98 protein-coding genes, 1 tRNA gene, 1 other RNA gene, 1 pseudogene and 1 other annotated feature (2 of these 102 only partly in view) are annotated in these 115343 nt (G+C 37.1%); of the genes and pseudogenes, 53 read left to right on the top strand and 48 right to left on the bottom strand.

Annotated elements, in window-relative coordinates; genetic code table 11:
• The 3 genes in view from moaC to moaE are tightly spaced (at most 1 nt apart) and all read left to right on the top strand, a layout consistent with a single transcriptional unit that may run on beyond the window.
• On the top strand, positions 1-384 hold the 3' portion of the coding sequence (gene moaC / locus HC728_RS01400) for a cyclic pyranopterin monophosphate synthase MoaC (RefSeq protein WP_005418586.1). It extends 96 nt beyond the left edge of the window; 384 of the gene's 480 nt are visible here — the last part of the coding sequence; its start codon lies off the left edge, out of view; it ends in the stop codon at positions 382-384.
• Positions 381-626: a molybdopterin synthase sulfur carrier subunit gene (moaD, locus tag HC728_RS01395; protein ID WP_005418589.1), complete on the top strand. Its 246-nt coding sequence runs from the start codon at positions 381-383 to the stop codon at positions 624-626. The genes moaC and moaD overlap by 4 nt, the downstream gene beginning before the upstream one ends.
• 1 nt (position 627) lies before the next feature.
• The gene (gene moaE / locus HC728_RS01390; RefSeq protein WP_005418591.1) at positions 628-1074 is read left to right on the top strand and encodes a molybdopterin synthase catalytic subunit MoaE; all 447 of its coding nucleotides are present in this window, start codon (positions 628-630) and stop codon (positions 1072-1074) included.
• 105 nt (positions 1075-1179) lie between these two features.
• Here the strand turns inward: moaE and HC728_RS01385 are convergent, their stop codons facing one another.
• From HC728_RS01385 to cmoA, 5 genes are all read right to left on the bottom strand, one after another.
• A complete protein-coding gene (locus tag HC728_RS01385; RefSeq protein WP_005418593.1) occupies positions 1180-2145 on the bottom strand; it encodes an alpha-L-glutamate ligase-like protein in 966 nt (321 codons plus the stop codon).
• Between the two features lie 3 nt (positions 2146-2148).
• Complete coding sequence (locus HC728_RS01380) at positions 2149-3657, bottom strand: inactive transglutaminase family protein (protein ID WP_190395050.1); 1509 nt, start codon at positions 3655-3657, stop codon at positions 2149-2151.
• A gap of 107 nt (positions 3658-3764) precedes the next feature.
• Positions 3765-4535, bottom strand: coding sequence for an ATP-dependent zinc protease (locus HC728_RS01375; RefSeq protein ID WP_017019155.1), 771 nt, complete (start codon positions 4533-4535; stop codon positions 3765-3767).
• A 79-nt stretch (positions 4536-4614) separates the two neighbouring features.
• Positions 4615-5589: a tRNA 5-methoxyuridine(34)/uridine 5-oxyacetic acid(34) synthase CmoB gene (gene cmoB / locus HC728_RS01370; protein WP_063651466.1), complete on the bottom strand. Its 975-nt coding sequence runs from the start codon at positions 5587-5589 to the stop codon at positions 4615-4617.
• A 36-nt stretch (positions 5590-5625) separates the two neighbouring features.
• Entirely contained in the window at positions 5626-6354 is a 729-nt protein-coding gene (cmoA, locus tag HC728_RS01365) for a carboxy-S-adenosyl-L-methionine synthase CmoA (protein ID WP_063658255.1), read from the bottom strand.
• 386 nt (positions 6355-6740) lie between these two features.
• On the opposite strand from cmoA, the gene aspS reads away from it, so the two are divergent.
• The 16 genes from aspS (at position 6741) to nadA (ending at position 21220) form a co-directional block, all read left to right on the top strand.
• A complete protein-coding gene (gene aspS, locus HC728_RS01360) occupies positions 6741-8516 on the top strand; it encodes an aspartate--tRNA ligase (protein ID WP_017019153.1) in 1776 nt (591 codons plus the stop codon).
• 153 nt (positions 8517-8669) lie between these two features.
• On the top strand, positions 8670-9191 hold the full coding sequence (gene ruvC / locus HC728_RS01355) for a crossover junction endodeoxyribonuclease RuvC (RefSeq protein WP_005418602.1): 522 nt from the start codon (positions 8670-8672) through the stop codon (positions 9189-9191).
• 105 nt (positions 9192-9296) lie between these two features.
• Complete coding sequence (ruvA, locus tag HC728_RS01350) at positions 9297-9920, top strand: Holliday junction branch migration protein RuvA (protein ID WP_190395049.1); 624 nt, start codon at positions 9297-9299, stop codon at positions 9918-9920.
• Between the two features lie 27 nt (positions 9921-9947).
• Positions 9948-10961: a Holliday junction branch migration DNA helicase RuvB gene (gene ruvB / locus HC728_RS01345; RefSeq protein WP_005418605.1), complete on the top strand. Its 1014-nt coding sequence runs from the start codon at positions 9948-9950 to the stop codon at positions 10959-10961.
• Between the two features lie 381 nt (positions 10962-11342).
• A complete protein-coding gene (gene cydA, locus HC728_RS01340; RefSeq protein ID WP_026029308.1) occupies positions 11343-12929 on the top strand; it encodes a cytochrome ubiquinol oxidase subunit I in 1587 nt (528 codons plus the stop codon).
• Between the two features lie 17 nt (positions 12930-12946).
• A complete protein-coding gene (gene cydB / locus HC728_RS01335; protein WP_017019152.1) occupies positions 12947-14083 on the top strand; it encodes a cytochrome d ubiquinol oxidase subunit II in 1137 nt (378 codons plus the stop codon).
• Positions 14084-14095: 12 nt separating this feature from the next.
• A complete protein-coding gene (gene cydX, locus HC728_RS01330) occupies positions 14096-14203 on the top strand; it encodes a cytochrome bd-I oxidase subunit CydX (protein WP_000270284.1) in 108 nt (35 codons plus the stop codon).
• On the top strand, positions 14196-14498 hold the full coding sequence (locus tag HC728_RS01325; protein ID WP_005418611.1) for a cyd operon YbgE family protein: 303 nt from the start codon (positions 14196-14198) through the stop codon (positions 14496-14498). The genes cydX and HC728_RS01325 overlap by 8 nt, the downstream gene beginning before the upstream one ends.
• Before the next feature lie 178 nt (positions 14499-14676).
• A complete protein-coding gene (gene ybgC, locus HC728_RS01320; RefSeq protein ID WP_005418612.1) occupies positions 14677-15087 on the top strand; it encodes a tol-pal system-associated acyl-CoA thioesterase in 411 nt (136 codons plus the stop codon).
• Entirely contained in the window at positions 15077-15763 is a 687-nt protein-coding gene (tolQ, locus tag HC728_RS01315) for a protein TolQ (protein ID WP_005418613.1), read from the top strand. The genes ybgC and tolQ overlap by 11 nt, the downstream gene beginning before the upstream one ends.
• Positions 15763-16209 carry a protein TolR gene (tolR, locus tag HC728_RS01310; RefSeq protein ID WP_005418618.1) on the top strand — a complete coding sequence of 149 codons (447 nt, stop codon included), beginning with the start codon at positions 15763-15765 and terminating at the stop codon, positions 16207-16209. Before tolQ ends, tolR begins: the two co-directional genes overlap by 1 nt.
• A 16-nt stretch (positions 16210-16225) precedes the next feature.
• The gene (gene tolA, locus HC728_RS01305) at positions 16226-17275 is read left to right on the top strand and encodes a cell envelope integrity protein TolA (protein ID WP_065639302.1); all 1050 of its coding nucleotides are present in this window, start codon (positions 16226-16228) and stop codon (positions 17273-17275) included.
• Positions 17276-17285: 10 nt separating this feature from the next.
• Positions 17286-18638, top strand: coding sequence for a Tol-Pal system beta propeller repeat protein TolB (tolB, locus tag HC728_RS01300; RefSeq protein WP_005418621.1), 1353 nt, complete (start codon positions 17286-17288; stop codon positions 18636-18638).
• 35 nt (positions 18639-18673) lie between these two features.
• Positions 18674-19240 carry a peptidoglycan-associated lipoprotein Pal gene (gene pal / locus HC728_RS01295; protein WP_005418623.1) on the top strand — a complete coding sequence of 189 codons (567 nt, stop codon included), beginning with the start codon at positions 18674-18676 and terminating at the stop codon, positions 19238-19240.
• 25 nt (positions 19241-19265) lie between these two features.
• Positions 19266-20039 carry a tol-pal system protein YbgF gene (gene ybgF / locus HC728_RS01290; protein ID WP_065603372.1) on the top strand — a complete coding sequence of 258 codons (774 nt, stop codon included), beginning with the start codon at positions 19266-19268 and terminating at the stop codon, positions 20037-20039.
• Positions 20040-20170: 131 nt separating this feature from the next.
• The gene (gene nadA, locus HC728_RS01285) at positions 20171-21220 is read left to right on the top strand and encodes a quinolinate synthase NadA (RefSeq protein ID WP_005418627.1); all 1050 of its coding nucleotides are present in this window, start codon (positions 20171-20173) and stop codon (positions 21218-21220) included.
• A 50-nt stretch (positions 21221-21270) separates the two neighbouring features.
• On the opposite strand, the gene HC728_RS01280 is transcribed toward nadA, so the two are convergent.
• Positions 21271-21723, bottom strand: a complete 453-nt coding sequence (locus HC728_RS01280) for a hypothetical protein (protein WP_065597018.1) — start codon at positions 21721-21723, stop codon at positions 21271-21273.
• 216 nt (positions 21724-21939) lie between these two features.
• Between HC728_RS01280 and HC728_RS01275 the strand changes: the two genes are divergently transcribed.
• From HC728_RS01275 to HC728_RS01250, 6 genes are all read left to right on the top strand, one after another.
• The gene (locus HC728_RS01275; protein ID WP_190395048.1) at positions 21940-22719 is read left to right on the top strand and encodes a hypothetical protein; all 780 of its coding nucleotides are present in this window, start codon (positions 21940-21942) and stop codon (positions 22717-22719) included.
• 147 nt (positions 22720-22866) lie between these two features.
• Complete coding sequence (locus HC728_RS01270) at positions 22867-23898, top strand: AraC family transcriptional regulator (protein WP_065597020.1); 1032 nt, start codon at positions 22867-22869, stop codon at positions 23896-23898.
• Between the two features lie 165 nt (positions 23899-24063).
• The gene (locus HC728_RS01265) at positions 24064-25440 is read left to right on the top strand and encodes an amidohydrolase family protein (RefSeq protein WP_190395047.1); all 1377 of its coding nucleotides are present in this window, start codon (positions 24064-24066) and stop codon (positions 25438-25440) included.
• Positions 25441-25498: 58 nt separating this feature from the next.
• The gene (locus tag HC728_RS01260) at positions 25499-26140 is read left to right on the top strand and encodes a DUF3299 domain-containing protein (RefSeq protein ID WP_190395046.1); all 642 of its coding nucleotides are present in this window, start codon (positions 25499-25501) and stop codon (positions 26138-26140) included.
• A 17-nt stretch (positions 26141-26157) separates the two neighbouring features.
• A complete protein-coding gene (locus tag HC728_RS01255; RefSeq protein WP_081300239.1) occupies positions 26158-27429 on the top strand; it encodes a carbohydrate porin in 1272 nt (423 codons plus the stop codon).
• A gap of 123 nt (positions 27430-27552) precedes the next feature.
• Complete coding sequence (locus HC728_RS01250) at positions 27553-28812, top strand: amidohydrolase family protein (protein WP_065597023.1); 1260 nt, start codon at positions 27553-27555, stop codon at positions 28810-28812.
• A 17-nt stretch (positions 28813-28829) separates the two neighbouring features.
• On the opposite strand, the gene HC728_RS01245 is transcribed toward HC728_RS01250, so the two are convergent.
• A complete protein-coding gene (locus HC728_RS01245) occupies positions 28830-29837 on the bottom strand; it encodes an AraC family transcriptional regulator (RefSeq protein ID WP_065597024.1) in 1008 nt (335 codons plus the stop codon).
• A 266-nt stretch (positions 29838-30103) separates the two neighbouring features.
• Here HC728_RS01245 and HC728_RS01240 point away from each other — a divergent pair, with 266 nt between their 5' ends.
• The 4 genes from HC728_RS01240 to HC728_RS01225 are packed head-to-tail and all read left to right on the top strand — an operon-like array spanning position 30104 to position 33983.
• Entirely contained in the window at positions 30104-31231 is a 1128-nt protein-coding gene (locus tag HC728_RS01240; RefSeq protein ID WP_065621098.1) for an HlyD family secretion protein, read from the top strand.
• Positions 31221-32240, top strand: a complete 1020-nt coding sequence (locus HC728_RS01235; RefSeq protein WP_190395045.1) for a DUF2955 domain-containing protein — start codon at positions 31221-31223, stop codon at positions 32238-32240. The genes HC728_RS01240 and HC728_RS01235 overlap by 11 nt, the downstream gene beginning before the upstream one ends.
• Before the next feature lie 25 nt (positions 32241-32265).
• Positions 32266-33327: an AI-2E family transporter gene (locus HC728_RS01230; protein ID WP_005418652.1), complete on the top strand. Its 1062-nt coding sequence runs from the start codon at positions 32266-32268 to the stop codon at positions 33325-33327.
• 2 nt (positions 33328-33329) lie between these two features.
• The gene (locus HC728_RS01225) at positions 33330-33983 is read left to right on the top strand and encodes a potassium channel family protein (protein WP_065597028.1); all 654 of its coding nucleotides are present in this window, start codon (positions 33330-33332) and stop codon (positions 33981-33983) included.
• Between the two features lie 55 nt (positions 33984-34038).
• Here the strand turns inward: HC728_RS01225 and HC728_RS01220 are convergent, their stop codons facing one another.
• Positions 34039-34578, bottom strand: coding sequence for a DUF3332 family protein (locus HC728_RS01220; RefSeq protein WP_065597029.1), 540 nt, complete (start codon positions 34576-34578; stop codon positions 34039-34041).
• A gap of 423 nt (positions 34579-35001) precedes the next feature.
• Entirely contained in the window at positions 35002-35592 is a 591-nt protein-coding gene (locus HC728_RS01215; RefSeq protein ID WP_005418660.1) for a UPF0149 family protein, read from the bottom strand.
• Positions 35593-35902: 310 nt separating this feature from the next.
• On the opposite strand from HC728_RS01215, the gene HC728_RS01210 reads away from it, so the two are divergent.
• The 8 genes from HC728_RS01210 to HC728_RS01175 all read left to right on the top strand — a co-directional run bounded on the left by HC728_RS01210 (position 35903) and on the right by HC728_RS01175 (position 41895).
• Positions 35903-36355 carry an L-alanine exporter AlaE gene (locus HC728_RS01210; RefSeq protein WP_005418661.1) on the top strand — a complete coding sequence of 151 codons (453 nt, stop codon included), beginning with the start codon at positions 35903-35905 and terminating at the stop codon, positions 36353-36355.
• 178 nt (positions 36356-36533) lie between these two features.
• Positions 36534-36621: transfer RNA gene (locus tag HC728_RS01205), tRNA-Ser, on the top strand.
• Between the two features lie 177 nt (positions 36622-36798).
• Complete coding sequence (locus tag HC728_RS01200; protein ID WP_065597037.1) at positions 36799-37185, top strand: thiol-disulfide oxidoreductase DCC family protein; 387 nt, start codon at positions 36799-36801, stop codon at positions 37183-37185.
• A gap of 34 nt (positions 37186-37219) precedes the next feature.
• Positions 37220-37927, top strand: a complete 708-nt coding sequence (locus HC728_RS01195; protein ID WP_065597038.1) for an SDR family oxidoreductase — start codon at positions 37220-37222, stop codon at positions 37925-37927.
• A gap of 205 nt (positions 37928-38132) precedes the next feature.
• The gene (gene hflX / locus HC728_RS01190) at positions 38133-39491 is read left to right on the top strand and encodes a GTPase HflX (RefSeq protein WP_065597039.1); all 1359 of its coding nucleotides are present in this window, start codon (positions 38133-38135) and stop codon (positions 39489-39491) included.
• Positions 39492-39581: 90 nt separating this feature from the next.
• Positions 39582-41042 (top strand): glutathione synthase, encoded by a 1461-nt coding sequence (locus HC728_RS01185; protein WP_190395044.1) that lies wholly within the window; start codon positions 39582-39584, stop codon positions 41040-41042.
• Between the two features lie 130 nt (positions 41043-41172).
• Positions 41173-41406 carry a hypothetical protein gene (locus HC728_RS01180; protein ID WP_005418671.1) on the top strand — a complete coding sequence of 78 codons (234 nt, stop codon included), beginning with the start codon at positions 41173-41175 and terminating at the stop codon, positions 41404-41406.
• A 66-nt stretch (positions 41407-41472) separates the two neighbouring features.
• Positions 41473-41895, top strand: a complete 423-nt coding sequence (locus HC728_RS01175) for a GNAT family N-acetyltransferase (RefSeq protein ID WP_011261614.1) — start codon at positions 41473-41475, stop codon at positions 41893-41895.
• A gap of 79 nt (positions 41896-41974) precedes the next feature.
• On the opposite strand, the gene HC728_RS01170 is transcribed toward HC728_RS01175, so the two are convergent.
• Positions 41975-42292 carry a hypothetical protein gene (locus HC728_RS01170; RefSeq protein WP_011261616.1) on the bottom strand — a complete coding sequence of 106 codons (318 nt, stop codon included), beginning with the start codon at positions 42290-42292 and terminating at the stop codon, positions 41975-41977.
• A gap of 63 nt (positions 42293-42355) precedes the next feature.
• A complete protein-coding gene (locus tag HC728_RS01165; protein ID WP_005418677.1) occupies positions 42356-43516 on the bottom strand; it encodes an MFS transporter in 1161 nt (386 codons plus the stop codon).
• A 239-nt stretch (positions 43517-43755) separates the two neighbouring features.
• Between HC728_RS01165 and HC728_RS01160 the strand changes: the two genes are divergently transcribed.
• Positions 43756-44391, top strand: a complete 636-nt coding sequence (locus HC728_RS01160; protein WP_012533059.1) for a hypothetical protein — start codon at positions 43756-43758, stop codon at positions 44389-44391.
• 50 nt (positions 44392-44441) lie between these two features.
• Here the strand turns inward: HC728_RS01160 and HC728_RS01155 are convergent, their stop codons facing one another.
• From HC728_RS01155 to HC728_RS01145, 3 genes are all read right to left on the bottom strand, one after another.
• Positions 44442-45299 (bottom strand): carboxylate/amino acid/amine transporter, encoded by an 858-nt coding sequence (locus HC728_RS01155; protein WP_012533619.1) that lies wholly within the window; start codon positions 45297-45299, stop codon positions 44442-44444.
• Between the two features lie 121 nt (positions 45300-45420).
• Positions 45421-45783 (bottom strand): DUF333 domain-containing protein, encoded by a 363-nt coding sequence (locus HC728_RS01150; RefSeq protein WP_017019134.1) that lies wholly within the window; start codon positions 45781-45783, stop codon positions 45421-45423.
• 27 nt (positions 45784-45810) lie between these two features.
• Positions 45811-46200 (bottom strand): cystatin domain-containing protein, encoded by a 390-nt coding sequence (locus tag HC728_RS01145; RefSeq protein WP_017019133.1) that lies wholly within the window; start codon positions 46198-46200, stop codon positions 45811-45813.
• A 297-nt stretch (positions 46201-46497) separates the two neighbouring features.
• Between HC728_RS01145 and HC728_RS01140 the strand changes: the two genes are divergently transcribed.
• Positions 46498-48981 (top strand): cache domain-containing protein, encoded by a 2484-nt coding sequence (locus HC728_RS01140; protein WP_190395043.1) that lies wholly within the window; start codon positions 46498-46500, stop codon positions 48979-48981.
• An 84-nt stretch (positions 48982-49065) separates the two neighbouring features.
• Here the strand turns inward: HC728_RS01140 and HC728_RS01135 are convergent, their stop codons facing one another.
• Positions 49066-52230 carry a glycosyl hydrolase family 18 protein gene (locus HC728_RS01135; protein WP_017019131.1) on the bottom strand — a complete coding sequence of 1055 codons (3165 nt, stop codon included), beginning with the start codon at positions 52228-52230 and terminating at the stop codon, positions 49066-49068.
• Between the two features lie 529 nt (positions 52231-52759).
• Between HC728_RS01135 and HC728_RS01130 the strand changes: the two genes are divergently transcribed.
• Both HC728_RS01130 and HC728_RS20380 read left to right on the top strand, forming a co-directional pair.
• Positions 52760-54712 (top strand): methyl-accepting chemotaxis protein, encoded by a 1953-nt coding sequence (locus HC728_RS01130; RefSeq protein ID WP_017019130.1) that lies wholly within the window; start codon positions 52760-52762, stop codon positions 54710-54712.
• Between the two features lie 350 nt (positions 54713-55062).
• Positions 55063-55164: pseudogene (locus tag HC728_RS20380) on the top strand (regulator); the annotation flags it as partial.
• A 68-nt stretch (positions 55165-55232) separates the two neighbouring features.
• Here HC728_RS20380 and HC728_RS01125 read toward each other — a convergent pair.
• The 9 genes from HC728_RS01125 to HC728_RS01085 all read right to left on the bottom strand — a co-directional run bounded on the left by HC728_RS01125 (position 55233) and on the right by HC728_RS01085 (position 66867).
• On the bottom strand, positions 55233-56759 hold the full coding sequence (locus HC728_RS01125; protein WP_190395042.1) for a hypothetical protein: 1527 nt from the start codon (positions 56757-56759) through the stop codon (positions 55233-55235).
• Between the two features lies 1 nt (position 56760).
• Complete coding sequence (locus HC728_RS01120; protein WP_190395041.1) at positions 56761-57798, bottom strand: hypothetical protein; 1038 nt, start codon at positions 57796-57798, stop codon at positions 56761-56763.
• A gap of 280 nt (positions 57799-58078) precedes the next feature.
• The gene (locus HC728_RS01115) at positions 58079-59434 is read right to left on the bottom strand and encodes an ATP-dependent endonuclease (protein WP_190395040.1); all 1356 of its coding nucleotides are present in this window, start codon (positions 59432-59434) and stop codon (positions 58079-58081) included.
• Complete coding sequence (locus HC728_RS01110; protein ID WP_190395039.1) at positions 59434-60279, bottom strand: reverse transcriptase domain-containing protein; 846 nt, start codon at positions 60277-60279, stop codon at positions 59434-59436. The genes HC728_RS01115 and HC728_RS01110 overlap by 1 nt, the downstream gene beginning before the upstream one ends.
• 1124 nt (positions 60280-61403) lie before the next feature.
• Complete coding sequence (gene cas6f, locus HC728_RS01105; RefSeq protein WP_190395038.1) at positions 61404-62045, bottom strand: type I-F CRISPR-associated endoribonuclease Cas6/Csy4; 642 nt, start codon at positions 62043-62045, stop codon at positions 61404-61406.
• Positions 62046-63080 (bottom strand): type I-F CRISPR-associated protein Csy3, encoded by a 1035-nt coding sequence (gene csy3 / locus HC728_RS01100; protein WP_190395037.1) that lies wholly within the window; start codon positions 63078-63080, stop codon positions 62046-62048.
• A 9-nt stretch (positions 63081-63089) separates the two neighbouring features.
• Positions 63090-65162 (bottom strand): type I-F CRISPR-associated protein Csy2, encoded by a 2073-nt coding sequence (locus HC728_RS01095; RefSeq protein WP_190395036.1) that lies wholly within the window; start codon positions 65160-65162, stop codon positions 63090-63092.
• 3 nt (positions 65163-65165) lie between these two features.
• The gene (locus HC728_RS01090) at positions 65166-66365 is read right to left on the bottom strand and encodes a TniQ family protein (protein WP_190395035.1); all 1200 of its coding nucleotides are present in this window, start codon (positions 66363-66365) and stop codon (positions 65166-65168) included.
• 199 nt (positions 66366-66564) lie between these two features.
• Entirely contained in the window at positions 66565-66867 is a 303-nt protein-coding gene (locus HC728_RS01085; protein WP_190395034.1) for a helix-turn-helix domain-containing protein, read from the bottom strand.
• 103 nt (positions 66868-66970) lie between these two features.
• Between HC728_RS01085 and HC728_RS01080 the strand changes: the two genes are divergently transcribed.
• From HC728_RS01080 to HC728_RS01065, 4 genes are all read left to right on the top strand, one after another.
• Positions 66971-67546: a hypothetical protein gene (locus HC728_RS01080; RefSeq protein ID WP_190395033.1), complete on the top strand. Its 576-nt coding sequence runs from the start codon at positions 66971-66973 to the stop codon at positions 67544-67546.
• Positions 67546-68934: a DEAD/DEAH box helicase gene (locus HC728_RS01075; RefSeq protein WP_190395032.1), complete on the top strand. Its 1389-nt coding sequence runs from the start codon at positions 67546-67548 to the stop codon at positions 68932-68934. The genes HC728_RS01080 and HC728_RS01075 overlap by 1 nt, the downstream gene beginning before the upstream one ends.
• Positions 68935-69906: 972 nt before the next feature.
• On the top strand, positions 69907-74751 hold the full coding sequence (locus tag HC728_RS01070) for an AAA domain-containing protein (RefSeq protein WP_190395031.1): 4845 nt from the start codon (positions 69907-69909) through the stop codon (positions 74749-74751).
• Positions 74748-76196: a hypothetical protein gene (locus tag HC728_RS01065; RefSeq protein WP_190395030.1), complete on the top strand. Its 1449-nt coding sequence runs from the start codon at positions 74748-74750 to the stop codon at positions 76194-76196. Before HC728_RS01070 ends, HC728_RS01065 begins: the two co-directional genes overlap by 4 nt.
• Positions 76197-76346: 150 nt before the next feature.
• Here the strand turns inward: HC728_RS01065 and HC728_RS01060 are convergent, their stop codons facing one another.
• The 4 genes from HC728_RS01060 to ffs form a co-directional block, all read right to left on the bottom strand.
• A complete protein-coding gene (locus tag HC728_RS01060; RefSeq protein WP_190395029.1) occupies positions 76347-77357 on the bottom strand; it encodes a TniB family NTP-binding protein in 1011 nt (336 codons plus the stop codon).
• Positions 77357-79219: a Mu transposase C-terminal domain-containing protein gene (locus tag HC728_RS01055; protein ID WP_190395028.1), complete on the bottom strand. Its 1863-nt coding sequence runs from the start codon at positions 79217-79219 to the stop codon at positions 77357-77359. The genes HC728_RS01060 and HC728_RS01055 overlap by 1 nt, the downstream gene beginning before the upstream one ends.
• 2 nt (positions 79220-79221) lie before the next feature.
• Entirely contained in the window at positions 79222-79842 is a 621-nt protein-coding gene (locus HC728_RS01050) for a TnsA endonuclease N-terminal domain-containing protein (protein ID WP_190395027.1), read from the bottom strand.
• Positions 79843-79961: 119 nt separating this feature from the next.
• An RNA gene (gene ffs, locus HC728_RS01045) (signal recognition particle sRNA small type) lies at positions 79962-80058 on the bottom strand.
• Positions 80059-80296: 238 nt separating this feature from the next.
• Here ffs and HC728_RS01040 point away from each other — a divergent pair.
• Complete coding sequence (locus HC728_RS01040; protein WP_017019106.1) at positions 80297-81046, top strand: DUF481 domain-containing protein; 750 nt, start codon at positions 80297-80299, stop codon at positions 81044-81046.
• A 187-nt stretch (positions 81047-81233) separates the two neighbouring features.
• A complete protein-coding gene (locus HC728_RS01035) occupies positions 81234-83129 on the top strand; it encodes a diguanylate cyclase (protein WP_017019105.1) in 1896 nt (631 codons plus the stop codon).
• Here HC728_RS01035 and HC728_RS01030 read toward each other — a convergent pair whose 3' ends face one another.
• The 20 genes from HC728_RS01030 to dinG all read right to left on the bottom strand — a co-directional run bounded on the left by HC728_RS01030 (position 83130) and on the right by dinG (position 107300).
• Positions 83130-84089, bottom strand: coding sequence for a serine/threonine-protein kinase (locus HC728_RS01030; RefSeq protein WP_012533467.1), 960 nt, complete (start codon positions 84087-84089; stop codon positions 83130-83132).
• Positions 84086-84757: a PP2C family serine/threonine-protein phosphatase gene (locus HC728_RS01025; RefSeq protein ID WP_005418697.1), complete on the bottom strand. Its 672-nt coding sequence runs from the start codon at positions 84755-84757 to the stop codon at positions 84086-84088. Before HC728_RS01025 ends, HC728_RS01030 begins: the two co-directional genes overlap by 4 nt.
• Complete coding sequence (gene tssM / locus HC728_RS01020; protein WP_190395026.1) at positions 84754-88275, bottom strand: type VI secretion system membrane subunit TssM; 3522 nt, start codon at positions 88273-88275, stop codon at positions 84754-84756. The genes HC728_RS01025 and tssM overlap by 4 nt, the downstream gene beginning before the upstream one ends.
• A gap of 10 nt (positions 88276-88285) precedes the next feature.
• The gene (gene icmH / locus HC728_RS01015) at positions 88286-89119 is read right to left on the bottom strand and encodes a type IVB secretion system protein IcmH/DotU (RefSeq protein WP_190395025.1); all 834 of its coding nucleotides are present in this window, start codon (positions 89117-89119) and stop codon (positions 88286-88288) included.
• A 1-nt stretch (position 89120) separates the two neighbouring features.
• The gene (gene tssK, locus HC728_RS01010; protein WP_011261628.1) at positions 89121-90443 is read right to left on the bottom strand and encodes a type VI secretion system baseplate subunit TssK; all 1323 of its coding nucleotides are present in this window, start codon (positions 90441-90443) and stop codon (positions 89121-89123) included.
• An 11-nt stretch (positions 90444-90454) separates the two neighbouring features.
• Positions 90455-90946 carry a type VI secretion system lipoprotein TssJ gene (gene tssJ / locus HC728_RS01005; protein ID WP_012534191.1) on the bottom strand — a complete coding sequence of 164 codons (492 nt, stop codon included), beginning with the start codon at positions 90944-90946 and terminating at the stop codon, positions 90455-90457.
• A 36-nt stretch (positions 90947-90982) separates the two neighbouring features.
• A complete protein-coding gene (gene tagH / locus HC728_RS01000) occupies positions 90983-92293 on the bottom strand; it encodes a type VI secretion system-associated FHA domain protein TagH (RefSeq protein ID WP_065597062.1) in 1311 nt (436 codons plus the stop codon).
• 3 nt (positions 92294-92296) lie between these two features.
• Positions 92297-92425, bottom strand: coding sequence for a hypothetical protein (locus HC728_RS20280; protein ID WP_005418710.1), 129 nt, complete (start codon positions 92423-92425; stop codon positions 92297-92299).
• A gap of 2 nt (positions 92426-92427) precedes the next feature.
• Positions 92428-93996 (bottom strand): sigma-54-dependent Fis family transcriptional regulator, encoded by a 1569-nt coding sequence (locus tag HC728_RS00995; protein WP_012533419.1) that lies wholly within the window; start codon positions 93994-93996, stop codon positions 92428-92430.
• A 5-nt stretch (positions 93997-94001) separates the two neighbouring features.
• Positions 94002-96584: a type VI secretion system ATPase TssH gene (tssH, locus tag HC728_RS00990; RefSeq protein WP_190395024.1), complete on the bottom strand. Its 2583-nt coding sequence runs from the start codon at positions 96582-96584 to the stop codon at positions 94002-94004.
• Positions 96581-97621, bottom strand: a complete 1041-nt coding sequence (gene tssG / locus HC728_RS00985; protein WP_065641409.1) for a type VI secretion system baseplate subunit TssG — start codon at positions 97619-97621, stop codon at positions 96581-96583. Before tssG ends, tssH begins: the two co-directional genes overlap by 4 nt.
• The gene (gene tssF, locus HC728_RS00980) at positions 97585-99336 is read right to left on the bottom strand and encodes a type VI secretion system baseplate subunit TssF (protein WP_190395023.1); all 1752 of its coding nucleotides are present in this window, start codon (positions 99334-99336) and stop codon (positions 97585-97587) included. Before tssF ends, tssG begins: the two co-directional genes overlap by 37 nt.
• Positions 99333-99758 carry a type VI secretion system baseplate subunit TssE gene (gene tssE / locus HC728_RS00975; protein WP_190395022.1) on the bottom strand — a complete coding sequence of 142 codons (426 nt, stop codon included), beginning with the start codon at positions 99756-99758 and terminating at the stop codon, positions 99333-99335. Before tssE ends, tssF begins: the two co-directional genes overlap by 4 nt.
• 89 nt (positions 99759-99847) lie before the next feature.
• The gene (tssC, locus tag HC728_RS00970) at positions 99848-101323 is read right to left on the bottom strand and encodes a type VI secretion system contractile sheath large subunit (protein ID WP_017019097.1); all 1476 of its coding nucleotides are present in this window, start codon (positions 101321-101323) and stop codon (positions 99848-99850) included.
• A 3-nt stretch (positions 101324-101326) separates the two neighbouring features.
• Entirely contained in the window at positions 101327-101827 is a 501-nt protein-coding gene (gene tssB, locus HC728_RS00965; protein ID WP_005418723.1) for a type VI secretion system contractile sheath small subunit, read from the bottom strand.
• 15 nt (positions 101828-101842) lie between these two features.
• On the bottom strand, positions 101843-103393 hold the full coding sequence (gene tssA / locus HC728_RS00960; protein ID WP_190395021.1) for a type VI secretion system protein TssA: 1551 nt from the start codon (positions 103391-103393) through the stop codon (positions 101843-101845).
• 222 nt (positions 103394-103615) lie between these two features.
• Entirely contained in the window at positions 103616-103786 is a 171-nt protein-coding gene (rsmS, locus tag HC728_RS00955; protein ID WP_161484871.1) for a pleiotropic regulatory protein RsmS, read from the bottom strand.
• A 28-nt stretch (positions 103787-103814) separates the two neighbouring features.
• Positions 103815-104366, bottom strand: coding sequence for a primosomal replication protein (locus tag HC728_RS00950; protein ID WP_011261639.1), 552 nt, complete (start codon positions 104364-104366; stop codon positions 103815-103817).
• Positions 104367-104376: 10 nt separating this feature from the next.
• Positions 104377-105147, bottom strand: coding sequence for a TSUP family transporter (locus tag HC728_RS00945; RefSeq protein ID WP_190395020.1), 771 nt, complete (start codon positions 105145-105147; stop codon positions 104377-104379).
• A gap of 68 nt (positions 105148-105215) precedes the next feature.
• On the bottom strand, positions 105216-107300 hold the full coding sequence (gene dinG, locus HC728_RS00940) for an ATP-dependent DNA helicase DinG (protein ID WP_012534210.1): 2085 nt from the start codon (positions 107298-107300) through the stop codon (positions 105216-105218).
• 523 nt (positions 107301-107823) lie between these two features.
• On the opposite strand from dinG, the gene HC728_RS00935 reads away from it, so the two are divergent.
• From HC728_RS00935 to hisB, 6 genes are all read left to right on the top strand, one after another.
• Complete coding sequence (locus HC728_RS00935; protein WP_047863458.1) at positions 107824-108843, top strand: porin; 1020 nt, start codon at positions 107824-107826, stop codon at positions 108841-108843.
• 638 nt (positions 108844-109481) lie between these two features.
• Positions 109482-110525, top strand: coding sequence for a porin (locus HC728_RS00930; RefSeq protein WP_190395019.1), 1044 nt, complete (start codon positions 109482-109484; stop codon positions 110523-110525).
• 220 nt (positions 110526-110745) lie between these two features.
• Positions 110746-110868: a sequence feature (His leader region), on the top strand.
• Positions 110869-110991: 123 nt separating this feature from the next.
• Positions 110992-111888, top strand: coding sequence for an ATP phosphoribosyltransferase (gene hisG, locus HC728_RS00925; protein WP_017019089.1), 897 nt, complete (start codon positions 110992-110994; stop codon positions 111886-111888).
• A 5-nt stretch (positions 111889-111893) separates the two neighbouring features.
• On the top strand, positions 111894-113213 hold the full coding sequence (hisD, locus tag HC728_RS00920; RefSeq protein ID WP_012533656.1) for a histidinol dehydrogenase: 1320 nt from the start codon (positions 111894-111896) through the stop codon (positions 113211-113213).
• Between the two features lie 9 nt (positions 113214-113222).
• Positions 113223-114263: a histidinol-phosphate transaminase gene (gene hisC / locus HC728_RS00915; protein ID WP_155661712.1), complete on the top strand. Its 1041-nt coding sequence runs from the start codon at positions 113223-113225 to the stop codon at positions 114261-114263.
• Between the two features lie 237 nt (positions 114264-114500).
• Positions 114501-115343 carry the 5' portion of a bifunctional histidinol-phosphatase/imidazoleglycerol-phosphate dehydratase HisB gene (gene hisB, locus HC728_RS00910; RefSeq protein WP_054775611.1) on the top strand. The gene runs 231 nt beyond the window's last position, so the window shows 843 of its 1074 coding nt (coding positions 1-843); it begins with the start codon at positions 114501-114503; its stop codon lies off the right edge, out of view.

The raw sequence follows: 115343 nt of genomic DNA, 5'->3' as shown, positions 1-115343 counted from the left end.
TTTGTTCATATGGCTCCAGAAACGTTAGAGCTTATCGTTTCAGGCTCTCACCATAAAGGCGATGTTTTCGCTACAGCACGTATTGCTGGTATTCAAGCGGCCAAAAAAACATGGGATTTAATTCCGCTTTGTCATCCTTTATTACTTTCTAAAGTTGAAGTTCAACTTGAAGCGATTGAAGCGGAAAACATGGTTCGAATTGAGTCTGTATGTAAGTTAGCGGGTAAAACCGGTGTTGAAATGGAAGCGTTAACAGCAGCATCCGTTGCGGCATTAACCATTTATGATATGTGTAAAGCGGTCCAAAAAGATATGGTTATTGGTCAAGTTCGTCTATTAGAAAAGACGGGTGGTAAATCTGGACACTTTAAGGCAGACGCATGATTACAGTATTATTTTTCGCGCAAACAAAAGAGTTAGTTGGCACTGATAAACTGGAACTATCTGGTGAATATGCAACGGCAGAAGCCATTCGTCAAGAATTAAGCCAAAAGGGCGATAAGTGGGATTTAGCATTAGAAAAAGGTAAGTTGCTTGTTGCAATTAATCAAACGATTTCAAGCTTAGATTCTACTGTTTCTGATGGTGATGAAGTTGCTTTTTTCCCACCAGTAACAGGTGGTTAATATGATTTCTGTTCAAGAGCATGATTTTAACGTTGGTGATGAATATCAATTACTAGCAGAAGGTACGGCTGCTGGTGCTGTGGTTACTTTCATTGGTAAAGTTCGTGATATGAACCTAGGTGATGATGTTACAGGTCTATCTTTAGAACATTACCCAGGAATGACCGAGAAGTCTCTTAACGATATCGTTGCACAAGCGAAAGAGCGTTGGCCTCTACTTAAAGTGAAGGTGATTCATAGAGTAGGTGACTTAGAACTTGGCGATCAAATTGTCTTTGTGGGTGTATCAAGTGCTCACCGTGGGGCTGCGTTTGATTCTTGTGAATTCATTATGGATTACTTGAAAACCAATGCTCCGTTCTGGAAAAAAGAGCGAACTACAAAAGAAGTGCGTTGGGTTGAATCTCGAGATACAGATAAAACAGCTGCAGAGCGTTGGGAAAAATAGACGTATAAGAACTGAATTATATCGGTATAAAGAAAAAGGGAAGACAGCATCAGCTTTCTTCCCTTTTTTAATGTTATAGACCCTACAAACAAGTAGGGCTATATATTATTTGTTATAAATACCAAACTGCTCCATAGCGTAGGCTACACGAGCTTCTGGGGTAGGGTAAGGAACGGTTTCTTCTAAGCTTTCAATATGCTTCAGTCTAGGTAATAAACCCGTACCGTTTGCAATTTGAATCGCAAGGCCTGGACGAGCATTCAGCTCTAGAACCATAGGACCATATTCTTTATCAAGAACCATATCAGTCCCCATATAGCCTAAGCCCGTCATTTCCCAAGCACTTGATGCCAGCGTTAGTAACTTTTCCCAATGAGGTACTTCAAGTGTACTGAGTAGCTTACCTGTATCAGGGTGCGTTTCTACTGGTAAATCAAACTGTACTGCGCGTACTGCTTTACCTGTACCAATATCTATACCAACACCCACAGCCCCTTGGTGTAGGTTAGCTTTACCATCGGAGTCTGATGTTGATAAACGCATCATAGCCATAACAGGGTAGCCTTTAAATACGATAATTCGTACATCAGGTACACCTTCATAACTGAATCCATCAAAAACGTCATCAAATTGAATTAAGTTCTCGATAACCGCAACGTCATTCTTACCACCCAATGAGAAAAGACCAGCGAGGGTATTGGTAATATGGCGTTCAACATCTTGTTTTGAAGCTTCAGCACCAGATGGTTTAGTATAAACGCCATCTTTGTGTGATGTTACAACAAGTATACCCTTACCACCGCTTCCTTGAGCTGGTTTAATAACAAAGCCAGGCCAGTCTTTAACGATGTTATGAATATTTTTCACTTCAGCTTGACTATCGATCACACCAATTAGCTTTGGAACAGTTGCTCCTGCTTTTTCGGCGATGATCTTGGTTTTTAATTTGTCATCAACCAATGGGTATTTGCTTCTGTCGTTGTAACGGCCAATATAGCTGCCGTTACGTTGGTTCATACCCATGATGCCTTTTGCTTTTAGTTTTGACGGAGAAGTAAATCTACTAAACATAGGTTAGTCCTCCGCTAATGGCTTAAAGCGACGAAGCTCACTTAGTCGGTAACCTGTGTAGTTACCTAGCATTAGAATAAGTGCTAAGACAATTAGCTGTATACCAATGAAGTTAAATGTAAGATGCTGTACAAATGGGTTTGTCATTGCGATATAAATAATTACCGCAGTTAGTAATGAACCACCACCTTGTGTAGCAACTTCTTTCCAACCTTCTTCTTCCCAAAGGATAGACATACGTTCAACAGTCCAAGATAGAATGATCATTGGGAAGAACGTGATACTTAGACCCGCTGTTAATCCAATCTTGAATGCAACGATAGTAAACAGAGAAATGATCATAATAACCGTGATGATAACGGCTGAGATCCTGGCAACTAAGAGTAAGTTAAGTTTTGATAAGTAACTTCGGATAATTAAACCAGTACCAACAATCAGCAAGAAACCTACAATACCTGTTACTAATTGTGTTTGTACGAATGCAACAGCAATTAGAACTGGCATGAAAGTACCAGATGTTTTTAAACCAATAATGATTCTTAAGAAAACAACAATCAAAGCCCCAATAGGAATCAACATGATGGTTTTAAACATCGATTGCTCTTCTAATGGAAGACTGTGAATTGAAAAGTTTAATAAATTATCTGCATCTACTTTTTTATCTGTAGCTGTAGCAGGAGAAATTTCCTGTGCAATCATTGAGAAATGAATTTGACTGTTTTTACCACCAACAACATCCAACAATGAAACATTCGTTTCATCCCAAAGAAGTAGATTTGATGGTTGACCTTGTTCACCTGTCTCTGGGTTAAATAGTTTCCAATGCTCACCATTCCATACTTCAATCATATGTTGAACTGATTGGCGGCGGCGACCATCTTCTAACCAAAGAGTACCAACCACTTTATTATGGATGTTCTCAAAGCTAAGTAGTTTTGAAATTGCTTGTACTTTAGTTAAGTCATTTAGAAGCAACGATGCATTTTGGTTATCGTTGTCGTTAAATTGCTTAATAAGTTCACGAGTTAAGGTGATGTCATCAGAAGAACGTAGTCGAGCTTGCTCTAATAATGAAATCGCAGCAGCTTCATGTGGTCCTTCAAATGTTACCGCTTCTGGTTTGTCAGTTTTAGGTGGCTCAATCGTTGCGCTAGCTTGAGGATCCACTAAAATTTGAGTTTTGTAATACAGAGTTTGAGGTCCATCGGCTTGACGAATTGTCCATTCAGCGCGACGTCCATGTTCTGTTGTTAGGTAAGCAATACCATAGCCTGGTGATGAAGCACTTTCATCGACAATAGTAAAACCAGTTTGAGTTTGTGGAGCAGCCATAGAAACCTTAACAGGTTTATTTACTGCATCAAATTGAATACGGGCTTCAACATCCCATACTTGGCTTCTTTCTCCTGGAGTCCAAGGCACACCATATGAGTCATGGCGAAGCCAACTCAATGTAAGTCCAGCAACAATTAATAGCGAGATAAGAAAATAAAAAGGCACTCTTGATGGCATAACGTCCTCATTGTAATGGCAAAAGTGGAAGATAATTATAATTGTAATTCATGCGGTAATTTATGCTACTAAGATATTGAATAAATTACCGCTTATTTGATGTAGAGTTATTTTTTGCTCTGAACGAATTCTTTGCTGACATCGACAACAGCGATATCTTGAATAAACTCACGACCTAATAAAACAGAATGAGTCATGTGAGATCGATCTGCAAGGGTAAACTGTACTTTTTCGTGGATTGCGCCAAGTTTTATCCATAATTCGACAACAGGGCGGCGTTCAGCATCTTCTGCCGTTGCTTGACGAATTTTTACGTTACGGATAACAGGAGCAGTAATCCACTCAAGTTTTCCATCATCAGCTTTAACGTCTTGGTTTACTAGATGGAATCGAACCCATTGGCTACCGTTGCGCTCAAACTCTTGTAGATCAACTGCGTTTAGAGAAGAAGTGGTTGCACCAGTATCAATACGAGCTGTGAATGCTTGTTTAATATCGGCGATTTCAACGTTTTCAATCGCACCAAGCACAATAGTGTCTTTTAAAGCTTGAGATTGCATAGAAATAGGGAGTGGAGCAAGACGTTTTTTCTTAGATGTAGCGACTCTAATGCTGTTTTGAATTTTTGTTTGTTCGGAACGGACAATAGATAGTTCTTCAGAAACATTAGATAGCTCTTTTTCTAATGTAGAAATATACTCGTTTTGAGTCTCAATTTTTGTTTCCATATTATCCAAACGAGTGTTTAGATTGGTTTCCATTGATTTAATTGCAGCGACGGTTTCTGAATTGTCTGAAGCTAAAGGTTGAGTCTGTTGTGTAAGAGCACAGCCAGAAAGGCTTAAAACTGCAACCAGTGGTAGAATTCGTTGGATCATTTTATGTTCCGTTGAGTTAAATTAACATGTGCATAATAACGATAATAAATGAGAGCGAATAGCCCTCAAATGTTAAAGTTTAGTCAGGTTTCTTTGCTATTAAAATCGCACGTTTTGGTGCTGGGTGACCTTCAATGGTTTTTGTTGAATCATTTGGGTCTAAGTATTCAGGTAAAGAATTATGTTTCATCCATTCAGTAGAGCGTTGCTCGCCTGTTGTTGTTACACATTCATCTACTATTTTTACATCGACAAATCCAACACTCTCTAACCATACTTTTAGTGCTCTAGCTGATGGGAAGAAGTATACATTGCGCATTTGAGCGTAGCGATCAACAGGCATTAATACTGCGTTTTCGTCGCCATCAATAACTAATGTTTCTAGTACCAATTCACCACCAGCAACTAATTGGTTTTTTAGTTGAATTAGATGATCAAGTGGAGAACGGCGGTGATATAACACACCCATGCTAAATACGGTGTCAAAAGCGTTCAATTCAGGAAGTTGCTCAATTCCTAACGGTAATAGGTGAGCACGTTGGTCATTCCCCATTAGTTTGCGAATAGCTTCAAACTGGATTAAAAACAAATGTGATGGGTCAATACCCACACACAAACGTGCTTCTTCACCAAGCATGCGCCACATATGATATCCGTTACCGCAGCCAACATCTAAAACTGAACGATTTTTTAGTGGCGTAATGTGAGGTAGCAAACGATCCCATTTCCAATCTGAGCGCCATTCAGTATCAATATGAATGTCATGAACCGTAAATGGGCCTTTTCTCCATGGATGGAAGGTTTGTAATAAGTTTTCTAATTTTTTGCGTTCGCCATCAATTAATGGGGTGTTATTTGATAGCGTTACTGATGATTTTAAGTCGATATTATCAGCGCATCCTTCAGGGATTTTTTTCAACGCTTTTATCCAACGCTCAATATCACCATGTTCTGCATTCTGCCAGTCGGTTAGTTGCTGTGGCAATGTATTTAACCAAGGTTGAAGAACGGTATCTTGGGCAATTAGTTGATAAAAATTAGCAAAATTAAACATAAATATCTTTATATAGTTGGTGATAACAAAACAGGGTTATTTGATGGCAAACATTGAACCGAAGTTAAAACATTGGAACCATACTTCAGAGCTTTTAAAGCCAATCTCATTAAAGCGCTTTTTGTGCACATCAATTGTGTCAGGTAGCATCACGTTTTCAATAGCACTGCGTTTTTGACTTATTTCTAGTTCGCTGTAGCCATTTGCACGTTTAAAGTCATGATGTAGGTCAATCAGTAATTCGTTAGCATTTTCATCTTCAAAAATGTATTTCTCGGATAAAATCAAAATGCCGCCAGGACGCAAGCCAGCATAAATTTTTTCAAGTAATGCGTGACGGTCTGCAGGCGCTAAAAATTGCAATGTGAAGTTCAAAACAACAACAGAAGCATCTTGAATATCAACGTCACGTATATCTGCTTCTAGAATCGTTACTGGTGTATCTGAGCGGTAAGCATTAACAAGTAAGCGACAACGCTCGACCATAGCGGATGAATTATCCACTCCAATAATTTGGCAACCTTCTTGATCGATACTTCGGCGCATTGAAAGCGTTGCCGCTCCAAGTGAACAACCTAAATCATAAACATTTGAATGTGGTTTAGCATAGCGTTCGGCCAGCATACCGATGGCTGAGATAATATTGCTGTAGCCTGGAATGGATCGTTGGATCATGTCAGGGAATACTTCAGCAACGCGTTCATCAAATGTGAAATCACCAATTTTGTCGATTGGTGTAGAAAAAATAGTATCAGGGTTAGCCATGGGATTCTCACTAAGGCTTGGTTATGACATCCATACGAAACTCATACAACTCTAGGTAAATATTGAATTCTACTTACCTAGAACGGCATGATTCATAGCACTCCAGCTTATGATGGCGCTATTGTAGTGAATTCTTGAGTTAATGTCTTTAGGGCAATGAAAATTGAAAGGGAAGTTTTTCAGATAGGTAACAGACTTGAAGTTACTTGGGTATACGTTATTTTTCCTTTATAATATCGGCATATTTTTGCGTTTTGTATATTAATTCAGCAGATTGGCTGGTAAATACGTCATTTAGGCAAGCGTGAATAGAATTATGAAAAATGCAGCACTCCTTTTTCGCTGCATTTACTATTGAACATGTATATTAGATTGGGAAAATCATCATGCGCACCCATTACTGTGGTAACCTGAACAAGTCCCTTGCAGGGCAAACTGTAGAACTTTGCGGCTGGGTAAACCGTCGCCGTGATTTAGGCGGTCTTATCTTTATTGATATGCGAGATCGTGAAGGTATCGTTCAGGTAGTTGTTGACCCAGATATGAAAGACGTATTTGAGGTTGCAAGTCAACTGCGTAATGAATTCTGTATCAAATTTACTGGTGAAGTTCGTGTTCGTCCTGATAGCCAAGTAAATAAAGATATGGCTACTGGTGAAGTAGAACTTTTGGCTACAGGCCTTGAGATCATCAACCGTTCTGCGGCGCTTCCATTAGACTTCAACCAAACTAACTCAGAAGAGCAACGTCTGAAGTATCGTTACATTGATTTACGTCGTCCAGAAATGAGTGACCGTATCAAGTTACGTGCTCGTGCATCAAGCTTCGTTCGTCGTTTCTTAGATGAAAACTTATTCTTAGATATCGAAACGCCAGTATTAACGAAAGCAACACCAGAAGGTGCTCGTGATTACTTAGTACCAAGCCGTGTTCATAAAGGTAGCTTCTACGCTTTACCACAATCACCACAGCTATTTAAACAATTGCTAATGATGTCTGGTTTTGACCGTTACTACCAAATCGTAAAATGTTTCCGTGATGAAGATTTACGTGCTGACCGTCAACCTGAATTTACTCAAATCGATATCGAAACCTCATTCATGACTTCTCAAGAAGTTCGTAATGTGACTGAGCGTCTTGTTCACGATATGTGGAAAGAGCTTCTAGATGTTGAACTTGGTCAATTCCCTGTAATGCCATTCTCTGAAGCAATGCGTCGTTTTGGTTCTGATAAACCAGATCTACGTAACCCGCTTGAACTTGTTGACGTTGCTGATCTTGTTAAAGATGTAGACTTCAAAGTGTTCTCAGGTCCTGCAAATGATGAAAAAGGTCGTGTAGCCGTTATCCGTGTACCTGGTGGCGCTTCATTATCTCGTAAGCAAATCGATGAGTACGGTAACTTTGTAGGTATCTACGGTGCGAAAGGTTTAGCTTGGATGAAAGTGAACGATCGTGCTGCAGGCTTTGAAGGTGTTCAATCTCCTGTTGCTAAGTTCTTAAATGAAGAAGTAGTCAACGCAATTCTTGAACGTACTCAAGCTGAAACTGGCGATATCATCCTATTTGGTGCAGATAAAGCAGGTATCGTATCGGAAGCGATGGGCGCACTACGTCTTAAGTTAGGTACTGATCTTGAGCTAACAGATACATCTGCATGGGCTCCATTATGGGTTGTTGATTTCCCAATGTTTGAAGAAGACGGTGAAGGTAACTTGCATGCAATGCACCACCCATTCACATCTCCTTTAGGTGTTTCCGCTGAAGAGCTACAAGCAAACCCTGCTGCAGCGAACTCTGATGCATACGATATGGTAATTAACGGCTACGAAGTTGGTGGTGGTTCTGTACGTATCCATAATGCAGAAATGCAAACAGCGGTATTTGGTATCCTAGGTATTGAAGCTCAAGAACAACAAGAGAAATTTGGTTTCTTACTTGAAGCTCTAAAATACGGCACGCCACCACACGCAGGTCTTGCTTTTGGTCTTGACCGTCTAGCAATGCTACTTTGTGGTACAGAAAACATCCGTGATGTTATCGCGTTCCCTAAAACAACGGCTGCAGCATGTCTACTTACAGACGCTCCAAGCCTAGCAAACCCTGCTTCTTTAGAAGAATTGGCGATTGCAGTTAAATTTGCCGAGAAAAAAGACGCATAATTAGCGTTTAATTCTTTGTAAAAAAATGCCCGTATTTATGCGGGCATTTTTGTATCTATACTATGTAAAGTGAGACTGCTCTTTATTACTAATACCTTGAGTTTGAAGTGATATCTAGCTAATATATATGTATAAATAATCAGTGGTTTTTATATGTCTATCATTTTAGGGATTGATCCCGGCTCGCGTATTACTGGATATGGTGTTATTCGCCAAAATGGCCGTCATCTGCAATATCTTGGCAGTGGTTGTATTCGTATGTCTGAAAAAGAACTACCTGGTCGATTAAAGCAAATTTATGCGGGAGTTTCTGAAATCATCACGCAATTCCAACCTGATGTGTTTGCGATTGAACAAGTATTTATGTCGAAAAATGCTGACTCAGCATTAAAGCTTGGCCAAGCAAGAGGCAGTGCAATTGTCGCCGCGGTGAATGCAGACTTACCCGTTTACGAATATGCAGCTCGTTTAATTAAGCAAGCAGTAACAGGAACGGGTGGTGCTGATAAATCTCAAGTCCAACATATGGTCATGAGTATGTTGAAACTGCCGGCTAAACCACAAGCCGATGCTGCTGATGCATTAGGCGCAGCCATTTGTCATGCCAATACCAATAAAACATTAATTGCGTTAGCTGGTAAAGCAACGGGAGCACGTCGTGGGCGTTATAGATAAAGAGCACCAGTGTTGCTTGTTATAAATTCTCATTTCTTTTACTGGATATCTATCCAGTTCTTTATTACTATCTTAACTTATTATTTATTTTAAAGAGTATCTATTGTGATTGGACGTCTTCGCGGAAATTTATTAGAAAAACAACCACCAGAATTATTAATTGAAGTGAGTGGTATTGGCTATGAAGTACAGATGCCAATGAGCTGTTTTTATGAATTACCAGAAGTGGGTTCGGAAGCCATTATTTATACTCATTATGTTGTACGTGAAGATGCACAGCTACTATATGGTTTTAATACTAAAAATGAACGAGCGTTGTTTCGTGAAGTAATTAAAGCAAATGGTGTTGGTCCTAAGCTGGGCTTAGCTATTCTATCAGGAATGACAGCAGCGCAATTTGTGCAAAGTGTTGAACGTGAAGATATCTCAACTTTAGTTAAGTTACCGGGTGTTGGTAAAAAGACAGCGGAAAGACTTGTTGTTGAAATGAAAGATAGATTAAAAGGATGGGGAGCGGGTGATCTGTTTACGCCAGTGACCGATGCAGCGCCAATGGATGATGGTTCAGAATTTATCACATCTCCACAAAGTGCTGTGGATGAAGCGGTTAGTGCATTAATTGCATTAGGTTATAAACCTCAGCAAGCATCTAAAACTGTTTCTCAAATTGCTAAGCCGGACATGACCAGCGAAGTATTGATCCGTGAATCATTAAAGTCGATGATTTAATCATCTTCTAATTGTTGAGTACTTATTATGATTGAAGCTGATCGTTTAATTGCAGCAGATAACCCAACTTTTCGTGAAGAGGATGTGATTGATAGAGCCATCCGTCCTAAAAAGTTAGATGATTATCAAGGCCAAGACCATGTTCGAGGCCAAATGGAGATTTTCATTAAAGCTGCACAAATGCGTGAAGAAGCACTGGATCATCTACTTATTTTTGGTCCTCCAGGTTTAGGTAAGACAACATTAGCCAATATTGTAGCTAATGAAATGGGCGTAAATATAAGGACCACATCAGGACCTGTTCTTGAAAAAGCAGGGGACTTAGCTGCATTACTGACGAATTTAGAAGAAAACGATATTTTATTTATTGATGAAATTCATCGCTTAAGCCCTATGGTTGAAGAAGTGCTTTATCCTGCGATGGAAGATTATCAACTTGATATCATGATAGGTGAAGGCCCTGCAGCTCGTTCAATAAAGATAGATTTACCTCCGTTTACTTTAATTGGTGCAACGACAAGGGCTGGATCATTAACATCACCGCTTCGTGATCGTTTTGGTATTGTGCAACGTTTAGAATATTACAAAGTCGAAGATCTTCAGCACATAGTTCAACGCAGCGCAGATTGTTTGAATTTATCCATGGAATCTGAAGGTGCATTAGAAGTGGCTCGTCGTGCACGCGGTACTCCACGTATTGCCAACCGTTTATTACGTCGTGTTCGTGACTATGCTGAAGTCATGAGTGACGGGAACATTTCATCTGAGATTGCTGATAAAGCGCTTAATATGCTCGATGTAGACGTTCGTGGTTTTGATTACATGGACAGAAAGCTATTGTTAGCTATTATGGAAAAGTTTGATGGTGGGCCTGTTGGTTTAGATAATATTGCAGCAGCCATTGGTGAAGAGCGTGATACCATTGAAGATGTTATTGAACCTTATCTCATTCAGCAAGGTTATCTGCAAAGAACGCCTAGAGGACGAATTGTATCTGATAGAGCGTATCTACATTTTGGAATTGATAAGCCTGATAAATAGATTTCGTTACAGTATTAATATATTTACACAGTCTATTAATATTTTAAGCTGAGTTAATTGAAAGCGAGTGATCAAAATCACTCGTTTTTTCGTATATGGATTATTGAAAGTGTGAAAAATGAACACTTACTAAAAAATAAATGTAATTAACTTACAATTTTGAGACAAACCTTTTGAAAGAAATCTTGTTTCCTATTAATATTAGCGGGTTCTATATTAGAGTTAACTTAACATTAAATTAACCTGATTTACACATTTATGTAACACTTTGTGGTTATTAATACGCTAATGAATATTAAGACTACATAAATAAAGTGTTTACGCTCACTTAAAAGTATGGAAGTACTGTGTCATTCAGCCTGACACAAAGGAGTTCTCATGATCACTGATGTAGTGGAGTTATCGCGTCTGCAATTTGCAATGACAGCGATGTATCACTTCCTATTCGTTCCTCTGACTCTAGGTATGGCCTTTTTATTGGCTATTATGGAGTCTTTATATGTAATGACCGACAAACAAATCTACAAGGACATGACAAAGTTCTGGGGTAAATTGTTCGGTATTAACTTTGCACTAGGTGTAGCAACTGGTTTAACAATGGAATTCCAGTTTGGTACTAACTGGTCTTACTATTCACACTACGTTGGTGATATTTTCGGGGCTCCTCTTGCCATCGAAGCACTAATGGCTTTCTTCTTAGAATCTACTTTTGTTGGTTTATTCTTCTTTGGTTGGGATCGTTTATCTAAACGTCAACACCTTGCAGTAACTTGGTTAGTTGCTTTAGGTTCAAACTTCTCAGCACTTTGGATTCTAGTAGCTAATGGCTGGATGCAAAACCCAGTAGGTGCGGAATTTAACTTTGAAACAATGCGTATGGAAATGGTGAGCTTCGCTGAAGTTGTACTAAACCCAGTAGCACAAGTTAAATTTGTTCACACAGTAGCATCAGGTTACACATGTGGCGCAATGTTCGTACTAGGTATCAGTTCTTACTACCTACTAAAAGGCCGTGATATTGCATTTGCACGTCGTTCATTCGCAATTGCTGCTTCTTTTGGTATGGCGTCAATCCTATCTGTAATGGTTCTTGGTGATGAGTCTGGCTATGAGCTAGGTGAAGTACAACAAGTTAAACTTGCTGCTATCGAAGCTGAATGGCATACAGAAGAAGCGCCTGCTGCGTTTACTGTGATTGGTTTACCAAATCAAGAATCTATGGAAACAGATTATGCAATTAAGATCCCATATGTAATGGGTATTATTGCGACTCGTTCTTTAGATAAGCAAGTGACTGGCTTACGTGATCTTAAAGACCAACATGAACTTCGTATTCGAAACGGTATGGTTGCGTACGGTCTACTTGAGAAATTACGTAATGGTGAGAAAACACCTGAAAACATTGCTGCATTTGATGATGTAAAACATGACTTAGGTTATGGCTTACTTCTTAAGCGTTATACAGATAACGTAGTTGATGCAACAGAAGACCAAATTAAAGCGGCTGCGGATGATTCAATCCCAACAGTATGGCCATTGTTCTTCTCATTCCGAATCATGGTAGCTTGTGGCGTATTAATGCTTGGTATCTTTGCTTTTGCATTTGTTCAAACATGTCGTCAAAAAATCGAAGCGAAGCCTTGGTTACTTAAAGCTGCACTATTTGGCATGCCATTACCATGGATTGCGATTGAAGCAGGTTGGTTCGTAGCAGAATATGGTCGTCAACCATGGGCTGTTGGTGAGATCTTACCTGTAAACGTAGCGGCATCGGCATTAACAGCAACTGAAATTCTAATTTCAATGGCTGCAATTATTGGCTTGTACACGATTTTCTTGATTGCTGAAGTTTACCTAATGGTGAAATTTGCTCGTAAAGGTCCAAGTAGCTTGAAAACAGGCCGCTACCACTTTGAGCAAAATGGTCAAGATTCAGAAGCGAAATTAACTCGCCAAGTAGAAGCATAAAAACGGAGATTTGAGCAATGTTTGATTACGAAGTATTGCGATTTGTTTGGTGGGCATTAATCGGTGTATTGCTGATTGGCTTCGCTGTAACAGATGGATTCGATATGGGTGTTGGTGCACTAGTACCTGTTATCGGTAAAACAGATTCAGAACGTCGAGTTATGATTAACTCAATTGCCCCTCACTGGGATGGTAACCAAGTATGGTTAATCACAGCAGGTGGTGCATTATTCGCAGCATGGCCATTAGTATACGCAACATCATTCTCAGGTTTTTACCTAGCAATGATCGTAACGTTAGCTGCTTTATGGTTCCGTCCTGTTGGATTTGATTACCGTTCTAAAATTGAAGATAAACGCTGGCGTTCAGCGTGGGATGCTGCGATCTTTATTGGTAGCTTCGTTCCACCAGTTATCTTTGGTGTAGCGTTTGGTAACCTTCTACAAGGTGTTCCATTCCAACTGGATAACCTAATGATGCCAACTTACCACGGTTCATTCTTTGGTCTGTTAAACCCATTTGCACTAGTGTGTGGCTTAGTAAGTTCATTTATGTTCATTACTCAAGGCGCAACATGGCTACAAATGAAAACAACGGGTGATTTGCACACTCGCGCACGAAATATGGCAATGATCTTTAGTGCTCTTGTAATTGTTCTATTTGTTATTGCAGGTATCTGGGCTCAGAGCATTGAAGGTTATGTGATTGTAGGTAGCCTAGATCACTTTGCACCGTCAAATCCATTAAACAAAGAAGTAACTCGTGAAGTAGGTGCTTTGTTCCATAACTTCAACGAATACCCATTACTATGGATTGCGCCAGCATTAGCAGTGATCATGCCTATCGTTACAATTATTGCATCTCGTGCAAATATTGGCGGTCTTGCGTTCTTAAGCTCAAGCTTAACTAACGCTGGTGTTATCTTAACTTCTGGTTTTGCGTTATTCCCATTCGTAATGCCATCAAGCTTGAACCCGAACCACAGCTTAACTATGTGGGATTCAACTTCAAGTGAGTTAACACTTACGCTAATGACATACGTTGCTATCGTAATGGTACCAATTATTCTTGCTTACACTATCTGGACGTACATTAAAATGTTTGGTCGTCTTGATAATAAATTCATCGAAGAGAACAAAACGTCTCTATACTAAGGAGTATTTACTATGTGGTATTTCGCATGGATTCTAGGTGTTCTACTTGCTTGTGCATTTGGTATCATCAATGCTCTTTGGTTAGAGCACTCAGAAATGATGGATAAAGACAGTGAGTAATCTCGCTGACAAAATTGATAGCGTACAATCTCCAATCAACAATATCGTCATTCGTTTATTGTTGGTTGGTGTCGCAGTGTTCCATATGGCAATGCTAATGTGGGAACCGACAATATACGCTGAACGAATTGGTGGGTTTAGTGGGTTATTGGCTCCAGCTCTAATTTATTCAGTGTGTACCGCTTTCATTTTTGTTGTTGGATTCATTCCTCAAAAATGGGGATGGAAACTTCTGTTTAGCCCATATTTTTCAATGTTGATTTTGATATATTTCAGTTATTTATACTTTATGTAGTTTGCTTGCATTAAAGTCATCAGTTGAAACATAATATTGAGTGGTTTGTTACTTATTTAAGTGACAAACCATTTTTTTTTTACGATTTAACCTCAAAATGTAAATATCATATAGTTACCTAGGGTTAAGATCAGTTATAGTTAGCAATTGATTTTTCAATAATAATGAGAAAGGTGAGATGAATACGAATCCATTTAAATGGCCTATAACCATTTATTATGAAGATACCGATGCCGGTGGCGTTGTATATCATTCAAACTACCTTAAGTTTTTTGAGCGTGCACGAACTGAACTATTACGAGATAAAGGGGTCTCCCAACAAGTAATGTTGAATGAATCTATTGGCTTTGTTGTAAAGAGTTTACAGATTGATTTCATTTCAGCTGCTCGTTTAGATGAACAACTTATTGTTGAAACATTAATAACAGAAATTAAAAAAGTATCGCTAACCTTTTGTCAAATATTGGTTAATTCTGACGGTAAAGTATTGTGCAAAGCTACGGTTAAGGTAGCCTGTGTCGATAATTCAGTTATGAAACCAACGGCGATCCCATCGTTTATTTTATCGGAGATATCTTGTGACAGGTGAACTATCAATTCTCGATCTATTTTTACAAGCTAGTTTATTAGTTAAGATCGTGATGCTTATTCTATTAAGCTTGTCTGTAATTTCATGGGCGATGATTTTTAAGCGCTCAAAAGTATTATCTGTAGCTCGTAGCGATGCGGAACGTTTTGAAGATAAATTTTGGTCTGGTATGGATTTATCTCAACTGTTCAATGAAGTGAAAGTTCGTAAAGATCGAATTAGCGGAACAGAGAAAATCTTTTATTCAGGTTTTAATGAATTTGCTCGTTTATCTCGAGTAAATTCTTCTTCATCAGAAGCGGTAATGGACGGAACGGCTCGTGCTATGCGTGTGACAGTTTCTCGTGAAGTAGATAACTTAGAGACGAATCTACCTTTCCTAGCAACAGTTGGCTCTATCACACCTTATATCGGCCTGTTTGGTACGGTATGGGGTATTATGCACGCATTCATTGCTCTGGGTGCAGTAAAACAAGCAACACTTGCTATGGTGGCACCGGGTATCGCAGAAGCACTTGTAGCGACAGCTATGGGTTTATTTGCTGCTATTCCGGCAGTTATCGCTTATAACCGTTTAAGTGTTAAAGTCGGCAAGTTAGAACACAACTATGCTGCATTTATGGATGAATTCTCAAGTATTCTTCACCGTCAAGCTATGGCGAGTCAGGAGAAGTAATGTCTGGTTATCAACCTAAAAAGCGTAAGTTAACTGCTGAAATCAATGTGGTTCCATACATTGATGTAATGTTAGTACTATTAATTATTTTCATGGTAACCGCTCCTTTTGTAACTCAAGGTGTTGATGTTGATTTGCCTGAAATGACCAATACGAAATCAGCACAGGCAATGGCAGGGGAAGACCCTAATGCGACATTTATTATCGTTGAAGTAGATAAAGACGGTAATTTAGGTTTAAGCGTTGATAACCAAGAAGTACGTCGTCCGATGTCGATGCAAGAGATGATCACTAACGTAAAAGCAGAATTAAGCATAAAGCCAAATTCTCCTGTTGCCGTTGGTGGTGATGCAAGTACGCCATATGCTGAAATTGTGTTGGTCTTGGATGAATTGAGTCGAGCGGGTGTCAGTAAAGTAGGCTTGCTCACTGATCTCAAGGAATAGAAGTGAATAACCATTGATGAAAGCGGATAATAATTACACATTTGCCATTGGTGTTTCTATCGTGCTTCACTTACTGTTAGTGATAGCACTGATATTTGGTAGCGATTTTTCTTTAGATGACAAAGCTAAGCCAAATACGATTCAAGCAGTTGTGATTGATCCTGGTACTATCGCTAAGCAAGCAAATCAAATTCGACAAGAGCGCGAAAGAGCTGAGCGAGCCGAACAAGATCGTTTGAAGAAATTAAAACAGCAGGCAGAGCGATTAGAAAAAAATCGAAAAGCTGAAGAAGAACGAATTCGTCGATTGAAAGAAAAGCAAGTTCAAGAGAAAAAAGCGGCTCGTCAGGCGGAAGAAGAACGCAAAAAAGCAGTAGCTGAAGCGAAAAAAGAGAAAGAACGTGCAGTAGCTGCAGAGGCTGAGCGTAAGCGAAAAGCAGACGCAGCAGCGAAAGCAGCGAAAGCAGAAGCGGCAAAACAGGCTAAAATTAAAGCTGATAAAGAAAAAGCAGCGAAAGAGGCTGCTAAGAAAGCGCAATTAGAAAAAGAGCGAGCAGCTAAAGCTGAAGCAGATCGTAAGGCAAAAGAGAAAGCGGCCAAAGCAGAAGCTGAAAGAAAAGCGAAAGCAGAGGCTGAGCGAGTAGCTAAAGCCAAAGCAGCAGAAAAAGCTCGTAAAGAAAAAGCAGCGAAAGCAGAAGCTGAGCGTAAACAGAAAGAAGCAGCATTAAATGATATTTTTGCAGGTTTAGAAGATGAGACGGTTCAGAACTCATCAGCTAAACAACAGCATATTGATAATGAAGTTAATCGTCATGCGGCAATTTTTAGACAAATGATTCAGCAGAACTTATTAACTGATGCATCATATATTGGTAAAGCTTGTGATGTAAGAATAAAACTATCATCAACAGGTCTGTTATTGAATGTGACAACTCTTAGTGGTGATGCCCAAGTTTGTCGAGCAGCAAAAACAGCAGTAACAAAAGTGAATGTATTTCCTATGCCAAAAGATACTGATGTTATTGCAGAGTTAGTAAATATTAGACTTACCGTTCAACCAGAATAAGGAAGAGCAAGTGCTTAAACGATGGATATTAACCCTATTTGTGGTTTGTTTAGGTTTTAGTCAGGTCGCAAAAGCCGAGCTAGAACTGGTTATTACAGAAGGTATTGATTCAGCAAGACCAATTGGTATTGTGCCTTTTAAATGGCATGGAGAAGGTAAGTTACCACAAGATATATCTGCGATTATTTCGTCTGATTTACAGCGTAGTGGTAAGTTTAGTCCTATTCCAACGAATAAAATGCCACAAACACCTTACAAAGATTCGGACATTAATTACGAAGCTTGGACAAAAATGGGTGTGGATGCCATTGTTACTGGCGAAGTTAAATTAAACGCACAAGGTAAGTATGAAGTTACATACAAACTTATCGATGTTGTTCGTGGTCAGCTAACTAAAGGTCAATCTAAGGCATTAGATGAATCAGGTAAGTTAGTACTTACTCGAGACCATATTTTAGTTAATAAAGTGGCGTCATTATCGACAAAGCAACTGCGTAAATATGCACACCGTATTTCTGATGTGGTGTATGAGAAATTGACAGGTGAAAGAGGTGCTTTTTTAACTCGTATCGCTTATGTTGTTGTAAATGATAAAGCACAATACCCATACCAGTTAAGAATTGCTGACTATGATGGTTATAATGAACGTTTAGTTCTGAAATCGAAACAACCTATCATGTCACCAGCATGGTCACCTGATGGTAAAAAGCTTGCATATGTAAGTTTTGAAAATAGAAAGTCACAAATTTTCATTATGAATATTTATACGGGTAAGAGAGAGTTAATCGCTTCTTATCCGCGTCATAATGGAGCTCCGCGCTTCTCACATGATGGTGATAAGTTAGCGATAGTATTATCAAAATCTGGAAGTCTACAAATTTATGTTGTGGATTTGAAGACCAAAAAAATGAGTCAAATTACTCGCGGTAGAGCGAATAATACCGAACCTTTTTGGGCTCCAGATAACAAGTCACTTATATTTACATCAGATCGGGGTGGTAAACCTCAGATATATAGAGTAAATTTAGGGGATGGTTCAACTAAACGTTTAACCTGGCAAGGCAGTCAAAATCTTGGTGGGCAGATTACTCCAGACGGTAAATATATCGTTATGGTAAATCGCTCAGAGACTGGATTTAATCTAGCGAAACAAGATTTAGAAACCGGTGCTGTCCAGGTCTTAACAAAGACACTACTGGATGAGTCACCAAGTATTGCGCCAAATGGTGGCATGGTGATTTACAGTTCAATCTATAGAAAACAAAATGTTCTTTCTATGGTTTCTATAGATGGCCGTTTTAAAGCTCGCTTACCAGCGACTAACGGTCGTGTAAGGGCACCAGCGTGGTCGCCATTTTTATAGCTACTAAAAATATTTAGGAAAATAAGGAAAATACAATGCAACTAAATAAACTTCTTAAGAGCCTTTTAATCGCGTTGCCTGTGGTTGCTCTTTCAGCTTGTAGTTCTAGCGACAGCGCAACTGACAGTACTGCTGGCCAAGAATCAACTAATGCTGCAGAGACTCAAACAACTAACGGTGCAGAAGGTCAAACAGATACAGCTGTTCTATCTTCTATCGAAGCTGATGAAGCAATGAACGAAGCTGAAGTACGTGCTCAAGCTGAGCAAGAACTTCGTAAAGTTCAAACTGTTTACTTCGCATTTGATAACTCAACAATCTCTTCAGAATACGAAGATATGCTTGCAGCTCACGCAGCTTTCCTAAGTGCTGATCCTTCAATCAAAGTAACTGTTGAAGGTCATGCTGATGAGCGCGGTACTCCTGAATACAACATCGCTCTAGGCGAGCGTCGTGCTAAAGCAGTATCTAAATACCTACAAGCTCTAGGTGTTTCTGCAGACCAAATCTCTATCGTAAGCTACGGTGAAGAGAAGCCACTAGTTCTTGGCCAAACAGCTGAAGACTACGCTAAAAACCGTCGTGCAGTATTAGTATACTAATCGATAGTTTATAAGGCTGACTTATATGAAATACAGTAACCTTAAGCGAATCATTCCGCTTACGTTGCTGGCTAGTGCGGCGACCCTTGTGGTCGCCGCACCTGCTCCAGTCACAGATTTAAATGCCAGTTCTAATTCTACCTCTTCTGCTCCTGCATCATCGGCAAGTATTGAACGCTTAGAACGTTTAATTAAAAGCCGTAATCAAATTCAGCTTCAATTACAACAGCAGTTGGACGGTTTATCTCAAGAGCTTTCAGAGATGCGAGGCATGGTAGAGCGCAATAGCTATGAACTTGATCAGATGCTTGAGCGTCAACGTCAGCTGTATATTGAAATAGACAACATAAGAACAGCAAAACCAACTGTAGAAGCGAAGCCTGAAGCAACGGAAGTTGGATCAACAGAAGGTGCCTATGCTGCAGATACTAATGAAAATGCAGCTTACCAAAATGCAGTGGATTTGATCTTAAAAGAGAAAAACTACGCAGGAGCAACAAAAGCATTTCAAGAATTTGTAACGGCATACCCTGATTCAGTATATAGCTCTAATGCGCATTACTGGTTAGGACAGCTGTACTTTGCTCAAAAAAATGATGTTGAAGCGGCAAAAAGCTTCGCAAAAGTAGTTAGTTATACTGACTCAAATAAACGAGCGGATGCTTTATTGAAGTTAGGTGAAGTTGCTAAGCGCAATAATAACGACGTGGCAGCGAAAAAATATTATCAAAAAGTAGTGAGTGAGTATCCAGATAGCACGACCGCGAAAACGGCAGCATCTAAACTGAAATCACTGTAACTTTGCTGAATTTTTAGTATTTTTAAAACATAAAGGAGCCTATGGCTCCTTTTTTATTTCCCCTAACTTGCTGACTAAATCATTAGGGGTATAATGCTCAAACTATTTGAAAAAAGTTACTGAGCTGAGCAATGGGCCATATTCTAGATCACATCGATACCGTTTATCCTTTCCCTCCAAAGCCAATCGCATTAAGTGCGGAAGAGAAAGTAGAATACATTTCTAAAATCAAGCAATTACTTAAAGATAAAAATGCGGTATTAATTGCCCATTATTATACGGACCCTGAAATTCAAGCATTAGCTGAAGAGACTGGCGGTTTTGTTGGTGATTCACTTGAAATGGCAAAATTTGGTAATCGTCATGAAGCAAAAACATTAGTGATTGCTGGTGTTCGTTTCATGGGAGAATCTGCAAAAATCCTAACGCCTGAAAAAACCATTTTAATGCCGACATTAGAGGCTGAGTGTTCACTAGATTTAGGTTGTCCAGCAGACAAGTTTACTGAGTTTTGTGACGCGCACCCTGATCATACGGTTGTGGTTTATGCGAATACTTCTGCAGCAGTAAAAGCACGAGCTGATTGGGTAGTAACATCAAGCATTGCTTTAGAAATCGTAGAGCACCTAGATGATGAAGATAAAAAAATCATTTGGGGCCCTGATCGTCATTTAGGCTCATATATTGCGAATAAAACTGGCGCAGATATGCTTCTATGGCAAGGTGAGTGTATTGTTCATGATGAATTCTCAGCAAAAGCTTTAAAAGATGCTAAAGCACTTCACCCTGATGCAGCAGTGTTAGTTCACCCTGAATCACCAGCAAGTGTTGTTGAGTTAGCGGATGCTGTTGGTTCTACAAGTCAATTAATCAAAGCAGCTAAAGAACTACCACAACAAAAAATGATTGTTGCAACAGATAAAGGTATTTTCTTTAAAATGCAGCAAATGGTGCCAGAGAAAGAATTACTTGAAGCACCAACTGCAGGTGCTGGCGCAACATGTCGTAGCTGTGCACACTGTCCTTGGATGGCAATGAATGGCTTAGTTGCTATTGAGAAGTCACTTCGAGAAGGTGGGTCTGAGCATGAGATCTTCGTAGATGAAGAAACACGCTTAAAATCTCTTATTCCATTAAATCGTATGCTAGATTTTGCTGAGCAATTAAACGCGAATAGATAATGTAATAAATGTTTTATATAAAAATGGCGACCAGTGCGGTCGCCATTTTTTTATTCTTTATCGCTAAGTGCGAAGTAAATTTTTGATACGATAATTTCTGCTATAAGAATTGTAAATACCACAGCGAAGAAGGCGACGACACCATTTAGAGGCCCTTCAAATGATACTTTATCTCCAAACAGGATATTTATTGCTTCAAGCATGATGAATTTACTACCAACTAAAATCACATAGCTACTTAAGGCACGGTATATTTTCGGTGCTGTGCCTGGTTTCGATTTAAAGTAATCTGCAATTTTATGTTCCGCATTAATTGAAAGTTTCAGTAATAATTGCAATAAAATAGCGGCCGCAAAAGAAACAGTAAATGATTCTATATTTACAAAGTCCCAGTATTCATCAAAAAAGTTTAAGACGGTTAAATCTACAAGTACAGCCAATGTATAGCCGACAAATAAACGTTGTGGAGTATTAAAACCATATTCTTTAGTTGCTGAGCTCATAATGTATTCCTAATTATTTATTAATGTCGTTTTCATTTTCTGTTTATTATATTGCCTAATAATTTTTTGTATTAAAAGGCTATCAGAAATGGTTGGCGCTAAATGGTAAATTTATATATCGAATTGCTGAGCTAAGTCGTAACTTGGTGATAATCCCTCCATTAAATAAAATAAATGTTCTATATTAATGATGTATTTATTTTTATGGAATTATGTATGAAATATGGATTGTTTCTTTTAGTGTTTTTAAGTAACTCTGTTTTTGCCAACGAAGAGGAAGAATGGGATTTCTTACTTGTTTTTCCTATGGTGTGGGCTCCTAGTATTGAAGGAAGCGTCTCTTCTGGTCAGGATGTAGTTCGTGTCGATGTCCCATTTGAGAACATATGGGATGGATTAGCGTTTGGTCTAATGGGGGACTTTTACGCTACAAAAGGAAAATGGCTAGTTGGTGCTCGTGCTAATTATCTTTATATGAAAGATTCGACGCAAACTAAAGGGCTTAATGGACCGATTACGGGTTCTGTCATTTCCCCTGGCCACGACATCACAACAAGAATGCACCTTTCTGTGAATGATTTATTTTTTGGTTATGAAGTATTCCCTAATCTTGAATTGCTAACGGGGGTCCGTCATACATACAGCCAAGTTGAATTAGACATTAATGCGCTATCAAATGACGGTTTGATTAATGTAAATGGGTCAGCTTTATTAGCGAAAGAACATTTATTTGATTGGCTTGTTGGGATTAAATATAACAAATATTTTGATGATCGTTGGGGGATATCAGTAAGCGCAGATTTCAATGTTGTTGGTGATAATGATGTTAATCATGGTTTTAATATTATGGGAATTTACCGATTTACAGAAGCGCATAATTTATGGTTTGGATACCGCTATTTGAATATTGCAAATGAAATGGAGCAAGATGGTATGAATTTAGAAATTGATCTAGTTGAAAAAGGACCACAGCTAGGATACGCGTATCGATTTTAAATTAAGAACTTAGATTAATTTTTGATAAGAAGGTTATTATGATTATTTTCTCTAAAATTAAAGACATTAATGAGTTGGGATTGAATACTGATTTAGCAAGCTTGCTTCAGCAATATTTCTTCATCAATGAAGACAGAGCACAATACAATGAGTAGAAGCAATAATATTCAATTAGTGACCAAAGATAGTGTCAAAATTTTCACTACTATATTTAAAGAGTTAGACAGTAAGAGCCATCTTTTGTTAAGAGAGGCAACCATTCCAATTGATATTATCAATGACGATAAAAGGCATTACTTGTACCTTCCTGAGTCTTGTTTAAAGAATTTAATGGAGGTATTAAGTCGTAATGTTGAAAATCATCGACTTGGGGTTTTATTTTGGCGCTTATGTAAAGATACTTATATCCCTAGTTTTATTGAAAGGTTAACTGTTGGTGGAGATTTAAAGTCAACGTTAGATGAATTTTCTAATCTGTTGATAAGTGACTCAACTAACGCAAAAGTTTATCTACAAGAAAAGGGGGATACTTGGTGGTTGGTTCGTGAAAAATCAGGTATAGATGAACCTTGGTTTAAATTTGCAGAAATGTTTTCTGTGATTTTTATGTGTGAATTACTACGGAACCTGACAAGTCATGAATGGGCACCAAGCCGTATTGGAATTCGTTGCGATAATGATAGTGATTTTGTAGCTCTTCCTGCGTTAAAAAGTGTTCAATTTTTTACTGAAAGACCCGTTACCGCAATTGAGATCCCCAAAGCATTTATATATAAAAAGGTGAACCTGACTCAAAAGCAACGAACTCACAATATTTCAAATAAACCAGTTAATATAAAGAATATCTGTTTTGTTGAACAATTTAAAATGGCGATATCCCCATATCTTCCTGTTGGAAAATTACCAATTAAACTGGCCGCTGAGATTTTACGGATGAATGTGAGAACACTTCAGCGAAAACTTAAGAATGAAGGAGTTGTCTATCAAGTATTAATTGAAGAGATGTGTTTTGAACTCATTACACGAGATATTGTAGAAACAACAAAACCGATTACCATCATAGCCACTCAGTATGGTTATTCCGATGCCGGTCACTTCTCGCGTGCGTTTAAGCGTATTTATGGCGTGTCGCCGATTCAGTATCGTAAAAATAATAATCTAGCTCGTAACCATGTCTAAATTCCTATTGTCGCCAAATGGCAATTAAATCGTATTGAATTCCTTTATGTTACCAACTAATCTCTATTATGTTTGCGTAATGTTTCATTTTGCTGCTGTATATTTTAGCACTTTGAATTTGAATGCAAATGTAAGGGAATCATTTACATACTAAGGAATTTATTTATGAAAAATGTTTTAAGGTTTAGTGTCATTGCTTTGTCATGTGGCGCTGTTTTTTCTGCTTCGGCATCATCAACCTTGTTTACGAATGTAGATATCTTTAATGGAACCAAAAATAAATTATATGAGGACCATTATGTTTTGGTTGAAAATAATTTAATTAAAGCCATTTCAGCCAAACCGATTGAGGCTGGTGATGCATTAGTGATTAATGGCGAAGGTAAAACATTAATGCCAGGTTTAATTGAAGGGCATGGTCACCTCTTATTGAATGCCGGAACGTTAAATGACCATGAAAATAACAGAACCATTGAAGAGCTGGCATCTCGAGCAACAGTCAATGCTAATGCTGTATTTCAATCAGGATTTACAACGTGGCGTGACGCTGGCGGCTTAAATACAGGCTTACGTAAAACCATTGATTCAGGCATGCTTGAAGGACCTCGTTTATATACTTCTGGTGCTTTTATTGGCCCAACAGGTTCTCATGCGGATTTCAGTAATTTAACCACTCCAAATCAACACCTCAATGGTCCACAAACCTCGATGGGCAGAAATAACGTAAGTGTTAATACGGATACTGTGGGTGAGATCAAAGCTGCAGCTCGTCAAAACTTCAAACAAGGTAATTCACAGTTAAAAATCATGTCTTCTGGTGGTGTTGCATCATCATTTGACCCGTGGCAATTAAACGCAATGTCTGCAGAAGAAATTGGTGCCGCTGTAGAGGTTGCTGACGCTTATGGTTCGTATGTAATGTCGCATGCTTATAGTAAAAAAGCGATTTTACGCAATCTAGATGCCGGCGTTAAGACGATTGAGCATGGCTTTATGTTTGATGGTGAAATTAATAAAAAAATGAAAGAAAAGGGCGCTTATATTACGACGAATATGACAGCTTTCTCTCCTTATTTAAGTCAGATCGAAGCGATTAATAGCAATCCAGCATCAAAACGCAAAGCAGAATCAGCAACTAAAGCATTTAAAAACTATATTTCTAATGTGAAAAAGTACCAACCTAAATGGGGCTTCCATACTGACTGTGTTGGTGATGTAACTTCATGTATTAAACAAACCGATCATACCATTTATCTTGCAGGGAAAGAGTTAGGTAATTTTTATACTCTTAAAGGCATGACATCTGTAAATGGTGAAATAGTGAAATTATCAGGAGTGATGGACCCGTATCCTGAAGGTAAATTAGGTGTGGTTGAAGTGGGGGCTTATGCAGATTTATTGGTGGTAGATGGTAATCCTCTTGAAGACTTATCTGTGCTTGGCGCTAATGAAAAGTGGTTTGATGCGAAAGAGCGAGATCCTGAGCTTGATACAATTAAAGTTATCATGAAAGACGGCAAAATTTACAAAAATACTTTGTAGTTGTTGATGTACCTTTTTGTATAGCCTACTTAATGTAGGCTAGTTATAAGGATTTGTAATGAAAAAAATTATCTTTTTATTGGTGCTATGTATTCCTTTTTATTCAATGAGTAACGAACTAATTGAATTAAAGTGGCAGGAATTAGCCATCAAACAAACTGAAGTTAATGTAGGTTTACCTGAATTGACTGACCAGCAAAAATTAGCCCTTAAACAAATTTTAATCTTACAAAATGATGCTTCTAAGCAGGCAGAAGAGCTGCGTTTACAACTAACTGAACAACTCAAAATCGAAGGTGTTGATGCTGGTGAGGCGATTGCCGCTAGACAGGCGTATATGACGGCAAAACAAAATAATGCAGAGGCGATAACTCAAGAATACGATGGTAAAAAAGTACGTATGCCTGGCTTTATTGTTCCTATTGAATTTGATGGTTTAAAAACAACAGAGTTTTTATTAGTTCCCGTAGCTGGAGCTTGTATACATATGCCACCGCCACCTGCCAACCAAATTGTTCGAGTTTCATATCCAGAAGGCTTTACGGTGCAAAATGTGCAATATCCAGTTTGGATTGAGGGGGATTTTCATTCGAAAAAAGTGACGGAAGAAGTGTTTTTAGTTGATGGTCAAAGTGATATCACAATGGGATATGAAATGAACGCATCGTTAATCGAAGATTACTATGAGCCAGAGAGTTAATAAGTTAGGAGATCACATTGAATCAGAAAAATATAATTAATAGTGGTTTGTTACTTACTGTGCTGACTTCACCTTTAGCGTTATCTGCGAACTTTGAAAGTCCAGACTCCGTAGAGAATACCATAGAAAAGGAATCCTCTTCGAAACCGCATTGGCGAGAAGAACTATCGAATAAAGGCATCACTTTCGGAGCTGATTATTTGGCACTAGGACTTTTTTCTCCTAATGGTTCTCAAGGAAATAGCATTAATCGCTCATCTGGTATTGTGCGTTTTTATGGTTCTTGGCATTTAGTCGGTAAAGGCACAGAGGATACTGGTGGGATAGTTTGGAAAGTCGAGCATAGGCATGCTTACAGTTCAACACCACCCAAAAACATGGCTTTCATTGATGATATTAGTAATGGCCCAGAGGGCTTAGGTTATGTGGGAATGATAGCCCCCGCTTATAACGATCAGGGAACAAGGGTTACTAATCTACACTGGAAACAAAAATTCAATAATGGAAAAACATCGCTGATCATAGGTTGGCAAGATGTGACTGATTATGTAGATACATATGCTTTGGCGAGTCCGTGGACTGGGTTTACAAATTTAGCATTCAGTACGGGGGCTGGGGTCATGGGTTTACCTGATGATGGTATCTTAGCTATTTCTGCTGGGCATATGGTCACAGATAATTTTTATGTCGTTGCTGGCATTGCAGATGCAAAAGGCAAGTCTGATGACATTTTTGAAGGGTTTGAAACTGCCTTTCATGACAGCACTTATTTTAAAACCCTTGAATTAGGATGGACTGATTCACAAGAGCAAATTTATACCGACAACTTTCATGTAACGTTATGGCATTTTGATGAAGGGTCAAGACACAGTTTATCATCAACGGTGTTATCTGATGGAAGCGTTATTGGCGGTGAGAGTGGGCAAGGTGTTAATTTTTCATGGAGTCAGTTTGTTACTGCTCAATTGATGCCCTTTGTTCGTGGTGGAATATCTGAAGGAGATGTTGCCTTATTCGATAAGTCGTTAAGTGTCGGTGTTGGCTACTTTGGGCTCGGTTCTGGTAATAATAATTTAGGCTTTGCTGTTAACTGGTCTGAAACCAACAGCGATACATTGCAAAAGTTTATGGGAGCTGAAAAGCATCAAACTACAGCTGAATTATATTACAACATGCAAATAGGAGAGCATTTTCAGATCACCCCAGATATTCAATATATAAATAATCCAGCGCTTTCTAATGAGAGCAGTGCGTGGGTGTTTGGAATACGAGCAAGAGTTTTTCTATAAGAAAAGGATGACTATGCCAGATGGTACTATTAGGTAATATTATCTGTGTCGTCAAATGGCAATTCTCTGCATCAAATTTGACCTATTATCTCTCTGTCCCCACAAAATTAAAGAGAGAAAAATATGACTACAGTAATTACTAACGCTAACGTATTTAACGGTCTAGATAATCAATTACAAGAAAATGTGTCTTTGTTAATTGAAAATAATGTGATCACTCAAATTGGTGATGTTGACTTATCTTTAGCGAACGAAATTATTGATGCTAAAGGTGGTACTGTGATGCCAGGTCTTATGGATGCACATGTTCATATCACTATGTCTGCGCCTTTTCATGAACTTGATAAGATGACCAGAGAAGAAGTCGCAATTCGCTCTGCAAAAGTGGCTGAAGGCATGTTAATGCGTGGCTTTACAACGGTTCGTGACGTAGCGGGCAATACGCTAGGGCTTAAAAATTGTATCGATAATGGTTATGCAACAGGTCCTAGAATTCTGCCTTCTCAAGCGGCTATTTCACAAACTTGCGGTCATTCTGATTATCGTCAAAACCAAGCACAAGAACGTACTGGTAGTCATGAAGATTCTCCAATAATGAAAACGGGCGCATTTAAAGTAGCAGATGGCCGCTCAGAAGTGCTTAGAGCGGTACGTGAGCAGTTATTTATGGGCGCATCGCAAATTAAAATGATGGCTGGTGGTGGCGCTTCATCGACATTTGATCCACTTGATACGATTCAATACACATTAGATGAAATGAAAGCAGCGGTTGAAGCCGCATCCGATTATGGTACTTATGTCGCTGCGCATATTCATACTGCTGATGCCATGAGAAGAGCTGCGGAAGCGGGTGTTATGTCTTTTGAGCATGCCACCATTATGGATGATGACATTGCTAAAACGATTAAAGATAAAGGGATCTTTGTTATTCCATCGTACTTTACGTCATCACTGATTGCTGAACGAAAAATCCCACTTGGTAGTGAAACTTTATACCAAAAAACAGAAAGAGTGGGCAAAGCGATGTTTAAGTCAGCAGAGTTAATTAAAAAGTACGATATCCAAAATATTTGTTTTGGTACCGATTGTGTGGGTACGCTTGATGTCCATAAAACACAATCAGAAGAGCTTCAAGCTATTGAGACGGTATTTGATTCGTTGACTGCTCTTAAAATGGTGACATCGAACTGTGGTCGCTTGTTTGAGATGTCAACATACAAGCATCCATACCAAGAAGGCAAGTTAGGTCAAATTACGGAAGGCGCTTATGCTGACTTACTTATTATTGAAGGCAATCCTTTAGAAGGGGTTGCATGTGTTACTAATACTGAAACACAAAAGCTCATCATGAAAGATGGGGTGGTGTACAAAAATACGCTATAAGCAATTAGCATGAGTTGTTAATTTTGTAGACCAAGAATGGTTTTCTTATATAACTTAGGGGTTAATCCGCTGATCCGTTTAAATGCTCGTGAAAAATGCGAGATATTATTATAACCAAGTTGGTTTGATATATGGGTTAGCGAATGCCCCTCTTCCATGAGTTCACAAGAGGCAGATAGTATAAGGCTTTCTTTTATTTGTCTAAATGATGTACGTTCTTCTTTTAAGCGTCGTTGAAATGTTCTTGAGGTCATATTTAGCAGTTTTGCAGCTTGATTAACCGTTAAAGAATGCTCTCTCACATAAGGTAGTAAAGCGGTAAATACACTGTCACTAAAGCTAGAGTGCCATTCAACTAATGGCTGCTTTTGTTCGGTATCGGAATGCGATATATGGATTTCTTTGTGCAGTATATCGTCATCAATCAAAACGGCTGTAGTATGCTGACCAATAAACAATTGGGTCTTGCTATTTAATGAAGACAATAAAGCGTCGGCATCGTTGTGTTGAATTCGGATTTGTTGAGGGAACCAATTCGTTTTGGTTAATGCCTGAATGAGTTCTATGATATATAAAACGGCAAACACTTCACTCCACAAAAAGTAAACGCTGTTTTCATAAGGTGTAGATCGACAAAACCAATGTTTATTGTATTCTTCTTCAAATGAAATTGAACTTCCCGGTGAGTCACTTTTAAATACATCGCTCGCTTTTTCAAGCGCTTCTTTAACGGTAACCGCTTCACTAAATTGTTTGAGTATTTGCGGAATAATGCGTTGTCGGAAAGCTAGCCGTAAAAGCTCACTAAAATTGTTAATACCAACTTGAGATGAGAGTAAATAGATCAAACGTTTTACGGGTTCTGTTGGTAAATAATCTTTATCGGTATTAAACAGATCTGGAGGCAGTCCAGAGTCACGTAACAGTTCTTGAATATTTATTCCGTGCTTTGCAAACACATCAATAAGAATTTTTGTATAACCCGTACGGATCATAGGTAATGGTGCTGTGTTAGAAGATGACATAAATAACTCATTCTATGTAAAACGAATAATAAGTATTGGCGTAAAATGGTAAGTAATCATTCTCTATTTGCTGGTATTTTTATCTTTTAGTTCAATTTGCGACGCATAACACAATATTGCTGTACTGTTGTATATTGATGAGTATTAGATCTTATATAAATAACTAATTAAATAATAAGTATTTTCTATATAAGTTTCTCGATTTTTTTCAAATAGAGACTATAAATATAGTTTAGGAATGGATTCCAATAGCGGTAGGTAACGGTATGACAGAAGAAATAAAAGCACCAAAAGAAGAGAGTGAAAATACCTCACAAGAAAATAACGCACCTAAAAAAAATAAGGTTCGAAAAATTACGAATTATTTGTTAATTACGGTTGCTGCTCTGCTGTTATTTAGCATTATTTCTGACCGAATTATTCCTTTAACCGATAATGCCCGAGTAAAGGGCTATGTCGTTCCTATAAAGCCTGAAGTCTCTGGGCAAGTTTTAGATATTTTAGTTCAACCCAATCAACTAATTAAAGAAGGCGATGTACTTGCTAAATTAAATCCTGTTGATTATGAAATCGCATTAAAGCAAGCAGAGCAAAGTTTAGAAATTGCAGGGCAAAATGTAGGCGCTCAAACTGCGGTGATTGCTTCATCTCAGGCAAGATTAACCAGTGCGAATGTTGAATTGGAAAACACTCGACTTCAATCTAATCGTATTCTTGAAATGGCAGAGCGTGGTGTTGTATCTAAAGCTGATGCAGATAAAGCACGAGCGGCATTAGCTACAGCAAAAGCGAATGTTGTTAATGCTCAAGCTGATCTCGAAAAATCGAAGAAACAATTGGGTGCTGATGGTGCTGAAAACAGTCAGATTAAAGCTGCGTTGTTGGCATTAGAGCAAGCTCAAATTAATTTAGAGAGAACGGAAATTAAAGCGCCTACCGATGGCGGAGTGTCTAATTTTAGTTTATCTGAAGGGTTTTATGCTTCTGCTGGTCAGCCAATTATGACGTTTGTTTCAACGGAAAGTATTTGGATTGAAGCGTATTTTAGAGAAAATAGCTTAGGAAATATTCAACTAGGCGATAAAGTTGAAATCGCATTGGATTTTGCTCCTGGTAAAGTGATTCAAGGTACGGTAAGCAGTGTTGATTGGGGCGTTGATTGGGGTCAAAGCAATCAAGCGGGTAAATTAGCTCAAGCGAATAATCAAACTGGATGGTTACGCCAAACTCAGATGCTACCTATTGCCATTGAGTTTGATCATTCACAAACAACAGGGCAATTGCGTATCGGCGGGCAAGCGGATGTAATTGTGTATAGTGGTGATAACGTTATTTTTAATACGATAGGCAAACTGTGGATCCGCTTTGTGAGCTTGATGTCTTATGTCAGATAACGTCATTGAAGATACTCGAATTCAAACTAAGATACTGAGATACACGGTAGGGGTAGGTCTTGCCGTGTTTCTTGCTGCACTAATAGATTGGCCATTAGCCTTCGTTGCCCCTGTTTTTGTGGCTAAGTTTCTGATTGATAAACCTGAGTTAAATAAAGAAACATTATATGAATTAACCATCGCTATGGTCGTTACCATGGTGCTTGGTCTGTTGCTATCAAATGGGATAACTCAATACCCAATTCCAATGCTTATTTTGGTCGGGATTATGATGTTGTGGGGATACTATTTATTTACGGATCCTAAATGGAATTTGTTTGCAACCATATTGATTATTGCCATATTAATGCTTCCGTTTATGTCGATATCTAATCCGGGTATGTCGGTTTTTCTTGCGACAGGTTTAGCAAGTTCGGGGGTTGTGGCTGTTATCATTTTTGCTTTAGTTCATATTTATTTTCCTGAGAAAGAATCCTCTTTTTCTGGGTATCAACCTTCACCATTGTTCAAGCAACAACGATGGTATGCAGCATTTAGAGCGATGATTATTTCGTTTCCCGTCGTTTGCTTTTTCTTCATTTTTCAAATATCAGAGGCTCTATTAACTATGATGTTTATCGCCTTGTTATCTTTAATGATTACAGGGGAAAAATCAGTTAAATTGAGCGCATTTTTGATTATCACTAATAGTATTGGTGGTGCTTTGGCTATCGGTGTTTTTTCTGTGTTAAGCCTTGCACCTAATATTTTATTTTATACGCTATTTATTTCATTAATTGCTTTGATAATGGCAACTCAAATCTATACAAAACCAGCAAAAGCTCCAGTTTATGCTACGGCTTTTAGTACTGTACTTGTATTGTTAGGAAGCACATTAATGAGTTCTGGTGATATCGATAGCAATATGTTTATACGTATCTTTCAACTGTTTATGATTGGTATTTATATGATTATCGTTTCTTTCTTTTTAGAAACACGACAATGGGCGTTTTTAAAAATGCAGCCATAGTTTTCATTACGAACAAGGATTGTTTATGAAATTAGAAAATGATTTTTCGAATAAGGCAATAGACGCATTTATTAAAATATCAGCGATCGCTATTTTGGTGTTTTGGTGCTTTTCTATTTTAAAACCATTTATGCTGTTGGTTGTGTGGGGAGGGATCATCGCCACCGCTTTATACCCAATCGTCACTTGGGGGCATAATAAATTTGGAATTTCAAAAGGTAAGGTTAGCGCAGGTTTAGCCTTTATTGGTGTGGTTCTTCTGGTTATTCCTTTAGTTGCACTTTCTACGGGGTTATATACCAGTGGTTCAGAATTAGTGGCAGGCTATCAAAGTGGCACTATATCCATACCTAAACCCAGCATAAACGTTAAAGAGTGGCCATTAATTGGCGATAAGGCGTATGCTTTTGGTATTCATGCCTCTTCAAACTTAGAAAGTGTTTTACTTAAGTATGGGGAAGAGGTGAAAACCATTGTTGGTAAACTGGCGTCGATTGTTGGTTCATTAGGTGGCGGCTTTATTCAGTTTATTATTTCGACCATTATTGCTGGCGCTTTTATGGCAAATGCAGATAAGTGTGAACGTGCTTTTGTATTAGTCGCAAATCGCTTAACGGGTGAACATGGTGAGGCATTAACAACCTTATCTAAAACAACCGTAAGAAGTGTTGTTCAAGGTGTTATTGGGGTCGCTGTGATTCAATCGGTAATGGCGGGCTTAGGTATGGCTTTCGTTGGTGTTCCGGCCATTGGGTTATGGATGCTGCTTGTTATGCTTATTGCTATTATTCAACTCCCACCCATTCTTGCTCTACTTCCCGTCATTCTTTATGTCTTTAGTGTTGATACCACAACAACTGCCGTTCTTTTTCTTATATGGTGTATTGTAGTTAGCGGTAGTGATGCGATATTAAAACCAATGCTACTTAGCCGTGGTTCAGAGACGCCGATGCTGGTTATTTTACTTGGGGCGTTAGGTGGAATGGCAATGTCAGGTATTGTTGGTTTATTTGTCGGTGCAGTAATTCTAAGTTTAACTTATCAATTATTTATGGTTTGGCTAGATAACGAATCGGCAGGGAAATAACAATGAAAAAAGTGTCTGCCGACGATAATTTCTATTTTTTGTTTTTTGCACTACTGGGCTTGCTATTTATGAGTGCTGTTATGCAGCAACTCTTCAGTGGTGGACAGAAAACCGTATTAGCTTTGATCATTATTTGTTTGGCAGTGTCTATTGTTGGTGTCAATCGTAAGCAAGCACTGTATAGAACCTGGTATGGTTTTTTATTAAGTATCGCTTCAATATCTGGAGGATTGTCTTTCTTAGAAGGGTATGATCTGTCTTTGATTACCTTAGGGGCACTCTTATTTTTTTTATTGTCTCATACTTATACCGCTTTAAAGCAGGTAATGTTGCCTGATAATGTCAGCCGTAATCAAATTGTGGGTTCCATTTGTGTTTATTTATTATTAGGCGTTTCTTGGGCAATTATTTATCTCATTCAAATAGAGCTTTTTCCTGATTCATTTAATGGAATAGAGCCTAAACCTTGGATGGATAATCTGTTTGATGCAATATATTTCAGTTTTATCACATTAACCACTGTGGGTTATGGTGATATTTCACCAATATTGTCTATTCCAAGATTCTTTGTTTTTATTGAATCAATCTTAGGTGGGTTCTATTTGGCGATAATGGTTGCAAGCTTAGTGAGTAGTCACTTAAGTCAATCTCGTTAAAGTTAATGATAAAGCCCCGTATTAATTTATATAGGTTACGGGGCTTAGTTATTAATTAAACACTTTCTTCTTTAAGTGTTTTTAATTGAGATATTGTGGTCTGTGATACAAGTTCATCATCAATATAGTAATTAACTTTTTCACCATCACGAACGCCTGTCAGAATGCCGGTATCGCCATTGTTATATACGATATCCATTTGAATGGTATTTTCATCAATGGCTTTCATTTCACCTGTTTTAATCTTTCTATTATTCGTAATTGGTGCGATAGGCGCATTTCTTAATGATGGGTCTAATTCGTCATTTACTTTAAACTGTGTGTCTACTTTTGAATCAAAAATATGTGAATTACCGTTTAAAGGGTTTGTTCCTGTCCAGAATTCTAATGAGTTAAATAGAGTGTAATCAACAGCACTGGTAATGCCATACACTGGAGCAAGAAGTAAGTTAACACCAGCTCTCGCATATCGATTATCTACAACCTCTACATTAAATTTCATTACTTTTCCGGTAACAGCATTACTCCCAATACAGCCTGTTAATGTTGATGCAAGAAGGATAATGCCAGCTGTTTTTACAAAGATACGTTTCATTTTAAAATTCCAATTGTTAATAAGTAAATTTACTTGTGAGTTTAATGTTTTATTTCATAACGTAGTTATAAGTAGATTTGGCAGTCCAAGCTAAAAGACGAAATGCAAATAGACTTAACTTAATCGTAAATTTTGTTATTGAAATAATGAGTTCTTTAGAGACTTTTAAAATTTGAAATATATCGGTGTGTTTAAAGTCGCTTAATATCATGGTTTAGTTCCAAAAATAAATGGCATCCAATTCCGAGTGAGTGTTATTTGATGAAGTGAATGATACGTTGAAATAAAAATGATATTTACCACTTTGCGCCATGGCAGGTATTTAATCGATAAGCCGATTATTTATAAGAGGTAGGGTATTGCGGATATAAAAATGGCGACCATATTGGTCGCCATTTTTGTAATTTTATTTTTGGACTTTATTTATTCGTCGCGACTTGCTTCTGCTTCTGCAAGTTCATAACCACGCATGGTTAATCCTGATAGCATCATAGGTACAGCATTGTAAATTTCAGTGAATTCGCCTAAACCTTCGATACCTTGTTCTTCTAATGCAGATAGCGCCGTCTCTGGGTCAAAAAGCATGCTAATAGAAAGTAATACACCACCAAGTAAGGCGTTGTTTTCACTTTCTTCTGGCATTAAGGTTTCCCAATCATCACGAGTTAGTTGCCAGCCTTGTAATAGACCTTCTGAAAATTGACGAGTTTCAGAAGTAACGATTTCTTCATCATCTAATTTACACTCTTCAGGCCATTGCCATGTGCCAGATAAAAACGCTTCACGATAATCATTCCATAAGTTAACAACGATGTTCGCATAAGCTTCTAGATCTTCTGCATTAGTAAATGGAGAAGTTTCTTCACCACCCCATAAAAAAGCTAACCATTCATTTGGATTAATCAGATTAGGGGCTGCTGCCATAGCGGCAATAAAACCTTGAGTTTGCGCTTCAGTAAGCAGTTTATTTTCTAATTCAGGGTTTGAAAGAATTGTCGTAAGTGATAAAGACATAGTGTTCTCATTCCATTCAATTTTTTACTATTGTACCAAGAAGTTTTTGCCTTGTCTGAAATGAAATTATGTAGCAATTTTGTATGTAATTTTATTACCTATACTGCCAAGTAGTTGATCAAACTGATTTTGAACGTAAAAGTAGCTGTAAATTTACTACATAGTTTCAACTTCAGTATCTAATTCTGTATACATTGTGGTCTAATAGCCATAATTGCTAGTCAGGCCTACCTGTCTAGTTCATTCCACTGGATGTATTTCATCATCTAGTCTATTAGTCTGATATTTGTGTGTTGGAGAGAGTAAGTTAATGTCTAAGAAAGGGCCATTTAATATCCGCAATGCTGCGGCTGATACATTTGCAATGGTGGTTTTTTGTTTTATTACGGGCATGTTTATTGAAATATTAATTTCAGGAATGACATTTGAGCAGTCGTTGGCTTCTCGAACTCTTTCCATACCAGTTAACATCGCAATCGCATGGCCTTATGGGGTTTTTCGTGATTTTATGCTTCGTCAAGGTGCTCGTATATCACCGAGTAAATTCATGAAGAATATTGCAGACTTAGTTGCGTATGTGACATTCCAGTCGCCAGCTTACGCCATGATTTTATTAGTCGTGGGGGCAACACCAGAGCAAATCATTACTGCGGTTTCAAGTAACGTTGTTGTCTCATGTGTAATGGGTGTGTTTTATGGTTACTTTTTAGATGCTTGCCGTAAAGCATTTAAAGTTCCTGGTTACTACACACCACAAGCGTAAGTATAAACTTTTATATTATAGATAGAGCCAGCATATAATTATGCTGGCTTTTTTGTTTATAACACGAGCAAGACGTGTAAAAATGAAGCAACCAATTGAGATTCTGCAAGAAACTCCTTGACCCCTAGAGGCTAAATCATTAAATTAGCGCTCGTTGTTTCAAAAAGAACAACAATTCGGTGAGTTGTCCGAGTGGCTGAAGGAGCACGCCTGGAAAGTGTGTGTACGGCAACGTACCGAGAGTTCGAATCTCTCACTCACCGCCACATTCTAAGCCCTAGCAGAAATGCTGGGGCTTTTTCGTATGTATAGCCTACATATTATTCTTATCCATTTTTCTGCAAAATTATCTGACTATTTATTTGGCTTAATATTAAATCCTCTCTTGATCTGAAAAGTCATTCCTAACGTATAACTTATACAACTTAAACATAGAGGTACATATGTATCAGTTAACCGTTTTTTATGATGGAACTTGTCCATTGTGTGCAAAAGAGATGAGAGCACTCAAACAGCAAGACAAAAACAATGTGATAAAAACCATTGATATTTATAGTGAAGCATTTTCTGAATACCCTAATATTGACCCAAAGGCTGCAAATACGGTTTTACATGCATTAAACCAGAAAGGTGAGCTGATTCTCGGGTTAGATGTAACGTATCTCGCATGGAAACTAGTGGGTAAAGGTTGGCTTTATGCTCCTCTCAGATGGCCGGGAATTAAGGTGTTCGCAGATTGGTGCTATCTACACTTTGCTAAAAATCGTTATCGAGTGTCCTATTGGTTAACGGGAGTGTCTCGTTGTAATAAAACCAGTTGCTCAAAATAGATTGTGATGTGACAGAGCTTTACGAGGAATCATGATGAATATACTCATTGTTGGAGGAAACGGTGGTATAGGTTTTGCGATGATAAAAGAGTGCCTTACTCAGTATTCAGATGCTCACATCCATGCGACTTATCGTCGAACTAAACCACGGTTTCAGCATGAAAGAGTGAGCTGGTATCAAGTCGATGTTAGCCATGATGATGAAGTGAAATTATTCAGTGAATTATTTGATGATATCGATTGGGTTATTAATTGTGTTGGTATGCTACATACATCAGATAAAGGGCCTGAGAAAAATTTAGACGCATTAGATAGTGCTTATTTTCAGCAAATAATATTGGCAAATACATTACCAACGTTATTATTAGCCAAATATTTAACCCCAAAACTTAAAAGTACGAATCACCCTAAATTTGCCGTTATTTCTGCGAGAGTAGGTAGCATTTCAGACAATGAATTGGGGGGATGGTATAGCTATAGAGCATCAAAAGCAGCGTTAAATATGTTCATTAAAACCATGTCAATTGAATGGAGAAGGAGTGTGAAGAATGGTGTGGTATTAGCTCTTCACCCAGGAACTACAGACACTGCATTGTCTAAGCCATTTCAAGCAAATGTCCCGCAAGATAAATTATTTTCACCAGAAAAAGTGGCCTGTGATCTTATTGGGTTGATGGAATCTAGTTTACCTCAAGAGAGTGGTAAGTTTTTGGCTTATAATGGCGAAAGTTTACCTTGGTAATAAATCAGTTACTTTGCAACAGAGCGATATATCACCATGCTTTACTCAGTCTACGTTTACAGTGTTATATCTGTGAGTTCTCATCAACGAAAAGATTATTCTTTATTTAATTTCTATTTACCTATCAAGCTTCTTAATAACAGCGTAGGATTAGACTAACTTTAGCTAAAATCAGGCTTGCACTCCGGTGCTTTAAGATAAAATCATGAAACTAACCGAAAAACCGCTGCTTAATAACGCCTTACTTATTTCTATTTGTACACCACAATTTAAAGGTGAGGAAGCCAAACAATCCTTGGCTGAACTTGCTCGCTTGGTGACAACATTAGGCTTTAAAGTTGTCGGAACGCAATCTCAAAAGCAAACCTCTACGCAAAAGATGAGTGTGCTAGGTGCTGGTAAATTGGCAGAGATCGCACACATCACAGGCAATCAAGGAGAGGGGACGGATGCTGATACCGAAGATTTCTTTGATGAAACTGATTTTGATGATATTCCTTCAGAGAACTTACCATTTGGTTGTGCTGATGTTGTTGTCTTTGATTGTGATTTAAGTCCATCTCAACTGCGTAATGTTGAGAATCAACTTGGTGTTCAGGTATACGATCGCACGGGTATTATCATTGAAATATTCAGTCGTCATGCTCGTACACGTACCGCTCGTCTTCAAGTTGAGATGGCTCGCCTGAATTATGTCGCACCAAGATTGAGAGAATCTTCAATCGGTGACAGTGAACGCCAAATGGGTAAAGGTTCAGGTGAGACAAGTTTAGAGCTGGACCGTCGTAAAGTTCGTGATCAATTAGCTGAATTACGTCGAGAGTTAGACAGTGTTCAAGATGAACTGAAGGGACGACGAGCTCAGCGTTCTGAACTGTTTTGTGTTGCTTTAGTGGGTTATACCAATGCTGGTAAATCTTCAATGATGCGTGCATTAACAGGCAGTGAAGTACTGGTTGAGAATAAGTTGTTTGCAACACTAGATACAACAGTGCGTGCGCTGTATCCAGAAACTCAACCTCGAATTCTTGTTTCAGATACCGTAGGGTTCATAAAAAAATTACCACATGATTTGGTCGCTTCTTTCCACTCAACGTTAGCAGAAGCGCACGATGCTTCATTATTACTGTATGTAGTAGATGCCTCAGATCCAACCTTTAGAACTCAGCTTGATGTTGTACATGAGGTACTTGGTGAAGTGGGTGTTGATGGCATTGATAAGTTATTAGTTTTAAATAAATCTGATCAACTGACTCCTGAGCAGCAACAAGCATTAATGGAAGAGTTTCCTGATGCAATGATGACATCAACTCGTAATCCACTTGATGTAGCTAAATTGCATAAATACATTGTTAACGCTTCAGAGAAAGGGATGATCGAAGAAGAACTCATTGTTCCTTATGATGCAAAAGGCATAATGGGAGAGATCCGCTCAAGCATGAGTGTGGTGAGTGAAGAATATGATTATGATCATACGAAGTTAACAGTGCGTTCTAGTGCAATTGATTTAGCAAGATTAAAAAAGCTGATGTCGAATTTATCAAGCAATAACGACAGTGAGTAATCATAAGCTCAAAGTTGTAATATGCGTTTTATAAAAAATAATAAGGCACTCATTGTTTGAGTCTTGGTTTATATTTATCCAAATGATCATATGAATACAGAAAAAAAATCGTTGGTTTCTCAACAAATCATTGAAGATGCATGTGAATGGGCAATCATGCATGGGGTAGCATTCAGACAAGCAGATAATACGGCAAGACATTGTCCATTTAGTATAGCCCCTATGAGTATCGAGCGTGATGTATATCAACATTTGTTGGGAGTGACTCCGCTGATCACTAAATTAATCCATAACGTTTCTGAAGATCATGATTTTCTCCAATTATCATTAAGTGATATGGCAAAAGCTGATCCGTTCTTTGGTTTATTAATGTCATTACATCAACAACTGCATGGTGACGCTCATAATAAACTTGTTGCTGAGCGTCAGCCGTTATTATTGATGCGAACTGATTTTATGGATGACCGTCAACACGGTGCAAAAGTCATTGAATTTAATGGTATTGCAGCTGGCATGGGGCCTTTTGGCCAACGAGCGGCAGAGCTTCATGCGTTTATGAAACAGCAATGGCCAAATACGTATCACCAATGGATTGAAGATGCATCGACTGTGCCTGCTGAAAATCAAGGTTTAGAACAACTTGCATATGGTATTGCAGCGGCAGCGAAATCGGTAAATGCGCATTTTGGTAATGAAAGCAAACCGACATTCTTGATGGTTGTACAAAAGAATGAAGATAACGTGTATGACCAACATTTGTTGGAAGTTGAACTCCAAAAGCAAGGTGTTCGAACGGTTCGAAGAACGTTTGAACAATTAAGAACTCAGCTATCTAGTGGTGATAATAAACGCTTATTGCTAGAAAACGTTGGTGCTGTTGATGTGGTTTATTTACGTGCAGGCTATCAGTATGAGGATTATTTCTCAGCAGAGCTTAATGAGTCAATTTGTTGCCATACGTTGAGCCAAACAAGATTATTTATTGAACAGCATCATGTTGCCGTAAACGCAACCATTAGTCAGCAATTAGCGACCAGCAAATCAATGCAAATGTTGTTAACTATGATGCCAGAAAGTGAATATGCTCGTTGGGGATTGAGTATAGATGAAGCATCATTGGTTAAAAGCGTATTAGCTGATATGAAACCGATTAATGCCGATACTATTCATTGGTTTACTCTTAATGCGAATAAGTCTGAATGGGTATTAAAAAATCAAGGTGAAGGTGGTGGACATTGCGTTTTTGGTGATGATATTACCCAAAAGCTCAATCAATTAGATGCTGCAGAATATGACGCATGGGCGTTAATGCAGCGCTTATATCCTCATGAACGTGATACACCAACGGTAGCGGTTCGAGATGGTGAACAGACTCTTGTAAATGATTTAGTGAGTGAAATAGGGCTGTTTACCGCTTACTACAATGGTAAGCCTGTTACTGAACTGGATGGTTATGCGGGTTATTTAATTCGTAGTAAGCCTGCCAGTGAAAATGAAGGTGGAATTCATAGTGGAAAAGGTATTTTAGACTCTTTGGTTTTAGTGGATTAATTTTTCCTTAATACAAACTGAACCAAACATTAAAATAGTTCGTAAAAAATACGAGTCTCAATTGTGGACTCACACTCAGTTTATGCATTTAAGTACCTTATGGTCATTGAATAAATGAGGTGTTTTTTTAATGGCTGATATTTTTGTTTGGCTCGGTGTTGTGGTGTTTCTCGTTGGCGGTGCTTTACTAGTCTTAGAGGCTTTTAGCCAGAGTATTGTGTGGGGGTTGTTGTGTATTATTTTCAATCCTATAGCGATTGTCTTTTGTAGTATGCATTGGAAAGATGCCAAATACCCATTTGCAATTCAGAGTATAGGGCTATTTATCACATTATTAAGTTTATCGTTACAGTCTAACTATTGATTTTCACTTTATTCATACGGTGACTTTCGGTACATTGAGTTAATCGTTAATAAAGAGAACGGAAACATGTTTGAAGTAAAAAATGTCGCGTATATAAATAAAGAAAAAGAGGAAATCCGTTCTATTCGAGATTCGGTTTTTATTCAAGAGCAAGAGATCGATCCTGAAATTGAATTTGATGGTTTAGACTCAAGTGCTGTTCATGCGCTTGTGTATTGTGATGGAGAAGCGGTTGGAACTGGACGCATTTTAAGTGATGGCCATATTGGACGCATTGCGATTTTAAAAGCGTATCGCTCTAAAGGTTTAGGCTCTAAAATTGTATTATCACTTATAGAAGAAGCGGTAAGCCAAAACTATGAGCGTGTATATTTAGGCTCTCAAAAACACGCGATTCAGTTTTATGAAAAACTGGGATTTCGACCTTATGGCGAAGAGTTTATTGAAGCCGATATTCCACACCTGTCGATGGAAAAAATGATTAAGTAAGATAATTTGCAGTGTAGATAAATTAATATTAAAAAGGCATCGCATAAAAATAAACGGTGCCTTTTGGTATTTGATTGTATTAGTAATCGCTATCACTTGGTTCAATGAAAAATTCGCCATCAATGGTTTCTGCAATTTCCAGAATTTTAACGATTTCACCATTAATTGTGATGTTAGCTAAACGAACAGGATCTTCATCATAAGGATGGAAAGGAGCCATTTGAACTTCAATACGGTATTCTTCACCATCTTTACCTTGAAACCAGCCTTCACCGAATTCAAGTTCAGTTTCATCGCCTTCTTCCTCACAAGTGTGGTAAGCCGAAACTAATTGAGCACCTTCAAAATTTAATGTGGTGTTTTCTTCCCACTCAACAACGTATTGTGCGTCTTCCATTTTAATATCTCATAATTATTTAGGTGCGCATTGTAGCGCGCACCGTAATAAGAATCTAAAGAATTATTCGCCGGCAACCATTGGACGGTGTTGACGAATATTAGCGAAGATCATGTAAATAGCTGTTGCTAATAAGATAGCAAATAAGTAGCTCATAAGGCCTTCGGCAGTATTCATTAATGTGTTTGCCATAACAGGGCCGCATACCGAACCAATGCTGTAACTAAAAAGCATTACTTGGGTTGCTGACACAATGTAAGATTCATCCAGTTGGTCACAGCCAAGAGAGATCGCAATTGGGTAAAGTGCAAACGCAGCCATACCAAGAAGAACTAAAGCGACTGCCAGTACAGCAGCGTGATCACTCAATGCAGTTAAACCAACAGAGAAAACACCTAAAATACAAAATAGAGCCATTAGTAGCGTTTTAGCAAAATGTTTCGATAAATAAGAAACAATCGGTTGTACTGCCATACCACCAAGAACGATAAGAGCCATCAAACTACCGATTTGTGCAGTATTAATGTTGCGATGTTTCAATTCTAATGGCATTAGACCATACACTGCACCCAGTAATAGACCAGACACAACACAGCCCATGATAGAAGCTTTGTTTAGTTTTAGTATTTGTTTGAAGTTCAAAACATTGTGGTGTTGAACTTGAGGTTGTGCACCTTTACCAAATAATAAACAAGCAATGGCCATCATGATTAGGCCGATGATCATGTAATACGGTAATAGACCTTCAATACCAATAAAACCGATACCAAGTTGTCCTAGAGATGAACCACCATAAAGTGCGCCCATGTATAAGCCTAAGCGTTTTGGTCGGCTCTCTGCATCACCAATTAACAGCCAAGACTCAACAACAACAAATACACCTGCAACGGCAATACCAGCAACGAATCTTGCTACCATCCAAAATAATTCATCAGGAATAGCAGGAAGAGCTATAATTGTTGCAGCAAGCAGAGCTAAGAATAAAACGAATGAGTTTTTATGGCCTAAACGAGCCACAAAAGGTTCGATAACACCGGCACCAACAAGTAGACCTGCATAAAAAGCACTGGCTAACCAACTGGCGTATTTCGCCTCAATCCCATATTGACTTAGCATTAGGGGGATTAAGCTCATTAAATACCCTGATGCAATAGCAAATAAAGAGAGAGCAATCACAGGAATAAGTAGACCAGATTGTGATTGAGTTGATGTTGTTTTTTCCACCGCAGTGCCTCAAAAAAAGTAATAGATAGGAAGTAATTTTCCGCGACTATGAGGCTAAAGAGTAACCAAGTAAAACGAGTAATTTTTCTCGTAAAGATAAATTTTGCTAATTGAAATATAATGAATAAATTAGTGAGCAACTTATCTCACTTATGCAACAAATGTGATCTTGATCTTGTTTCTCAAAAGATAGATTATTGCGCAACATTTATTACAAGAAATAACTAAAGAGGTGTGTTTTGAACACTATTTTGCGTCAGATTTTTAATCCTAAACGAATGCTATCTTATTGTTTACTGGCTTTAATTCCTGCTATTGTATTTTATGCATTATCATTGTTTGGCCTTAATAAGGCATTAGGCTTTACTCCAATGGAAGTGTTGAGAGATTTGGCACAACAAACAGAAGTGCATAGTTTCCGTGGATTTCTTTCAAACATTGGCGTGTGGTTTTGGGTAGGTTCAATTTCAATTGCTTTTTTCAGTGCGATTTTTGTTCATAGTGGTAAGAAGCAACGCTTACTTTTTCTAATGGGAACGTTGGCATCAATTTTAGCTGTTGATGATTTTTTCTTAATTCATGATCGATACGTAAATCAATATATTTGTTATTTCTTTTATGCTGTCGTGGCTCTTGCCATTTTAGCGTTACACTATAAAGATATTATTGAAATTGATGGCTTCTCATTTTTACTGGCTGGCGGGTTACTAGCAGGTTCAATTGGTACTGATGTGATTCAAGGTTATTTACCTTTTGGTTATGAAACAACTCAGATCTTTGAAGAGGGCTGTAAGTTTGCTGGTGCGGTATCTTGGTTCTACTTTACTTGTGTTGTTGCATCATTTGGTGTGACGAGAGTGAAACACGACTCTTAATAAGATTAGAGCAGTATTTGTTATGTAAATACTGCTCTTTTTTATTTTGGTTAAGATTGATGATGTCTTTTTTCTAATTTCTGATTCACAAGAAGCGCCAATAAAATTAAAGCACCGCCAATGCTCAACCTTAGAATATCCGCATCTCGATTCCATATTAATAGATTTACTAAGATACCCGCAGGAATAAGTAGATTATTCATTACGGCTAACACACCAACATTCACCAGTGTTGCACCTTTATTCCACATAAAATACCCCATGCCTGATGCTATCACGCCAAGATAAATTAATACTCCCCACTGAACGGATGTTGTTGGCAGCTTTTCGCTATTTCCGAATAATAAATAACAAGTACTGGCAACAATAAATGCGCCTATAAAGAAGAAACCAAAAACTGTTTTTTGTTCAATTTCTTGATCTTTCATTAAACGTTTATAGCAAACTTGTCCTGTCGCAAAACAAAGGTTTGCCCCTTGAACGAGTCCAAACCCTAATAAAAAACCTGCATCAATCCCATTATATCGAATGGCAATCGCTCCTAGTGTTGCGATTACGGCACTGATCATAAAATGCGAATGAAATTTACCTTCAAATGCATCATTTAATAAAGTGATATAAATAGGGGTCATCACAGTAAAAAGCAAAACTTCAGGAACGGTAAGGTATAAGAAGGATTGGTAGTAGAAGACATACATTACCCCTAATTGAATAGCACCAATAGCCATTAATTTAAGCGCTGTATTCAATGAGATATTTTTTGGGCGTAGGAAAGGAAGAAAAACTAAGGTAGCTAAACCAATACGCATTAGCACAGAAAACCAAGCATCAACTTGGCCAGCTAAATATACGCCGATAAGGCTAAATGAAAAAGCCCATAGTAGAGTAATTGAAAGTAAATATGACATATCTCATCTCGTAATAAAAACAATGTACGCATTCTAAATGAGATTTACTATCAGTAAAGGAAAAAGACAAATAAAAAAAGGCTGAAGAGTCAGCCTTTATTATTTTTAGATATGATTCGTGTTATTTCTGGCTGCTACGGAAGAAATCCCAAGCGTTAACCATTTCACCCGTCTTTAATACACATGTGCTGTCATCTAAGTTATATGTGCCTTCTTGTTCAACACAATATGCAGCAGCAGGATTAGGCTTTCCAACAGGTTTAGTCATTGATTGTTTGTGGTTACGGTAGTATTCCCAAGCGTTAACGACATCGCCGTTACCTAATGTACAATTACCTGTTTCTAAATCATAGGTGCCACGCTCAGCACAAAATGTTGCAGCAGGGTTGGTTGCATCTGCTTTTGTTGGTTCTGGAGTTTCAGATGAACTGCATGCAGCTAGTGCTAATAGCATTGAAATCGTAATTACTGTTTTTTTAAGCATTAGAGTGTCCTTTAGATTGTGGTGGTGTTATTGGCAATCTTGAGTCATGCTACCTTGCTGAGCAGGTTGAGTCATTTGATATTGACCTTTAAGGCTGCGATATACACGAGTATTCCAGACTTGACCGTCATCAAGTTCAAAATCAATCGCGTAATTAATGCCATTCACTACCTGAGTTTTTACATCTACTATTTGTTTAAGTTTAGCTGATGTATTCATCATGCTTAAAACGTACTCAACCGCTTCTTTTGCTTCCGGTGTTATGGTAGATGTTGTCCATCCACCTGCCATATTATTATCTATATTACAAATTGGATTGATATTATCTGATGAAACCGCAGGTGTTTTTTCTGATTGCGTTGAACACCCTGCGATAAATAATGCTGAGGTTATTGCAATTATTACTGATTTATTCATGGTGACTCCATGTATGGTAAGAATTTTTCTTAAGTTTAATCTAATCCTTAAGAGACAGAATTCCAAACTAATCGTATTTTTTTTATCATTAATCTCATTTTCAATGCAGTTTTTTATCTCAAGTTAGACGTCTAAAGCATTTATTCATTATTTATCGCCTCAATGAATGAGTGATTATTTTATGGCAGACTTCACATCTTTTTGTGTTTCTGGTTAAAGATGTAAGGAAGGTTCTATTATTTTGTAATAAACATTATTAGCATTGGTCGGTTGTTTCTAAATTGTAAATGGTTATTTATGTTGCATAAGTCTGATAAAAGGCTGTTGACTTTTATTTCGTTAATGCCGATTGCTTTAATTGGTGTCTTTACTTTGGTTTTAAACGCGATTGTAATTCATGAGAATCAAACCAAAGTTGGCTCATTAATAGAATCATTATATTCGGATGCACTTACGCAAGAAAAAGGTCGTGTAAAGCAACAAGTTGATAGTATTTATGAACAAATTATTTATGAAGATAATTTGGCAGAACAAACGCTAAAAAAATCAATTCAACATCGTATAGACGATGCCTACGGTGTTATTCGTTTTATATATCAACAAAATGAAGAAAAAACCAAACCTGAAATAATAAAGTTAATAGCAGATGCTCTGCGTCAAACTCGTTTTAACGATGGTCGAGGTTACTTTTTTATCTATGACATGAATGGTACGAATTTAATGCATCCTATTTTTCCTGAATATGAAGGGAAGAATCTGATTAATTTTACGGATATTCACGGCAAAAGAGTCGTAGAAGATCATGTTAAAATGATGAGAGAAAAAGGAGAAGGTTTCAGTCAGTGGTGGTACCCAAAACCAGATAACAAAGATGAAGCTTTTGAAAAAATAGGCTATGCAAAATACTTTGAACCATTAGATATATATATTGGTACAGGAGAATATGTTGTTGATGTTGAAGAAGATATACAACAAATATTACTTGCATGGATATCTGAGGTTCGATATGGCGATGACGGCTATATATTTGTTTTTGATCATTCAGGCAATATCTTATCTCATCAGGATAAAAGTTTAATAAATACGAATATTTATAATAAAACGGATATTAACCCTCATGAATTTATGAATACGTTAAATTCAAAGTTTGATGATAATAATAGCCGTTTTTCTAAGTATTTAAATCGACTTGATGCATTTAAAAATGGCTCTGATTCTCAGCTAAGCTATATAAAAAAATACGATAAATGGGATTGGGTGATTAGTGGTGGAGTTTATACTGATACAAATAAGCGTCTTTTAGAGAAAAAAGAAAAAATATTAATTCAGCAAAATCAAGAAGAGTTGAAGAAAATACTATTACTAACATTAACCTTGGCGTTGATTCTTACCTTATTATCATTGAGTGTTAGTAAATATGTTGCGATGCGCTTTAATAAATTTCAAGATCGAATTTGTAATGATTTTGAAGTGTTAGAGAAAACAAAAAATAAAATGCAATACATGGCTCTACATGATGGATTAACGCAATTACCAAATAGGGTCATGCTAGAGTCAAGAATTGAAGAAGAAATTGTTAAAGCTCAGCAATCTGGAAAGATGATAGCTCTAATGTTTGTTGATTTGGATGACTTTAAAAAAGTGAATGATCATTATGGCCATGATGTTGGCGATAGATTATTAACGTTAATTAGCTCGAGATTCAGTCACTTTATTGAAAAAAACGAAATGGTCGCACGCTTTGGTGGAGATGAATTTGTTTTTTGTTTTTTTAATTTAGCGTCTCAACAAGATGCTGAGTTATGGGTTGATAAGATTCAATCTGTTTTTGAAGATGCTTTCTCTATAAGCGGTAAAGAAATTACAACTGGATGTAGTATTGGGGTAGCAATGTACCCTAAGGATGCGACTTGTTCTTCAGAGCTTATTTCTAAAGCCGATATTGTGCTTTATAAATCAAAAGATGTTCATAAAGGCGCATCACTTTTCTTTGATAAAAGCATTGATGAACAAGTGAGCTATGAATTTAGTTTAGAAGAGGAGCTAAAAAGTGCATTAGATAAACGTGAGATCACTTTAGTATATCAACCTCAAATTGATACCAAAACTGGTGAGATTTATGGTGTAGAGGTGCTTTCTCGATGGTGCAATAACAAATTAGGTTCTGTTTCTCCCGTTCAATTTATTGCTGTAGCAGAAGAAATAGGGATGATAGATCAGCTTGGCGATTTTGTTTTACAGCAAGCGTGTGAAGATATTCAAGAAGTGATGCCTAATGGTACGAATGCCACTATGCTTTCAGTTAATATTTCACCTAAGCAATTAATTAGAAAGGGATTTATATCTCGTATTATGAAGATTGTTTCGAGAACCGGTATTGATGTGTCACGGATTACCTTCGAAATAACAGAAAATATTCTAATCAGTGATTTAAAAAGTGTATCGCCGATTTTATTGGAACTACAGAAACTTGGCTTTGGTATTTCATTAGATGATTTTGGTACAGGTTATTCATCATTAAGCTATCTTAATATTTTACCGATTACAGAAATTAAGATTGATCGCTCTTTTGTAAGCAGTTTATTTACCAATGATCAAAGTGAATCTTTGATCAAAGCGATTATTGCTATCGGAGCTTCATGTCAAATGACGGTAGTGGCTGAAGGTGTTGAGACTAAAGAGCAATTAGAGAAATTAAAAGAGTACCAATGTGATTTGGTTCAAGGGTATTACTTAGATAAACCACTTTCAATTAGTGAATTAAAAACAAAGTACGCATAAATGGTTTTTGTTTAGAATATTAAAAAAGAAAGAGCAGTGATAATACATCGCTGCTCTTTTTTATTAAGTGTAATTAATCATTAATTATAAGTTACACACTTTAGTCCAACTGCCGTCACTTCCTGGTTCTGCTGCTGTCCACCAATTTGCTTGGTAAATAACGTTATTGTGAACTACTTGATCTCCAGTATTTGCGTGGCTAGGGTTACCTGCCCAATCTTTTTGTGGAAGATCTGGATAAGTAACAAGTCCTGTAGCATCACAGCCCGCATCAGGTGTTCCGCCATTACCACCACCATTGTTACCACCAGAGCTTAAATCCGCTAGAGGTAAATCTGGTTGCTCAAACTTGAAGGCATAATCAACGTTGTTGATATTGACTGTATAGTTTGCTGGGCCAGAAATTGGTAGATAGTACACCATATCCAGTTCATACACGCCGCCTGCTGGCAGTGCTTTCCATGCTGGAAGAGTGAAAGCAACACGGTGCATTGTTCCATCTAAACCACCAATATTGTTTGGACGAGTATGACCAGAAGCGATGACTTGTAAACCGCCACCAGATTGATCTTTCGCATTATCAGGAGCAGATACTGGAATATCGAATTGGAATTCAGTTCCTCCAGGAATATCTTGGCCTGTGTTGTTTGTGAAGGTCACTTTTGGATTAATTGGGTAGTTTTGATCTCCCACTTTAAACCCACCTACGTTTACAGCAATATCAACCGTTTCTGTTGGAATAGCTCCTGTAGCTACGGTGTTGCCATATGGTGTTGCTGATTTAAATTTCTCATAGATCGCTTTAGTCATGGTGTTACCCATATGGTATTCACCATTACCTGTTTGACAAGCCGCTTCAGTTGCATCTACAGAAGTACGATTACCATTTGCATCCAGTATGTAACAGCTGTAATCCCCAGCCAGTTCCCAGAACATGATGCCACCAATTTCTTGGTCAATAACGTAGTCCGCTTTTACGTTGATAGAATCTTTATCTTCTGTTGATAAGAAGACTTTTTTCTCTGCATTCCATAACCATGGTGCGACAGCAACGCTGTCATAGTGGCGAGTATAAGTGCCCACTAATTGATCCGCAGGGTCATTTGCTGGATCTAAACCATAGATATTCGCGTAAGAGCCAAAGATACCTTCTTGTAAGTTTTTAGCATGCCACATAGGGTTAGAACCTGCGCCCATTTCTTGGCCATATGAGTTCTTATCATGCCACATGTTATCGATACCTAGTGCACCGTAACCACAATTGTTTTTCTCACCTTCACCAGTACCTGGCTCACATTGAGCTTGATCTGGAAGCGGAGCTCGACCCCATAAACCATTTTCACCGCCAGTTACGCCTTGCCAGCCACGAGTATAATAAGGGACACCAATATTGATACGGCCTGCCGGCATTGAACCGCGGAAGTAATGGTAAGCCCAATCGGTATTAAGGTAACCAATACCACCGTAAGCTTCAGTACCATAAACATTCCATTGAGCTAATTCAGAATCTTTACCAGTATCATATAGTGCAGCATTGTGACCAACATGGTCGTTCCATGCACCATGTAAGTCGTATGACATGATATTTACGTAATCTAAGTACTTCGTAACATCAAACGTTTCCATACCACGTAATAAATAGCCAGATGATGGAGCTGCGATAGTTAGCATGTAGTGAATATCATCTTGTGCAGATGCAACATCCAGTTTTTCACGTAATGTTTTCATCAGTACTTGATACGATGCCCACAGGTATTGGCGACGAGGTTCCATGAATTCTTTATCATCAGGGTTACCAGCACCAGCCATTGACGTAGGGTATTCATAATCGATGTCTAAACCATCAAATTTGTACTTACGCATCATTTCAACGGCTGATGCTGCAAATTTTTCGATAGCTGCGTGGTTGATGCTGCCATCTGCATTGGTTGTCATGGTATAAAAACCACCATCTGCAACACGATTACCATCAGCACCGAAGTGACCACCAGTTTCAGCCCAGCCACCAATAGAGATTAATGTTTTCACTCCATGTTTTGCTTTAGCTGTTGCTAGTGCGCCAAAGTGGCCTTTAAATCCAAGCGCAGGATCAATTTCAACGCCTGCCCACTCTTTACCAGTTGCAGCATTATTTGGATCGTTAACATCACCGACATTCACTTTTCCATCTGAACCAATGCTTACGAAAGCGTAGTTAATATGGGTTAGCTGCTCCCAAGGGATATCTTTTACTAAGTAACTATTTTGTTCGTCGCCGCCATCACGCCAACTTGTAAAGTAACCGATCACACGACGAGGGTGGTCAGCCCCCATTTTCTCACGGCCTTCTTTATCATAGATAGTACAGTAAGGCACTGTTACGCCTTCTGTTTGATATAAACCATCAGGACGACAGTTATCTGCAACTGGCAATGAACTTGTAACCGTTAAATTAGTGGAAGCTGAATTTGCCGTTGCGCCTAAATTGTCTGTCGCTTTAGCATAGACAGAAAGAGAACCTACAGCCGTTGTAGTGTATTGAAGGGTATAAGGGGCTGTTGCAGCTGTGCCAACAAGAGTGTTATCGATATAAAAATCAACTTTATCTATTGTGCCATCTGAGTCTGTGGCATCTGCTGTTAGTGTAACGACAGAACCAAGTTCAACATTTGTTGCAGATAAGCTTAATGTTGCTGTTGGTGCGATATTGTCAGTCGGAGTATTTGTCACATTAATTGCAACAGAGCTTACTGTACTTTGTGCACCTTTATCATCATAAGATTGCGCACTAATTGTATGGTTGCCTTCAAGAGCAGTCCATGTAGTAGAATATGGAGAGGCTGTTACTGAGCTAATTACGCTCCCATCAACAGAGAAGTCGACGCGGACTATATTGCCATCGTTATCAGCCGCTGATGCTGTTAACGTGACAAGGTCACCTGTAGTGAGTTGTTCCGTTGCACTAGGAGACGTTAGGTCTACCGTTGGCGCTTCATTTGGAACTTCTCCTGAACATGCTCCGAGATCTTGCCATGCACCCCATTCCCCAGCGGTTGCGGGGTCATTATTTTGAGTCCAATATTTGGCTTTATAGGCATTAGTACCTTGTTTTACTTCTTCTCCACCATTGTACACTTTCCCTGCATCCCAAGCTTCAAGTGGTGAGCAATCTACAGCCGCTTGAGCATTAAATGCCATTAAACAAGAAAGGGTTAGGGTAGAGAGAGTAAATTTATAATTATGTTTTTTTCTTAAAATTGAATGTTCCATTTCATATCCTTAAAGGTAATTCAAAAATCATCAATCACTTTTTAATTGATGTGAAATAAGATTAGGATATAAAAAAAATTCTGCTAAGAATGATTTATAAATTACAAAGCGACTCGCAATAAAACCAATGTAAGTAAACAAGGTTACATTTGTTTTTGTATCAAGATTACTCGTTTACTATGCACCTATCTGGTTAACATGGCTTATTGTTAGTAATAACTATTATTTTTCATTTATTTATAAAATTTTATATGTGCATTTAAATCTTTGAATTTAATTATCTTTCTTTGTGTTTTTATGTTTAATCTGATTTAAGATATCCGCTTTAGCTATAATAATTTAGATAATTTTCATTATTTAAATTAATTTCTATTTTATTTAATTAGCCTATTTTTTTGCTTTTTATCTCACTGTATAACATCGCAAAAAACGCGATAACGTTAATCGGTTAAAGGAAGCGTTATTAGTTATTATTATTCATTAATCATGGTTGAGTTTATGAATAAAGTTATTTCTATAAGGTATATAAATGGGTTTACTCCTTCAATATTATCGTAATTCTTTACAGCTGCGCTATCAGCTAATGGTTCCATTTATTGGTACCTTCATAATATTCTTTTGTAGTGCTACATTTTTGCATACAAACCTTATTCGCACAGAAAATAATATTATGTATTCAATGACGAGTAATACAATTTCTGAGGATTTTATTGAGCTTGATAATCTGTTTTCAAGATTGAGAACTGCTGCAATTCGCAGTGAAATGTTCGATCCTGAGAGAGGACAAAAGGAATATAACCAAGTTTATCCTAAGATTTTAGAAGATAAAGATAAAGTGATTACTCGTTTAAGAAATATGGAGAAATTGTCTCGTCAGGACTTGAATGATTTAGAGAGAATTTCACAATCTTTTGATGAATTTCATTCTATTTCAAAAAAGATGATTGATGAAAAGGTAGACGGACATAATATATTTTTAAATGTGTTACCGTGGTTAGCTCCTTACTTAGATAATTTAGATGAGAATCATCATCCATCAAATGCGGACGAATGGCCTATTATACGTAATAAGTTATCAGTACTTTCAGAAGGAATTGGCTATAAATCTTCGGGTGTATTTTATTTGCGTTTACAAGACGATGGAGATGAACTTCACGCGTTGCTAGACCAAATGGAAGAATTGATTGAGCCAATGTATAAGGGACCAGCTCTAAAGAAATTACAGGCTGAATTTCTTGATGTATGGCGTAAGGAACTGACTACATTAGAAAATATTACTGCCCGTTGGGTTGGATATCAAGCGAAGCGTGCTGAAATTAGAGCTGAAGCTAGACAAATAATTGATAATGCAGTTGCAAGCAGCAAAAAACACTTAGAAGACAATTTTAATAATACAATAAAAAATGCCGAAAATAGTATTGTTGTTAATATTGTTGGGTTATTAATTGGCGCAGTGTTAGCATCAATTTTAGTGACGATTTTAACTCGTATCATTATTACCCAACTAAACTCAGTACAAAGTGTTATCCGTGGTTTGGCTGAGCGTAATTTAGTATTTCATACCAATTTAAAAGGTGAGAATGAAGTTTCTCAGCTTGGTGAAAATACAGATATAACCATTAATACGCTAAGAGGAACAATTAAAGATCTTAACTCGCACGGTCAAGAACTGGCATCAGCATCATTACAATTGCGTTCAGTTATGGAATTAAGTGCAGAAAACAGCAGTGTTCAAAATGATCAAGTGAGCATGATTGCAGCAGCAATTACTGAACTATCGGCATCTGCAAATCAAGTTGAAGCATCAGCGAAAGCGGCGGAAACAAGAATGAGTGGTGTACAAGAGTTGTGTCGCTTAGAGATGCGTTCTTCACGTGAAAATGGTGATCGCGCCAGTGCTTTGCAAGAACAGTTAAATGATACGTCTTTAGTTGTTGAGCATCTAAATAAGGAATGTGAGCAAATTGGTAATGTTATTGCGGTGATTCAGAATATTTCTGAGCAAACTAACTTACTTGCACTTAATGCTGCAATTGAAGCTGCTCGAGCAGGTGAAATGGGGCGTGGTTTTGCTGTCGTTGCAGATGAAGTTCGAGTACTAGCAACAAGAACACAAGACTCAACGGAAACCATTCAACGAATTATTGAACAACTGCAAAGTAAATCGACAGATGCACAGCAAAATATGCAACGTTGTTTATCTATGATTGATGAAACTGCAGCGTCAGTATTACAGTCACGAGATCAATTATCGTCGATGAATGAAGCGATGGATGAATTATCACAATCGAATGCTGAAGTAGCGACAGCGGTTTCCGAACAATCACGTACTATGGTTGAAATTAGCGAGAATATTACGACAATTCGAGACATTACTAACCAAAATGTTGCGGGCATTGAAGAAGCAACAGTGACAAGTACGCACCTATCAGAGCTAGCTGAAAAACAACAGCAACAATTGGCTACTTTTAGAGTTGATTAAAGGACTTAAAACATCATAAAACTAAGTGGGTGAGAAATAATTATTTCTTGCCCATTTTTTTTTATTAAGAACAAAAAATGAAATAAGGCTAAAGGAAATCGTAGATAAGTATTGGAATTTGCAAACGCTAGATGGTGATGCTTGCAACATAAGTCTGCATAAGGTCCTTTAAAAATCAAAAGCTTAGTTTTTAATTTGCAACATAAGATCACATAGTTTTACAGTAATAGTCTGCAAAATGTTTTATCTTAAAATATGACTGTAATTTTAGTATGTAATTTTATTTCATGTGCTATTAAGAAAGGTGAGAGAGTAGGATTTCACATGCAGATTAATAAGCTAAAACGTCAACTGGTCAGTTTGTAATTTCACAAGAAATACTGGCAGGAATCGCTTTACTAGAAATTCAGTCAGACTTAGAAATAGTAACGACAACCAAATCACTTAAGTAAGTGGGTGCTATTACGAGGTTAAAATAAAAGCTTCTTTAGGAGCTTTTATTTTGAGGTATCAGTTAGCGTTATAGCATGTTTTTCTGCGCAGGTATGGCTTTGTCTGGCTTATCTTGATTTGCCGAGATGATATTAAGTGTTTTATCTTGCTTTTCATTGTCCTCAGTTTTAATAAGAGCTTCAGTTGTCTTTTGTGTATCAGCAACAATAGAATCCCAAAATGATAAAGGGCTCTTTAAGCTGTACATCCACCAAACAAAAATTAATAGAACTAGTAAAACTAGAGCTGTTGAGACGTAGACTCGTAGCTGTTTCGCTTTAGTTTCAACCAAAGACAAAGAATTACATTTCCTTATACCATTTAATTCGCTATCACCTATGTAATAGGTGTACCTATCAACCATCTCATTCAATTGAGTTCGAGCTAGTTCTGTGTTTGAGACTATTTCTTTTCGTATCCAATGGAGGTTTAGCAGCCCTCCAAAGATGAAGATTGTCGATAAAGCGGCAATTTCAAAATTAAATACATTTTCTACTTTTCCTTTGTCGATACCAGTGAATACGATAATTGTAAAAAAGTAGGATAATGTAAGTATCAGCACATTTCTTGCTGAAGAAATGCTGTCAGAAATCTTATCGCCTATTTTGGCTGTCGTTTCATAAAGAAAATCTGATAGTTTTGAGGTTACTTCTACATATTGTTCAAAATTATCAGCTATATAAACCTTATAGTTAGACTCTAAAATATCAAAAACATAACGCTTAAAAGAGTCTCGTATATGCTGGTGCTGGGCGATAACGTGATTAATAATACTAACGCGTGTAGGGTGTCTTTCATCACAATAACCCCATAAATACATGTCGTATATTACCTGCCCAAAGCTGTGGTAGAACTTAATTTCTTCATTGGCCAAGTTTAAAGTTTTGTCTCCATCAAATACGAAGTTAAGTCGATCTAATGAACACTTTCGGCAAAGGATGGCGAGTGATGCTAAAGTTCTTAGCTTAAGAATGTAGTCAAATAGTAAAGTATCATTAAAGAACTTAGTGTTTAGATCATTCAGGTATTCTACATAGCAACTTTCTATATCAATTACGTTATGCAGAGCACGAGTTTTGTTTGAAAGTATATGGTTGTCACCACAAGTAAATGAAATGTCTGATATGTCAGCGTCAAAGTTTGTATGTCTGATCCTGTCATACCTGTCTTTCCAAGTGGAAAGTATGTATTTAAATTGAAGGGTCATTTTTTTAGACTCAAGATATGTTATAAAATGTTCACTTGAGTAGACTTGCAAGACACGATCTAGATTTATTTTAGTTACCACAAGCTTTATCGATACATTTGTTTTATCGGTTTCATAATCCAAAATATCCGAAGTACATTTTTGAACTTTGTCCAGTGAGCGCTCGTCAAGTTCAAAAGATTCTTCTTCATCTCCAGCATGAAAGATTGTGACGCTATATCTGGCTGAGTGGTTTTGAGCATTTAGCACAGTGTTTGTAAAGTTATTAAAATGAGTAGCCCAATCCTCTACATCTAGAGTTAATGCACAAGAGTAGGTGTTTTCATCTTCAAAAAATTGAGCAGGCATATTAATCGAGTTCTTTTTTATTGAATCGTCCGCGTGGAGAATTGTTCTCAATCATTATGTAATCTTTATCATCATGAGTGACCTCATAGATAATGTCGTTAGTACTGCCTTGAATTACCAAAGTTACCCCGTCGTTAATTGTAATAGTTTCTTTAATCTTCTTTTTGATATACGTTTTGTCTATTTCGAAGGAACCGTCAAACTCGCGAGTTCTTTTAGCTTCACGTAAATTAGAGACAAAATCGTCAACTGTAAACCCTTCAGTTAAAGGAGTGTATGCATCAATTGTTTCTTCAATAAACTCATCAAAATTGAAGACTTCCTTCGTGTTGAAGTAAGAATTTACGCAATCTTTTAAGCCAAAAAAATCAGCTTCAGATACTTTCTTTACTTTACTTCTAAGTAGACGCCCAACTAGGTCGAACACTTCTTTGGTATTGGTTTCGTTGTTTCGCATAGGTGTAGAATCAAGAAAATCAGTATGCCAAAAGTATGAGATAGCACCATTTTTATCCGTCAAGTAGATAGCGTCTTGGAAAGTTTCGTCTTGGTTAACATTTACCAAGCAAGATTTTAAAACTGCTTTGTCTTCAGGTAAACCTGATTTTAGCTTGTACGTTTTTTCTTCAAAATATTTCTTAAAATCAAGCTTTGTAAGTAGGTAGCAATGTCGTTGCTTTGTTTTTAGTTTTGCGATGATGAATGAACCATCGGAAGTTTTGAAACGCGATTTTTCTTCTGCTTCATACAAGTGATCTGCAATATTTGTAGAGTGTAAGTCTGGGTCATCTAAGAGCGAGTGAAGCTCTGACTCAGCATAAGCTCCTTCATTAAAGGTATAAGATCTAGAAGAGTTACTATTCATTGTTTCCTGAGACAGTTTGATAAGAAAAGATAATAAGTCGCTGTTCTCAGATAAATCGATATCACTTTTCTTATAACCAATACCGTGTTCCAAATCGTATATACGCAATGTTTCAATTGGATTATCTTGAGGTGCTTCTACTTCGGTAGTTGTAGCCACTGTATCTTCGCTCATAAATCAGAGTCCTATATAAATTTTCTTAGAATCTAGCAGAATGCGATATCAAAAACATCGTAAATTTATGCACTCAGTGATATGGACACTATTTTTATATGGAAACTTAAGTTTCATCAAGAGATTGTCACTCCGTATTATATTTGGAACTTCAAATCTAACAGTAAGAGAATAATGGATTTTTGGTAGGAGAATTGTACATGTAACTCTTTTTTGGACAGAACCAAGCTAGAGTATTAGTACTAGCTTGGGTTATTTGGATCAGGAAAAGTATCTAGTGTTAAGCGGGGTTACGCAAAAATGCCTGAAGACAGGAAACAAAGTCATTTACATCGGGTTGATGTTTGTTTGTCACAAAATCATAAATCTGGTTAATAGGCATTAACTGACCTTTAACCAACTTTTTATATAAGCTTTTATCAGGAGCCCTAGTCCCAAGATTAGAGTGATGTCCAGTTAATCTTGGTATCGCACCATCGCCATCCATATACGATGCATACAAATCTTTTTCGACACTCTGCTGGGGTATACAGTAAACATTGTCATGACGAGTTACATGGTTTTTTCCTTCTTGATCTCCATCAAGAATGCAGATGACATTTTCTGGGGACGATAAAAACGTACTATCTATATTCCTTTCCATTAAATCGACCACATTCTCTCCACCGCCGACGTAAATAATTTTATATCGATAAAAAACCTCTGGGCAAAATTTATTGATTAGGTATTCTATATAGCCTTGAAGTGTTTCATCTTCAGTAAGAATGTACTTATCCCAGCCTTCAAAACCAAATAGTACGCTTTTTATGTAGTTATAAGAAACTTGCGAGATCTCAGCTTTTCCACTGATATTTCTGAGATAAAATAGCTCACTGTCGTCTAGTGTTCTCATTAAAGCAAGAGAGTGAGTTGTAAATAGGATGTTAACTAAGTATGTTTGACAATATTCCCTAAGTTTTCTCACTAACAATACTTGAGCTGCAGCATCCAGTGATATATCTAGCTCATCAATCACAATGAGTTTTTTTTGACTTTTAATTTTTCGATATAAGCTGATTACAAAAAACTCCCCCGAGCTCAAGTAGTCTTCTCGTATATAGCGACCTTCATCCTCATCCAATAGAGCGTAGTAACTACTTCCTTTTTCTTGTACTTCGATAAGTTCATTAAACTTGTCAGTCGAATATATGGAATTTAGAAGCTCAATAAGTTCTTCAGGAGTTTGGTAAGTTTTAAGTGCAATGGCCTTTATAATGGCGCCGTTCGCATTACTGATACTTTGAAAAAAGTTAAATCGATTACCGTGTGGAATAGGCAGCTCAACATCAATCTCGCTTCTCAAAGCGGTTGGAATTGGTGTCTTAAGTTCCAAAGCTTTTGTAGATGTATCATAGCTAAACGTATATGCATCACCTCCAAGGTCATACGTTATCTCACTATCAGTAGAAAAGATGTTATCAGAAGATGTTTTGGCAAAAGTATCTGAGATTGACAAGTTTCGAATACACTTGATGATTGTAGTTTTACCCACACCATTTTTACCAACTATGCATTTTAAACCATGTTGACTTGCATCTAACTCAAGCTGAAATTCATTAATGTGTTGAACATTTTTTACGTTAATATTTATTTGCATTATAATGAGGCCTTCCGCATTAAAGTGTCGATGACAGTTACGCCATATTTTCTCATCAATTTATGTAGGTATCCTTCGTCTACAACTTTTATGTAGTTCAGAATTCCGGATATTCTGGCGAAGCCTTTATCCATATCATCATTCAGTAGTTCTCTGAATTTATTTTTATCTTCTCTATAAAAATGAAGTAATACTTCAATTTCTTTTTTTTGCTTCCTATCAATGGTGATATCACCGTTTGGCAGTATCACCATCCCAAGTATTTTGATTCTTTGACCAATATGAGAATATCTACTTTTACGAGCGTTGAGTGAGAACGTATCGCTATAATATTGACTTAAAAAGCTTTCGATCACATTTTCAATTGAATGATCGATTGTATTTTTCGACGAAATAATGAGATCGTCCGAATACCTTGTGTAGATGAGATTGTTTGTTGTGCAGTAGTTGACCAGAGCATCATCAAACTCTACAAGAACACTATTGCTGATCAAAGGTGACGTTGAAAAACCCGTAGCTAGTGAATTACCAACACTTACCATATCTACGATCCTATCCAAGTAGATATCCAGGTCCAATACAGGAATGTTGTCTCTGCTTCTCAAAAGAGCTTTTCTGATCAGTTGCTTATTGATGCTTGAAAAAAAAGCACGAATATCTGTTTGAAAAAAATATTTGCTCTTGCGATGAACTTGTACCGCTGCCAAAGCATTTTTCCCTTTCCTATATGAAAATACAACATTGGTATTAATGTTTAACTGCTCACCAATCACCATGTTGATAAAATAGTGAAAGCTTTTTAGTTTGTTGCTTGGGGAGTAAAGCGTTCGCGATCTAACAGTCATTTCGGTCAGTTCGTTTTCTAGGTCGCACTCAAGGAACTCAGAAAAGCTATACTTTCCATGTAGTATCAATGTAAATAATTGTTCTAGTGAACTTTTTTTCATCACGATTAGGCTGGTTGAGTTTGTACTTATTATAACGAGAGTGAAAAGTGAATCAAAAGATTTTACACAATATGGGAGGCGCGAGGAAAAAAGTACGAGTTTCTAGAGGCTAGAATTACAAAATGCACGCCCTTTTATAAAGGAAACGTGCACAAGTAACATACCTAAACGCAGGTAGAGGCTAGTTAACGACTGGAGCTACTCCTAGTCTCTAGCATGTTAATAGGTTATATCTAGATTGATACTGTGTCAATTGTAGACCGTTTCGAAATCAAGTATTAGTAGGATAAAACGCTAAAATTAGAATGTGAATAAATTACTGTTTTTACTTATAAAGGACCGTGTGTGTTAGACCAGAACTCAATTCGAAACATGTTACACTAGATAGTTTATGTTATATGTCATTGTTTTCATTGGGTTAAACATAGTCAGTAGCGCTTTGGCTACTGGCTATATTGGTGTGGGTTGAAGGAATCGAACCTTCCTAGGGTCTTTTGGCGCATAAACGAGTTAAAACATTCCCCAATAACCTTTAGAAAAATGATCAATTTTAAGCTAACCACAGACTGCCATTCCATCTTAAATTTAATTATGCAAGTTGCATAACGCAACTTGCGTAATGAGTTACTTATTGATAATTAAAGATAATAATCCTGCTTAGTAGTACATATAGAGATAGCCAAACAACCTATTCTCTAATTGGGTAACAGCTTGTTGCCCAATTTAGGAATGGATAAAAATCAAGTTCACCACTTAAAAAAAGGCACAAAAAAGCTCTGTAAAAACAGAGCGATTAAGTGAATGTTTTACTGCTATTCCAGCATAATAGGTTGCTTTCTTCCTGACCTATTCTTGGCTGCCTATCCGGCAGGTTACGAACACTTAAATGATCTTGGGATTTTTGATAAAATTCTTGGCTGCCTATTCGGCAGGTTACAATGAAATATAGGGTAGATATTCTTAAAAATCAAAATATTGAAGCGTTTCCTTTAAAATACCAATGTTGAAGGTGACTTTTTAACTCATTGATCTTTATTTGATAATTTTTCTTCGCAATAAAATAGTATTTTTGATAAATCAGGAACAGTGCCTAAATGTTTACTATTTGTCGCTAAGCCATAACTGTTATAGCTACCTTTAGAATCTATAGTCCTCGGGGTGATATCTTTTTGAATATGAAGAATAAATTGCTGCTGTTTACTTTTACTAGAGCACGACACTTTATGGAAGATATCAAATTCCCTGTCTTCACTTGATATGGGTGTATGTTCTTTATTGTTTCTTGTAATTGAACGCTGAATTCTACGCCTTTTTGAACCTATAAATATTTTACCGATAGATTGGTTTCTGATGAATCTTATTTGAGGAAGATTATTTGGCACAGGCTTGATATCTGTAATAGAAAATAATTCCTCACTCTTCATTAAATTGAAATAGGGCTGGTACTTAATGGCACTTAATAATTCAGAGTTATCAGAAAAAATAGCAAATTCATTCCCAATACTTTGTTCAGACCAATTTGGGAAGCCAATGGCAAAAGAGTTGTTTTCTATCAGCCTTAGACTAGAGATAAACTTGTGAAATTCAGCGATGCAACGTCCTGCCAATAACTCATTATCACAATCATCAGGCACATACGTAATACTAAAATAGTGAGTGAGCATCTACTTTCCTTTTTTTGAAGAAGCACTTTTTTGAAACAGCCCTCCTTTAACTAATACGGCCATAACGTAATGCATATCATCAGTAATATCTGAATTTTCATCCAGTTGCGCGCAGTAGTTATCTGCGTTTTGAATTAAAGTATAAAAATCATTGCGATGCGAAGGATGCCTTCTGGCTATGACATTGTGATGATCAGCACCAAACTCATTTACTCTTAAGGGAGTATCGGCATCTTCAGCCCACCAATCGTCGATAAGTTGAATTGCTGCTCCAATCTTTTGTGCATGAAAAACAATGGTTTTTTCACCAGTTAGAAGTAACGTTTTTGCATATACTTTGCTTGGTTTCCCTTTTTCTTTAGTGTCTAAAAACTCTTGGCTAGGATGGATTTCTTGGCAGAAAGCTACATTGATTGTTGCTGTAATATCGGCAAAGTAATAATGCTCAGGGTCAGATAATGCACTTGCGATTTCACTTCCTAGCTTTGATATTGTTTTTTTATCTTTAGCTGAGGCTCTTCTTAATAGCTTAAAGGTATTATCGACATTAAATTCTTGGTTACTTGTTGTTTTTATTGAAATACTTGTACCTAGATTATGCTCATTCCGCCATAGCCAAGTACCAGAAAGTAAGTTTTTTGCGTATCGTTCACCAAGTTCTTGATAACCTCCATTTTCTTTATATTTGGTGGCGAAAGCTTGCAATATCTCTATAATTTGAATATCAGAGCATTTATCTGGTTGTAATGAATTTGCTTCTATACGTAATGAAAATCGGATTTTGATTTCATCAATACCAACAGGAACATAACATTCTTCAATAAATTGAGGGTTACTAAAGGAAAGGTCTTGTGGAGCAGTGTTTTTAGTTGAGTAATCGCTATTAAAAGCTTCTGAAAATCCAGCTTTAGGCGCTCTTAAATGAGTTTGCTCACACTTAATAGGATTCATTTGACCATCTTTACTTTCATAATAAAAAACAGCCTTTCCCGGTGACAATGATCGAGTGTAGTTCAGGTTATTACACAGCTTCATAGCGTATCCTTACTCATGCTTTTGAATAAGAATAGAATTGAAATCACTATTGATCGACCAAAAAGCATTTGAAAAATAATGTTTTTGTCGGTTAAGTCTCATATCTATAGGTATTACTTGCTCTGCTAATCCAATTAAAGGTTCACAAAATACGTGTTGATTAAGGCTCACATTCTCTCTATTTGTTGGATCTTCAAGAAATGAATAACCATTACAAATAGCAAGGTGTGTGCTATTTCCCAATATAGAAAGAAATTCATCTGGAGTGTTAAATGTTTTAGATGGTGGGTATATCCAACGACCAGAGTTAGGAAGACAAGCTAATTCTTCAAATAAATGCTCAGACGATGTATAGGTTGTAAGCCATTCTAAGCTGTCATGTAATGAAGGTTGATGTAACGTACCACCAATACAGCGAGCAGGAATTGCAGATAGTATACATTGATTAATATCGCTTAAATTAACCTCAGTGTGAACTTTAATAATGAGGTCAAAACGCATATCACAAGAATAAGAAGGTTGTGTTAATAAACGTTTTGCAGGGGATAGTTCTCTTTTTTTATAAACATCCGAAGCTTCACAGAGCGGAGGAGATGATTGTAATTCATATTGATGAACAAATAGGCTGAAAGCTTCAAAATGAATGTTTTCTTCAATCTTTGTTTTTAATCTTCGTTCGAAGTCATGCATAAATCCCCAAAAACCAGTTAATGAAGGTAGTCCACAAACGTAGGGGGAGCTTAACGCATTGCCATTGTATAGCCTTAAATTTTTAAGATGGATAAATTGGGTTCTAGGTAGAACGGGCTGCTGATTTATATTTTCATCTTGTGCTAGTTTATTCAGAATCCATGAAATTTGTGATTTGAAAATAGGCATTAAATCAGGGTGATAAGCAAAGCGTTTTGTGTATTTATTCTTTCCTAGAGTTTGATTTAGGTGATTATGCAATGGCATTAATAAGTCGGGAAAATTAGCAATAGGAGACGACAAGAATAGGTTAACTAATGATGGATGGTCATTAGTGATTTGTATCTGGTTATTATCTATATGATCTCTCCATCGAATCAGAGGAGTAAGCCAAAGAGCTATTTTTTGTCTAATGAAATGAACTCCTGATTTTCTGATTTGTTTTCTATGTTTCACATTCATTCTTACTTCAGAACTGATGAGCCTTTGTAATGCGTCAGTCGTACTTTTCTCAGTGATAGCTGAAGTACAAAAAGCTTCTCTACATTCAGTTTTGCTAGTCATATTATCGTGATATGAGTGTGCTGATTGTGATGTGCTTGGAAGCGAAGATAGTAAGCTATGGTAACCACCGATAGAAGATGATAAAGCGCCTACACTAGCAGGGTGCTTACTTTCTCGTTTAATCCAACGAATATAATTAGGTTTCCTAGATTGGTGTTCTAACCATGTTTGAACTGAGTTAGAAGTAACAGGAGTTAAAGTTAGATAGTCATTTTTATACGGGAATAAGATCTGTTTTGAGTATGGGCTGATAACTTCTGGAAGTATTTTTGCTGGCATTTCTTTTTGTATGGAATGAATAAATTGCTCAGTTTGTTTCTTGGTCCAGTTACATTGTATTTTTTTTATAATATCTAACCAAAACAGCGTGTCGGTTATGAATAATTGACTAAGAGTTGTTTGTACTCCTCTCCATTTAAAGCAAGAGAGTAGAAAATGAGTATAGTTAACCTTTCCACTGTCATGAGACCAACCTAATCGATAAGGAACTACATTACTGTTTATGGTGTTATCTACGGAGTCAATTGGTAAAGAAATAATGTTTTGCCCTTTAACTCGGCAATCTGGATATTTAACATTGTGACTATGGAACCACTTAAGTTCGTCAAGACACTTTTGAATATTATCATGATTATTTAAAAACAGAGATGCGCTAGTTTTGTCTAGGTAATCCTCCGTTTTTGGCGTACACAAATTAAGTAGGCATGTAATCGCTTCGACTTCATGATCATCAATACAAATAGCTGAAGAGTAGTGAGCAAATGCAACCTTTAAAGCTCTGTTGCGTTCCTTTACATCTTGAATGATGAGAATATCTGTAAATTCCATTAGTTACCACGCTGAAAGGTATTGATGCAATTCATCTTGACTGGATTGCATGTTTGAAAGCTTGACTAGAATAATACTTGAGAGTGTAAAAACTGATTGGTGACTTGCTATTTTTTGATGCAGTTTTGGCTTAACGCCTAATTTAAGAAAACCTAATTCATATAAACGATAGATTTGATCGGTAGTGCAAGAAAGCAAGCTCGATGCCTCTAAGGGGCTTAGCAAGATTGAAAAGACATCAGAGTTAGGTTGAATTTGGTAGCGAGATAGAAAGTACTGATATACATGACTTAATATAGGATTCGTTTTAAATTCTCGTGTAGGTAAGCGTTGGCAATCTAATAACAGGCTATCAAATATCTCATTAAAAAATATCTTATTAAAAGGTTTAATCTGAACTGTTTTAGCTTTATCTATTTGTTCATCGAGTTCGGAATAGAAATTAGTAGGCCAATTCAATGAATATTTTACAAATGAAGTAGAAAAATCATCTGTCAGATTATATCTATTGATATACCAAAGTAAGACACCAAAGCGAGATGATATTGCTTGGTGTTCTCCCCAAATATTAGCTAATTTAGTGTTTTCGCCGTTAAGCCATTGTGCAATGAGTAAGGCATTGCTATTTGCTTGCGGAGCTAAGTGATCACTGAATTTGAATCCACACTGACAATTCGTAATGTTTTCAATTTCTTGATAATTGATAGAGGCTTTACACTCTGGGCAGTGATGTAATAGACCTATTTTATGCCTTGTGCATACATCGTGAGTGATGAAGTGCCATTCTTGACGTATGTATTCGTTCTCTTTTAGGCACTCAGGGCATACTGGAATTCCATTTTTTCTGAGCAGGATTCTTGGTATATCAACACCATTTCTAAAAACAGCAGAATGTTGGCGTAAGAAAGTACTGCTTGATCTACTTAAGGCGCTTTTTAATAAAGGGAAGTTATTTATCTCAAGCCACTGCTCAATTTTAATTAGTGCTTTGAGCATTAAGTCACTTGATGTGTGAGAGTGATAGATATTTACAGTATTTAGGGTTGCAGGGAAAGTTCCTCGAACCTCACGATCCTCTTCTTTGACTTGAAACCAAACTTCATCACTAAAATCTTGAAAAGAATCATAGCAATTATTCTGACTGATCCTTAATAAACAGCTCTCTAGCGATTCATCTTCATAAAGCTCTATTGGATTAAGCATTTTTCATTACGCCTTAAAACTGAGGATTCCTAAGTTTATTTTTAGGTTAGATTCTATTGAATGTCAAAAAAGAGGTAGGGTAATTGTTCAGAATGTGAGGGCTATAGCGCATTTATATTCTATGTAGACTTAATGGAGTTTAAGTAGGTGTGGGAAGGCACTGATATTTAGATTTTTAAATAGCAGTGCTTTTTTGATTTTATTTCTTTAGTGATTCTATTAACTTAACCCGTTCTTCCTCACTCATTTTCCCTATTAATAGATTCAATTCAGCTAACGAATCAGATTCACAAAAAAAGTAACTCAGTGGAACACCAAGTTCTTTTGCCATACGTTGCAGTACACTAATATCAGGTGTGTGGCGACCTTTCTCGTAATGGTTCATGCGCCCACTCGCAGAACTCTCTTCCATACCGATTCTAATCCCCAGCTCTTTTTGGGTGATTTTGGCACGTTTACGAGCTTCTTTAAGTCGCTTTGGAATTGGATTTTCTCTGTCCACAAACTCATCATCATAAAAACCTTTAATAACTTAGATTGTCTAAGTTTTACTTATTCTTGTATACTTAGCAATCCTAAGTTTTTTGGTTAAGGTTTTTTTGGTTGTGAGTAACAAAGTAAAATTAAATGAGATTATCTTTAAGATATTGATAGAAAATAAGTTAGATGGTTTTACCGTATCTGATATGAGAGATAGTGTGTTAGAAGTGTCGGATTTATTTGAAACGAAAAAAACTGCTGGAACTTTTGCATATAGACAGATTTTTGCTTTGGAAAAGAAAAAACTATTGGTTAAATCTGAAAAAATAGGAGGAAAAAAATTAACTTATTACCAGACTGAGTTACTTTTAACTTCGCAAGTTACAATGAAATCTTATGAATTTAAAGAGAGGGCTAAGCGGACTTCAGTGATATCCAAAACAGTCCCTTTTATGGAGAATAAAGAGAAACCTGTCTCAGAGTTATTGAAAGTAATTATGAAGAAAAAAACTCAGTATGAAGCTGAGTTGACAATGGTATTAAGCGAAACTGAAGAAGTAAAACATGTTATGTCATCTTTTCCTGATGAATCGACACATTTACAAGCTCTTTATTTAGATTTGCGAACCCAATCAGCGACGTTATGCGGAAAAGTAAATGCGTTAACTAAAATTATTCAGCTGGATGAGGGTAAAGTTTAATGCTAAGAAAGTGGCAAGCTGAAGCGGTGAACTTAAGTATTGAAAAATATTTAAGCGGTCAGCAACATATACTATTACTTGCTACTCCTGGAGCTGGTAAATCAGTGGCAGCGGCTGAAATAAGTTATCGACTAAAACAGAGTTATGAGATTGATTTCATTCTGTGCTTTTCACCATCATTAATCGTCGCTGAAGGGATGCGAACTACTTTTTCTTATCGTTTCAATGCGTCATTTCATGGTTCTATCGGTGCGGTAGGTGGGTCATATACCTACCAAAATATGCTTCATTTAAGTGATGACTTTTGGCAGATCTTAGAAAACCATAATGTATTAGTTGTTTTTGATGAGATTCATCATTGTTCAGGATCTGATGTGTCAGAGTCGAATGCATGGGGTGAGAAAATTCTAACTAAAATTCAGTCGAAGGCAAAATATACTCTGGCATTAACGGGAACGCCGTGGCGCAGTGATTTTACTCCAATTACTCTTGCTAAATATACTGATCCAGATTATCAAATTTATTGTGATTATATCTATGGATTAGGAGAAGCTGTGAGGGATAACGTTTGTCGAAACCCACATTTAGTACTTGTTGATAATAATAATTTTCAAGTAACCAAGAATGAAAAGGAAAAACAAACATTTGGCAGTGTATCTGAATTATTAAAGCATTCGTCTGTAAATTATGAGTCAGTGATTACTCATCCAGAAACGATGAATTACTTATTGCAGTTGAGCTGTCATAAATTGGCAGAAGTTAGGAAAGATAATCCAGAAGCCGCTGGATTAGTCGTTGCGTCATCGGTTAGTCATGCTATTGAGCTTTTAAATATACTCAAAACCAAATTCAAACAAACAGTAACCATTGTTACCTATAGGCATGATAATCCATTAAATGAAATCGCTAATTTTAGGAGTAGTAATACACAATGGATTGTTAGTGTTGGAATGATCTCAGAAGGAACAGATATTCCTCGTTTACAGGTCTGTTGTCATTTGAGCACTGTAAAAACAGAGCTGTATTTTAGACAGGTATTAGGCCGTATTTTACGAGTGACTCAATCAAAAAATCAAGAAGCCTGGTTGTTCACAATTGCTGAACCAAAATTAACAGAATTTGCTGAGCGAATAGATGAAGATATACCAGATTATTCAGTAATAGAAAGAGACATTGAGATGACTCAAAAGGCTAATTTATTACCGACAACGGTATTTGATAATCCAGATAAGGCCTTTAAAGCAACGCAAAGAGCACTGAATGAGCGTCTAGAGGTTATGTTTGACGATTACCCACAAGAGACTAGTGCTTTTTCGTACACTCCAAGTATAGCCTTACAGGGTGACTTTAGACAGAGAGTCATTTCTGTTTTTAGTCATATGAGTTAGCTAGTTATTTACCATTAAACGATAGGAACGATTTATTGAAAAAACGACCATCCTTGCTGAAAAAGAAGGTATAGATGTAATATATTTGGACTTTCTAGTTATGAATCGGTCGAGCATGTGCTGACCAGTACAGAAAATACCGCGTTCTTTGATGATATTCAGTCTGCGACAAAACTAACTCTTTTATGGTTTGATAACTGCGATATGTTAGCGCCACTGAGTTGTGATTTTACTTACAGATTAAGATCTGTTTTAACTACTCGATTTGATGAGGTTATTCAATCTGTATTTATCGCAAAAAATGAGTCTTTAAGACTAATGTTTAATAGTTACAGAGCTGCATTTTATTATAGCGCAACGCGGATAAAGGGAGGATAAACTAGAAGCCGATCTTCCGTAAGGCGTAGTTAGTTTATTATGCAGAATGTTTGTATTTAGTTCGTTTTAAAGCTTGATTTCATAAAATGTTCTAACTCGTTTATAAGCCATTAGATCGTGAGGGGAGTTTTGATTTGTTTATTTTATGATGTGAACTAATTTTTGTTGCGTTTAGATACTTATAACTGAATAAGCATGGAAATTAAGTGTTTAGATCTAGATGATATAGTAAAATAAAGCCAGTTATAGGTGGTGTTATTCACTATATAAATTGAAGCTGCTATTTATAGTATTTAGTTTGGTGTATATCGCAAAAATAGGCCTGTAAGTTAAGTATCCTCAAAACTGCTTATCATTTAATAGTACAAACAAAAAGTTATAACATAAGTCGATTTAAACGTATTGGACACCTTATTATTGGATGTATGTGGTATGAATAATGTCAGACAACTATGTACGGATTTTGTAAAAAAGACGTTTGTTCGAAAATTAATAGACTCAAAATATAACAAAATTTTTAGAAAAAAATATTATAACTATGAACTAGAAGCAGTTCCCGGTTGGCTAGTGTAATTCTTTTGAAAAGGACAAATAATGGAAATAAAGTGCTTAGACCCTTTAGGGATTAATGGCTACGAAAGAGAAGCGAACGAAAGGCTTGAAGCTGCTCTACCAAATAACTGGAAAGGTTATTCTTCGTTGGAAATGCGAGGTAGACAAAGTAAAGAGTTTGAAGGCGATCTAATTTTGATTACACACGATCGAATTATAAACGTTGAGCTAAAAAAGTGGTCAGGAAAAATTTTCTCTAACGAAGGGAAGTGGATCGTACAATTTCCAGATGGACGAGAAGAACATCGAAGTAACGGTGTGCGTCAAGCAAGAAGATCTGCTCAAATATTAGCAACTAAATTGAAAGAACGTTTAAATAGCCGGTTTGTTCCTTGGGTCGACCATTGTGTTGTCTTGTGCGGAACAGCAACCAAAGATGATCTTCACCCTGATGAGCAAGACTATGTATTCACGCTAGATGAGTTTGCCAAAATAGGCGAGGACAAAGTCTATAAGAAATATTTCAAAGATATCTCATGGATGATAAAGCGAAAAGAGGATGCTCCTAATAAAAACTTAAAACAATGGGACAAAGTTTTTTCCAATAATAGTGCAGACTTCAAAGCAAAAAACTATTCTGCTAATAATTATGTCTTACAAGGACAGCCTCTATTCCAGCATAGAGATGGGCTATATTCTGAATACCAGTGCCAACGCTCTGATAATCATAACTATAAAGCGTTGATGCGCAGGTGGAATTTTACTTCTCCTTGTATCGTTGAACATGCTAGAACACCGGAGCAAAGATCTCTAATTGCACGCAGAGAAAGTGATGTACTTGGTTATATCGCAAATCAAGATGAAGAGCTTAAAGATACATATCTTCGACTAGAGTATTTACCTAGCGAGTTATCTTCTGATTTTGTTGAATTGTATGAATGGCCGAATAAAAAAGACCGTCTCGATACATTTGTTAGAAAGAACAGTACAAAACTTACTGAAGAAAACAGACTCAACTTAATTCAGGCTCTGGTAAGTCGCTTAGCTAGTCTTCATGATATTGATGTAGCGCACCGTGACCTTGGCAACCACAGTATTTGGGTATCGCTCCCAAGTAAGGTCGTATTGTCTAATTTCCTAACAGCAACTTATCCTGACCCGCAAAATAAAACAGTGTCTAATATTCGTAAACTTCTTCAGCATAACCAGATTGCAACACCTGAAGAGTTGTACGATGATTCTGAGGGTACACATTTTACTCGTGATGTATATCTAGCTACTGCTGCATGTCACTATATTGCATTCGGTAAGCCGCCTACAAAAGAAGATGGCATTTACCTCTGGGAACCAATTAAAGATAGTTCGATATGCCAACGACTCGAGAAATGGTTTGAAAGAGGATTGGAGCTTGAAGCTGCTGCTCGTTTTAAGGACCTTCGAGAGGCTCTTACTGAACTTAATAAACTATTGAATGTAGGTGAGTCTGATGGTGAAGATAAACTAAGCCTATTAGCAAACTATCATTCTTCAAAAAATATTTATGTCGATTTTGGAGGCACCAGCCCAGTAAAGATTGACGGAACATTCAATTTTTTAAAAGCTATCGATGATTCATTTGGTCTGAAAGCTTGGTTTGGGGTGAGTGACGTATCAGCTGATGGTGGCGTTAATAGTCAGCTACTGTCATTTTTTAATAGGTTGGACATTAGAAAAAATGCAGATATAAAGTGCCTTCCTAAAATTATTGACTATGGTTTAAACCCACAAATGACCTGCGCCTTTTTCCAATTTGAGTGGATCAAAGGCAGTACCTGGAAACAGTTTTTTGAGTCACAAGTAATTGATGATCCTACGTTAAGGATCAAGCAGTTGCTATCGTCACTAATTGAGTTACATTCGGCAAGCATCCATCATGGTGATATCCACCCAGAAAATATCATTATCAACGACAATGGTTTAGTATTTATTGACATTATCGAGCTGGATGAAAGTAAATATACGCCTACTTATTCTCCTAATAACCATGAAAATATTTCCAAGGCAAACATAGACCGTTACGCTATTGTGAAGATAATTAGTGAATTGTCAGTTGCGAAACAGCTAACTCATTTAGGAAAATATGTAAATCAACTGCTTGAACTTCCTGAAATATCAAGCCAAGAAATTATAAAACTGCATGATGAATTAGAGGGCATCATTAGTCCTCCTCCTCTCAAGTTGGTAAATACTTTTAAGATTTTTCATAAAAAACTTCAAATCAGACAGAGCAAGTTTTTGTCTGATGATGGTAAATATTATCTAGATTTAGAAATAAACAAAGGCAAAGATGGCGATTTAGTTTCTGTTCGAATTACAGGCGTGAAACATCGCTTGAGCATGCTGATACATCCAGAAAAGAAATTTATTGTGTCAGCCAATTTTGATGAGATCAGACATAACGATTTCATAAAAAACAAGAAAAGATCAATCCTAGAGCTAAGTGGGGATATTCATTTTTGCCGTTCTGAGAATGAAGCCTCTGAAGCGTTTTTTGATGAAATACTTGAAAGTCCGGTATACCAAGAACTTTGCAAAGGCGTTGAAAGCTCGGAAGGAAGTAACTCTAACCAAGGAACACTTACGTTAACCAATATAAAAGCCTCCAAAGTAACGGACGCGAGAGACGTTTGGAAAGCACTTGTTGAGACCGAGCACGAAAGTAACCCAAGAGTTGAAATATCTACAGACCCGCGAATTCAAGGTGATAAGTATACATTCCAATATACAAGTGAAGGCGCATCTTTAGACTTTAACCTTAATACAGAACGTGTTTTTGTATATGCAGAAAGGCATGGAGAGCTTCGAAGAATAGGAATTGTCGTTGATATTAGTTCAAATTCGATGGCAATAAACATCAGGGGTAAAGCGAGAATTGAGCTAGGTGATACCTTGGTTCTTGAAGGTGCACTGACGGCATCATCATTAAATAAAAGGAAGTTAGCAACGGAAAATCTGGTAAATAACAGAAGTGTTATCAGTAATATTGCAGATTACTTTTCCCCAGGAGTAGCCGTTAAACCAACTGAACAAGCAGAGCCAACTGATGCTGAGTTAGACTCGTATACCGAGTTAGATTGTGATGAAAATGTGATCTTCAAGCTAAATGAACAGCAGAGAGAAGCCTTCAAAGGTTTGTATAAATATGGTCCAGTAAGCTTGCTTCAAGGTCCTCCTGGTACGGGTAAAACGGCATTTATTGGCTCTTTCATCCATTACTGTATTTCTAATGGGGCTAGAAGGGTACTCTTAGTCAGTCAATCTCATGAAGCTGTCAATAATGCAACAGAGAAAGTGAGGTCACTATTTGGGAGAAATGATACTGAAATAGATATTGTTCGCCTTGGTGATCAGCATGTACTTTCAGAGCAGCTTGATGATGTGGGAGAGAAGGCGCTTCAAGAGCATTATAGAGATAGGTTTAAAGCTGAATATGAGGAACGTATTACGAGGGTTGCTCGAGAATTAGGTATTGATGAAGAGTTTACGAAAATTGCTACTGAATTTGAGAGGTCATTTGGTAAGCAACTAGATCGTATTATTTCTCGTATGAAGGATAAAGACAGTATTACGTCAAACGCATTGACGAAGCAAATTGAAGTGTTCGATGAAAAGTTACCTGAATTCTTTTCTCGTAAAGTAGGAATGGAACTGAACTTTGATAGTATTGAGCTTAATTGTTATCGAGATTTTATTTATTCGGCGTTAGCTAGACACTATGAAATTTTTTCGGGTGACTTGGTGTCAAAGTTTAAGAACATCATTTCTATATCAAATGAGTGGCTTAGTGTTATGGCTTCAAGTCAGTCTCAATTCCAAAACTTTTTATCAAAGACTCGGACTTTAGTATGTGGCACTTGTGTTGGTATAGGACGTAATCATTATGGAATCCAAGAGAACATTTACGATTTAGTTGTTATTGATGAAGCTGCTAGATCACCAGCAAGTGAACTTGCAATAGCAATGCAGGTAGGGCGTAAGGTTCTTTTAGTTGGTGACCATAAGCAACTCCCTCCCCTGTTTGATGAAGAGCATATAAATGCAGCCAAAAGAATTCTACCAACAGTTAGTACTGATGAGTTTAAGCGTAGTGATTTTGAAAGAGCATTCGTTTCCAGCTATGGAAAAACTGTAGGGCGATTTTTAAAAATTCAATACCGAATGATACCGGCTGTAGGAAACCTAGTATCAGAATGTTTTTACTCTGAAGAAGGTGGTTTAGAGACTGGTAGAGGGGGAACGAAAAAAGCTTATCTAGAATTGTTTGAAGATATTTGTACACCAGTGACTTGGATTGATACTAGTAAAGCTAAGAGAAACTCTTTTGAATCTAAACCAACCGCTAAAAATGCAAATAAGAAAAGTTATGTTAATAGATATGAAGCTGAAATTATATTAGAGCTTCTAAGTAATCTCATAGCACATAAAAACGCGGAAGATCTCCTTGTGGAAGATGATGATCCGAAAATCGGCATTATTTGTATGTATGGAGAACAAGTTAGGTATCTAATTCGTAAAATCAATGGCGTTGCATGGGCTCGAACATTACTAGAAAAAGGGATCATAAAGGTAGACACGATCGATAGTTACCAAGGTAAAGAGAACGATATTGTTATTGTTTCTCTAGTCAGAAGTAACTCTAGGGGCAGTCAAGGCTATGTTTCTTCAGAGAATCGAGCAAACGTAGCACTTTCTCGTGCTAAGGAAGCACTGTTCATAATTGGTAATTCGGATATGTGGCAGAATCACAATGAAGGCTCAGCATTTGGTCGAGTATACAAGTATATTTCTGAGCACAGTGATAAAGAATACTCGATTGTAAATTCTCAATCACTGGAGGCAAAAAAATGAAGATCCAATTAAGTAAGGTTTGCTTTGGCTTACCAACAAAGTCTTTTTTTATGGACTACACCGTTAGTAAGAAGCGCGAGTTACCAGTTGTTAAAGAGTTTGTGATAAGACTCATTTATTCATTGTCTTCCACGAGTTTGGAGACTATTCAGGATTACTTTGGTCTAACGAGTAAAGAAATTCTGGCGATCGTTGATGATTTACAAGAAGAGAACCTGGTTGAATGGGAAGGTGGGAAAATAAAACTTACCTACTATGCGATGAGTAAATTTACAGAAGAAGATGGGAATCTGAGACCTACTTTTTTTGAGGTAACTGATGAAGTCTCTCCTGTTGAATTTGAATTGTACAGTTTTCAAATGCTGTCTGCTGATGTGAAACGTTCTGGCTCTCAAGATTTTAGTATTTCACTCTCCTTACCAGATGAATGCTATCGTAATCTATTGAATAAAGCGCAAAGTGCTTTTGATTCAAATTTTAATTTGTTTAGAGAGCTTGTATTGAAAGAAGATGTTTTTTCAGAAATAAAAGAACTTTATAAAATAAATCAAGTATCAGACCGATACGATTCAACACTTCCTCTAGAAGTTGAATATTTTGTGGATACTGATTCACCCAACATTTTAAAAATGGAGTATGTTTCAAATACTGTTGATGAATGGGATGAAGAAAAAGCAATGTTCTCGCTTATGGACTCGACGATTGAAGTTGATTCCATAAAGGATCAGCATAATAGTTTTAATGAATACCTTGAGGCATCAAATAATCCTCTTATAATTCAGTACTGGGATGACAACTCTAGAACATTCAATATTAAAGCTTTAGTAAATCATTATGAAAATGGCTTAACAAAACTAAATGACGATACATTTATGCTACTTGGTAATTTTTATACCGAGAATAATAGAGACATTATAACGGGGCGACTTAAAGCTAGATTTGAAGATAAACCAGAGAACTCTGGTTTGATTTGGCTTACTAATGCTGAATCTAAAACGTGGGGGAAAACAACTGATTTAAGTAAATTGGTAGATGAAATTTATACTCTCTTCGATAAAAGAAAGAAAACATCAAAAGTTGTTTTAGGCATGGCTTGTGAGAGTTATCCAGAATCGATGACTCTAAGGAATAATTTTTGGAAGTTATCTAATGCTGAACTCATGGACTTACCAAATAAATTTGGTGGAGAAGATGCAGAGTTTATGATAATTCCAGGTCTAATGGTTGCAAGTTTGTTCCATGTACAACTAGATGATAAACGCGATATTTCATTTCCTGTAGGTTATGTGAGTTTTGAACCTAAGTTTATTTCCGAAGTATCTAACAAACTTTTACATTGGACAACGCTTCAACCTAAATATAATGATTTTTTTGAGAAGAAAGATGTAAAGGAAGAACAAAAAATTCGGAATAAGCATTTTATGCCAATACTTCAACAGAACTGATAAAAAATAATAAGCCCTCTGCTTTTTAAGTAGAGGGTAATGAGGTCAAATGACACTGACTATTTCAGTTAACCACATGACAATACAATATTAATGATTTAGTTCGAATTTATATCACATAATTGGATACATTCTTATCAAAAATTAGCCTCAACTCTTACTCAACAGTGAAGATAAAGATATAGCATCAAGAAACTTAGTTGCAGTAAGACGTTCATCATCAGTCATTGCGTTTAGATTATACTTTGAATAAGACTCTACTTCTTGAATTGGAACGTCAGCTACATTCATTTCAAATGGATTTTTCTTCGTTGGGTATTTGTATTTGAAAGTGGCACTTAAAACATCATGAGTTAGTGTGTTTTTGTTTTGTTTAAAGCTTTCTAGCATCGCATCAGAGCAGAAGTTCTTAAGTTGCCTTAGCTCACCTCTACAAATTGAAAACAGTGGAATAGCAAGCTCCTTATTGTGTAGTGATGGCACCTCATCATATCCCATTCGATTTGCTAGGCCTTTTAGGAATTGAATATATGTTTTCATGTCATTTTTTAATGAGAAATACTCTATTTGTGTTTTCCATGCTAAGCGAGAGCCCCATTGAGGCTCTTCAGCAATAATATCTGCATAGGGCATACCAACTAAAACAATTGATACTCTAGCTTCTTCACTAATGTATTTAAGCGTGTTAGCGACATTCTGACGTTCTTTAGCACTTGAAAACTCGATGAGTTCTTGGAATTCATTAATAATAATGAGTTCTGTTTTTTTACGCTGTAAAGCTCGTACGACTCCCTCGGCGAGAGCGATCTCAGAGCGCTTTGCTCTTCTCGAACCTGGAGGTGACTGTCTCAAATCACTTAACAATTGATACATGGTTTGTTCGTTATTCACTCTACGTGGGATACGTGTATGCAAAATGGGTAATGAATTGAGTGCAGAAAAATTTGATGACGGTTGTTGTAACAGATAGTTATTAATGAGTGCTGATTTACCTGAACCTGTATCACCAAGTAAGAGCATACATTGTGGTTCTGCTCCTAAATTTTGATTCATCCGTAGATCATCAAAAATAGAGTAGATATGAGTAATTATTGGATACTCAATAAAACATTGATTAAAGTTGATGAGCTGCTCTTTTTGAACCGAAGATAAAGTGTGCATTAAAATCCCTCTAAATCATCAAACTGTTCATCCCAACCATTTAAAATATCATGCTCATTTTGATTCTTATTCTGTTTTTTTGTATCACTTTGCTCATTAGGTATATGAATTGATTTTTGAGTATGACTACCAATATCTTGGTGTCGAGCTATCTTTGATGAATGGGTAGTTTTCGTTGTACGTTTTTTACTAGATTTGATTTTTTCTACTTCTTCCGCAATTCTATTTTCAACATACATACGTGAATCAGCAAGTTTTTCATGATCTATTTGTAATCTTGTTTTAGTTCTTTGTAATTTTTGATTTGTTTGATGCTGAAATAACGTAAGGCCAGATGTATAGCTAATATCTGTCATGCAAGGAACTTTAATATAGCGTGATTCATTAGTTAAATAGACAAAAATATGTGATATATCAGAAGGGTCGGTTTTGGTTTTTAATGTTAGGTTATTCTTATCAATAGCGCCCCAAATTTTTCTGTATTCATTTAACTCTTCTGATTCATAACGTAATCCATAAAGAAAAATACCCCCAATGCGAACTGTTCGAGTATTTAATATTCCAAGTTCAATTCGTAATTGTTGAGCTTCTTCATCTGTATATGTGAGTGGGGGGAGAGTCGTTACGCCTTCTTGCCATTTAAAATAAGGAGTGGCCGTCTCTCTTGTATCGGAAGACATATGATAGATATCGATAATCCACGTATGAAATAGTTCTAAAAATAGACTGAATGTAATCGCGGCATCTTTTTTAGGGTTATATCCCTTAAGTTGTTTTATTCTTGAGCGAGTTGTTCCTGGAAGTGAATGCACCAAGCCTTTATTTAATACATCAAAAAATTTTTCAACAAGAGGCTTCATCCATGGCTTTCCAACTTTATTAAATAAAATGTTGGTAGCGAAAGGTCGTAGGCTATCTTCTAAACTGTTACTCCAGAACTCTGCACCATTATCTACAACAAGATTTTCAATTTTTCCAGCCATAGGCCAGTCATTTTTTAGATGAGGATACTGTTGTGTAATTGAAGATTTATCAAGGCAGGCATTACAAAAAGCGTGGCGAATAGACTCAAAACTAGGTGGCCTAAAACTGATATTATAACCAATGATGCATTTACTATAGCGGTCAATAAGTATAGTGAGATATGGTCTTCCCAGCACTATTTTTAGTTCATCGTCCAGTAAAATTAAATCAAGTGGAGTATGATCTATTTCTACATATTCTAAGAGGCGTGTTGCATTTAGCATCTTTCCTATTTTACGATAATAAATATCAGCATATCGTTTTCCATAGCGTTTAATTGCAACGTCATATTTAGGCAATGCATTGATTCGATTATAGAAAGTACGTTGACTAACTTTTTTAATTTTATTCGTAGTTATAGAGCGGTTTTCTAGTATGACTAAAGCACAATAGTACTTAAATGTTTGGCTGATAGAGGGTCGGTTTAGTGTTAAGTATTTTTCGTGAATTGCCTTCTTTATCAAAAAATTACTATTGGTATGCTGCTGAGTATTACCTTTATTTGAGTGTTTTGGGATTAGAGAGGTTATATTATTTCCACTTAAATGGTAGTTTTTATGCCATTCAGTAAGAGTTCGCCAGTTAGGGGCCGGCATGTTTAATTGAGTCGCAGCATCATTAAGAAGCGGGGTTAAGTTTTTTTTCGTCCAACCACCTTTTAAACGAGGTTTGATCCATTTAATAAAGGAAATACGGCGTAGTACTTCCATTTTTATGTCATGACTATACGAATCAAGGGATAATAGGAGTGAGTTTACTTCTTCATTGCGAATGACTTTATTTTGTTCACCAGAAATCTCTATTATTTTTTGAAATTCATCATTAAATGGAAAGCTCATCGTTATACCCACACATACGAGTTGCCATTAATCACTTCATTTGAGTAATCGGTTTGCAGTGCTCCTTTTGATAGCCAACTTAAAACACCTGTTAATGCCTCTCCGTTACTAATGTTTAAGTTGTTTGCAATTTGGTTAATTTGAATTTTATTTACCTGTTGAATGAGGTTAATAATTGCTTTTTGAGTAGCAGAAATACTATGTAGTCCAGAATATCTATGTAGAAGTTTAAAGTTGTTGAGTAAATGACCTGTTCTAATTTGTTTTTCGGTAACAAGAACTAATGAAAGATTTAATTTCTTGGCTGCTTGCTGTTTTTTGATGAATTTTGATTGAAAATCGGGGTGCTGGGTTTTGGAAAGAGGTTTGACTTCAAGTAGTTGTTGTTGTCCAGATGAATGTGTTATGAGGAAATCTGGAGTGTAGGGGAGATGTTTTCCTTGATATTCGTAATGAAATCCTTGAGGTTGAGATTCAAAGCTAACAATATCAGGAGAATATTCAAGATGAAAGCACATATCAAATTCAAGCATAGATTCTGTACGAATGATTGAATCATTCTTCATACTCATAAATTTACTAATGTTTTTTACTTGAGATTGTTTTAGTGTACGGACGTACATGGCATTCACCTTCATGTTGTAAACTTACAACTAAAGGTAGGTTATGCGAACTTATTTTGCAAATTTGTAGACTTCTTTGCAATTTATGCAGACTTATTTTGCAAGCATCAGATGGGTGGAAGCCCCAGCCACATCCCGGCACACACGTCGCCCGCTGCGGCTGCTCCCTTCCGGGCCTGACCGAGTTCACGAGTTAGTGTTGCGGGAGGACCAGGGCCTCCATAGATTCTGTTGTTCCTAGGAACGAGATGGATTATTCAACATGCACGTGTAGATTGCAAGCATAAATAAGCAAAAACAAATTAAGTGATTAATAAATGAACGCTTAGAGTGTGTTTGGAAATCATTGAAAAAAAGACACAGTCTCGATTTTGAGAACTAACGGTACTTTAGCCGATAAATGGAATTCTCTTGGTTATAATTGCACCACTTTAATTATGTATAGAGGAAATTCATGTCACAGTTAACCGCAATTGCATTATTTATCTCATCATTAAGCTTGTTGAGTTTTTCATCTCTAGCAGCAGAACCGCCTGCTGATAATGGGGAGTTTAGTGGAGATGCAAAGATCGGTTTTATCTATACCAAAACAGATGAAACTTCGATGTCGGTTAATTCTGGATTAACTCTAAAATATGAAGAAGCACTTTGGCATCATAAAGTTGCGTTCTCGACTTACTATACAAAAGGTAATGAGAGTGATGATGGTACGAACAAAAATAAAACAGTTTATGATGTTAAATATGACATGACAGAGACTTTCTTTGTATTTGGAAATGCTAAATATGAGCACGATCAGTTTGCTACATACCGTGAGCAAGCCTTGTTAGTCAGTGGTTTTGGTGCAACGTTAGTGGATTCCTCAAACTCAAAATTAGATGTAGGGGCCGGTCCGGGTTATCGTTATTCTAAACGACAAGCTTTTGATGAAGATTTACCAAACAATTCGGAAGATGAAGTAATTGCAAACTTGTTCATTGAAGGGGACAGCAAAATCACTGATGGTTTAGAGCTTGGCGGTGGTGTTCGTATGGATTATGGTGAATCAAATACAACAACAACGACTCATGTTTATTTAAAAAATAAATTAATGGAGAGCTTGTCTTTGTTGATTGATGCTGAGTATATATACAATAGTGTTGTGGCTACTGGTAAAGAACACGATGAAATATACAGTACAATCAGTCTAAATTATGATTTCTAGATAATTGTTAATTATATTCAGGCTGAATGGTTATTGGTTTAATTAATTAGCCCGGATGTATAATTGGCGTCAATATAACAGCGCCATTAATTAAGTTATTCATCTAAACTATTAGAGTGTGATCACTAATTTATTTTATATATTTGATAAAATAACAGTGAAAAAATTAGTTATCTATATAGGTTACATGAATCTTAAATCAATAAAATATTTTGCTGTTACATTTTTATTAATCGGAGCTACTCCGATTTTTTATTTTTGGACACTATATCAAACAGAACTGAATGCCATTCAATCTTTAAGAGAGACTGAGGCGAAGCATCAGCTAAATTATAGTCAAAATGCCATCAATGAAATCTCTTCTGAGTTATCTACTTCATTACGATTATTGTCAGATAGTCGTGCATTATTGCAGTTTATCCAATCACAATCTTTAAAAAATAGAGCATTACTTGAATCTCTTTGGTCATTAACTGCAACCAATTATTCATATATATCACAGGTGCGTTTTATTGACACCGATGGTATGGAGCAGTCTCGGGTTGATGATATTAATGGTGAAATTAAAGTTACCCCTATTTATCAATTACAGGATAAGTCTCAACGTAACTATTTTCTATATGCACAAACATTAAAAGCGGAAGAGGTTGGCTCTTTTGGTATTGACCTTGAAGTCGAAAATGGAAAAGTAGTTATACCTCTTCAACCCACATTACGCATTTTTACTCCTGTAGAAGTTGCTGATGACCGTAAGGGGTATTTGGTTTTTAATTTAGATGTTTACGAAATAATTGAAGAGATCGATTATTCGATCGATAGTCATTATAACCTAGAATTTGTTGACCTGGAGGGGTATTACCTAGCATCAAAAAATAAAGAAAAAATGTTAGGTAATCTTATAGAAGAAAGAGATAGTTTTAATTTATTGATTGAAAACCCTAATTTATGGAGAGCGATGGAAGATCGTAACATCCATAATTTCAAAGATAAGAAACATTTTTATGCATTTAATAAAATAGCATTAGGTAATGGATTTGAAGGAAGCGAACTTTATTTACTATTAACAAGTAATATTAAAGTAGACTCTGCGGGTACAGATCATAAATTAGCATTTATTCTTTATGAAACAATAATGGCTATTATCTTACTTGTTATCTTATCCGTTATTATTTCTCGATATATCGTAAAACATCGAACAACCAGTCTTGAAAGTCAATTAGCTTTAGCTGCCTTGAATGGAATGTCTTCGATTGTGATCACAGATAAGAACAACCGCATCATCAAGGTAAATGACGAGTTTACTCGAGTTAGTGGGTGGAAAGAATCTGAAGTGATCGGGCATTGTCCTTCAATCTTTCAATCTGGTGTTCATAGTGATGCATTTTATGCTGAAATGTGGCAAACAATTCAAGAAAATCAGAGTTGGGAAGGTGAAGTTGTTAATAAAAGAAAAGATGGAACCTTAATTACTGAGATATTACGAATTCAAGCGATCATGGGTATAAATGGTAAGGCTCAATACTTTATTGCTTCATTTGTTGATATTACTGCTCGAAAAGAATTAGAAAACTGCTTAAGAGAGTTGAGTGAAAAAGACATGTTGACTCAGTGCTGGAATAGAAGAAAGTTTGAAGCAGAGTTTTCAAAATTAACAAATATGCAGCGTTTAACGCCTGAAGTAAAAATGTCTTGTTTGGCTATCATTGATATCGATTATTTTAAACGTATTAATGATCAATACGGACATGATGTCGGCGACAAAGTCATTAAAAATGTCGCTAGAATTTTGCAAACAGAAAGTCGAAGTATTGATTTTGTAGCAAGAATTGGCGGAGAAGAGTTTGCTATTTTACTTCCAAATACAAGTTTGAAAGAAGCTGAAGTGATTTTAAATCGCTTAAGGGTTGCTATTCATCTTGCTGATGGTTCACAATCTGTAAGTGTTAGTGGTGGCGTAACTGATATTTGTGGTTGTGGTGAAGCAACTTACAAGCGTGCTGATCTTGCCTTATATGAATCAAAAACGGCCGGTCGAAATCAAATATCTTGTTTTCCATCCAGTGAAATGGATCAAATCGCGTAATTACTTTTTAGAAAATATGGAAGTTACCTTTTTCATCATAGGCACTTTGGTGTCTATTTGGCAGTTCTTCATTTCTTTGAATATATTAAGTAGCCCTTTAAAGTTCAAGTGCCGTTCGCTTGGTACGGGGCCCATGGCTTGTAGTAGTAAATGATGCAGTTTTTGTTCTTCTCTTGTTCTTGGCTCTAATTGTTCTTTATTCTGTTGATAAGGGTGTACTTTAAATAGTAATTTATAGAGTAAAATGGCTAATGAATATAAGTCACTTTTTATTGTTGGGGCATTGCCTTGTAGAACTTCTGGGGCGGCATAATCGCCACTCCAAGCATGAACTTGATTGAAGTTTATTGTGAATTTGTTTTTCTCTGGGTTTATGTTTCGGCTGATACTAAAATCGAATAAAAATAATTCATTACTATCAGAAATAAGGATATTTCCAGGTTTTAAATCGCCATGTATCACGCCTCGTTTATGACAATGATGTATGCAATTAATCAAGCTATAGGCGTATTTTAATCTCGCATCGATAGGAATGTTTTCAAAAGGTGAATCCAATAATAGAGAGAGCAATTCACCTTTAATAACCGGCATAATAAGAAAACCACGCTGCGACTCATTACATAACGCCAAGTGTTGTATTGATACAATATTTGGATGGTGTAAATGACTAGATTGAATGTATTCATTCACAAGTAATAAATCGGCATCAGCAAAATGGGAGGCTTCACTATTTAACACTTTTATTGCCATATGGTAATTATTCAACCCTATGCTTTTTAGCAATAAATCATCAACTTGATACACAATCCCCATACCACCAACACCAAGAACTCGCTTAATTTTATAACGTTCATTAATGATCTTTGGAAGAGGGAGAGCACTTGCCTCTTTTACTGTAGACTCTGTATTTAGTTCATCGGAGTCATCGGAAATAAAGTGATCTATATTGATATCAGTCATCTGTTGGCCTTAATCATAATGGCAGATAAATTATCATTTGCTTCTGTTAGTAATACTTGTTCTTTTAAGTGATAGCAGCCTTTGAGAGCACTTGGAAGAGCCATGCACGCTTCAATCATATTATTTGATAAGTACTTATGTACGCCATCACTGGACAGAAGAAAAGTATCTTTATGCTGTAATGGAATAATGCAATGTTCAATTGATAAATTGTGGCCCATTCCTATGGCTTGTGTGAGTGCTTCTTTCCCATTTTGCTCACGGGTGTGATCTTTCGATATTTGATATAACTTGTTATGGCGAAATAAATAGCATCGAGAATCGCCTGCCCATAGACAAGCGATATGACCATTATGAGCTATTAACATACAGACCGTGCTGCCAATAACGGCACTATGGGATAATGTCTTTTCTTGACTTAAATGGTGATTCACTTTTAAAAGCATTCTTTTTGCTTTATCTATTTTTTGTTCTAGACTGCCGTACAGTAATTCAGAGTGGAAAGCATCAACAATCATTCCACTCGCAATTTCACCATACTCATATCCACCCATGCCATCTGCTATTATCCAGATGCCTTGCTCGGTAAAAGATAAAATCGCATCTTCGTTTTTATCTCTTACCTTGCCTTCTTCTGAAAAATGGGCCGTTTGAAATTGTTGGCTCATCCATTAATCCTTTTTGGAAGATAAAAATTCGTTAATATTTTTCTATTAAAAGGATTAGGGGTTCGATCACTATAAATAAGGTATTTGGCTTTCATTCCTTTATTTTCTAGATCTACTTTTATGACATCTTGACCTCGGTATTTATTGACTCTGAATTTGTCTAATACTCGGAAGAAAGCCCAAGGGCCTGAGTTTTGTTGGTTTACGACTTTAGAGCCACTCAGATCTTGCAAAACAAAACTTACGTATTGACGTTGGTTGGTTATTGGCCAAGTAAATTGTTTTTTCTGTATTGGACCATGACGGTAAGCAAATTTGTTTTTCCCGTAATAAAATGTGGACTGTAAGGCACTTGCATCCAGTTCAAATGGCGCAATACGGAACGAGACATTGGCTTCTTTTCCTTTTGAACCATAAAACATACGCTGGATAGTTAACCCGTAGTTATATTGATCTAAGAATGAATCAGACAGCCCTAATGAACGTCCATGTAAGGATTTTTGTTTGAATTTTCCTTTTTGTTTATACACAAATGAGGATAAATAGGCGTCAAAGAAATTGTCTAAAATACCGCCATTCTGGAAGAATTCATCAAAGTCAGCAATGTTTACATCATGGCTACTATTTCTAAATGGGTATCGACCAGATAAAGCGACATCGTAATGAGTAACGACTTTATCATGGTAAACCATTTGTACATGTTTTCTTGAATGGTTCAGTATGATACCCCAAGCGTTATTTGATATTTGTTTCCACCATTGCTGTAATGGTTGGGGAAGCGTTTCTGCCATTACACGTATATCATTTAACTCATTTGGTATTCCTTGCATGCGATCGCGAGCAATCTTAAAGGCTGATGAATCAGGGTTAGGTGAGAACTTCACCATAGATAATCGGCCACTCAATTCATTGATCACAACTAGCGCATCTTCTAATGGAATCGTTGCTTGATCTTTATCTGTGAGTAAAAGATTAAGTGGTTCAAATTGATTGCTGACCGCTTTTCGCGCGCTTTGAGAGCGTTCCTCAACACTGTGTAAGCCTAGAGACGCGACTTTCTTAAGCTTTGTATTTACAGGGAGCTTTTTAACTTGACCTGCAGTTTTTGAGGCAACTTGTGTTTTATCAACAAAGGTGGTGTTTTCTTTTATTAGATTTAAAAGTTTTAAAATTGGTTGACTTGAACCGGTAATATTCGATATCTGAAGAATGGCTTCATCCATGTTTTTAGATGGCTTAATTTGAAGTTGATCTACCGCTTCTTTCCAATATTTAATGTAATCATGGAAATATAAGTCTTCGACATCTGCGTATAGTCCACGGATCTCATTTGCACTTAAGTCACTTGATAAACCGATAACCCAGTTCTCTTCAATCAGTTGTTTTACTTGGTCTAATCCTTTACTCAGAAAAACCGCTTTATATCCTTTTTGCGTATATAAACCAGGAATAATGGTATTGGTATGATTGAACAGGTTTTGATTTGGTCCTAAGTGGTCACTGATTTTTATGTCACGTAAATCCATCTCTTTTGCATCTTGTTTCAGTTGTTGGTAAACCAATTCTGATGTATCTGCTTCACGTAAAAATTTACGAGATTTAGCGATTAAATTATCGTTTAATTGAACTGGTTCAAATTCGATATTTAATAGATTAGAAAAATGCGCTTGAAGTTCTTTCTGTTCTGTTGCTGAACCACTGTATAAATATGACCAATGCAATCCCATCCATTCTTCTAGATATGCTTTATCGAGATGTTCATGTAGATTCAACATTAAATATGCACGTAAAGAGGGCGTTAAAAACTCTCTATTATCTTGATTGTTTGCCACTTGGTATTCGAGTTCACTTGTCACTTTAGGAAGTAATAAGTTCAGTAAACTTCTTTGATACGCGGTTTCTGCTGCCTTCCGTAATTTATCTCCTTGTTGGAGTCTCGCAAACTCATCTGTGAGCGTTTCACTCTCTTTTGAATACACTTGAGTTGCTGCTAATAAGGTATTTAACGTTGGCAGTAATTCAATAGAAGGAGCTAAAGGGGATAAATGGACAATCTGTTGATTATAATCGCTAGAAAGAGACAGTAATTCTTGTTGCTTATGATGATTGGTTAAAAAGCTGGTTGCCCATAATGAACCAAACCCAATCACAATAGCAAAAGAGGCTGCATAGACCGCCATGTTTTTCAGTTTTACTTGTTTCTCATATTTTTCATCCAATGTAGCGAGCTCACTGTTTGGAAAAATCACCTCTTCGAGTAATTTTCGAATAAAGAACCCACGTTGATGTTTATAAGTAGGGAGAACTCGAGAGCTGATCCCAAGGTTTTGCCCAATACCTGACGTGGTTGATTCAGTATGGGTATTTGTTGGCTCGGGTACTGACGTTAGGTATAAACCGCGTAAATGAGAGGCTTGGTGATAACGGGTTTTAGTAAAGGCTAATTCAGAAAATAACGCTAAGCGTTCAGCAAGGAAGCTTAATTGGCGTGGGAATTGTAATAGCTCTGCACGTTTCATCACATCACGCTCATCGTGTAAGCGTGACATGACTTGGGAATCGATACGTAAAATGAGCTTTTCGAACTCATGTTTAATTTTATCGGCTTGTTGGCCTTCCCCTTCGTTAAAAGTGACGCCAAACACTTGGTCCATTTCCTCTCTGGATAGAGAAGAGAAAAAGGGTTCGAATCCCTCCACTTTATCCATTTTCGTTAATAAGAAATAGATAGGCATATCTGAGCTTAAATCATGTCTTAGCTCTTGTAAGCGTTCACGAACATAGCGGGCTTGAACTTCGATAGCACTTTCATCTGGAGATTGTAATGTTGTGATATCAATAGTTAGTATGACCCCATTTAATGGGCGACGGCGGCGCTTATTGCGTAAAGCTTTTAAAAAATTGCCCCAAATTGGTTTACTTAACTCATTTCCATGTTGATCAAAAAATTGTCCTGCAGCATCTAAAAGAACGGCATGGTTAGCAAAATACCATTCACAATGTTGGCTATTTTGAATGTCTCTTGTGTAATGCCCATCAGTTTGGTTTAAAGGGAAATCTAACCCTGAACACTCTAAAAGAGTTGTTTTACCACTATTTTGTGGGCCAATAACCATATACCAAGGAAGTTGATATTTAACGTTATTATTGAGTTTTCCATATAACCCAGCACGCTTGATTGTTGCAATTGCAGCTTCAAGTTTTGTTTTGAGAATGGTGCTGTGTTCACGAATAAAAGCCATTTCAGATTGTGCGGCTTCATACGCTTCTTTATTTTCTTCTTTTTGTGCTTCTCGTTTTGCTAAGCCCCACAAAGTCAGATTGAATGCTCCCCATAGTAGTAAGCAAATGATAACCGTTAATGTTTTTCCAGTAGTCGTTTCAATTAATGGGGTATTTGCTATCGCAATATGTTTACCAAATAGACACAATAATAAGGCAATAAATAGTGTTAATAATAAGCTCCAACACCATGTCTTTTTTAATGTGTTAAGCAATGAATTAAAAAATGATTTCATCCGTAAAATCCTATAAATCAATTTGCTGAAAAGCTTGAATTACATGCTCTGATTGTTGGTCCAATACATAATAGAAACCACCGTAAATAGCACACAATGAGAAAACCACAACGCATACGATGCCAACCCAAGAGGTTTGTCTTGTGAGTTTATGGCGTTGAACTTGTTTCGGTTCCCAGTTTGGAGAGAGACTGGCTTGCTCATCTCCTCGTAAAGAGCGAATTTGGCGATAAAGAGAATCACGAATGGCGTCTAATTCGACCAAACCTCTTGATAAAACTCGATATTTACCTTCAAAACCTAAGCTCAAACATAAGTACATTAACTCTAATAAATCTAAATATTTAGCAGGGTTCCTACTGAGCTTTTCTAATAGTAAGAAAAATTTCTCACCACCATATGTTTCGTTATGAAAGCTACTTAACATACTTTTTGAGGCCCAGTGACTTTCTGAACCCCATGGCGTTGTTACGATAATTTCATCAACGAAAGTGCAAAGCAGGTAGCGAGATAAGGCAACATAATTACTCTCAACACCTGAGTTAATGGCTTGAAACTCGAAGGATTTTAACTCTTCAACTAATTTAGGTTTTAGTAACTCAATATCTTGGTAGCTTTCTTTTTTTAAGTCACACGTGATACAGAGTAATGAGGAAGCAGCACTGATTAGTGGGTTGTTTCCTGCAAAATTGTATTCTTCTGGTTTAATACGCGCGGCGTAAACCATTCGTTCTTGAAGCTGGTTGAATTTGGGTGCACTTGGGCTTTCAGTTAATGTTGGATTAACTTGATTTGGCTCTTGTGTGATAAGTACAGTACGGTCATCCATGCTACTGTTGTTCATATTAACTATTCCTTATTGCCCAAAAGAAAAGAGAAAGCTCAGGGAAATCACCTGCAATATGGAAAGCAAATCCTCCAGATTGCGTTAGTTGAGAGCGATCGTTTGAGGTTAAATCAAGGGTGAAATAACAATAATCACCATGGAAAGGAACTTGTCTTGGGGCTACGGAAAGTGAGCGACAAGTGATACCCGGTAATTGAAGGTTTACAAGGTTGCGAATTTTTTCAACAGGCCCGACTTTTAATTGTGGTGGCAGTTGTTTTCGTAAGCTTTCAGCATCGGTGTGAGAGCGAGCCGCGAGAATAAAGGTGGCTTCTTGCAATAAGCTATCATCAGAAATAGGGGCAATAAGTACACCGTGATTGCGTTTTTGTAGTGGTATCTCAAAGGCGTTTTGTTTTAATGACTGATTCAGTTGTTTACGCAAATGAAATAAGATCTGATCAAATGACTCGCCTTGTTCTTTATGATTGTATGATAATTTTAGATCTGGTCGACGATGACCAGAATCATAAGTAGACAGCTCTCCTTGCAAAGATGAAAGTAATAAAAAGAGCTCCTCTGGATGGTATTGAGAGCACTTATTTAGATAGTGGAGTTGAGGCTCATACTTATTTAATAATTGAAGTAATAAAAAGTCACCAATTTCAGAGGTTGCGTGCCCTGATTTGGTAATACGTTCGGCTAAAATATCGGCTTTATGAGTAACGAGTGTTAAGACTTCTCGTAGCGAACGGTGAACAAGAGACGAGTGAACACCATTAATAAAACTCGCTTCAAAATTAGGGTTGAGTTGAATCGCACCTTCTGGAGTGACTTGTTTAATTTCACACAGTTTAATTTTAACCCAATGATTATCAATCTCTTCTTCGGTAATAATATGAAAATCCAACTCACCACAACTGATAGTCTGCAAGTTTTGTACTTGGGCATTATTATCTGAAATGGTTAAATCGTGAGAAACATAACGAGTGTTAATTTCGGTTTCTTTTTCATCGCGAGCTTCTGGACTATTGATAGTTGATAAAGAAATCGCTAAATACAGATTTAAGTTTGTTTTAGGCGCATCAGACTCCCAAACAATAGGGGTTGTTTGATGTTGAATATCAAATAGTGAACCATCGGGTAAAATACCACTAGCCTGACTGATCACGATCTTTCCAACAGATAAATGATGATTATCAAAACTCAGAGAATGGAAGCCCCAATTAAACCTGTGTTGCTTCTGCGTACGTACTTGCAGTTGATTTTGATAGTAACGATCACTTTGTTGAAAATGTTGAGGCCGCAATAGCATGCCTTCTTTCCATATAACTTTTTGCATTTATCTATCCTCTAAATTCGCGCATTATTGCTTTGTGGGGCGTTATTTTTCTTTTTCACGCGTTTTAATTTGACGATAGAAGAGTCGGTAGCGATCAATTCTACTTTTTGCGCCTCTTCTGGCTCAACTGTGTATATGTAATGCCATTTTGCATTATCTATATCTTGATAAGCGCCGATAACGGCTAAATATTGTCCTTTTTCACTGAGCTTTAATTTGATGATTTTCTTATCGCCAGGGCGTAAGATGATTTCCTCTTCTGCGATAAAATCCGTTCCTAAGGTTGATTTTGCATTATTGTATAAATCAAAAAATTCTGAATTTTCAAAGCCAGTAATGGAAGATAACTCTAATACCCTTACCACTAGAGGCGAGGGGCGATCCGCATGATCAGGGTTAACATTTGCAGATGCATTGAGAGTAAGCGCTACGTAAGTTGGATCAGGTGTGCTGCTGCACCCAATGAGTAACAATAGAGCTATGAAGGTAAATAATTGTTTCATAGTGAATACGTCCTTATCCTTAATTCTTTATGCTCATTACACACGAAGTGCTGCTGTGAGCATTTGTAATTGAGATTCATATTGCTTAGCAAAATCTTGCTCTAATAATGCGTTGCGCCAATCAGGGTCCTTACTGATTTGTTTATGTAGTTTGCTGTAAGCCTGCCAATATTTGGCGTCAGGTTTACCAAACTTGCTTTGTATTCCGTCTTGCACAAAGCGATATATCAGCGTTTCTGGAGAGAGTTTTTCAATCAATGCATCTAACGTATGTTGGCAAGCGTCATGAATAGCCAATTGATTTGCTTGGATGTCTTTACAGCTTTGGTTGATGGCTTCAATCCCTTGTAGATACCCAGGTTTATGATGAATAATGATATTGAGTGCATCGTTAACATCATGGGTGAATTTTATTGGGTTATTACCTTGGCCTTGAATCGTGGTGGCATTCGCTGTTAATTTATTTTTGATTTCAGTACGAGTACGTAGTAGTTGTTGGATGCCATTTACTGAACTGCGAAGCGCAGAGCCAATATCAAATAAGGTTTGTTCTGGATCTTCGAGATTAGTAAGTTCGATGCCTAATCCTTTAGATAATGCTGCTAAATAAGGCTCGTTTGAGGTTACTTGTGCATCAGGCACTTCTTTGTTTGTGATGCTATCTATTTTCTTTTTAGAGGTTGTATTGATCTTTTCCTTTGATCTTTTTGGTTGATAAGTCGGTTCCAGCTCAATCTCATCATCAAGGGAATCATTGCTAAGTTCTTCTTCATTAAATATTGGAGAAATGAATTGCTCTTTAAGTAGCACATCATCCATTTGTGTATGAGAAGGTGTCGATTCTTCTACTTGTTTTAGAATGATTTCTTCGTCTGAATTTAATAGTTCTTCAATTGGTCCATCACTTAAAAAGCTGTCATCAGGGATCATGTCAAATACCGATGGTGATTCATCCGTACCATGGTTTGATAAAGGATCACGAGAGGCATTTGGATTTGTTTCTGGTGAGCGATAATTGGTTGGATCTTGTAATAGACGAGCACGAATTTTAATGAAGCCAAGCTCATAAACATCCCCATGAGATACAGGATGTAATTCACCGCTATTCAGTGATGCTTCTTCACCATTGAAGTAGGTGCCATTGGTACTGTTATCGGTAATAAAAAATTGATCATCTTCAAAGCTAATTGAAGCATGAACGTTTGATAATTGTCTTTTACTATCTGCAATATACCAATCGGCATTTGGACTGCGACCAATGGTTCCACCAGCCTTTTTGAAGGTAAAAGTAGGTAAGGTATCAATAGGTAAATCTTGTGATTGAATAATATCAAAAGCCAGTTCCATCTTTTATTCCTCCTCTGAAACTAACGTGGTTTGCTCTTGTGGAGCAGGGTTGCCAACAGGACGATATTCATCGTAATTGCTGCATGCTGACAGCAGTAATAGGGTTGTGATTAGTGAAAAGCGTAACAACATGCTTAATATCTCCATTCCTTGGCGGACAAATTGAATTTTCGTAATCGATAATCAAGAGAACCTTTTGATAGCTCTAGTCGGTTAGCTATGGTCTGTAGATGCCCTTGATGTTTCTCTAAATATTGCATTAAAACGTTCTTCTCAAATTGGTCTATTTGAGAAGATAAACTGCCAGTTAACGTCTGCTCTTTCTTCTCTTTTGGCGTCATCATCATGATGCTATTCAAGACTTTTTCTATGATGGATTTATCCAATTGTTGGCAGTCAGGTGCCTCCATACAGCAACGCTCTATGATGTTTTTTAGCTCACGAACATTCCCTGGGAATGCGTAATTATCAAGGTAGTTGATAAACTCATTAGTTAATGCGGGAATGGGTTGGTGAAGCTCTAAAGCATAATGTTTAGCAAAAAATTGACTCAATAAAGCGATGTCGCCATAACGCTCTCGAAGTGGAGGAAGTGCGATGGTAAATTGTGCTAAACGGAAATAGAGGTCTTGACGGAATTCACCTTGCTCAATTTTTTTGATTAAAGCTTGATGTGTTGCTGCAACGACTTTGACATCAATATCGTAAAGGGTAGTTGACCCTAACGGACGAACTTTTTTCTCTTCTAATACGCGGAGCAGCTTGGCTTGCAGTGAGCTTGGCATATCTCCGATTTCATCTAAAAAGAGGATACCTTTATCAGCTGAGCGGATTAAACCAATGTAATCTCTATCCGCTCCAGTAAACGCTCCTTTTTGATAACCAAATAACTCACTTTCAAGTAGGTGTTCAGGAATAGAAGCACAGTTTTGTACAACGTATGGCTCATTTCTTCTATTACCAAATTGATGAATAGCTTTTGCGATAAGCTCTTTACCGCTTCCTGTTTCACCAGTTACTAGCACGTTGCGGTTAATATGTAATGCCTTAGAAATATTAAGGCGAACCTCTTTTATCGCACTACTATCGCCAACAATATTAAAATCAGATGGGATGTGGGTTGTTGATGAATGAGGCGCAATCTTTTGATCCAATAAAGCGTAACTGTTTTTAATTGCTAGTGCGATTCGGTCAATAGCAAGTGAGTTAAGGGTATAAATTGTTTGGCGGTCACTTTTTTGGTAGGTACTAAAATTGGAGAAATAGAACATGAGTACGCCTGAAATTCGTTGTTGTGAATTTCTTAATGGCATAAATTCAACTTCACCATCGGTTAGAGTGTAATACTCTGATTGTTCGAATAAAATATGCTTAATATCATCAGTACATTGACTAAAATGAAGGTTGAAATTGCGTCCTTCACTGATACAGAGAGTTAGCGTATTAAATTCACGATAATCGGTATTAATGATGTTATTTTTGTCGTTTTTATTCTCAAAAGGCAAAGAGGTGATTTGAGGTTGATGTTTAGAATCAGAATAACCTTCAGCCATTTTAAATAATTGTGCACCAGAAGGTTGCGATAAAAAGCAAATTACCTTTTGGGCACCACTGTGTTTTAAAATTCCAGATAACCAACATTGAGTGAATTTATTAAAGTCACTTTGTTGCTCTGAAGTAATATTCATTAATTGCTCTGGCATGATGGCTAGTCCTCAAACTCGCAAAAGACTTGGCCATTTTCATCGATACATAGAGATATACTGGTCAATGGTTCTTTTCTAGCCAGTGCTAGCAGTATTTGGGATGAAAATGCAGGTTTTAGTTGTCCATTAATAATGGCATCAATATTTCTCGCACCGGTTTCAGTTAATGTACAACTTTGAGCAATGTGTTGAATGATTGCTTCGTCATAATGAAGAGTGATTTGTTGCAATGACAGCTGTTCGGTTAATTGTTTAAGGCGAATATCCACAAGGGCTTCCATACTTTCCATATCAAGAGGGAAGAATGGGACAACGGTCATTCGTCCGACTAAGGCTGGTTTAAAGTACTGATTTAACGTTGGACGGATGGCTTTAGTTAATGCATCTGTTGTCGGTTTTTCTTCTTGATTACAAAGTGCTTCAATTTGATCAGAGGCTAAGTTTGAGGTCATGATTATTAGCGTTTGTTTGAAGTTGATTTCTCTTCCTTCACCATCATTAGCTACGCCTTTATCAAAAATTTGATAGAAAAGGTTCATGATTTCAGGGTCTGCTTTTTCGACTTCATCAAGTAATACAACTGAATAAGGGCGTTGACGAACGGCTTCAGTTAACACACCGCCTTCACCATATCCAACGTAGCCAGGAGGCGAACCAATTAGGCGAGATACGGTGTGTTTTTCTTGAAACTCTGACATATTGATAGTGGTAAGAAATTGTTCGCCGCCATACATTAAATCGGCAATGGCTTGAGCGGTTTGAGTTTTTCCTACACCACTTGGACCAACAAAAAGAAATACACCAGTTGGAGAATTAGGGTTGTTTAATCCTGCTGCAGTGGCTTGGATTGCTTTTTCTAAGGCGATGACGGCTTGATCTTGGCCTTTGATTTGTTCTTTTAGCTTTGATTTTATCGTAAGTACTTGAGTCGCTTGTCCACGTTGTAATGTACTCATTGGAATGCCTGTCCAATGGGATACTACCTCAGCAACCAAAGATGGGCAGGTTTCGTAACTGACTAAAGAGTGTGTATGTTGTGCATCCGATAGCGCTTGATGTATCTCTTGTTGGTTGCAAATTAATCGATGCTTTTCTTCTTCATCGTTACATTGTGCAATGTCAATTCGAGAAGTTAGTAGCGCTTCGGCTAATTCTTTTTGTGTTTGCCATTCTTGCTCTAACTGTTCAGCTTCAAGGTGGGTTTGAGACAGCTTTTCTTTCAATTGAGTGATGGTGTTTTCTTCAATATTAATTCCTGCTTGTTGATCTCTTAATATACAATCAAGCTCTCGTTGAGTAATAGCGGTAATATGTAATAACGTTTCTAATGACTCAGGCTTGGCTTTTAAATTGATCTTCACACGTGCACAAGCTGTATCAAGAAGATCGATGGCTTTATCTGGTAGTTGACGACCGCTAATGTAACGTGCAGATAATTCAGCTGCGGCAATGATGGCATCATCTCTTACATAAACACCGTGGCTTTCCTCATAACGTTCAGCAAGACCTCGTAAAATTGTTACAGCTTGAGTAACATTAGGTTCGTTCACTTTTACCGGTTGGAAACGTCGTGCAAGTGCTGGATCTTTTTCTATGTATTTTTTATATTCAGACCACGTTGTTGCACCTATTGTACGTAATTCACCTCGAGCAAGAGCTGGTTTGAGAAGGTTTGCGGCATCATTGCTACCAGCTTGTCCACCAGCACCAATTAGAGTATGTGCTTCATCAATAAATAAGATAATAGGTGTCGGACTTTCTTGAACTGCTGTGATAACCAAATTTAAGCGACGTTCAAATTCACCTTTAATACTTGCACCTGCTTGAAGTAATCCAAGATCCAAAGAGAGAAGGGCGACATTTTCAAGCATATCGGGTACTTCTCCTTGAGCGATTTTTATTGCTAAACCTTCTACTAATGCCGTTTTACCAACCCCTGCTTCGCCAACAATCATTGGGTTATTTTTACGGCGACGGGCTAAAATATCGATCATTTGACGAATTTCAGAATCTCGGCATAAAACAGGATCAATTTTATTATCTTTCGCCAATTGTGTGTAATTGGTCGTGTATGCATCGAGTGCATTTTGATGTTCAGCAGAGGATTGAGAATCTCGATTCGCGCAGCTGACTAAGCCTTCAACCTGTTGTTTTAATGAAGCGACAGGAATGACACTGAGTTCACGGTAATAGGGGGTGTGCCCATATTTGTTTGGATGAGAAAGGAGAGTAAGCAGTAAATTTGCTGCGAGTACTTCAGAAAGTTGCATTTCTAACATGGAGAAGAGATAACTTTCTTGAAGCCATTCGATTAACGCAGTTGATAAGACAGGATGATTACTTTCAGATGAGGTACTTTTTCTTCCGTGTTGTAGCGCTTCAATTAAAACGTCAGTAGATACATTGTATTGCTGACAAGCTTTATTCCAGAAACTTTGTGGATTATTCAGTGCCGCAAGAATAAAGTCTTCACATAACACTTCATTACCGCCACGAGTGACGCATAATTGTGCGGCTTGCTCTAACGCAAGGTGTGACTCTTTATCTAATGTTTTAATTAATTGAGGTAGTTCTACGTTAATCATAATGTTTTCCCTGAAAGTGTAATACGTCCTTCATTTGGGTTTGAACCTAGCCAACTCGTCCAACCTAAGCAGCATTCATTATCGACTGATAAGGTTAATGGACGGGGTTCATCTTTTTTTAAATGAAGTTGAATATCAAAATCGAGTGGATCTTTAACGGTAAATTGCACTAATTGATTGAGTGCGATCCAATTTGGTTTATCGGTTAAAAAAGAGTGGAAGTGATCCCACGTTAATTCTTTTATATGTATACGAAATTTATTTGCTCTATCTGGTGCGCTACTGCCTAAAACAGAGCTGCTAGAAAGAACGGCATTGTTTTGGCCCAATTCACAGAGTTGTTGTGTTGGAATTGAGCAGTGACGAAGAATGCACTCTTCAATATGTATCGCTGAATGCTGGAAGTAGTATCGTAATAGCGCTTCTATTGTATTTGCCGATCTGACCCTTTGACTTAGCAAACCAAGGTAAGGAAATAAGCGAGACCAGTTGATTGAGTCGTCATCACGCAGTTCAGGATTTTTTAACCCAAGCAATGCAAATATATATTGTGAAAACGGATCATTTGCGCCTTCTCTAAAGGCTGCGTTATAGCGATATTTTTGCCAAACACTACGAATTAAACGGTGTAATCTATGATGGAAAATATCAAGAAATGACTTTAGAACGTTGTTTTCATCCTGCAGTAAATAATCATTATAAAAAGCAGGCAAGGGCGATGAAGCACCAATTAATGACAACATATTTAATGTCATAATGACTTTTGGTAGCCCATCATCATGAGTGATTACTTTAATGCTTTGAATCTCACGAGGAGCGAAACCTTGCGAAGGGTTCGCTACAAATTGAATACGGTCATAGGCCTGATCAAGATCCCATTCATCATGTTTGTTTTTTAAGTGATGACATACATGATCCAATGCCTTCATCAAGGATAAATGTCCAATATGTTCAATGGTTATTCCTAATTGAATAGGAATTTGATTTGATGTTATCGAGACTAAATTAGAGGTTGTTGCCCCATTCGTGGTAGCCATGAATAGTCTCCTCCATCAGTGCTTGTAACGTGCAATTGGTTGAATGAATTCATACTGGTATAAAGCGATAAAAATTCATTAATTACAGTGGAAAATAAATACAGCTCGCCTTCACATAAAAAGTGCTTCGTGTTGAGATGAAGTTGTGTATTCATTGTTCGTACAGGAGCGCCTTCGTATAACATATCGCAAGGTTTGGTCGATATACTTACGATGCCATCGATCAGTCTTTTATGTTTTTTTCCTTTTGCATCGTCTTGTTGACCAGCAAAATCATAAGCAAGCAAAATACGTTTAAACGCTTCAGGTTTGGTTAATGAAAGATAATTAAGGGACATATTTGATATGAGCGACCAAAGACCATCTTTATCAATGGGTGGGGTGTAGCAAGGCGTTACTGTTCTGATATTGGTAAATGTGGCTGAACCAGTTGTTTGATCTGTTGTTTCTGTTATTGAGTTTACAGATAAACGTTGAGCTAATGCCCCATTACATGCAATAACGGCAATAGAAACCGTCACGCTATTGGTAAAGGTGTGTTGAGAACGAAACGATAGATACGTATCAAAGTGCCCACTGACAATGTTCTTTTCTTGGCGGATACTGTAATAGTTTGAGCGATTTTTATTTTCATTATGTTCAAATGATTCAAAGTGGTAAAAATCGATACGACCTTTTTGCCCAGGGTTCCAACCGTGAACTTCTTTAACCGATAAAATGGTACTGCTTTCGTCATTTAAAGAAACCGGTGTGATCTTATAATGATCTTTTCTGTGGTTAAGTAAGAGTGGTTGAGTATCACTTTTAAATGAATTAACGATTGGGGTACAAAATAGCTCTGGTTGAACACGATTAGCGTAAAAAGGCTGTTGTGTGATGTTATCTAACGTGAATTTTAAATCGACATATTTACACCCTTGACTAAACTGAGTTGGCCAAACTGGTAACTCAGTTAAGTCAATGTAGTAATATTTTTCTGGGTAACAAAAAAATTCTTGAATGTGTCGGTAGCCTTCAAACGTATTGAGAGGGTAATCAAAAATAGCTTCATTGGTTTTAAAGCCAACAGGTTTAATGCTATGGGTTGGAAACGTTGAGCGATTGATTTGTTCTAACTCTTTATCCAAAGCGCAAAACTCAGCTTGAGTGGTGGAAGAGCAAAGTGCCATAATGAGAGACAAGCAACTGGCTTTGTCACCATTAAAATGAACACGTAACTGTTTCATATTTAACGATGCTAGATCGATTCCTGAAGGTAATTCCAATCGTAATTGATAAATGCCACCATGCCCATTTGCTGTAAAAGATGATGAATGAAGAGATACAGGATAAATATCAACATCAAAGCACGTTTTAAACTTACATTGAACGCCATCAATAGGTTGGCTAAGTACTTCCGTACCACGTTTAATTGTTGATGCTTGGGTTGCTTCACTTGCCGGTGTAAATTGCAGAGTACTCATTGCTGGAATTGCTTGGACATAGTTAGGCCACAATAAACGCATTAATGAATGAGTTAATTCTGGTAACTGGTTATCTAAGCGTTGATGTAAACGACCAACTAAAAAAGCAAATCCTTCGAATAATCGCTCAATATCTGGATCCAATCCCTCTTGACCTAAATAGGGTGCTAAAGCCGGATTTTCTCTCGAAAACGACTTTCCTAATTCGCGTAGTGCCGCTAATTCAGATAGATAGTAATGATTAAAACTCATGCTGCACCTTGTGTAATATTGGTTTCAGCGTTGCGGTTAGCGGCTTGAGCATGAGCGGTAAATGAAATAGCGGTATTTTTCCCATTAATGATGACATCACCACTGACATCAAAATAGAGACGTAAAGGGTTATAGATATCACCTAAATAGCGGACTTGAGGATTAATGATTCTCGTTTCATAGCGAGCGATAACACGTTCAACCTCGCGTTTAATATGAAGGATGGCATCATGCGGACTCATGTGAGACATATTAAGATCTGGCAAGCCTAAATCAGGACAGATCAATGCAGCCCCTTGTCTTGTTGAAAGTAACTGACTGACGTGTGAGCGAATTGATTCTGCCATATGCTGTGCTGTGACAGATTGATTGCTTTGTGTTGTACCACTTAATAGTCGTTCAAATAATCGTTGGTTCGACATATTTCACTCTTTATTCCATTAACACTCTGTGAAATACCCTGTGTTTATTGTCAATAATTAGACTTTTACTAAACACAGGGTGAAAGGGATTACTCTTGATCCAATTTACCAACTAGCGACAAAGTAAAATCAGAACCCATGTATTTGAAGTGTGGGCGAACTGATAGGTTTACTTTGTACCAACCTGGATTGCCTTCAACGTCCATTACTTCGATATTGGCTGCACGAAGTGGACGACGGCTACGAACTTCAGCTGGTGGATTTTCTTGATCAGCAATGTATTGACGAATCCAGGTGTTTAACTCTTGCTCTAAGTCTGTACGTTCTTTCCAGCTACCGATTTGTTCACGCTGTAGCACTTTAATGTAATGTGCAAGACGGCTAATAATGAACAAGTAAGGGAGTTGCGTACCCAAACGGAAATTTAACTCAGCGTTTTTACCTTCTTCGGTATTGCCAAAAAACTTCGCTTTTTGAACGGAGTTAGCAGAGAAGAAAGCCGCATTATCTGAGCCCTTACGCATAGTGAGAGCAATAAAGCCTTCCTCTGCTAATTCATACTCTCTGCGGTCGGAAACAAGAACTTCTGTTGGGATCTTAGTTTCAATATCACCCATACTTTCAAAGTGGTGGAGAGGTAGGTCTTCTACTGCACCACCTGATTGAGGGCCAATAATATTTGGACACCAACGGAAATTAGCAAAACTTTCAGTGATACGAGTTGCCATTGTAAAAGCGGTATTTCCCCATAAATAATCTTCGTGAGTAGCAGAAACATTTTCATGGTAATTGAACGTTTTTACTGGGTTTTCTTCTGGGTCATAAGGCTGACGTAATAAGAATCTAGGTAATGTTAAGCCTACATATCTTGAGTCTTCTTGCTCACGGAAGCTTTGCCATTTTGCATATTGAGGACTTTCAAAATGATCATTAAGATCTTTTAGATCAGGTAATCCCTCAAATGATTCTAAGCCAAAGAATTTAGGACCAGCGGCTGAAATAAATGGTGCATGAGACATCGCTGCTACAGAAGCCAGGTTTTGAAGGTTTTTAATATCAGGCGCAGAAGGACCAAAGTCATAATTACCAATAATAGCACCAACAGGTTGGCCACCAAATGTACCAAACTCGTTAGTGTAGACATGCTTGTAGAGTCCTGATTGAGTAATTTCTGAAGCATCTTCGAAGTCCTCTAACAAGTCAGTTTTAGATACATTAATTACTTCGATTTTAATATTTTCACGAAAATCGGTGCGATCAACGAGTAATTTTAATCCACGCCAAGCTGATTCAAGTTGTTGAAAAGAAGAGTGGTGAAGAATTTCGTCAACTTGCTTACTTAAGCGTTGATCAATCTCTGTGATCATTTTATCAATCAGTGCTTTTTTGACTGGCTCTTCTTGATTCTGAGGTTTTAATAACTCTTCAATAAAAGCGCTGACACCACGTTTAGCAATACCGTATGTTTCATCTTCTGGAGTTAAATTAGTTTGAGCTACGATTTGATCAAGAAGTCCAACAGTAACTTGATTATCTAGCTCTTGTGCTGTGCTTGTATCTGACATGTCTTATTCCTTTTCTGTCACTAGACCTAATTCACTTAGTAGTTTTTCACGAGCTTCATCATCAACAAGGGCATCTTCAATTGCTTTGCGAAATGCAGGAACATTGCCTAACGGGCCTTTTAAAGAAACAAGCGCTTCACGTAAATCCATTAAGCCTTTTAGTTCAGGTACTTGCTCAACAATGCTTGAAGGATCAAAATCATTGATATGTTTAAAACTTAGATCGACTGCTATTTCCTCATTTCCTTCGCCATCATCTTGAAGTTGGTTTTTCACACCAAAAGAGATGTTTAAGTTTTGTTTTTCAATAACGTCATTGAAATTGCTTTTATCAACATTAAATGGTTTTCGATCTTCAAGTTTTCTATCATCTTCTTGCTGAGTAAAGTCACCAAGAACCATCATTTTCAGTGGAAGTTCAAGATCTTCTGCAGCGTCACCGCTTACTGGTTTGAATGTCACATTTACACGTTCTTTTGGTGCAACAGATCCATCTTTTGACATGGGGTCTCCTTGGGTTTAATTAAGAACTCGTATTGGGTTTAAACAGCAGAGCCTTTCACGTATGTGTGTTAGCAACTGACTGTCTTGGTCTTTTATAGATAATTTGTTATGGCATTGAAGCCACAGTTCAAGTAAACGTTCTTCCAGAATAGGATCCCAATGAGCGAGTACGGATTGGGAATATTGCTTATCAAGCCATGAGAAAAGTGAGTTGGCTAACTCATATTTGCTGGATTGAAACAGCAGTTTTGCCTGAGTAAATTGCCAAAAAAAGGCTTCTCTATTGGAACGTGATTGATGATGACCACGGATGAGAGGTTGCATTACTTCGTTTAAGCTGTGCTGCTGTAACAATGTGAGAGCTTCTTGGAGCGCATTTTCCCAGTCACTGCTATTTTGTGATTCATCGAAATGATTTACTGGAGCTGTAGTAGTATGAGTTGAAGTAGAACAGTGCTGCTGTATCCAAGCTTTTGTTGATTCACTAGCAAACTCAGTTCCATCATCGAATTTAAGATCGGTGATGCTTGGTGTTTTGTTGATTAATAGAGACAACTGATCAGTGATGCTTTGTGCTGCATCATGATGATTAAGTGCCGTTAGGCTTTCCCAAACCATGAAATGGCCATCAATCCAAAATGGTGATTTAGAAAGGCTCTCTTCCATTTCTATAACCAATGCAGAGTGATTTAACTCAGCTTTTAATTGTTGGAAATATTGTGTTCTAGCTTGAGGAACGGGCTTTAACATAGTTACATTATCATCATTACTTGCAGGTAATTGCGATATGGTTAGCCATGTTAGAGTTCGGTTTAATTGAAAAACTTTTTCATCATTAAGTTTTTGAGATAACCAGTATTTTGAGAGTGTTCTCGCTACATCTTGTAAGTGACGAAATGCTTTATTTGCATCTCTATCGTTTGTGATGTCATCTTGAGAAAATGAGATAGTTGATGTTGTTGATGGAGCTTGTGTTGGTGCAGATGGTATAGATTGTGCTGTTACTATCTCATTATTTTCGGTTTCTGATTTTAAACGTTTTTTAAGTTTTTTGATTAATGAAATAACAGAAGATAAATTATCTGTATTATTTTCAAAAATAGACTCAATTGAATCATCTAATACTGATAATTTTTTAATTAATATATCTGCATCATTTATATTGTCTATATTATCGATAATGGATTTTGTGGTATCTGTTATTATATTAATGATTTGATTAATAGAGGAATATAGACTTCTTTTTCTTCTTGGGTAAATATCGTCTTTGAATTTAATGATGAAATCATTAATAACACGGATTAACTCATTATTATCAATAGCAAGATTTCTCTTAGTTATAGATAAGCACAACCAGTAAAGCAATCTATAATCCTTACTAGTTTCACTTAGTAAATTCAACGAGTTATCATGCACGGCAGACCAGTCCGTTTTGCTTGTAGCAAACAGATTCGTTGATTTTTTTATTTCTTCTTCAATTAATTCAAACTCAGGCTCATAAGTTAAATCTGTGCCTAAGCGATCCTTATCTGATATATCAGAAAGGATTGAGTCGTAAGAAAACATATTTACCCTAGCTAAATGATGTTGTTCAAGTCAGATTGTATTGATTTAATTATTATTAAAATTATTTTTATATAGAAATAGTAAATGGAAGAATTTAATTAAGAAAGGGAAATAATTTGCGATGAAAATTAATTGAGAAATAGATCTAAATTTTATGAAACTAAATTAAAAGAACTATTTCTCATGATTTACAAATAAAGCAGGTGTCTTATTTTTGATACGTCATTTGTTCTTGAAGTCGGAGAGCACAATCTCTAATGCTTTGATTGCTGTTTCTTTGTCAACTTCGTTGCTTTCAAGAAGATAAATTAAATCCACCGCTAATTTTATTTCATCTGGTGCGTTATCTAGAGGGCTAGGAGTCTCTGTTTGAACTTCAACTTCGGTTTGAATTTGCGGTATTTGCTGATTATTTTGGGGGTTAGTCATGTTGCTCTCGATAAGTAATTTGTTGTTCTAATCGGATCATTGCTTCTTTACAGCGTTGTAAGCGTTTTTCTGTTGCTAGCAGTTTTTGTTGTAGATCTTGCTGCTGAGAGAATGAATGACATTGATTAATTGCCAGTTCTTGATCATTTACCATTTGTGCTAAGCGGCGTTCCCACTCTTGATGTTGAGCTAGGTCTTGATACATATCACTAATGGGTTTTTTATAGCTTCCCTTCGGACGAGGTTCGTTAGAGCGTATACGTTGAGTTGCTACTTCTCTTTGTATCGCTTCAATTTGAGCAACCAACATTTGCGTTAAATATTCCGCTCTTTGTGCAGTAAGAATATTTGCTTTTTCTTCTCGTTGAATCGATCCAAGCGTTGCTTTTGCTTCATTTATACAGGGCACAAGATAGCGGCTTCTGCATCCAAATAGACGTTCATCAAATAAAGGGAGTCGCTGTTCCCCTCGACGTCGGTCAATTTCAGCCGCCGTTTTACCTAGTTGTTCTAGCATTATTTCGATAGAGGTAAAATTAGTCATAATTGTTCCGTTAGAACCAAGCGTCTAAAGCGAGTTTAACAGCCAAGATACAAACCACAGTTACAAACACTGGTCGAATAAACTTAGAGCCAAAACGAATAGCTGAGTGTGCACCAATAAATGCGCCGACCATTAAGCAGACGCCCATAGTTAAACCTAGTGCCCAGTTAATATGGCCAAGAATTGCAAAGGTAACCAGTGAAGTAAAGTTACTGGTGAAATTCATAGCTTTTGCTAAGCCTGATGCTAATAAGATGTTTAGACGATACATCGCCATGCTGCTAACCGTCCAAAACGCACCAGTTCCAGGTCCTGCTACACCATCATAAAATCCTAAGGATAAGCCTTGAATAATCTGCTGAGTCTTTAGTTTAGGTGTGATATCAGGTAATTGATTTTGATCTGCCTTTGGCTGTGGATGCCAAATAGTATAAATTGCAGCAGCTAAAATAATTAAAGGTAATCCTTTTTCAAGCCATTCCGTTGAAATATAGTTAACCAGCAAAGTTCCACATGTTGCGCCAAATAAAGTTGCGACAAAAGAGGCTTTCCAAAAATGGGGGTCAAACAACTTCTTTTTAAAGTAGGTGAGTGCAGCCGTAGATGAAGCAAAACTTGCGGCTAACTTATTTGTACCTAAAGCTATGTGTGGAGGAAGTCCTAATGAGAGTAGAGCAGGAACGGTTAACATTCCTCCTCCGCCTGCAACAGCATCAATAAATCCAGCAATAAAGGCAAATAACCCTAGGATAATGAGGGTTGATGGTTCGAGAAATTCCATATCAATTCTTAATTATTAATAGCTATAGTAAGCTCGCATCTGCGAATGATTTAAGTAATAACGAGATATTACTCTACTAGTCTTTTAAAAGGAGGTAAGGCATCCAAAAGAGCTTTACCATAACGCTTAGTTATTACACGGCGATCAAGAAGCACAACTCTACCAGAATCCTCTTCTTTACGCAGTAGTCGACCTACCGATTGAATTAATTTTTTACTCGCTTCTGGAACACTGATCTGCATAAATGGGTTACCACCACGACTCTCAATATATTCAGAATGTGCCTCTTCAACTGGAGAGGTTGGAACACCAAATGGAATCTTAGTTATAATTAGATTTGTAAGTAGGTTTCCAGGTAAATCTAACCCTTCAGAGAAGCTGCCTGTTCCAAATAAGATGCTGATTTTATTCTCCTCACAAAGCTTTTTATGTTTTTTTAGAATTTCTTGTCTTGATTCCTGTCCTTGAATAAGTAGGTTCCATCCGTGTTTTTTAACAATCTTTTCTATACCTTCAGCAACTTTGTTCATTTGCCAGTAAGATGAGAATAAAACTAAGCTTGAAGATTGATCAGCAAGATAAAAGGGTAGCTCTTCAATTAGTAAATCAGTAAACCCTGCGGCTGATGGTTCCATTGGAAGTTTAGGGATCACCAATTGAGCGTTTTCTTGGTAATTAAATGGTGAAGCCAAGGATAAGAAGCGTACACCATCCTCAGGCTTTTCTGATATACCTGCTTGTTTACAAAAAAATGAATAGCTATTTAATGCTCTCATTGTTGCTGAAACGACAACCGCCCCAGCTGCTCGACTCCATAAATTTTGGTCAAGTTGCCAACCTACCTCTAGAGGGGATACGTTAATGAAGGTATCTCCGTCTCTGTCTTGACTCTTTTCTAGCCATCTAGCGAGTGGTGCTCCTTTATCACTATTGGGTTTTGCCATTAAAAACCAAACTTGAGCTAAATTTTCTAATCTTTGTAAGTAAAAGCCTATTTCAGCTAATGCTGGCTCTGCCATTCTCGGTGCTAATTCGCCATCTTTCATGCGTTCAGAGATTAAGTCACTAATTTTTGCTAGTGCTTGGTTGGCTTTAGTTGAGACTTCTTTTAATTCTTTGGATTGCTCTGCTAACCAGTTCGGTATTTCACCATGTTCAAAACGATAAATTCCATCATCATTGAATAATGTCGGGTCAAATTGCTTACTTAACTGATTAAGCGTAGGAATTAATTCCTGGATATGTTCATGAAGAGAGTTTTGAAATCGATTAACTCTTTTTTGATCTGCAAGATTACAGAATTTACTAACCGATTTGTTTAATGACTCTAACCACGAGGCTGAACCTTTTAAACTCGCTGCAGCAGATGAGTGTTCTCGCGCAACATTTGGAAGATGGTGAGCTTCATCAAAAATATATATGGTTTGTTCTGGTTCAGACAAAACAACACCACCGCCTAAATCGATGTCAGCCATAACTAAACTGTGATTTGCAATAACCACATCCGCTTTATCTAAGTGTTCACGAGCTTTTTGAAACGGACATTCACGGTGCATGGGTAAGCCGTTATGACAGCTGTACTTATCTGAAACAATGCTTTGCCAGATAGAAGAGGGAATTGTCGTTGGCCAACTATCTATATCACCGTCCCATTTACCTTCAGCTAATGCTTTGTACATTCTCTTTAGTAAATCTAACTCTTTCTTTTTTGGTTTTTCAGTAAACAAAGCAACTTGCTTGTCGTCTTCATTGTTTGATTCTGTTAGTAGAGACAACTTATGACTACAACAATACCGCTGACGACCTTTTGCAATAATAAAAGAAAAAGGCAATGGCGATATACGGCGATAGAAAGGTAAGTCTTTATGAGCAAGCTGTTCTTGAAGTGCAACAGTTGCGGTTGAGATAACCACTTTTTTGTTATTTAACTTTGCATATGGAATTGCACTTAGTAGATAAGCAAGAGATTTACCAATGCCTGTTCCTGCTTCTGCAACAATCATGCGATTAGAATCACTGTATTCACCTGCAAGTGATTTAGCGATTTCTGCTACTAAATAGTTCTGAGCACGGCGAGGTATAAAACCTGGAAGTTGATCTTGTAGTGTTTTGTAGCTTTGGCGAATGCTATCAGTAACCGATTTATTCAGCATGAGAAGGCTCAATTAAATTTAAAGAACCATTGTAGCACGCAAGTTTGAGTGTGATCTTCTGCAAATAATGGAATTCAGTGTTTTTAAATTGAGATGAACATCACGAAAGTGAGAATAAGGTATCCTTGACTATATGATGTTAAATTTTAGGTTTAATTAAAGTTCTTTAAATTGGTATTTATTAGTGGATTATTCTATTAAAGTTTATTTTTAGTACTTTTAAAAGTTTTAAATTCTTTTATGCCTAGAAATAAATATTTATAGTTTTTGTTTTGCATGAGCTTAATTTGTATTATTTACGATTTGTTAACGATGTAAGGTGCTGTTTTTGCTTGGTTTGTTGTTTTTTTATTAAAATTTATAACGTTTGACATAATTATTTAGTTTTTGCAAAGTAGCAACCGAATTCAGAAGTACTGATTAATCACACGATTAGATGTGTTATCGGTACTTAATAAATTACATAAAAACAGGGAACCGGAAATCGGATTTCCAATTTTCTAAGAAAAGGCAGTGGATTATTATGAAAAAGACTCTTTTAGCTCTTGCAATCGCAAGTATCTCGACTTCAGCTTTTGCTGTTGATACTAGTAGCCAAAATAGTAAGAACGATGAAATGTTTGCATTTGACCCTATGCATAAAGATCAGTTTTCTGTATCTGGTTCTGTAGGTGTAGGTGGTTACTATGATACAAAATCAAAAGCGCTGTATGATGATTGGGCTACAGGTTTGACTCTTGCTGTTAACTATCGTAACAACCGTGTTGTTGGTTATTTTGAAACTGATTTCATGATGAATTACTCAACAGATCCTGATGAAAAAGCAGCCTCTTCTTCTGATAAACATTCTGGACCTGCGACTGATGTTGATAAAGCATGGTTAGGTTTTGATACTGGTTTTGGTATCGCATCTTTCGGTTGGGAAAACGACACAGCTCTTGATGCTGTAGATGGTGCAGGTGATAACACATACGAATTTGGTGCTTCTGCGGGGGATGCATCTGATGGTTTCAATGTAGCTAAATTCCAAGGTTCAACAAGTGGTTTCGCTTACGGTGTATCTTACTTTGAAACTGATGATAATCGTTCGAAAGCTGATAAAGGTGTGAATGGTTACATTGGTATCGAGCAAGAAATCTTTAATGTTTATGCTGGTTATGAAACACGTGATAAAGCTGAGTATGACGTAATGACTGTAACGGGTAACGTTAAGCTTGGTGCTGTTAAACTTGGTGCAAACTTCTGGATTGAAGATGGTAATGCAAAAGATTTAACGGGTAAAAACCTAACAAACCAAGAAAACACTGGTTACTATTTATCTGCAGGATACGCTGTTACTGAAGACTTAACGTTAGCAGCTGGTTATGCGGCAAATACAAAAGAAGTATCAAAAGTTGAAACTGATTACTCTTACATGAACGTTGCGGCAATGTATACGTTAGCTAAGAACATGGATATGGGTATTGATGTACGCCAAGATCTTGATGCTGGTGCTGCTGACGAAGAAACTTATGTGTTCGCAGCAGGTTACTACTACTTCTAATTGTATTATATAAAGTCGAAGTAATTATTAAGCCAGTCATATTTGACTGGCTTTTTTTGTTTTTATTTGACTGATTTATTGTAGTAACTCTGTTTGACTTCAACAGTTAAGAATGAGGTGAGGGGGATAAAGTGTGTTATAGGTCACAATTAATTTTTTAGGCTTCTTCATTTTTTATTAGTTTACACCTTATAAATATAAAAAAAATGAAACTAATTTACCCTTCAATTTCACCTGTTTAAATATCAAATTCTATTTATTAACATTAAATGAAAACGCTTTATTATGATGTCATTTTTATTTGTTTTTATCTTTTTGTGTATTTAATTTCAGTTGCTTACGTGCTCTTGTTGTTTTTTTGCTCTCTTTGTTGTTTATCTAAATTTATATTTTTTGGTGTGATCTGTATCAAATCTTAATATGTATTCATGTAACTTGCTGTATTGTGTGTATTTATCATTTTTTACTTTCCTTGACTTTCTTCGTTGACATGGTGAGAAATCTTTAGCAAAGTACTCTCCAGAAATCGAGATGCTAACAAGTTGCACACTAAGATGCTTCTGTAGCAATCCAGATATAAAAAGGGAACCGGAAATCGGATTTCCAAATCTTTCTAAGAAAAGGCAGTGGACTTAATTATGAAAAAGACTCTTTTAGCGCTTGCTATCGCAAGTATCTCAGCTTCAGCATTTGCTGTTGATACAAGCAGCCAAAACAGCAAAAACGAAGACATGTTTGCATTTGACCCAATGCACAAAGATCAATTCTCTGTTTCTGGTTCTGTTGGTGTAGGTGGTTACTACGACACTGGTTCTAAAGCATTTTACGATGATTGGGCAACAGGTTTAACTCTAGCAGTTAACTACCGTAACAACCGCATCGTTGGTTACTTTGAAACTGATCTAATGTTGAATTACACAACAGATAACGCGACTTCACCAATCCTTAAAGATGGTTCAGAATTTGCTACTGATGTTGATAAAGCATGGTTAGGTTTTGACACTGGTTTCGGTATCGCATCTTTTGGTTGGGAAAATGACACAGCTCTTGATGCAATCGATGGTGCTGGCGATAACACATACGAATTCGGTGCTTCTGCTGGTGATGCATCTGACGCATTCAACGTAGTTAAATTCCAAGGCGCAACAAGTGGTTTCGCGTACGGTGTTTCTTACTTTGAAACTGATGATACACATGTAGATGCTGAAAAAGGTGTGAACGGTTACGTTGGTATCGAGCAAGATATCTTCAATATCTACGCTGGTTATGAGTTACGCGATGAAGCTACTCGAAAAGTAAGAGGTGATATTAAAGTTGCTGATGCTGATTACCAAGTTATGACTGTAACAGGTAATGTTAAATTAGGTGAAGTAAAGCTAGGTGCTAACTTCTGGATTGAAGATACAAGCGCTAAAAACCTAGATAAAACAAACACTGGTTACTACCTATCAGCAGGTTACGCAGTAACTGAAGACTTAACTCTAGCTGCTGGTTATGCTGCAAATACAGATGAAGTTACAGGCATGAAAGATTTAGATCAATCATTCATGAACGTTGCAGCTATGTACACTCTAGCTAAAAACATGGACATGGGTATCGATATTAAGCAAGAGCTTGATACTGGTGATAAAGCAGTAGACGAAGAAACTCACGTATTCGCAGCTGCATACTATTACTTCTAATCTCTTGATTTAAAGTAGAACAGATTATTAAGCCAGTCATTTTGACTGGCTTTTTTTCGTCTGTAAAAAAGTTTGTGAAAAATGAAATATAATTTTCTTTAAAATAATTCATCTTTTTTGTTGAAATAAAACCACAGTTTGATAATGTGTTTACAAGGTTAAAAACAAATACAGTTTGTTACTAAAGGTTTATATTTATGCGTATTCAAGGTCTGAACATTCATCACCACCATCATCCTGATTAGTCTTTCGGGAGGATACGTATTATCCGGAAGGCAATTTGAATTTCCTTCCGATGAATAAAAATTCTAACCCTCGGAAGGTAAAACTTCTGAGGGTTTTTTCGTTTTAGTAACAAATTAAAGTTAGATTATTCATTGATTTATAAGAGTTTAAAATTAACCGATTGCATTGTTTTATTTAGAAAACGATTTAATTAGTATCACATTTTTACAAGGAAGAAATTATGTCATCACAACGATTACGCATTGCGATTCAGAAGAAAGGTCGCCTATCTAAAGAGTGCCAAGAGTTATTTAAACGCTGCGGTATGAAATTTAACATTTCAGGTGAACGTTTAGTTGTTCATTCCGAAAATATGCCGATTGATCTGCTGTTAGTTCGTGATGATGACATCCCAAGTCTAATTATGGACGGGGTAGTTGATTTAGGTGTGATAGGTGAAAATGAATTAGAAGAAGTTCGTTTAGAACGTAAAGCATTAGGAGAACCTTCTTCTTTTACAACTTTACGCCGTTTGGATTTCGGTGGTTGTCGCTTATCTATTGCGATTGACAAAGATGAAGTATACAAGGGTCCACAAGACTTAGCCGGAAAACGTATCGCAACAACCTACCCACAATTACTTAAAAGTTTTATGGATGAGCAAGGTATTCCGTTTTCAACCTGTATTTTAAATGGCTCTGTAGAAGTAGCCCCACGTGCAGGTCTTGCGGATGCGATTGCTGATTTAGTATCGACAGGAGCGACACTTGAAGCGAATGGTCTTAAAGAAGCTGAAGTAATTTTTCGATCAAAAGCGACATTAATTCAACGTGAAGGTGAATTTGATGCAGATAAAGCAGCATTGATTAATAAGTTATTAACTCGTATGCAAGGCTGTATTCAAGCAAAAGAATCAAAATATATTATGTTACACGCACCAACAGATAAGCTTGATGCAATTAAAGATTTGCTTCCGGGAGCGGAAGATCCAACGGTTTTACCTCTGTCACGTGATGGGGCAAAGGTTGCGGTTCATTTAGTAAGCACAGAAAATCTATTTTGGGAAACAATGGAACAGTTAAAAGCACTAGGTGCGAGTTCTATTCTAGTATTGCCAATTGAGAAAATGATGGAGTAGCCATTATGAAAACGTTAGTTTGGCAATCATTGAGTGATTCACAGCAAGATACGGTTTTACAGCGTCCCGCAATTACTGAAGGTGCGAATATTACCGCAGCAGTAACCAGTGTTATTAATACTGTAAAACAAGAGGGTGATGTCGGTATATTAGCCTTAACTGAAAAGTTTGATGGTGTGAAACCTGATTCGATTCGTGTATCTAAATCAGAAATTGATGCGGCAAGTGATCGTTTGTCTGAAGAAATGAAAACAGCACTTAAACAAGCTTACAGTAACATTTCTAAATTTCACCAAGCACAAAAACCACAACCAGTTAAAGTTGAAACACAGCCAGGTGTTGTATGTGAGCAAATCACTATGCCAGTAAATAAAGTGGGGCTGTATATTCCTGGCGGAAGTGCTCCGTTACCATCTACTGTATTAATGCTTGGTGTTCCTGCTCAAATTGCAGGTTGTCACAAAGTTGTTCTTTGTTCACCGCCTCCAATTGCTGATGAAATTTTGTATGTAGCGAAGCTGTGTAAGATTGATGAAGTTTATAATATCGGTGGTGCGCAAGCGGTAGCTGCAATGGCGTATGGTACAGAATCGGTTTCTAAAGTAGATAAGATCTTTGGACCGGGTAATGCTTATGTAACTGAAGCAAAACGTCAAGTTTCGAATGATTTTCGTGGTGCAGCAATTGATATGCCTGCAGGGCCATCTGAAGTTTTAGTGATTGCTGATGAGAGCGCAGATCCAGACTTTATTGCAGCGGATCTTCTTAGCCAAGCAGAGCATGGTCCTGATTCACAAGTAGTATTAGTCACTCCATCGCCAATCATTGCAGATCAAGTCGCTGATGCGGTTGAGAAACAATTGAAAGAATTGACTCGTGCTGACATTGCTCGCCAAGCTTTAGGTTCAAGTTTATTGATCGTTGCAGATTCTCTTACTCAGTGTGTTTCAATTTCAAACTTTTATGGGCCTGAACACCTTATTGTTCAAACTAAGAATCCGCGAGAGTTACTGCCTCTTCTAGATAATGCGGGTTCAATTTTCTTAGGGGATTACTCACCTGAATCGGCAGGGGATTATGCATCAGGAACTAATCACGTATTGCCGACTTATGGGTACACACGAACTTATTCTAGTTTAGGATTAGCAGATTTCTCTAAACGAATGACTGTGCAAGAATTAACGGCTGATGGTTTAAAAGGTTTGGCTCCAACGGTTGTCACAATGGCTGAAGCGGAAGGGCTTGATGCTCATAAAAGAGCCGTAACGATTCGAATTGAAAAGCTCGCTCAGTTAGAAGTTAATAAACAAGAAGTGAATCAGTAGGAATTCATTATGGAAAAGTTAGCCAGAAAACAAGTACAAGCATTAACACCTTATCTTTCTGCTCGTCGAATCGGTGGCTCAGGAGATGTATGGTTGAATGCCAATGAATCTCCATTTGATAACGAATATAAGTTTAATTTTGCTCGTCTTAATCGCTATAGCGAATGTCAACCGCCAGAATTAATTAATGCTTATGCGGCTTATGCAGAGGTAAAGCCTGAGCAGGTTTTAACTTCTCGCGGAGCAGATGAAGGTATTGAATTACTGGTTCGTGCTTTTTGTGAACCGAACCAAGATGCAATTTTATATTGCCCGCCAACTTATGGTATGTACTCCATTAGTGCAGAAACAATCGGTGTGGAAACAAAGACGGTACCACTTACATCAGATTGGCAATTAGATCTTCCAGCAATAGAAGCAAATTTAAATGATGTAAAAGTGGTGTTTGTTTGTAGTCCAAATAACCCAACGGGCAACATCGTGAATCGCAAAGACATTCTTTCATTATTAGAAATGACAAAAGATCGAGCCATTGTTGTAATGGATGAGGCCTACATCGATTTTTGTATGGAGAAATCGACAGTTGATTTACTGGCTGACTACCCACACCTTGCGATTTTACGTACTTTATCTAAAGCGTTTGCATTAGCTGGACTTCGTTGTGGTTTTACTCTCGCGAACGAAGAGTTAATCAACGTATTACTGAAAGTAATTGCACCATACCCAGTACCTGTTCCTGTAGCTGAGATTGCAACTCAGGCCTTATCAGAAGCTGGTCTAGCTCGTATGAAATACCAAATGCTTGATCTCAGTGCTAATCGTGCTTATTTACAAGCAGGATTAATGGTCTTGCCGGGTGTTACCGTTTATGAAGGTTGGGGTAACTACCTGTTAGTGAAGTTTACTAATGGTGACGCGGTATTTAAAGCTGCGTGGGATCGCGGCATTATTTTACGTAACTCACCAATTGAAAATTGCGTACGCATTAGTGTTGGTAATCGCGAAGAATGTGAAAAAACATTGGGCTTCATTCGTAATCAATTAATCTAATACCAATCGTAGTAAATAACTGATCATCCTAGCTAGTTAAAATACTCGATAACTGCGTTAAAATTTTTGATTGTAGAATAACTACTTATCGAAAAATTTTGCCTTGTTCTCAAGCATTTTTCCTTCGCTATTACTGCTCATTTACTTACTGTGATTGGTATATGTTATCCCCAAGCTTAGGAATAAGGTTTGGGGTTTATCAAGAACAAAACAAGAAAAAATGAAAAGGACGTTCCTGTGAGCAAACAACAAAAGATTTTATTTATCGACCGTGATGGCACCTTAATTGTTGAGCCGCCGGTGGATTTCCAAGTAGACCGTTTAGATAAGCTAAAGTTTGAGCCTTTGGTTATTCCTTCTCTACTTTCTCTTCAAGATGCCGGTTACCGTTTAGTGATGGTGACAAACCAAGACGGTTTAGGTACAGATAGCTACCCTCAAGATGAGTTTGATGCGCCACATAATATGATGATGGAGTTTTTTGAATCTCAAGGGGTGAAGTTTGATGATGTTCTTATCTGTCCACACTTTGAAGAAGATAATTGCTCATGTCGTAAACCAAAGTTAGGTATGGTTAAAGAATATCTTCAAGGTGGAAAAGTCGATTTTCAACACTCAGTTGTGATTGGTGATCGCCAAACGGATCTTCAATTAGCTGAAAACATGGCGATCCGTGGTATTCAGTATCATCCAGAAACGATGAACTGGCCTGCGATCTTAAAAGATCTGACCGTAAATGCGCGTACTGCAGAAGTAATACGCACAACCAAAGAAACGGACATTAAAGTGTTTGTTAATTTGGATGAGCAAGGCGGTAATGAGATCACTACTGGTCTTGGTTTCTTTGATCACATGCTTGATCAGATTGCTACACACGGCGGTTTCCAAATGAAGATCAATGTAGAGGGCGACTTACACATTGATGATCACCACACCATTGAAGATACTGCTCTTGCATTGGGAGAAGCGTTAAAAGAGGCGCTTGGCGACAAACGTGGTATTGGTCGTTTTGGATTCAGCTTGCCAATGGATGAGTGTTTAGCACAATGTGCGCTTGATTTATCTGGTCGTCCATATCTG

Origin of the sequence: Aliivibrio sp. S10_S31 (genome assembly GCF_014694495.1) — a bacterium.
In the GTDB taxonomy this organism is placed as follows: Bacteria; Pseudomonadota; Gammaproteobacteria; order Enterobacterales; family Vibrionaceae; genus Aliivibrio; species Aliivibrio fischeri.
Note: the sequence above shows the minus strand (reverse complement) of the source record. Positions and strands in the feature narration are given on the sequence as shown.

Excerpts from the sequence above, each read along its gene's own strand:
- moaD (WP_005418589.1), top strand. The coding sequence starts at position 381 with ATGATTACAGTATTATTTTTCGCGCAAACAAAAGAGTTAGTTGGCACT.
- moaE (WP_005418591.1), top strand. The coding sequence starts at position 628 with ATGATTTCTGTTCAAGAGCATGATTTTAACGTTGGTGATGAATATCAA.
- HC728_RS01385 (WP_005418593.1), bottom strand. The coding sequence starts at position 2,145 with ATGTTTAGTAGATTTACTTCTCCGTCAAAACTAAAAGCAAAAGGCATC.
- HC728_RS01380 (WP_190395050.1), bottom strand. The coding sequence starts at position 3,657 with ATGCCATCAAGAGTGCCTTTTTATTTTCTTATCTCGCTATTAATTGTT.
- HC728_RS01375 (WP_017019155.1), bottom strand. The coding sequence starts at position 4,535 with ATGATCCAACGAATTCTACCACTGGTTGCAGTTTTAAGCCTTTCTGGC.
- cmoB (WP_063651466.1), bottom strand. The coding sequence starts at position 5,589 with ATGTTTAATTTTGCTAATTTTTATCAACTAATTGCCCAAGATACCGTT.
- cmoA (WP_063658255.1), bottom strand. The coding sequence starts at position 6,354 with ATGGCTAACCCTGATACTATTTTTTCTACACCAATCGACAAAATTGGT.
- aspS (WP_017019153.1), top strand. The coding sequence starts at position 6,741 with ATGCGCACCCATTACTGTGGTAACCTGAACAAGTCCCTTGCAGGGCAA.
- ruvC (WP_005418602.1), top strand. The coding sequence starts at position 8,670 with ATGTCTATCATTTTAGGGATTGATCCCGGCTCGCGTATTACTGGATAT.
- ruvB (WP_005418605.1), top strand. The coding sequence starts at position 9,948 with ATGATTGAAGCTGATCGTTTAATTGCAGCAGATAACCCAACTTTTCGT.
- cydB (WP_017019152.1), top strand. The coding sequence starts at position 12,947 with ATGTTTGATTACGAAGTATTGCGATTTGTTTGGTGGGCATTAATCGGT.
- cydX (WP_000270284.1), top strand. The coding sequence starts at position 14,096 with ATGTGGTATTTCGCATGGATTCTAGGTGTTCTACTTGCTTGTGCATTT.
- ybgC (WP_005418612.1), top strand. The coding sequence starts at position 14,677 with ATGAATACGAATCCATTTAAATGGCCTATAACCATTTATTATGAAGAT.
- tolR (WP_005418618.1), top strand. The coding sequence starts at position 15,763 with ATGTCTGGTTATCAACCTAAAAAGCGTAAGTTAACTGCTGAAATCAAT.
- tolA (WP_065639302.1), top strand. The coding sequence starts at position 16,226 with ATGAAAGCGGATAATAATTACACATTTGCCATTGGTGTTTCTATCGTG.
- pal (WP_005418623.1), top strand. The coding sequence starts at position 18,674 with ATGCAACTAAATAAACTTCTTAAGAGCCTTTTAATCGCGTTGCCTGTG.
- ybgF (WP_065603372.1), top strand. The coding sequence starts at position 19,266 with ATGAAATACAGTAACCTTAAGCGAATCATTCCGCTTACGTTGCTGGCT.
- nadA (WP_005418627.1), top strand. The coding sequence starts at position 20,171 with ATGGGCCATATTCTAGATCACATCGATACCGTTTATCCTTTCCCTCCA.
- HC728_RS01280 (WP_065597018.1), bottom strand. The coding sequence starts at position 21,723 with ATGAGCTCAGCAACTAAAGAATATGGTTTTAATACTCCACAACGTTTA.
- HC728_RS01275 (WP_190395048.1), top strand. The coding sequence starts at position 21,940 with ATGAAATATGGATTGTTTCTTTTAGTGTTTTTAAGTAACTCTGTTTTT.
- HC728_RS01270 (WP_065597020.1), top strand. The coding sequence starts at position 22,867 with ATGAGTAGAAGCAATAATATTCAATTAGTGACCAAAGATAGTGTCAAA.
- HC728_RS01265 (WP_190395047.1), top strand. The coding sequence starts at position 24,064 with ATGAAAAATGTTTTAAGGTTTAGTGTCATTGCTTTGTCATGTGGCGCT.
- HC728_RS01260 (WP_190395046.1), top strand. The coding sequence starts at position 25,499 with ATGAAAAAAATTATCTTTTTATTGGTGCTATGTATTCCTTTTTATTCA.
- HC728_RS01250 (WP_065597023.1), top strand. The coding sequence starts at position 27,553 with ATGACTACAGTAATTACTAACGCTAACGTATTTAACGGTCTAGATAAT.
- HC728_RS01245 (WP_065597024.1), bottom strand. The coding sequence starts at position 29,837 with ATGTCATCTTCTAACACAGCACCATTACCTATGATCCGTACGGGTTAT.
- HC728_RS01240 (WP_065621098.1), top strand. The coding sequence starts at position 30,104 with ATGACAGAAGAAATAAAAGCACCAAAAGAAGAGAGTGAAAATACCTCA.
- HC728_RS01235 (WP_190395045.1), top strand. The coding sequence starts at position 31,221 with ATGTCAGATAACGTCATTGAAGATACTCGAATTCAAACTAAGATACTG.
- HC728_RS01230 (WP_005418652.1), top strand. The coding sequence starts at position 32,266 with ATGAAATTAGAAAATGATTTTTCGAATAAGGCAATAGACGCATTTATT.
- HC728_RS01225 (WP_065597028.1), top strand. The coding sequence starts at position 33,330 with ATGAAAAAAGTGTCTGCCGACGATAATTTCTATTTTTTGTTTTTTGCA.
- HC728_RS01220 (WP_065597029.1), bottom strand. The coding sequence starts at position 34,578 with ATGAAACGTATCTTTGTAAAAACAGCTGGCATTATCCTTCTTGCATCA.
- HC728_RS01215 (WP_005418660.1), bottom strand. The coding sequence starts at position 35,592 with ATGTCTTTATCACTTACGACAATTCTTTCAAACCCTGAATTAGAAAAT.
- HC728_RS01210 (WP_005418661.1), top strand. The coding sequence starts at position 35,903 with ATGTCTAAGAAAGGGCCATTTAATATCCGCAATGCTGCGGCTGATACA.
- HC728_RS01200 (WP_065597037.1), top strand. The coding sequence starts at position 36,799 with ATGTATCAGTTAACCGTTTTTTATGATGGAACTTGTCCATTGTGTGCA.
- HC728_RS01195 (WP_065597038.1), top strand. The coding sequence starts at position 37,220 with ATGAATATACTCATTGTTGGAGGAAACGGTGGTATAGGTTTTGCGATG.
- hflX (WP_065597039.1), top strand. The coding sequence starts at position 38,133 with ATGAAACTAACCGAAAAACCGCTGCTTAATAACGCCTTACTTATTTCT.
- HC728_RS01185 (WP_190395044.1), top strand. The coding sequence starts at position 39,582 with ATGAATACAGAAAAAAAATCGTTGGTTTCTCAACAAATCATTGAAGAT.
- HC728_RS01180 (WP_005418671.1), top strand. The coding sequence starts at position 41,173 with ATGGCTGATATTTTTGTTTGGCTCGGTGTTGTGGTGTTTCTCGTTGGC.
- HC728_RS01175 (WP_011261614.1), top strand. The coding sequence starts at position 41,473 with ATGTTTGAAGTAAAAAATGTCGCGTATATAAATAAAGAAAAAGAGGAA.
- HC728_RS01170 (WP_011261616.1), bottom strand. The coding sequence starts at position 42,292 with ATGGAAGACGCACAATACGTTGTTGAGTGGGAAGAAAACACCACATTA.
- HC728_RS01155 (WP_012533619.1), bottom strand. The coding sequence starts at position 45,299 with ATGTCATATTTACTTTCAATTACTCTACTATGGGCTTTTTCATTTAGC.
- HC728_RS01150 (WP_017019134.1), bottom strand. The coding sequence starts at position 45,783 with ATGCTTAAAAAAACAGTAATTACGATTTCAATGCTATTAGCACTAGCT.
- HC728_RS01145 (WP_017019133.1), bottom strand. The coding sequence starts at position 46,200 with ATGAATAAATCAGTAATAATTGCAATAACCTCAGCATTATTTATCGCA.
- HC728_RS01140 (WP_190395043.1), top strand. The coding sequence starts at position 46,498 with ATGTTGCATAAGTCTGATAAAAGGCTGTTGACTTTTATTTCGTTAATG.
- HC728_RS01135 (WP_017019131.1), bottom strand. The coding sequence starts at position 52,230 with ATGGAACATTCAATTTTAAGAAAAAAACATAATTATAAATTTACTCTC.
- HC728_RS01130 (WP_017019130.1), top strand. The coding sequence starts at position 52,760 with ATGGGTTTACTCCTTCAATATTATCGTAATTCTTTACAGCTGCGCTAT.
- HC728_RS01125 (WP_190395042.1), bottom strand. The coding sequence starts at position 56,759 with ATGCCTGCTCAATTTTTTGAAGATGAAAACACCTACTCTTGTGCATTA.
- HC728_RS01120 (WP_190395041.1), bottom strand. The coding sequence starts at position 57,798 with ATGAGCGAAGATACAGTGGCTACAACTACCGAAGTAGAAGCACCTCAA.
- HC728_RS01115 (WP_190395040.1), bottom strand. The coding sequence starts at position 59,434 with ATGCAAATAAATATTAACGTAAAAAATGTTCAACACATTAATGAATTT.
- HC728_RS01110 (WP_190395039.1), bottom strand. The coding sequence starts at position 60,279 with ATGACTGTTAGATCGCGAACGCTTTACTCCCCAAGCAACAAACTAAAA.
- cas6f (WP_190395038.1), bottom strand. The coding sequence starts at position 62,045 with ATGCTCACTCACTATTTTAGTATTACGTATGTGCCTGATGATTGTGAT.
- csy3 (WP_190395037.1), bottom strand. The coding sequence starts at position 63,080 with ATGAAGCTGTGTAATAACCTGAACTACACTCGATCATTGTCACCGGGA.
- HC728_RS01095 (WP_190395036.1), bottom strand. The coding sequence starts at position 65,162 with ATGGAATTTACAGATATTCTCATCATTCAAGATGTAAAGGAACGCAAC.
- HC728_RS01090 (WP_190395035.1), bottom strand. The coding sequence starts at position 66,365 with ATGCTTAATCCAATAGAGCTTTATGAAGATGAATCGCTAGAGAGCTGT.
- HC728_RS01075 (WP_190395032.1), top strand. The coding sequence starts at position 67,546 with ATGCTAAGAAAGTGGCAAGCTGAAGCGGTGAACTTAAGTATTGAAAAA.
- HC728_RS01070 (WP_190395031.1), top strand. The coding sequence starts at position 69,907 with ATGGAAATAAAGTGCTTAGACCCTTTAGGGATTAATGGCTACGAAAGA.
- HC728_RS01065 (WP_190395030.1), top strand. The coding sequence starts at position 74,748 with ATGAAGATCCAATTAAGTAAGGTTTGCTTTGGCTTACCAACAAAGTCT.
- HC728_RS01060 (WP_190395029.1), bottom strand. The coding sequence starts at position 77,357 with ATGCACACTTTATCTTCGGTTCAAAAAGAGCAGCTCATCAACTTTAAT.
- HC728_RS01055 (WP_190395028.1), bottom strand. The coding sequence starts at position 79,219 with ATGAGCTTTCCATTTAATGATGAATTTCAAAAAATAATAGAGATTTCT.
- HC728_RS01050 (WP_190395027.1), bottom strand. The coding sequence starts at position 79,842 with ATGTACGTCCGTACACTAAAACAATCTCAAGTAAAAAACATTAGTAAA.
- HC728_RS01040 (WP_017019106.1), top strand. The coding sequence starts at position 80,297 with ATGTCACAGTTAACCGCAATTGCATTATTTATCTCATCATTAAGCTTG.
- HC728_RS01035 (WP_017019105.1), top strand. The coding sequence starts at position 81,234 with ATGAATCTTAAATCAATAAAATATTTTGCTGTTACATTTTTATTAATC.
- HC728_RS01030 (WP_012533467.1), bottom strand. The coding sequence starts at position 84,089 with ATGACTGATATCAATATAGATCACTTTATTTCCGATGACTCCGATGAA.
- HC728_RS01025 (WP_005418697.1), bottom strand. The coding sequence starts at position 84,757 with ATGAGCCAACAATTTCAAACGGCCCATTTTTCAGAAGAAGGCAAGGTA.
- tssM (WP_190395026.1), bottom strand. The coding sequence starts at position 88,275 with ATGAAATCATTTTTTAATTCATTGCTTAACACATTAAAAAAGACATGG.
- icmH (WP_190395025.1), bottom strand. The coding sequence starts at position 89,119 with ATGAACAACAGTAGCATGGATGACCGTACTGTACTTATCACACAAGAG.
- tssK (WP_011261628.1), bottom strand. The coding sequence starts at position 90,443 with ATGCAAAAAGTTATATGGAAAGAAGGCATGCTATTGCGGCCTCAACAT.
- tssJ (WP_012534191.1), bottom strand. The coding sequence starts at position 90,946 with ATGAAACAATTATTTACCTTCATAGCTCTATTGTTACTCATTGGGTGC.
- tagH (WP_065597062.1), bottom strand. The coding sequence starts at position 92,293 with ATGGAACTGGCTTTTGATATTATTCAATCACAAGATTTACCTATTGAT.
- HC728_RS20280 (WP_005418710.1), bottom strand. The coding sequence starts at position 92,425 with ATGTTGTTACGCTTTTCACTAATCACAACCCTATTACTGCTGTCAGCA.
- HC728_RS00995 (WP_012533419.1), bottom strand. The coding sequence starts at position 93,996 with ATGCCAGAGCAATTAATGAATATTACTTCAGAGCAACAAAGTGACTTT.
- tssH (WP_190395024.1), bottom strand. The coding sequence starts at position 96,584 with ATGATTAACGTAGAACTACCTCAATTAATTAAAACATTAGATAAAGAG.
- tssG (WP_065641409.1), bottom strand. The coding sequence starts at position 97,621 with ATGGCTACCACGAATGGGGCAACAACCTCTAATTTAGTCTCGATAACA.
- tssF (WP_190395023.1), bottom strand. The coding sequence starts at position 99,336 with ATGAGTTTTAATCATTACTATCTATCTGAATTAGCGGCACTACGCGAA.
- tssE (WP_190395022.1), bottom strand. The coding sequence starts at position 99,758 with ATGTCGAACCAACGATTATTTGAACGACTATTAAGTGGTACAACACAA.
- tssC (WP_017019097.1), bottom strand. The coding sequence starts at position 101,323 with ATGTCAGATACAAGCACAGCACAAGAGCTAGATAATCAAGTTACTGTT.
- tssB (WP_005418723.1), bottom strand. The coding sequence starts at position 101,827 with ATGTCAAAAGATGGATCTGTTGCACCAAAAGAACGTGTAAATGTGACA.
- tssA (WP_190395021.1), bottom strand. The coding sequence starts at position 103,393 with ATGTTTTCTTACGACTCAATCCTTTCTGATATATCAGATAAGGATCGC.
- HC728_RS00950 (WP_011261639.1), bottom strand. The coding sequence starts at position 104,366 with ATGACTAATTTTACCTCTATCGAAATAATGCTAGAACAACTAGGTAAA.
- HC728_RS00945 (WP_190395020.1), bottom strand. The coding sequence starts at position 105,147 with ATGGAATTTCTCGAACCATCAACCCTCATTATCCTAGGGTTATTTGCC.
- dinG (WP_012534210.1), bottom strand. The coding sequence starts at position 107,300 with ATGCTGAATAAATCGGTTACTGATAGCATTCGCCAAAGCTACAAAACA.
- HC728_RS00935 (WP_047863458.1), top strand. The coding sequence starts at position 107,824 with ATGAAAAAGACTCTTTTAGCTCTTGCAATCGCAAGTATCTCGACTTCA.
- HC728_RS00930 (WP_190395019.1), top strand. The coding sequence starts at position 109,482 with ATGAAAAAGACTCTTTTAGCGCTTGCTATCGCAAGTATCTCAGCTTCA.
- hisG (WP_017019089.1), top strand. The coding sequence starts at position 110,992 with ATGTCATCACAACGATTACGCATTGCGATTCAGAAGAAAGGTCGCCTA.
- hisD (WP_012533656.1), top strand. The coding sequence starts at position 111,894 with ATGAAAACGTTAGTTTGGCAATCATTGAGTGATTCACAGCAAGATACG.
- hisC (WP_155661712.1), top strand. The coding sequence starts at position 113,223 with ATGGAAAAGTTAGCCAGAAAACAAGTACAAGCATTAACACCTTATCTT.